Source organism: Mesorhizobium sp. CO1-1-11 (assembly GCF_020164995.1).
Taxonomy (GTDB): domain Bacteria; phylum Pseudomonadota; class Alphaproteobacteria; order Rhizobiales; family Rhizobiaceae; genus Mesorhizobium; species Mesorhizobium australicum.
The window spans coordinates 1-85,705 of record NZ_JAIUHE010000025.1 but is presented as its reverse complement, the minus strand read 5'-3'; the positions used below and the strand labels follow the sequence as shown (position 1 = coordinate 85,705).

General features: G+C 63.6%; 90 protein-coding genes. 42 read left to right on the top strand and 48 right to left on the bottom strand.

The genetic code is table 11. The annotated features are described in order from the left end of the window. Positions 1 to 100: 100 nt before the first annotated feature. From phnE (LB554_RS25415) to phnG, 12 genes are all read right to left on the bottom strand, one after another. Positions 101 to 1,468 carry a phosphonate ABC transporter, permease protein PhnE gene (phnE, locus tag LB554_RS25415; RefSeq protein ID WP_224587548.1) on the bottom strand — a complete coding sequence of 456 codons (1,368 nt, stop codon included), beginning with the start codon at positions 1,466 to 1,468 and terminating at the stop codon, positions 101 to 103. A 3-nt stretch (positions 1,469 to 1,471) separates the two neighbouring features. After that, complete coding sequence (gene phnE / locus LB554_RS25410) at positions 1,472 to 2,428, bottom strand: phosphonate ABC transporter, permease protein PhnE (RefSeq protein ID WP_224587546.1); 957 nt, start codon at positions 2,426 to 2,428, stop codon at positions 1,472 to 1,474. A gap of 59 nt (positions 2,429 to 2,487) precedes the next feature. Then, positions 2,488 to 3,396 carry a phosphonate ABC transporter substrate-binding protein gene (gene phnD, locus LB554_RS25405; protein ID WP_015315649.1) on the bottom strand — a complete coding sequence of 303 codons (909 nt, stop codon included), beginning with the start codon at positions 3,394 to 3,396 and terminating at the stop codon, positions 2,488 to 2,490. Positions 3,397 to 3,507: 111 nt separating this feature from the next. Next, on the bottom strand, positions 3,508 to 4,365 hold the full coding sequence (gene phnC / locus LB554_RS25400; protein ID WP_140787826.1) for a phosphonate ABC transporter ATP-binding protein: 858 nt from the start codon (positions 4,363 to 4,365) through the stop codon (positions 3,508 to 3,510). Positions 4,366 to 4,495: 130 nt separating this feature from the next. Further along, positions 4,496 to 5,206, bottom strand: a complete 711-nt coding sequence (locus LB554_RS25395; RefSeq protein ID WP_224587543.1) for a DUF1868 domain-containing protein — start codon at positions 5,204 to 5,206, stop codon at positions 4,496 to 4,498. 86 nt (positions 5,207 to 5,292) lie between these two features. Further along, positions 5,293 to 5,931 carry a DapH/DapD/GlmU-related protein gene (locus LB554_RS25390; protein WP_140618944.1) on the bottom strand — a complete coding sequence of 213 codons (639 nt, stop codon included), beginning with the start codon at positions 5,929 to 5,931 and terminating at the stop codon, positions 5,293 to 5,295. Continuing rightward, positions 5,928 to 6,635: a phosphonate C-P lyase system protein PhnL gene (gene phnL, locus LB554_RS25385; protein ID WP_224587541.1), complete on the bottom strand. Its 708-nt coding sequence runs from the start codon at positions 6,633 to 6,635 to the stop codon at positions 5,928 to 5,930. The genes LB554_RS25390 and phnL overlap by 4 nt, the downstream gene beginning before the upstream one ends. Positions 6,636 to 6,955: 320 nt before the next feature. After that, entirely contained in the window at positions 6,956 to 7,732 is a 777-nt protein-coding gene (gene phnK, locus LB554_RS25380; RefSeq protein ID WP_015315654.1) for a phosphonate C-P lyase system protein PhnK, read from the bottom strand. Continuing rightward, the gene (locus tag LB554_RS25375; RefSeq protein WP_224587539.1) at positions 7,729 to 8,637 is read right to left on the bottom strand and encodes an alpha-D-ribose 1-methylphosphonate 5-phosphate C-P-lyase PhnJ; all 909 of its coding nucleotides are present in this window, start codon (positions 8,635 to 8,637) and stop codon (positions 7,729 to 7,731) included. The genes phnK and LB554_RS25375 overlap by 4 nt, the downstream gene beginning before the upstream one ends. Further along, positions 8,634 to 9,746, bottom strand: coding sequence for a carbon-phosphorus lyase complex subunit PhnI (locus LB554_RS25370; protein WP_224587537.1), 1,113 nt, complete (start codon positions 9,744 to 9,746; stop codon positions 8,634 to 8,636). The genes LB554_RS25375 and LB554_RS25370 overlap by 4 nt, the downstream gene beginning before the upstream one ends. Before the next feature lies 1 nt (position 9,747). Then, entirely contained in the window at positions 9,748 to 10,359 is a 612-nt protein-coding gene (gene phnH, locus LB554_RS25365; protein WP_224587535.1) for a phosphonate C-P lyase system protein PhnH, read from the bottom strand. Next, positions 10,359 to 10,820, bottom strand: coding sequence for a phosphonate C-P lyase system protein PhnG (phnG, locus tag LB554_RS25360; protein WP_224587533.1), 462 nt, complete (start codon positions 10,818 to 10,820; stop codon positions 10,359 to 10,361). The genes phnH and phnG overlap by 1 nt, the downstream gene beginning before the upstream one ends. Positions 10,821 to 10,931: 111 nt before the next feature. On the opposite strand from phnG, the gene phnF reads away from it, so the two are divergent. Next, positions 10,932 to 11,681, top strand: a complete 750-nt coding sequence (gene phnF / locus LB554_RS25355) for a phosphonate metabolism transcriptional regulator PhnF (RefSeq protein ID WP_224587526.1) — start codon at positions 10,932 to 10,934, stop codon at positions 11,679 to 11,681. Between the two features lie 2 nt (positions 11,682 to 11,683). Here the strand turns inward: phnF and LB554_RS25350 are convergent, their stop codons facing one another. The 6 genes from LB554_RS25350 to LB554_RS25325 form a co-directional block, all read right to left on the bottom strand. Next, positions 11,684 to 12,700 carry a zinc-binding alcohol dehydrogenase family protein gene (locus tag LB554_RS25350; protein ID WP_224587525.1) on the bottom strand — a complete coding sequence of 339 codons (1,017 nt, stop codon included), beginning with the start codon at positions 12,698 to 12,700 and terminating at the stop codon, positions 11,684 to 11,686. Positions 12,701 to 12,764: 64 nt separating this feature from the next. Then, positions 12,765 to 13,730: an ABC transporter permease gene (locus tag LB554_RS25345; protein WP_015315661.1), complete on the bottom strand. Its 966-nt coding sequence runs from the start codon at positions 13,728 to 13,730 to the stop codon at positions 12,765 to 12,767. Then, entirely contained in the window at positions 13,727 to 15,280 is a 1,554-nt protein-coding gene (locus LB554_RS25340; protein WP_140618932.1) for a sugar ABC transporter ATP-binding protein, read from the bottom strand. Before LB554_RS25340 ends, LB554_RS25345 begins: the two co-directional genes overlap by 4 nt. A 151-nt stretch (positions 15,281 to 15,431) precedes the next feature. After that, positions 15,432 to 16,424 carry an ABC transporter substrate-binding protein gene (locus LB554_RS25335; protein WP_015315663.1) on the bottom strand — a complete coding sequence of 331 codons (993 nt, stop codon included), beginning with the start codon at positions 16,422 to 16,424 and terminating at the stop codon, positions 15,432 to 15,434. Between the two features lie 330 nt (positions 16,425 to 16,754). Beyond that, positions 16,755 to 17,753, bottom strand: coding sequence for an aldo/keto reductase (locus LB554_RS25330; RefSeq protein ID WP_015315664.1), 999 nt, complete (start codon positions 17,751 to 17,753; stop codon positions 16,755 to 16,757). Between the two features lie 61 nt (positions 17,754 to 17,814). After that, positions 17,815 to 19,320 (bottom strand): UxaA family hydrolase, encoded by a 1,506-nt coding sequence (locus LB554_RS25325; RefSeq protein ID WP_015315665.1) that lies wholly within the window; start codon positions 19,318 to 19,320, stop codon positions 17,815 to 17,817. Between the two features lie 206 nt (positions 19,321 to 19,526). Between LB554_RS25325 and LB554_RS25320 the strand changes: the two genes are divergently transcribed. The 6 genes from LB554_RS25320 to gndA all read left to right on the top strand — a co-directional run bounded on the left by LB554_RS25320 (position 19,527) and on the right by gndA (position 24,940). Then, on the top strand, positions 19,527 to 20,429 hold the full coding sequence (locus tag LB554_RS25320; protein ID WP_140618928.1) for a GntR family transcriptional regulator: 903 nt from the start codon (positions 19,527 to 19,529) through the stop codon (positions 20,427 to 20,429). A gap of 115 nt (positions 20,430 to 20,544) precedes the next feature. Further along, on the top strand, positions 20,545 to 20,901 hold the full coding sequence (locus LB554_RS25315; protein WP_224587523.1) for a DUF2946 family protein: 357 nt from the start codon (positions 20,545 to 20,547) through the stop codon (positions 20,899 to 20,901). Between the two features lie 94 nt (positions 20,902 to 20,995). Further along, positions 20,996 to 21,538 carry a copper chaperone PCu(A)C gene (locus LB554_RS25310; protein ID WP_140823912.1) on the top strand — a complete coding sequence of 181 codons (543 nt, stop codon included), beginning with the start codon at positions 20,996 to 20,998 and terminating at the stop codon, positions 21,536 to 21,538. Further along, positions 21,535 to 21,768 (top strand): DUF1775 domain-containing protein, encoded by a 234-nt coding sequence (locus LB554_RS25305; protein WP_411962654.1) that lies wholly within the window; start codon positions 21,535 to 21,537, stop codon positions 21,766 to 21,768. The genes LB554_RS25310 and LB554_RS25305 overlap by 4 nt, the downstream gene beginning before the upstream one ends. Continuing rightward, positions 21,765 to 23,399: a copper resistance CopC/CopD family protein gene (locus tag LB554_RS25300; protein ID WP_224587521.1), complete on the top strand. Its 1,635-nt coding sequence runs from the start codon at positions 21,765 to 21,767 to the stop codon at positions 23,397 to 23,399. The genes LB554_RS25305 and LB554_RS25300 overlap by 4 nt, the downstream gene beginning before the upstream one ends. A 116-nt stretch (positions 23,400 to 23,515) precedes the next feature. Beyond that, on the top strand, positions 23,516 to 24,940 hold the full coding sequence (gene gndA / locus LB554_RS25295) for an NADP-dependent phosphogluconate dehydrogenase (RefSeq protein ID WP_015315671.1): 1,425 nt from the start codon (positions 23,516 to 23,518) through the stop codon (positions 24,938 to 24,940). A gap of 49 nt (positions 24,941 to 24,989) precedes the next feature. Here the strand turns inward: gndA and LB554_RS25290 are convergent, their stop codons facing one another. After that, the gene (locus LB554_RS25290; RefSeq protein ID WP_224528962.1) at positions 24,990 to 25,922 is read right to left on the bottom strand and encodes a LysR family transcriptional regulator; all 933 of its coding nucleotides are present in this window, start codon (positions 25,920 to 25,922) and stop codon (positions 24,990 to 24,992) included. A gap of 95 nt (positions 25,923 to 26,017) precedes the next feature. Here LB554_RS25290 and LB554_RS25285 point away from each other — a divergent pair, with 95 nt between their 5' ends. Then, positions 26,018 to 26,890 (top strand): NAD(P)H-dependent oxidoreductase, encoded by an 873-nt coding sequence (locus LB554_RS25285; protein ID WP_140618915.1) that lies wholly within the window; start codon positions 26,018 to 26,020, stop codon positions 26,888 to 26,890. On the opposite strand, the gene LB554_RS25280 is transcribed toward LB554_RS25285, so the two are convergent. Then, positions 26,872 to 27,921 (bottom strand): LacI family transcriptional regulator, encoded by a 1,050-nt coding sequence (locus LB554_RS25280; protein ID WP_140618913.1) that lies wholly within the window; start codon positions 27,919 to 27,921, stop codon positions 26,872 to 26,874. The genes LB554_RS25285 and LB554_RS25280 overlap by 19 nt on opposite strands. A gap of 402 nt (positions 27,922 to 28,323) precedes the next feature. On the opposite strand from LB554_RS25280, the gene LB554_RS25275 reads away from it, so the two are divergent. The 8 genes from LB554_RS25275 to LB554_RS25240 all read left to right on the top strand — a co-directional run bounded on the left by LB554_RS25275 (position 28,324) and on the right by LB554_RS25240 (position 36,447). Then, positions 28,324 to 29,562, top strand: a complete 1,239-nt coding sequence (locus LB554_RS25275) for an ABC transporter substrate-binding protein (protein WP_015315675.1) — start codon at positions 28,324 to 28,326, stop codon at positions 29,560 to 29,562. 97 nt (positions 29,563 to 29,659) lie between these two features. After that, complete coding sequence (locus LB554_RS25270) at positions 29,660 to 30,553, top strand: carbohydrate ABC transporter permease (RefSeq protein ID WP_140661686.1); 894 nt, start codon at positions 29,660 to 29,662, stop codon at positions 30,551 to 30,553. Continuing rightward, a complete protein-coding gene (locus LB554_RS25265) occupies positions 30,546 to 31,481 on the top strand; it encodes a carbohydrate ABC transporter permease (protein ID WP_140721116.1) in 936 nt (311 codons plus the stop codon). Before LB554_RS25270 ends, LB554_RS25265 begins: the two co-directional genes overlap by 8 nt. Continuing rightward, the gene (locus LB554_RS25260) at positions 31,481 to 32,584 is read left to right on the top strand and encodes an ABC transporter ATP-binding protein (RefSeq protein WP_411962653.1); all 1,104 of its coding nucleotides are present in this window, start codon (positions 31,481 to 31,483) and stop codon (positions 32,582 to 32,584) included. The genes LB554_RS25265 and LB554_RS25260 overlap by 1 nt, the downstream gene beginning before the upstream one ends. A gap of 55 nt (positions 32,585 to 32,639) precedes the next feature. Next, positions 32,640 to 33,386, top strand: coding sequence for a sugar phosphate isomerase/epimerase family protein (locus LB554_RS25255; protein ID WP_224587519.1), 747 nt, complete (start codon positions 32,640 to 32,642; stop codon positions 33,384 to 33,386). An 11-nt stretch (positions 33,387 to 33,397) separates the two neighbouring features. Then, complete coding sequence (locus LB554_RS25250; protein WP_224587516.1) at positions 33,398 to 34,555, top strand: Gfo/Idh/MocA family protein; 1,158 nt, start codon at positions 33,398 to 33,400, stop codon at positions 34,553 to 34,555. A 134-nt stretch (positions 34,556 to 34,689) separates the two neighbouring features. Beyond that, a complete protein-coding gene (gene mgrA, locus LB554_RS25245) occupies positions 34,690 to 35,736 on the top strand; it encodes an L-glyceraldehyde 3-phosphate reductase (protein ID WP_140661851.1) in 1,047 nt (348 codons plus the stop codon). Positions 35,737 to 36,042: 306 nt separating this feature from the next. Further along, positions 36,043 to 36,447 carry a Fur family transcriptional regulator gene (locus tag LB554_RS25240; RefSeq protein WP_015315682.1) on the top strand — a complete coding sequence of 135 codons (405 nt, stop codon included), beginning with the start codon at positions 36,043 to 36,045 and terminating at the stop codon, positions 36,445 to 36,447. A 16-nt stretch (positions 36,448 to 36,463) separates the two neighbouring features. Here the strand turns inward: LB554_RS25240 and polA are convergent, their stop codons facing one another. After that, the gene (gene polA / locus LB554_RS25235) at positions 36,464 to 39,421 is read right to left on the bottom strand and encodes a DNA polymerase I (protein ID WP_224587515.1); all 2,958 of its coding nucleotides are present in this window, start codon (positions 39,419 to 39,421) and stop codon (positions 36,464 to 36,466) included. Between the two features lie 427 nt (positions 39,422 to 39,848). On the opposite strand from polA, the gene LB554_RS25230 reads away from it, so the two are divergent. The 8 genes from LB554_RS25230 to LB554_RS25195 all read left to right on the top strand — a co-directional run bounded on the left by LB554_RS25230 (position 39,849) and on the right by LB554_RS25195 (position 47,042). After that, on the top strand, positions 39,849 to 41,234 hold the full coding sequence (locus tag LB554_RS25230; RefSeq protein WP_224587513.1) for a M20/M25/M40 family metallo-hydrolase: 1,386 nt from the start codon (positions 39,849 to 39,851) through the stop codon (positions 41,232 to 41,234). A gap of 78 nt (positions 41,235 to 41,312) precedes the next feature. Continuing rightward, on the top strand, positions 41,313 to 41,933 hold the full coding sequence (locus LB554_RS25225) for a ribonuclease D (protein WP_140618902.1): 621 nt from the start codon (positions 41,313 to 41,315) through the stop codon (positions 41,931 to 41,933). Between the two features lie 13 nt (positions 41,934 to 41,946). After that, on the top strand, positions 41,947 to 42,150 hold the full coding sequence (locus LB554_RS25220; RefSeq protein WP_023770648.1) for a hypothetical protein: 204 nt from the start codon (positions 41,947 to 41,949) through the stop codon (positions 42,148 to 42,150). 108 nt (positions 42,151 to 42,258) lie between these two features. Further along, positions 42,259 to 42,513 carry a GlsB/YeaQ/YmgE family stress response membrane protein gene (locus tag LB554_RS25215; RefSeq protein ID WP_015315687.1) on the top strand — a complete coding sequence of 85 codons (255 nt, stop codon included), beginning with the start codon at positions 42,259 to 42,261 and terminating at the stop codon, positions 42,511 to 42,513. A 25-nt stretch (positions 42,514 to 42,538) separates the two neighbouring features. Then, positions 42,539 to 42,685 (top strand): hypothetical protein, encoded by a 147-nt coding sequence (locus tag LB554_RS25210; RefSeq protein WP_140823902.1) that lies wholly within the window; start codon positions 42,539 to 42,541, stop codon positions 42,683 to 42,685. A 25-nt stretch (positions 42,686 to 42,710) separates the two neighbouring features. After that, the gene (locus tag LB554_RS25205; protein WP_224587511.1) at positions 42,711 to 43,625 is read left to right on the top strand and encodes a hypothetical protein; all 915 of its coding nucleotides are present in this window, start codon (positions 42,711 to 42,713) and stop codon (positions 43,623 to 43,625) included. Positions 43,626 to 43,943: 318 nt separating this feature from the next. Further along, a complete protein-coding gene (locus LB554_RS25200) occupies positions 43,944 to 46,211 on the top strand; it encodes a transglycosylase domain-containing protein (RefSeq protein WP_224587509.1) in 2,268 nt (755 codons plus the stop codon). 78 nt (positions 46,212 to 46,289) lie between these two features. Continuing rightward, positions 46,290 to 47,042, top strand: a complete 753-nt coding sequence (locus LB554_RS25195; protein ID WP_140713189.1) for an SDR family NAD(P)-dependent oxidoreductase — start codon at positions 46,290 to 46,292, stop codon at positions 47,040 to 47,042. 93 nt (positions 47,043 to 47,135) lie between these two features. On the opposite strand, the gene LB554_RS25190 is transcribed toward LB554_RS25195, so the two are convergent. Together LB554_RS25190 and LB554_RS25185 are read right to left on the bottom strand one after the other, a co-directional pair. Continuing rightward, positions 47,136 to 48,920: a cation:proton antiporter gene (locus tag LB554_RS25190; protein ID WP_224587507.1), complete on the bottom strand. Its 1,785-nt coding sequence runs from the start codon at positions 48,918 to 48,920 to the stop codon at positions 47,136 to 47,138. A 223-nt stretch (positions 48,921 to 49,143) separates the two neighbouring features. Continuing rightward, complete coding sequence (locus LB554_RS25185; protein WP_015315693.1) at positions 49,144 to 49,593, bottom strand: host attachment protein; 450 nt, start codon at positions 49,591 to 49,593, stop codon at positions 49,144 to 49,146. A 380-nt stretch (positions 49,594 to 49,973) separates the two neighbouring features. On the opposite strand from LB554_RS25185, the gene cysG reads away from it, so the two are divergent. The 6 genes from cysG to LB554_RS25155 all read left to right on the top strand — a co-directional run bounded on the left by cysG (position 49,974) and on the right by LB554_RS25155 (position 55,640). After that, positions 49,974 to 51,422 (top strand): siroheme synthase CysG, encoded by a 1,449-nt coding sequence (cysG, locus tag LB554_RS25180; protein ID WP_224587505.1) that lies wholly within the window; start codon positions 49,974 to 49,976, stop codon positions 51,420 to 51,422. After that, complete coding sequence (locus LB554_RS25175) at positions 51,419 to 51,712, top strand: DUF2849 domain-containing protein (RefSeq protein WP_224528917.1); 294 nt, start codon at positions 51,419 to 51,421, stop codon at positions 51,710 to 51,712. The genes cysG and LB554_RS25175 overlap by 4 nt, the downstream gene beginning before the upstream one ends. 45 nt (positions 51,713 to 51,757) lie before the next feature. Then, positions 51,758 to 53,428 carry a nitrite/sulfite reductase gene (locus tag LB554_RS25170; RefSeq protein ID WP_015315696.1) on the top strand — a complete coding sequence of 557 codons (1,671 nt, stop codon included), beginning with the start codon at positions 51,758 to 51,760 and terminating at the stop codon, positions 53,426 to 53,428. Further along, complete coding sequence (locus LB554_RS25165; RefSeq protein ID WP_224587503.1) at positions 53,403 to 54,167, top strand: phosphoadenylyl-sulfate reductase; 765 nt, start codon at positions 53,403 to 53,405, stop codon at positions 54,165 to 54,167. The genes LB554_RS25170 and LB554_RS25165 overlap by 26 nt, the downstream gene beginning before the upstream one ends. 169 nt (positions 54,168 to 54,336) lie before the next feature. Then, positions 54,337 to 54,870, top strand: coding sequence for a DUF934 domain-containing protein (locus LB554_RS25160; RefSeq protein ID WP_140618888.1), 534 nt, complete (start codon positions 54,337 to 54,339; stop codon positions 54,868 to 54,870). A gap of 149 nt (positions 54,871 to 55,019) precedes the next feature. After that, a complete protein-coding gene (locus LB554_RS25155; RefSeq protein ID WP_224587502.1) occupies positions 55,020 to 55,640 on the top strand; it encodes a DJ-1/PfpI family protein in 621 nt (206 codons plus the stop codon). 45 nt (positions 55,641 to 55,685) lie between these two features. Here LB554_RS25155 and LB554_RS25150 read toward each other — a convergent pair whose 3' ends face one another. Both LB554_RS25150 and LB554_RS25145 read right to left on the bottom strand, forming a co-directional pair. Continuing rightward, positions 55,686 to 56,708: a fatty acid desaturase gene (locus tag LB554_RS25150; RefSeq protein ID WP_140618886.1), complete on the bottom strand. Its 1,023-nt coding sequence runs from the start codon at positions 56,706 to 56,708 to the stop codon at positions 55,686 to 55,688. 89 nt (positions 56,709 to 56,797) lie between these two features. Then, on the bottom strand, positions 56,798 to 56,998 hold the full coding sequence (locus LB554_RS25145) for a hypothetical protein (RefSeq protein WP_224587500.1): 201 nt from the start codon (positions 56,996 to 56,998) through the stop codon (positions 56,798 to 56,800). Between the two features lie 238 nt (positions 56,999 to 57,236). Between LB554_RS25145 and grpE the strand changes: the two genes are divergently transcribed. Next, positions 57,237 to 57,869: a nucleotide exchange factor GrpE gene (gene grpE / locus LB554_RS25140; protein WP_015315702.1), complete on the top strand. Its 633-nt coding sequence runs from the start codon at positions 57,237 to 57,239 to the stop codon at positions 57,867 to 57,869. Between the two features lie 103 nt (positions 57,870 to 57,972). Continuing rightward, entirely contained in the window at positions 57,973 to 58,605 is a 633-nt protein-coding gene (locus LB554_RS25135) for a trimeric intracellular cation channel family protein (RefSeq protein WP_140618884.1), read from the top strand. Between the two features lie 79 nt (positions 58,606 to 58,684). Here LB554_RS25135 and LB554_RS25130 read toward each other — a convergent pair whose 3' ends face one another. From LB554_RS25130 to LB554_RS25100, 7 genes are all read right to left on the bottom strand, one after another. Then, on the bottom strand, positions 58,685 to 59,560 hold the full coding sequence (locus LB554_RS25130; RefSeq protein ID WP_041163320.1) for a GNAT family N-acetyltransferase: 876 nt from the start codon (positions 59,558 to 59,560) through the stop codon (positions 58,685 to 58,687). A gap of 240 nt (positions 59,561 to 59,800) precedes the next feature. Further along, positions 59,801 to 62,095: a PAS domain-containing hybrid sensor histidine kinase/response regulator gene (locus tag LB554_RS25125; RefSeq protein ID WP_224587498.1), complete on the bottom strand. Its 2,295-nt coding sequence runs from the start codon at positions 62,093 to 62,095 to the stop codon at positions 59,801 to 59,803. Between the two features lie 144 nt (positions 62,096 to 62,239). Further along, positions 62,240 to 63,229: an MDR family oxidoreductase gene (locus LB554_RS25120; protein WP_224587495.1), complete on the bottom strand. Its 990-nt coding sequence runs from the start codon at positions 63,227 to 63,229 to the stop codon at positions 62,240 to 62,242. A 53-nt stretch (positions 63,230 to 63,282) separates the two neighbouring features. Further along, positions 63,283 to 63,780 carry a signal peptidase II gene (gene lspA, locus LB554_RS25115; RefSeq protein ID WP_224587487.1) on the bottom strand — a complete coding sequence of 166 codons (498 nt, stop codon included), beginning with the start codon at positions 63,778 to 63,780 and terminating at the stop codon, positions 63,283 to 63,285. 13 nt (positions 63,781 to 63,793) lie between these two features. Further along, complete coding sequence (locus LB554_RS25110) at positions 63,794 to 64,651, bottom strand: TrmH family RNA methyltransferase (protein ID WP_015315708.1); 858 nt, start codon at positions 64,649 to 64,651, stop codon at positions 63,794 to 63,796. A gap of 1 nt (position 64,652) precedes the next feature. Continuing rightward, the gene (locus LB554_RS25105) at positions 64,653 to 65,735 is read right to left on the bottom strand and encodes a class I SAM-dependent rRNA methyltransferase (protein WP_224587486.1); all 1,083 of its coding nucleotides are present in this window, start codon (positions 65,733 to 65,735) and stop codon (positions 64,653 to 64,655) included. Between the two features lie 125 nt (positions 65,736 to 65,860). Continuing rightward, complete coding sequence (locus LB554_RS25100) at positions 65,861 to 66,349, bottom strand: DUF1772 domain-containing protein (RefSeq protein WP_140661705.1); 489 nt, start codon at positions 66,347 to 66,349, stop codon at positions 65,861 to 65,863. Positions 66,350 to 66,498: 149 nt separating this feature from the next. On the opposite strand from LB554_RS25100, the gene LB554_RS25095 reads away from it, so the two are divergent. Next, complete coding sequence (locus LB554_RS25095; RefSeq protein WP_224587485.1) at positions 66,499 to 66,936, top strand: EVE domain-containing protein; 438 nt, start codon at positions 66,499 to 66,501, stop codon at positions 66,934 to 66,936. On the opposite strand, the gene LB554_RS25090 is transcribed toward LB554_RS25095, so the two are convergent. The 4 genes from LB554_RS25090 to sppA all read right to left on the bottom strand — a co-directional run bounded on the left by LB554_RS25090 (position 66,926) and on the right by sppA (position 69,668). After that, a complete protein-coding gene (locus LB554_RS25090; protein ID WP_224587484.1) occupies positions 66,926 to 67,891 on the bottom strand; it encodes an ornithine cyclodeaminase family protein in 966 nt (321 codons plus the stop codon). The genes LB554_RS25095 and LB554_RS25090 overlap by 11 nt on opposite strands. A gap of 97 nt (positions 67,892 to 67,988) precedes the next feature. Then, positions 67,989 to 68,297, bottom strand: coding sequence for a DUF1049 domain-containing protein (locus LB554_RS25085; protein ID WP_224587483.1), 309 nt, complete (start codon positions 68,295 to 68,297; stop codon positions 67,989 to 67,991). Positions 68,298 to 68,347: 50 nt separating this feature from the next. Then, positions 68,348 to 68,632 (bottom strand): integration host factor subunit beta, encoded by a 285-nt coding sequence (locus LB554_RS25080; RefSeq protein WP_006200394.1) that lies wholly within the window; start codon positions 68,630 to 68,632, stop codon positions 68,348 to 68,350. A gap of 79 nt (positions 68,633 to 68,711) precedes the next feature. After that, complete coding sequence (gene sppA / locus LB554_RS25075) at positions 68,712 to 69,668, bottom strand: signal peptide peptidase SppA (protein WP_140713206.1); 957 nt, start codon at positions 69,666 to 69,668, stop codon at positions 68,712 to 68,714. Between the two features lie 353 nt (positions 69,669 to 70,021). Between sppA and lptC the strand changes: the two genes are divergently transcribed. The 6 genes from lptC to ptsN all read left to right on the top strand — a co-directional run bounded on the left by lptC (position 70,022) and on the right by ptsN (position 75,222). Beyond that, positions 70,022 to 70,735 (top strand): LPS export ABC transporter periplasmic protein LptC, encoded by a 714-nt coding sequence (gene lptC, locus LB554_RS25070; protein WP_015315715.1) that lies wholly within the window; start codon positions 70,022 to 70,024, stop codon positions 70,733 to 70,735. Beyond that, positions 70,722 to 71,315 carry an LptA/OstA family protein gene (locus LB554_RS25065; RefSeq protein WP_015315716.1) on the top strand — a complete coding sequence of 198 codons (594 nt, stop codon included), beginning with the start codon at positions 70,722 to 70,724 and terminating at the stop codon, positions 71,313 to 71,315. The genes lptC and LB554_RS25065 overlap by 14 nt, the downstream gene beginning before the upstream one ends. Further along, a complete protein-coding gene (gene lptB / locus LB554_RS25060) occupies positions 71,315 to 72,127 on the top strand; it encodes an LPS export ABC transporter ATP-binding protein (protein ID WP_140713210.1) in 813 nt (270 codons plus the stop codon). Before LB554_RS25065 ends, lptB begins: the two co-directional genes overlap by 1 nt. A 200-nt stretch (positions 72,128 to 72,327) precedes the next feature. Next, positions 72,328 to 73,851, top strand: a complete 1,524-nt coding sequence (gene rpoN / locus LB554_RS25055; protein ID WP_224587481.1) for an RNA polymerase factor sigma-54 — start codon at positions 72,328 to 72,330, stop codon at positions 73,849 to 73,851. 264 nt (positions 73,852 to 74,115) lie between these two features. Then, complete coding sequence (gene hpf, locus LB554_RS25050; RefSeq protein ID WP_015315719.1) at positions 74,116 to 74,700, top strand: ribosome hibernation-promoting factor, HPF/YfiA family; 585 nt, start codon at positions 74,116 to 74,118, stop codon at positions 74,698 to 74,700. Positions 74,701 to 74,757: 57 nt separating this feature from the next. Further along, positions 74,758 to 75,222 (top strand): PTS IIA-like nitrogen regulatory protein PtsN, encoded by a 465-nt coding sequence (ptsN, locus tag LB554_RS25045; protein ID WP_015315720.1) that lies wholly within the window; start codon positions 74,758 to 74,760, stop codon positions 75,220 to 75,222. A gap of 71 nt (positions 75,223 to 75,293) precedes the next feature. On the opposite strand, the gene LB554_RS25040 is transcribed toward ptsN, so the two are convergent. Further along, positions 75,294 to 75,551 (bottom strand): DUF1150 family protein, encoded by a 258-nt coding sequence (locus tag LB554_RS25040; RefSeq protein ID WP_015315721.1) that lies wholly within the window; start codon positions 75,549 to 75,551, stop codon positions 75,294 to 75,296. Positions 75,552 to 75,615: 64 nt separating this feature from the next. After that, positions 75,616 to 76,041 carry an Hsp20 family protein gene (locus LB554_RS25035; protein ID WP_224587480.1) on the bottom strand — a complete coding sequence of 142 codons (426 nt, stop codon included), beginning with the start codon at positions 76,039 to 76,041 and terminating at the stop codon, positions 75,616 to 75,618. 335 nt (positions 76,042 to 76,376) lie between these two features. Here LB554_RS25035 and LB554_RS25030 point away from each other — a divergent pair, with 335 nt between their 5' ends. Continuing rightward, entirely contained in the window at positions 76,377 to 77,321 is a 945-nt protein-coding gene (locus LB554_RS25030; protein ID WP_015315722.1) for a nucleoside hydrolase, read from the top strand. Positions 77,322 to 77,366: 45 nt separating this feature from the next. On the opposite strand, the gene LB554_RS25025 is transcribed toward LB554_RS25030, so the two are convergent. From LB554_RS25025 to LB554_RS24980, 10 genes are all read right to left on the bottom strand, one after another. After that, positions 77,367 to 77,774, bottom strand: coding sequence for a hypothetical protein (locus LB554_RS25025; protein WP_224587479.1), 408 nt, complete (start codon positions 77,772 to 77,774; stop codon positions 77,367 to 77,369). Between the two features lie 48 nt (positions 77,775 to 77,822). Beyond that, entirely contained in the window at positions 77,823 to 78,437 is a 615-nt protein-coding gene (locus tag LB554_RS25020; protein ID WP_224587477.1) for a LysE family translocator, read from the bottom strand. A gap of 90 nt (positions 78,438 to 78,527) precedes the next feature. Next, positions 78,528 to 79,973, bottom strand: a complete 1,446-nt coding sequence (locus LB554_RS25015; protein WP_224587475.1) for an amidase — start codon at positions 79,971 to 79,973, stop codon at positions 78,528 to 78,530. 1 nt (position 79,974) lies between these two features. Next, on the bottom strand, positions 79,975 to 80,880 hold the full coding sequence (locus LB554_RS25010; protein ID WP_224587474.1) for a ribokinase: 906 nt from the start codon (positions 80,878 to 80,880) through the stop codon (positions 79,975 to 79,977). Positions 80,881 to 80,966: 86 nt separating this feature from the next. Beyond that, on the bottom strand, positions 80,967 to 81,449 hold the full coding sequence (locus tag LB554_RS25005; protein ID WP_140618859.1) for a hypothetical protein: 483 nt from the start codon (positions 81,447 to 81,449) through the stop codon (positions 80,967 to 80,969). Beyond that, entirely contained in the window at positions 81,424 to 81,942 is a 519-nt protein-coding gene (locus LB554_RS25000) for a hypothetical protein (protein WP_015315727.1), read from the bottom strand. The genes LB554_RS25005 and LB554_RS25000 overlap by 26 nt, the downstream gene beginning before the upstream one ends. Further along, a complete protein-coding gene (locus tag LB554_RS24995; RefSeq protein ID WP_224587472.1) occupies positions 81,909 to 82,301 on the bottom strand; it encodes a hypothetical protein in 393 nt (130 codons plus the stop codon). The genes LB554_RS25000 and LB554_RS24995 overlap by 34 nt, the downstream gene beginning before the upstream one ends. A 20-nt stretch (positions 82,302 to 82,321) precedes the next feature. Continuing rightward, on the bottom strand, positions 82,322 to 82,792 hold the full coding sequence (locus LB554_RS24990; protein ID WP_015315729.1) for a hypothetical protein: 471 nt from the start codon (positions 82,790 to 82,792) through the stop codon (positions 82,322 to 82,324). Positions 82,793 to 83,014: 222 nt separating this feature from the next. Further along, a complete protein-coding gene (locus LB554_RS24985; protein ID WP_140713225.1) occupies positions 83,015 to 83,893 on the bottom strand; it encodes a methylated-DNA--[protein]-cysteine S-methyltransferase in 879 nt (292 codons plus the stop codon). 209 nt (positions 83,894 to 84,102) lie between these two features. Continuing rightward, the gene (locus LB554_RS24980) at positions 84,103 to 84,597 is read right to left on the bottom strand and encodes a DUF2244 domain-containing protein (protein ID WP_224587470.1); all 495 of its coding nucleotides are present in this window, start codon (positions 84,595 to 84,597) and stop codon (positions 84,103 to 84,105) included. A gap of 22 nt (positions 84,598 to 84,619) precedes the next feature. Between LB554_RS24980 and nth the strand changes: the two genes are divergently transcribed. Continuing rightward, positions 84,620 to 85,432 carry an endonuclease III gene (gene nth, locus LB554_RS24975; protein ID WP_140661718.1) on the top strand — a complete coding sequence of 271 codons (813 nt, stop codon included), beginning with the start codon at positions 84,620 to 84,622 and terminating at the stop codon, positions 85,430 to 85,432. A gap of 74 nt (positions 85,433 to 85,506) precedes the next feature. After that, positions 85,507 to 85,611, top strand: coding sequence for a YdeI/OmpD-associated family protein (locus LB554_RS29665; protein ID WP_140824007.1), 105 nt, complete (start codon positions 85,507 to 85,509; stop codon positions 85,609 to 85,611). The last annotated feature ends 94 nt before the right edge of the window (positions 85,612 to 85,705 follow it).

Genomic DNA, 85,705 nt, shown 5'->3' with positions numbered 1-85,705 from the left:
CCCCGTCGATCGGGGGAGAGGTGTCGAGCGAAGCTCGACGGAGTGGGGGTCGACCCCTCGGCGCCGGGCGAGACGATGCTTGCGCTTCTGCGTCACAACACTAACCCTGCCTGGCCTGGATCCTGTTGTAGTCGTGGATGGTCCGGCTCAGCCGGCGGCGCAGGAAGTTGGATATGTTGTCGAAAACGAAGACGACGAGCAGAATTAGCAGCACCATGTAGAACACGTTAGCCCAGTTGGAATTGGTGCGCATCGCTTCCCACAGTTTCAGGCCGATGCCGCCGGCGCCGACGGCGCCGATGATGGTGGCGCCGCGGGTGTTGGATTCCCACTGGTAGAGTGTCTGGCTGATGAAGACCGGGATCACTTCGGGCATCACGCCGTAGCGCTGCACCAGGATGCCGTTGGCGCCGGTCGAGAGCACGCCTTCGCGCGGCTTGTCGTCGATGTTCTCCAGGCCTTCCGAATAGACTTTGCCGAGGGTGCCGATCTCGGTGAAGAAAATCGCTGCACTTCCCGCCAGCGGGCCGGGGCCGAAGGCGCGGGTGAAGAACAGCGCCCAGATCAGCATGTCGACCGAGCGCATGAAGTCGAAGAAGCGCTTGAGCACTTGGCCGAGCATGCCACTCGGCGTGATGTTGCGCGCCGCGAAGAAGGCAAGGGGGAAGGCGACGATGCCGCCGAGCAGCGTGCCGAGGAAGGCCATAACAATGGTCTGCAGGAGCTTCGTCCAGACATCGCCGTGCTGCCACTGGGCGTTGTTCCAGACGTTGTCGCCGGCAAGAGCAAGGTTGGTGGTACCTGGTTTCAGCTCTGGTCCCGAGACGATCAGCGAGATCACTTCCCGCGCTGATTTGCCGAAGAAGGGCGAGCGCGTGTCGAAAATGAAGTTCGCCCAGCCGAGGAAGCGCTTGCGCACCTTGACGCGGTCGACAGTGACGCGCACCTCGCCGACGAAGCCCATCTTGGCCACCACCTCGTCGTCATGGGCGGTGATCCAGTCCGGTACGGCACCCGTGACCACCGGCTTGCCGCTGGTCAGCGAAACAGGCACGGTCTGGCCGTTGGCGACGATCGTCGCCTGCGTCTTGTCGAAGGTGACGGATTTTGCCGGCCCGTCGATCAGCACGGTGAAGGTGCCGTCCGGATTCCTGGCCACCCAGTCGGGATTCGGGTTGTCGCCCAGCGCGGAAAAGCGCGGGTATTTGGGCGTGATCTCCGGCTGGTCGAGACGGAATTCCGGCTGCAGATCGTAGCTGATCCATTGTGTCAGGAAGAGCGGCAGGCGCTCCCAGTGCGATTCCCGCAGCACCTGCGGCAGGCTGAAGAACCACAAGGCATAGATCAGATAGAGGAGAGTGCCGACGAACAGCAGGAGCGGACCGAAGCGCTTGTATGCCGGGCGCCGGAACACCTGCGGGTGGCGCGCCTCGATCGACAGCATCTCCTCAGCGGTCATGGTCGCCATGATTTACGCCCCCATCATGAAGGCTTGTTCGCCGACCAGCTTGCGACGAAGCCAGGCGGAAAACTGGTCGATGATGAAGATGGTGGTGAACAGGAGCAGCACCAGTGCCAGCGTCTTGGCGCCGAAGCCGCGCGAGATGGAGAGCTTCAGCTCTTCGCCGATGCCGCCGCCGCCAACGGCGCCGATGATGGTCGAGACGCGGACGTTGATCTCCACGCGCAGCAGCGTGTACGACATGAAGTTGGGCAACACCTGCGGCAGGCCGGCAAAGCGAACCCGCTCGAGCCAGTTGGCGCCGACCGCGCGCAGGCCTTCCTCGGCTCGCATGTCGATGTTCTCGTTGATCTCGTAGAACAGCTTGCCGAGTGCGCCGATGGAATGCAGGCCGATAGCGATGATGGCGGCGATCGGACCGGTCGAGACGATGGCCGCGAACAGCCCGGCGATGACGATCTCCGGAAAGGCACGCAGCAATTCCATGAAGCGCTTGACCACCAGCCTCAGTGCCGGATGAGGCGTCAGGTTGCGCGCCGCGATGAAGGAAAAGGGCACGGCGAAGACAAAGCCGATGAAGGTCGAGACCAGCGCCACGTTCACGGTGGTCAGCATCAGCTCGAAATATTCGGGGATGTAGAAACCGCCCCAGACGTAGACGCGACCGAGCGGGAAGTTGAATTCCTGGGTGCCCGTATCATGCGGCGAGGCAATGTCGAACAGCGCCCGCCAGACGTCGTTCCTGTCCTTGGGGACCAGCCAGCTCAGGAAATCCAGAATATGCGGCAGCCGGTCGAAGAAGTGCCCGGCATTGGCTTCGTCGGCGAACCACATGCTGGAAAGCATCGCAGCAAGCAGCAGGCCGACGCCGAGCACGGTATACAACCGGCGCAGCGACGTCTGGCGTCGCCAGGCATCGGCCATCTCGTGGGTGGCGCCGGAGGGGGCTGTCACGGAAAGGGTCATGATCGGAGATGCAAAAAGGGCGGTACTTGATGAGGTACCGCCCTTTTGCAATTTCGCCGTTAGCCGCCGATGGCTGCCTTACGGGCTTCCACGATGACGCTGTAGAAGTCCGGCTTCACCGGAACGTAGCCGGTGAAATCGCCGCCTTCGACGCCTTCGAAGCAAGCCTTGTCCTTCTTGGGCAGGTCGGTGAAGAAGGCGGCCAGCTTGGCGGTCATGTCGTCGCCGATCGCGGTGCGAACGACCAGCGGGCCATTCGGGATCAGGCCCGAGCGCCAGACTTCGACGAAGTCGTTGGGGTCGACGGCGCCCTTGGCGACTTCCTTGTGGAAGGTGCCGGAGGTGTAGCCGTTCTTGAAGTCGCCGATGCCCGAGGAATCGTCGACCGCGACATCTACCTTACCGTCACGCACGGCCAGAACGTTGTTTTCGTGGCCGCCATTGAACTGGGTCGACGCGAAGTAGGTCTCGTTCGAGGCGCCGGTGGTCTTCGGAATCTGGGTCAGCGGGATCAGATAGCCGGAGGTCGAATCCGGATCGGCATAGCCGAGCTTCTTGCCCTTGGCCGACTTGATGTCGGTGATCCCCGACGTCTTCAGCGCCAGCCCGATCGAATAGTAGCCGGTGGAGCCGTCGGTCTGCTTGGTGGTGAGGATCGGGGTAACCGCCTTCGGATCCTTGAGATAGACGCTGGCGTAGCCGGAAGCGCCGAGTTCGGCGAAGTCGAGCGTGCCGCCGAGCAGGCCCTGGATGACGCCGTCATAGTCAGCGGCGGGGAACAGCGAAACCTTCTCGAAGCCAAACTCTGCCTTCAGGTGATCGGCCAGGCACTGGTAGTTGCGCAGCCGGTCGGTTTCGTTTTCACCGCCGAGAATGCCGACGCGAAATTCCTTCATGTCGGCGGCATGGGCCATGCTGGTGGCCATGGCGAGCACCGAAACGGCACCGAAAACCATCTTCCTGAACATTGATATCTCTCCTGTAAGTTCCGGCCCCGCGCCGGCAGCGTTCTTGATCTTGACAAGTGCCCTTGACGCGGACGGACGATCCAGGCTGCTCGCTATTGGCCCTTACTGGGCTCAGTATCCCGGGAATGCGGGCTCGAGCGGTCCGGCGGATGCGGCGATCTTCTGCTTGAAGGCAACACTGGTGGAGGTGATGACCTCCGATATCTCGCCGCCATTGCTGTCGGCGCCGTAGACAAGACGCACGGCTTGGCGGTCAAGCTCTTCGGGCGGCCCGTCGAAGACGACCTTGCCGGCGGCCATGCCGATGATGCGGTTGCAATAGGTGCGGGCGGTATCGAGCGTATGCAGATTGGTGACAACGGTGATGCCTTCGCGCAGATTGATGTCCTGCAGAGAATCCATCACCACCTTGGCGTTGAGCGGGTCGAGCGAGGCGATCGGCTCGTCGGCGAGGATCACCCTGGGCTGCTGCATCATGGCGCGGGCGATGGCGACGCGCTGCTGCTGGCCGCCCGACAGCGTGCCGGCGGGCTGAAGTGCGGTGCGGGCGATGTCGAGCCGCTCGAGCGCGGCGACCGCCTCGGCGCACTCGGCGCGCGAAAACATCCCGAGAAGATTGGACAGGGTCGAACGGTGGTTCAGTTTGCCGAGCAGCACGTTGGTCAGCACGTCGAGGCGCGGCACCAGGTTGAACTGCTGGAAGATCATGGCGCAGTCGCGCTGCCAGCGCCGCAGCGGCGAGCCGCGCAGCCTGGAAACCTCGGCGCCGTCAAAAAAAATCGACCCCTGGCTGGGGTCGACAAGACGGTTGATCATGCGAAGAAGAGTGGATTTGCCGGCACCCGAACGACCGATGACACCGACCATCTGCCCTTGCGGGATCGAGATGCTGACGTCGCTGACGGCGGTGTTCTTGCCAAATCGTCGGCTGACGCCGCGGATTTCGAGCGTGGCAGAGTTTGCTGACATGGGCTGGTTCCAGTCCGGTCCATATTGATCGTCAGGCATTCGCCTAACGCAACCACATGAACCTGCCGTGTCGCGATGATGTCAGTTTTGTTACGCTCCACAGGCGCGGCGACTGGCGCCTTGCGGGCGATCAGCCGAGCACCAGCAATTCCTCGAAATGCTTCATGTCGCGGAATGCGCAGAAGGCGGGAGCCTTGATCTCGATCACCGGCGCCTGGCGCGCGAAAAGTGCCAGGCAATCGTCAAACAGCGCCTGCCACGCGGCGGCCCTATCATCATCAAAGCGCTGGATCTGATAGGCGAAGGTGATGTGGAAGACGTAGGTGTCGTGATCGGGATGCCGGTAGCCGAACGGCACCGCGAGCGCATCGCGCCATGCACGCATGATGCGCCCATCCTCGTCGGTCGCGCCGGCAACGGTGAGGCCGGTCGGCAGGACCTCGGCCACCTTGATGTTGAAAGGGCCGAAGCCCTGGAACCCCTTCAGGCGCTCCAGATAGAGGCGGGTCATGGCGTCGATGCTGGTGTCGAGCGGCACGTCCCGCGGCCAGAAGGGCAGGCGACGGCGATATTCGATTATGCCCTGGAAAAGGGTCATGTGCAGGCTGGAAACGGGCGTGAAGGCGAGGCGGTCGGCATCAGGCATTGCCAGCATCTTCTCGCGGACGGCCAACACCACCGCTTCCGAAGGCGAGCCGCAGACCAGATGGCTGACGACGGTGTTGCCCGGCTCGAGGAGGAAGTTGCCTGACGAGTCGTAGCGCGTGCCGAGATGCGCCGGCAACGCCGGATTGGATCCGGCAAAGAATCCGGCGAGGGAGGGTCTGACAGTGTCGAGCATGGCGATCTCCTTGGAGGAGATCGCGTCCTGTCCGAGTCCTGTGTCAAGGATATGAACAAGCCGGCGATATGACGATGATGCGAGGGCTATGCCTCTTTGCCCGATGCACGTTCTTCGTGTTTCTCCAAAAACGCTTCGGCCGTCAGCTCCCGAAAATCATCGAGCGCGGCGCGCAGCCTCGCGTGATCCCAATCCCACCAGGCAAGCGCCTGGTAGCGCTCGGCGGTGCGGCGGTCGAAGCGCTCGCGGATCGGTTTTGCCGGTACGCCGGCGACGATCGTGTAGGGCGCGACGTCCTTCGAGACGACCGCGCCGGCGCCAACGGCGGCGCCGTCGCCGACGGTGACGCCGGGCAGGACGGTCGAGCCGTGGCCGAGCCAGGTGTCGTGGCCGATGATGACGCGCTTGGCGCGGCGCTCGGCGAAGAATTCGCTCTCATGCTCGGCGTCGTCCCAATAGTCGGAGGCGCGGTAGGTGAAGTGGTGCAGCGTCGGCCGCCAGGTCGGGTGGTTGGTGGCGTTGAGGCGCACGCTGGCGGCGATGTTGGCAAATTTGCCGATCGTCGCGCACCAGACCGCGCAGTCCTGCATCATGTAGGAATAGTCGCCGATCTCGCTTTCCGAAACCCGGCTGCGGTCGGCGATCTCGGTCCAGCGGCCGAGTGTCGAGTTGTGCACCTCCGCCGTCGGGTGAACCAGCGGCGTCTCCGATAGCTTCCTGGTCATGCGGCGATTTTTCCCGGAGCGAAGGCGGTGACGTCGATGATGCGGTCGGCCACCGCCTCGCGCACATCGTGATCGTGGAAGATGCCGAGCAGGGCGACGCCCGCCGCCTTTTTGGCGGCGATGAGTTCGATCACCACGTCGCGGTTCGTCGCGTCGAGCGATGCGGTCGGCTCGTCGAGCAGCAGGATGGGGTGCTCGGTGATGAAGCCTCGCGCGATGTTGACACGCTGCTGCTCGCCGCCCGAGAAGGTTGCCGGTGGCAGCATCCAGAGTTTTTCCGGCAGGTTGAGCTGGGCCAGCAACCCGCGTGCCTTGGCTCGGGCTGCCTCGCGCTCCTCACCGCGTTCGACCAGTGGCTCAGCGACGACGTCGAGAGCCGAGACGCGCGGCACGGTGCGCAGGAACTGGCTGACATAGCCGATCGTTTGCCGGCGTACGGCAAGCACGGTGCGCGGGCTGGCATGGGCGAGGTCGATCAGTCCGTCCTCGTGCCTGACGATGATCTGGCCTTCGTCGACGGCGTAGTTGCCGTAGAGCATCTTCAGGATCGAACTCTTGCCGGCGCCGGACGGACCACCGAGCACGGTGCATTCGCCCGCCTTGATCGAGAACGAGACACCCGCGACGACAGGGAGTTTGATGCCGTCGCGCAGATGCATGGTGAAGCTTTTGGCAACGTCGGAAACAACGAGTGGGGTCGGCATCAGAAGGTTCTCCGATTGTCGTCGGTCGGCGGGAGGATACGGCTCTTTCTCCCCGCCACTATACGGGGAGAAATGTCCGGCAGGACAATGAGGGGCAGCGCCGAGGTCCGGCTGAGCAGTTGCTTTGCGCAGGGCGAAGGTGCCGGGACGACAGATGCGTCCGCAACGCACGTTCCCGCCACGTCAGCGCCGCCCCTCATCGCCCTGCCGGGCACTTCTCCCCGTATAGTGACGGGGAGAAGTGGCTGTGTCGGGCGGTTTCGCCAATCGCCAACGTTGAAAAAATTCGCTTGGCAGCGGGTGGTGGCCTGGCGCCATCATCACACCTGCAAAATCGAGGAAACCAGCAATTGCGTGTAGGGCGCGCGCGGGTCGTCGAGGACGCGGTCGGTGAGGCCGCTTTCGACGACGCGGCCATCCTTCATCACCATCATGCGCTGCGACAGAAGCCGCGCCACCGCGAGGTCGTGGGTGACGACGATCGCGGCAAGGCCGAGATCGGTGACAAGGCCGCGCAACAGGTCGAGCAGGCGGGCCTGCACCGAGACGTCGAGGCCACCTGTAGGCTCATCCATGAACACCAGCCTTGGCCCGGTGACGAGATTGCGGGCGATCTGCAGCCGCTGACGCATGCCGCCGGAAAAGGCGCGCGGTTCGTCGTCGATGCGGTCTTCCTCGATCTCGACGCGCGACAGCCAGTCGACCGCGGTGGCGCGGATCTTGCCGTAGTGGCGGTCGCCGACCGCCATCAGCCGTTCGCCGACATTGGCGCCGGCCGAGACCGTCATGCGCAGGCCGTCGGCTGGGTTCTGATGGACAAAGCCCCAGTCGGTGCGCATCAGGAAGCGGCGCTCGGCCTCGCTCATGCGGTAGAGCTCGCGGAACTGGCCGTCGCGCATGCGGTAGCTGGCGGTGCCGGAGGAAGGCAGCAGCCGCGTCGACAGGCAGTTGAGCAGCGTCGTCTTGCCGGAGCCGGACTCGCCGACGACAGCCAGAACCTCGCCCGGCCACAGGTCGAAGGAGACATTGTCGCAGCCGACCCGGGAGCCGTAGAATTTGGAGAGCGCCGAGACGCGCAGCAGCGGTTCGTCGGTCATTGCGCCGGCTCCATGTTTCCTGCGGCAAGATCGGTTTCGGGGGCAAGGTGGCCGCGATGGCCGTCGGCGCGTCGCTTCTCGCAATAATCGGTGTCGGAGCAGACGAACATGTGGCCGCCATGGTCGTCTAGGATGACCTCGTCGAGATAGACATTCTCGGCCGCGCATAGCGCGCAGGGCTGATCGAAAGTCTGCACCTCGAACGGATGATCCTCGAAGTCCAAGCTCACCACATCGGTGAAGGGCGGCACGGCGTAGATCCGCTTTTCGCGGCCGGCGCCGAACAACTGCAGGGCCGGCGAGCGGTGCATCTTGGGATTGTCGAATTTCGGCGTCGGCGACGGGTCCATGACATAACGGCCCTCGACCTTGACCGGATAGGCATAGGTGGTGGCGATGCGGCCGTGCTTGGCGATATCCTCATAGAGCTTCACATGCATGAGGCCGTATTCCTCCAGCGCATGCATTTTCCGCGTTTCGGTCTCGCGCGGCTCGAGGAAGCGCAGCGGTTCGGGGATCGGCACCTGGTAAACCAGCACCTGGCCCGCCGTGAGCGGATGTTCGGGGATGCGGTGGCGGGTCTGGATGATGGTCGCGGTGGCGGTATCGGTGGTCACCGCGACGTTAGCGACTTTCTTGAAGAAGGCGCGGATCGACACGGCATTGGTGGTGTCGTCGGCGCCCTGGTCGATGACCTTCAGCACATCGTCGGGGCCGATGATCGACGCGGTGACCTGCACGCCGCCAGTGCCCCAGCCATAGGGCATCGGCATTTCGCGCGAGGCGAACGGCACCTGGTAGCCGGGAATGGCGATCCCCTTGAGGATCGCGCGGCGGATCATCCGCTTGGTCTGCTCGTCGAGATAGGCGAAGTTGTAGGTGGCGATGTCTGGTTGCGCAGTCATTCCGCTGCCTCCTTTTTTTCTTCCGCCTTCGCTGGATTTTCGCGGGCCTCATATTCGGCGCGCATGCGGCGCACGAGGTCGAGTTCGGCCTGGAAGTCGACATAGTGCGGCAGCTTCAGATGCTCGACGAAGCCGGTCGCCTGGACATTGTCGGAATGCGAGATGACGAATTCCTCGTCCTGGGCGGCCGCGACGATGTCCTCGCCGAGCTCCGAGGCGCGCAGGGCCCGGTCGCAGAGCGCCATGGCCATCGCCTTGCGTTCGCTCTGGCCGAAGACGAGGCCGTAGCCGCGGGTGAATTGCGGCGGCGCCTTGGCCGAGCCCTTGAATTGGTTAACCATCTGGCATTCGGTGACGCGCACCGTGCCGAGCGGCACGGCGAAAGGCAGTTCGGGAACGTCGAGCTCCAGCTCGACCTCGCCGATGCGGATTTCGCCGACAAAGGGATGGTTGCGGGCATAGCCGCGCTGGGTGGAATAGCCGAGCGCCAGCAGAAAACCTTCGTCGCCGCGCGACAGTGCCTGCAGGCGGATGTCGCGCGCCATCGGGAATTCCAGCGGCTCGCGGGTGATGTCGCCGGGAACATGATCCCCAGGCATGTCGCCATCGGGCTCGATCAGGCCTTCGCGGGCAAGGATAGCCGAGACACGCGGCATCGCCTGGGCTTCCGTCTCGCGCCGCAAGGGCTCGGCGACATCGACACCGGCGGCGAGCTCGGGGTCGAGCAGGCGGTGGGTGTAGTCGAAGGTCGGGCCGAGCAACTGGCCACCGGGCAGATCCTTGTAGGTCGCCGACACACGCCGCTCGACCAGCATGGTGCTGGTGTCAATCGGTCTGGAATAGCCGAAGCGCGGCAGCGTGGTGCGGTAGGCGCGCACCAGGAAGATCGCCTCGATCATGTCGCCGCGCGCCTGAACGATGGCTAGCGCGGCCAGTTCCCTGTCATAGAGCGAGCCTTCGCTCATCACCCGGTCGACGCCGAGCGCCAGCTGTTCCACGATCTGGTCGAGGCGAAGTGCGGGCACCGAGCGGTCGCCGCGCCGGCGGTCGGCAAGCAGGCTGTGGGCGTTGGCAATGGCGGCTTCGCCACCTTTTACCGCGACATACATCTTACGCCTCCATCGTCTTGATACGCGTCGTGCGCGGCAGGCAGGCTATGCGGTCCGATGTGGCGAGGATGATGTCGACGCCGCGCGGAAAGCGCCTGATATTCTGCTTCCACTGCTCGACGAAATGGCGCGGCATCTGTGCCGGCGCGATCGTGGCGCTGGTTTCGATGCCCGGGCCTTCCAGCAGTAACGGAGTGCCTGAAACGAGGTCGCCGACCTGCAGGATCAGCGTCGTCGATCGGTCGGGATAATCCTGCGTGCCCTGCGAAAAACCGTCGAGCGCCATCATCTCGGCCGGCATGGCAACAAACGCGAAATGCGCGTCGGCCGGCGTGTTGGCCAGCGGCGCGCCTGTGTGGAAACCAAGCCAGGACCCGATCGCGGCCGAGGCATGCAGGGCCGGGTCGAGCCAGAGCGGCGTGTCGTTGTCGCATAGCGCCAGTGCCACGGCGCCCGACGTCGCCGAGAGCGGAGCCGGTGGGCGGGCCAGGGGTGGCAAGGGGTGGACACTGCCCGGCCGCGCCATGGCATCCATGACGGCCCGAAACACGGTCTGAGCGTTGAAGACCGGATCGGCGAAACCGCCCTCGATCGATTGCGCAGCGATATCCATCAATCTTCTCCGCGAACCATGGTGAAGAAATCCACCTTCGTTGCCGCCGTCTCGGCGCGGCGTTTTTCCTGGGCAGCGGCAAGCGCCGACCGCAAAGGCGCGATCAGCCTGGTCTCGACCTCGGTGCGGCGGGCAGGGTCCTGCCAGAGCGCGTCGGCTATTGCTCCCAGCTTCGCCTTCAGCTTGTCGCGGCCAAGCGCGTAACAATGGCCGACCTGCCCGGATGACAGCCGGACAGTGGCGCGCGTGACGGTCGCCTCGCCGACATTGAAGGGCGCGCCGCCGCCGCCGATGCGGCCACGAAGCGTGACAAGGCCCGTCTCGGGACCGCGCAGAAGTTCGGCTTGCGAAGGCAGGCCAGACTCGTTCCAGAGCCGGACGATGTCGTCGCCGCTCGATTGCGCCAGCGTCGCCATGGCGGCCTTGCGCTCGGCCTGATCGCGGGCTTCCTGTCCTCGCATCGCCAACTTCCTCTCTGCTAAATTTGTCTATTGATATAGACAACTATACAAATTATACATATTACCTAACGCGAGTCCATGACGGGTGCGTGACAGGCCGGGGGGCAAAACATGATCGAGCATGATGTGGCCGACAGCATCGAGCGACGCAGCGGCGTCTCACTGTGGCGCCAGATCGCCGACAGAATCCTGCAATCGATCGCCGCCGGCGATTTCGCCGAAAATGCCGCGCTGCCGCCCGAAGTCGCGCTGGCCGAGCGCTACGGCGTTAATCGTCACACCGTGCGCAGCGCCATATCGGCCCTCGTGCAGGAGGGCGTGCTGCGGGCCGAACAGGGGCGCGGCACCTTCGTCCTGTCACGCAAGCGGCTGTCCTATCCGATTGGCGCGCGGACACGCTTTTCGACTGGCCTGCAGGGGCAGACGTCGGAACGGCACATCGTGCTGCTCGCTTCGTCGGTCGAGCCCGCCAACCAGCGCGTGGCCGAAGGCCTTGGCCTTGCCCGGGGTGCCGAGGTGATCCGGTTGGAGACACGCGGCGAGGCTGACGGACGGCCAGTGTCGCGCGCCGCTGGATGGTTCGATGCCCGGCGCTTTGCCGGCATCGACAAGGCGATGGCGCAAACCGGTTCTATCACCGCCTCGCTCGCACGTTTCGGTATCGACGATTATCTCAGGCAATCGACCGTGCTGTCGGCGCGCCATGCCGACGCCGCCGATCTCGCCGATCTCGACCTGCAGCCGGGCGCCATCGTGCTGGTCACGGTGGCGGTCAACGTCACGCCCGACGGCCAGCCGATCCAGTTTTCGGAGTCGCGTTTTCCGGCCGAGCGGGTGGAGCTGAAGCTGTCGGCGCTGTAAGGCTATCCGATCTCGATGACAGCCTTGATCAGGCCCGACTTTTCATGCGCCCAGCGGGCGAGATCCCCTGGCGTATCGGCCAGCGTGGTGCGGTGGGTGACAAGCTTGGCCAACGGCACGGCACCATTGCGGATCGAGGCCGCGACATGGTCGAAGTCGGCGCGCAACGCATTGCGGCTGCCGATCAATGTCATTTCTCGCTTGTGGAACTCGGGATCGGAAAAAACAATATCGTCCTTGACGACGCTGACCAGCACCAGCGCTCCGCCATGCGCGACGTGGGCGAAGGCCGATTGCACCGATCGCGTGTTGCCGGTGGCGTCGAACACCACGTCGAAGCCTTCGTCGCCGGTCGCATCACGCACCAGATCGGACACGGGTGCTTGCGAGTCGTCGAGAATCGAAAAGCCGAGTTCACTCGCCGCGAAGACCAGTCTTTCGGTGCTCATGTCGAGAAGTGTCACGTCCAACCCGGCAATGCGGGCGAAGATGGCGGTGCCGAGCCCGATCGGGCCGGCGCCGATGACCAGCGTGCGGGCGCCAGGCTCGGCCCGGGCGCGCCGCACGGCATGCGCCCCGATGGCCAGGAATTCGACGGCGGCGGCGGCGGCGAGCGACAGGCCGTTGGTGGGATAGAGATTCTCAGCCGGCACCAGGATCTGTTCGCACATTGCGCCGTCGCGGTGCACGCCGAGCACTTCGATTCTGACACAGCAATTGGGCTTGCCGTGCCGGCAGGCGATGCATTTGCCGCAGGAAAGGTAGGGGTTGATGATCACCGGTTCGCCAAGGGCGAGGTCGACGCCTTCGCCCCGCTCGATCACTGTGCCGGAGACTTCGTGGCCCATGATGCGGGGATAGGCGAGGAAAGGGTGCTTGCCCTCGAAGATATGGTAGTCGGTGCCGCAGATGCCGACATGGCTGACCGCCACAAGAGCCCAGCCAGCAGGCGGGGCGCCGGGAGCCGGGTGGTCTTCGACAACAAGGTTGCCGGGCGAGCGGCAGACGACGGCTTTCATGCTTTGATCCAGTCTGTTCAAGAAATCGCCGGCCCGCGCCAGGCCGGCGATCGATTGGAATGCGTCATTTGCCGCGGCGGCGCAGTCCGTCGAAGTAGACGATGATGATGATCAGCGCGCCGGTGATGATGCGCTGCCAGAACGAGTTGACGTTGAGCAGGTTGGCGCCGTTGTTGATGGTGGCCAGGATGAAGGCGCCAAGCAGCGGCCCGTGCACCGAGCCGACCGCGCCGAACAGCGAGGTGCCGCCGATGACCGAAGAGGCGATCGCCTGCAGTTCCCAGCCCTCGGCCTGGGTCGGGTTGCCGATGCCGATGCGGGCGGCGAGCAGCACGCCGACGAAGGCCGCGCACAGGCCGGACAGCGTGTAAGCCATGTAGATGGTGCGCTGGACATTGACGCCGGACAGGCGCGAGGCCTCGGCGTTGGAGCCGACCGAAAAGAGGTAGCGGCCCCAACGGCTGTGATGCAGGAAGACATAGGCGGGCACACCCACCAGGATCACCATCCAGAACAAATTGGGGATGCCGATAAAGGAATTGCGCGAGAAGGCGGTAAAGCTGTCGCTGTTGATGTTGATCGAGTTGCCGTTGGTCATCAGAAGGCCGATGCCGCGCAGCGAGGTCAGCGTCGCCAGCGTGATGATGAACGGCGGCAAGCCCATCTTGACGATGCCGAAGCCATGGAAAAGGCCGATGGCGACACCGACGAGCAAGGTGATCAGGATGGCGACCGCGATCGGAACGCCGGCATTGATCAGCATGGCGACGACGACGGTGGCGAAGCCGACCACCGCGCCGACCGACAGATCGATGCCGCCGGTAATGATGACGAAGGTCTGGCCGACCGCCATGATGGCGATCATCGAGCCCTGCCGCAGAAGATTGGCGATGTTGTTGCCCGAGGCGAAGCTTGGCGTCGCCAGGGACAGGACGATCCAGAGCAGCACCAGCAGCGCCAGCAGCGTCAGCCCGAACAGGACGTTGTAGTTGCGCTTCGGTTTTTCGGCGGGGATCGCCTCGATGCTCATGTCTGTCCTCCCAGTTTTTCTTGTTTCTCGGCGAGCGCCTGCGTGAGAATGTCCTCGTGACTGGCGGTGTGGAACCCGTGCGTGGCCACCAGCTTGCCGCGCCGGAACACGTGCAGCGTGTCGGCCAGTTCGTAGACCTCCGGCAAATAGGACGAGATCAGGATGATGCCGGCGCCCTTCGACAACAGCTCGCCGAACAGGCGATAGATCTCCGCCTTGGTGCCGACATCGACGCCGACCGTCGGTTCGTCGAAGATGAACAGCTTGGCGCCGTGCGCCAGCCATTTGCCGATGACGATCTTCTGCTGGTTGCCGCCCGAAAGGCTCGACGCCAGCGCCCCGCGCGTCGGCGTCTTGATCCTCAGGCCGGCGATCTGACGGTCGGCCTCGGCCTTCTCTTTCGCATTCGAGATCAACAGATTGCTGGAGATGCGCTTGTAGATCGGCAAATTGAGGTTGAGGCCAACCGGCAAATTGAGGCAAAGGCCTTGGTCGCGGCGGCTTTCCGGCGCCAGTGCCATGCCGAGCTTGATGGCGTCGTGCTCGGAGTTGATCTGGACGTCCTTGCCTTCCCACAGGATCTGGCCGGCCGACTTCTTGTGACGTCCATAGAGCGAGGTGACGAACTCGCTGCGGCCGGCGCCGATCAGTCCGTAGAGGCCGACGATCTCACCGGCACGCACCGTCATCGAGATGTTCTCGAAGCCTTTGCCCGACAGGTTCCTTGTTTCGACGATCGGAGCGCCCGGCGTGAAATGCTCCTTGTGATAGACCTGTTCGATAGAGCGGTTGATCATCATCTTGACCAGCTCGGCATCATTGGTCTCGGCGATATTGCGTGTGCCGACCAGCGTGCCGTCGCGCAGCACGGAAACCCGGTCGGCGAGTTCGAAGACCTCCTCCATGCGATGGCTGATGTAGATGATCGTCACGCCTTCACCCTTCAGGCGCCGGATCAGCGTGAAAAGCTGGTCGGCCTCCTTGCGGGTGAGGTAGGCCGTGGGTTCGTCGAAGATCAGGAATTTGGTGCCGCGCACCGTGGCGCGGGCAGCGGCGATCAGCTGTTGCTGGCCGATGGTGAGATCACCCAGCACGACATGCGCCGGCAGGTCGAAGCCGAGATCGTCGATGATCGTCTGCGCTTCCCTGACCATGGCGCGCTGCTGCAGGATGCCGAAACGGGAATTTTCCTCGCCAAGGAACATGTTGGCGGCGACCGTCAGGTGACGGCACAGCACGACTTCCTGGTGCACGGCATTGATGCCGAGCGCCATCGCTTCATGCGGCGTCGCCAAGGCAGCCGGCTGGCCTTCCCAGAGGACCTCGCCAGAGGTGCGCGGCATGACGCCGGTCAGGAGTTTGATGAGGGTCGATTTGCCGGCGCCGTTCTCGCCGACGATGGCGTGGATTTCGCCTGACTTGAAGGCGAGATTGACCGGCTTCAGCGCATGGGTGCCGGGGTAGCGTTTTTCCAGCCCGCGCAGTTCGAGGATGGTCCTGCCGGGTTCCAGCACGGGGGCCGGATGCAGTTCCTGCGCCGTCGGCGTCATGACAATCCTCCCAGATTGGCCTCGCGGTTGGCATTCGGCGAGGCTGCGGTCGTCTTTCAGGCGAAGGCCAAACGGGCTGATCGCCAAGCCGCTTTGGCGGCGGATGCTTCCGGGGCCTCTGGCCCCGGAAGCGGTTTTGAACGCCGGCTGCTTAGAGCTTGGGATTGAGCAGCGCGTCGATCTTGGGGTCCTTCATATTGGCCTTGGTCACCAGATTGGCGCCGGTGTCCACATTGGCCTCGACCTTCTCGCCCTTCGAGGCGGCGAGCGCGGTCTTGATGCCGTCATAGCCCATCCGGTAGGGATCCTGGACGACGAGGGCGGAAATGACGCCGTCGTTGAGGAACTTGATCAGCTTCTCGTCGCTGTCGAAGCCGACCAGCGCCAGCTTGCCGCCAAGGTTGTTCTCGGCGACGGCCTGGCCGACGCCCTGTGCCATGATCAGGTTGGAGGCGAAGATGCCCTTGAGGTTCGGATTGGCGGTGATCAGGTCGGTGGCGATGTTGAGGCCGGTGGTGGCCTGGCCGTCGGCGTATTTGTCGGCGACCAGCTTCAGGCCGGGATATTTTGCCTTGAGCTGCTCGGTGAAGCCCTGCTTGCGCTGTTCGAGCGAGCCGGCGCCGGGAGCGTTGGTGATCAGGGCGACGTCGCCCTCGATCTTGCCGCCATTGGCGGCGCCGATGGCGGCGGCAAGGCCGTCCGCGGCGACGCGTCCGCCCTGCACGTTGTCGGTGGTCAGGAACGAGGTGAAGGCCTTGGAGTCGGCGCCGGAGTCGATGCCGATGACCTTGACCTTGGCGGCTGCTTCATCGATCGGCTTGCCCAGCGCCTTGAACTCGGTGGGCGCGATCACGATCGCGGCCGGGTTGCTGGCGACGGCGTTCTCGAGGATCGAGACCTGGCCATTGACGTCGGTCTCGGCCTGGGCGCCGAGTTCCGGCACGTTGATGCCGAGATCCTTGCCGGCCTTGCGGGCGCCGGCCAGAACGATCTGCCAGTAGAAGGACGTGGTGTCCTTGACGATGATCGGGATAGTCACATCCGCCGCCGAAACCGGTGCGGTATGCATGACGCCGGTGAGCATCGATGCTGCCGCCAGGGCCATGACGGCGCGGCGGTTGAGAATGCTGGTCACGAATTTCATAGGATCCTCCCTAAGTCGCCCGGTGAACGTTAACGGAAGCTCCGTCCGGATAGGCGTAGCCCAAACAGAACTTTATCAATAAAAAACAGTTGCACCGTTTTGATAGTGCATCGATCCAGCCGATGCAAGCGGTGTTTCAGCCAGTTCTTCCAGACAATGACTCCCCTAGCGGCGGCTTCTCCCTTGTCGCGGTCAGGCGCTCCCGTTTCCGTTCTGTAAAGCTATGGAATATTAATTCCATAGCTCAGTCAATATGGAATGTTCATTCTTCTTTGGATCGCGACATCGCGAAGGCGGGTCGCGCGCCCGTGCACATCGCGACGATGCGCTTCAATGCAGTTCCTGCACCACCGTGTAGGGACGATACCTGGCATAGTCCGTCTCCGGCACGTCGATATCGAGCAGTTCGAGGTTGCGCGTCAGGTTTGCCAATTTTGCGGTACCGGTCAGCACAGTGGCGACCGCGGGTTCGTGCAAAGGAAACTGGAACGCGGCGGCGGGCAGCGGGTAGCCACCTTCAGCGGCGATCTTCTCCATGGCGTCGACACGGTCGAGAACATCGCGGCTGGCGGGCTGGTAGTCGAAATGCGCCCCTTGCACCGGCCCGGTCGCCAATATGCCTGAGTTGAAAACCCCGCCAATGACAAGCGAGGTGCGTTGCGCCCGGCACAGCGGCAGCAATTCGGCTTCCGCGCTGCGGTCGAGCAAGGAATAGCGGCTGGCGAGCAGGATGCAGTCGAGCGGCGCGCGGCGCATTACGTCGAGGCAGATCTGGACTTCATTGACGCCGAGCCCGTAGGCGGAAATCGTGCCGGCCCGCTTCAGCTCCTCGAGCGCCTTGAGGCCGCCGTCCATCAACTGGCGAAAGTGCAATTTGGTTTTCTCGACACCGTGCGTGTAAACGCCGATATCGTGGACAAACAGGATGTCTATCCTGTTTAGCCCAAGGCGCGCATAGCTGAACTCGACCGAGCGCATGATGCCGTCATAGGAATAGTCGTAGTCCAGCGCGAAGGGCAGCGGATCGACATAGGAGTGGTCTGGCACCTGATCTTCGGGCACCGGGTGAAGCAGGCGGCCGACCTTGGTCGACAACACATAGGAATCACGTGGCTTGTAGCGCAGGAAATCGCCGAAGCGCCGTTCCGACAGGCCGAAACCGTAGAAGGGCGCGGTGTCGAAATAGCGCAGGCCCGCCTCCCAGGCACCCTGCAGCGTTTCCATTGCCGCTTCGCGCGAACACGCCCGGTAGAGGCCGCCGATCGCGGCGCCTCCGAAACTGACTTCGGTGACCTCCAACGCGGTCTGGCCGATGCGGCGTTTTTCCATGCGCAACCTCCCTATCCCGGCCACTTGTCCGGCCGGGCAGTCTATCAGACATCAATCGAAATCAGAGCGTCGCGCCGAGATGCCAGGGCACGAATTCGTTGTCCCCGTAGCCAAAATCCTCGCTCTTGGTCTTGCGGCCCGAAGCCGTCTCGACGATCAGTTCGAAGATCTCCCGGCCCATGCCGGCAATGGTCTTTTCGCCGGAGGCAATGACGCCGCAATTGACGTCCATGTCCTCTTCCATCTGGTGATACATGGTCGAGTTGGTGGCGACCTTGATCGAGGGGGTCGGCCGGCAGCCGAAGCAGGAGCCGCGGCCGGTGGTGAAGACGATGACATTGGCGCCGCCCGCGACCTGACCGGTGGCAGAGACCGGGTCGTAGCCGGGCGTATCCATGAACACCAGCCCATTGCCGGTGACCTTCTCGGCGTAGCCGAAGACGCCGTTAAGCGGCGTCTGGCCGCCCTTGGCGACCGCGCCCAGCGACTTTTCCAGGATGGTGGTTAGGCCGCCGCGCTTGTTGCCGGGCGACGGATTGTTGTCGATCGAGGCGCCATGCTTGGCGACGTGATCCTCCCACCATTTCACGTAGCCATCGAGCTTCTTGGCGACCTCGGGGCTTGCGGCGCGATAGGCGAGCAGGTGCTCGGCGCCATAGATTTCCGTCGTCTCGGAGAGGATGCCGATGCCGCCGACGCCAGCGAGGATGTCGACGGCCGCACCCAGCGCCGGATTGGCGGTGATACCCGACATGCCATCGGAGCCGCCGCATTGCAGGCCGACGACGATCTCGCTGACGGGGATCGGCTCGCGCTTCAACTGGCCGACTTCCTCGGCGATCTCGGCCAGCACGCCCATCGCCTTTTCGACCGATTTGCGCGACCCGCCGGCATCCTGGATGTTGAAGTGGCGCTTGCCGGCGGCGGCACCCTTCTGGCCGTAAAGCGTGAGCTGGTTGACCTCGCAGCCGAGCCCGACCATCAGCACGCCGCCGAAATTCGGGTGGCGGGCATAGCCGGCAAGCGTGCGGTGCAGCACCATCATGCCGTCGCCGGTGCCGCTCATGCCGCAGCCCTGGCCGTGGACGATGGGCACGAAGCCATCGATCCCGGGATATTTCGGCAAAAGGGTCCGGTTGGCGGTGTCGGCGATCGAATGGCAGACGGTGGCCGAGCAATTGACGCTGGCGATGATGCCGATGAAGTTGCGCGTGCCGGCGCGGCCGTCGGCGCGGCGATAGCCCATGAATGTCCGGGCGCGGTCCGCTTCAGTCGCATGCTCGGCCTCGCTTGGCGGCACCACGGGGAGGCGGCCGGCCTCGAAGACCAGATTGTGCGAATGGACATGCTCGCCGGGCGCGATGTCCTGCGTGGCGCGACCGATCGCCTGAGCGTATTTGACCACGGCTTCACCCGCGGCAATCGGCTTGATCGCCACCTTGTGGCCGGGCTCGATGACGGTGGCAGCGAGCGCGCCACCCGGCAGCGCGGTGCCGATCTCGATGCGCCCATTGGCAACGGCGACATTGTCGGCGGGGGACAGAAGAATGGTATTCGAGACGTTCACGGGCGGTTTCCTGGGTGATCCTGGGATGCGCGGATTGACACGCGCCTGTTAAGAGTTAATGTCTTTTATCGTGAAAAAACAGTTTTGCGTCAATTGTTTTTTCACGGCGGTTCCGCCCTGGGTAAGTGGTGGCGCTGCAGACGATGGAACGTCATATTGCGCTTCAAGCCGGCCGCCGCAAGCGCTGGCGTGCAACGGGTCAGGGGATGTCGAAGAGCAACAACGTCTACAAGGACGCCTATAACCGTTGTCTGAGGCTGCTCGATGAGACGCGCAGCCTGCCCTCGGAACCGGAACTTGGCGCCTTGCTGGGAGTCAGCCGCACGACCGTGCGCAGCATCCTGGCGCGCATGGAAGAAACCGGGTTGATCGCCTGGAACAAGCGCGCCAAGACGGTGCTGCGCGATCCACGTGCGGATGATTTCTTTCCCGAGGAAGAGACCGACACGCTGGCCGAGATCATCGAACGGTCGTTCATGCGCAGGCTGCTGGCCGGCGGCGCCGAGGCCGGCATGCAGATCAACGAGCTCGAACTGGCGCGCGAGATCGGCGTCGGCACCACCAGCGTACGCGAGTTCCTGATCCGCTTCTCCCGCTTCGGCCTGATCGAAAAACGCCGCAACAGCCATTGGGTGCTGAAAGGCTTCACGCGGGCCTTCGCGCTGGAACTGACCGAGATCCGCGAAATGTTCGAATTGCGCTCGGCCGCCGCCTTCACGGCGCTGCCGCAGGACAGTCCGGTATGGGGCGATCTCGATCGGCTGGAAGGGGAACACCGCGTTCTGGCACGCGAGATCGCGACGCGTTTCAATGAGTTCTCGGAGCTGGACGAGCGCTTGCACCGGCTCATTCATCGCGCCTCACGCAACCGCTTCATCGTCGATTTCTACGACGTCATCGCCATGATCTTCCACTACCACTACCAGTGGAACAAGGCACAGGAACGCGAGCGCAACGAAGTCGCGATCGGCGAGCATCTTGCCTATATCGAGGCGCTCAAGTCGCGCGATCTCGGCAAGGTCGATGCCGCCTGCCGCAAGCACCTGAAGTCGGCCCGCCAGACATTGCTGACCTCCATCCCGGAAAGCCGGCCATCCCAAAAGAACTGATCCTGCCGTGTTGCCGCAGCATGGAATTGACGATTTTCGACCTCTGGCTGCCGTGGTAGGGATAGTCATCGATTTGAAGAGGCAAATGGTGAACCGCCGGGAGAGACGCTGGAGCATGCCGGTCGCGCTTGTCGCGGCCTGTCTGCTGTTGCTCCAGTCGACACTTGGTGCGTTCGCCTTCAGCATCGGGCCTGATACCGCGCAGCTCGATGCCTTCGGCAACGTCATCTGTACCCACGATGGCGCCACACAGCTTCCCGGCGGCGACCAGCACCCGTCCCATCCGCCGGCCTGCTGCACACTCGGCTGCAGCATGTTTTCGCCGGCCTATGCGCCGCCGGCCGATGCCGGGCTTGCACTTGCGTCCCTTTCCTTCGAGACCGTCGCCTTCGTCTTCCCGGCGACCACGCATCTCGACTTCGCCCGCGAACGCTCCCCATCGAACCCGCGCGCGCCGCCACTGGCGGCTTGAGCCTGCTTGCTTGCGGAACCTTTCGCGAGCGTACTCATCCAAGATCAAGCATTCGCGACCGGCGACGGCGCGATCATCACGTCGTGGAGCAACCATGTCCCATTCTTTCCGTATATCGGCGGGCACTGTGTTCGGCCGCACCCTGTCCCGCTTCAAAGCCGATTTCGGCATTGCCGCGTTGGCCCTCGCGCTTGTCTTCCTGGGCGCCCAGGCCGTCCTGGCGCATGAATTCAAGGTCGGCGATCTCGAAATCGAACATCCCTGGTCGCGCGCCACGCCGGCCGGCGCCAAGGTGGCCGGCGGCTATTTCACCATCGTCAACAAGGGCAGTACACCAGACCGGCTGCTGTCGATTTCCTCCGACGTCTCGGAAAAGGCCGAGCTGCATCAAATGGGCGTCAAGGACGGCGTCATGACCATGCGGCCGGTGGATGGTGGCCTGGAAGTCCCGGCAGGCGGCAAGGTGGCGCTGGCGCCGGGAGGCTACCACCTGATGTTCATCGGCCTGAAGCGGCAACCCAAGCAGGGTGAAAAATTCGCCGCCACACTGACCTTCGAGAAGGCCGGCACGGTCAATATCGAGTTCGCCGTCGAAGGCATGGGCGAAATGGGCGGCATGGACGACCACGCCAATTGATCGCGCCGATCACCAATTTTGAAATCAGAGGGACCATCATGAACAAATATCTTTTGGCGGCCGGCGCGTTTCTCGTGCTGGGGACAAATGCCGCCTTCGCGCACATCACGCTCGAGACCCAGGAGGCGGCAGTCGGCTCGACCTACAAGGCTGTACTGCGCGTGCCGCACGGTTGCGACGGCAAGGCCACGACGGCGGTGCGCGCGCCGCATCCCCATGGCATGGCATGATCGCAATACCTTCCTGGATAGCCGATACGAACAGCAAGCTCGTCGGCTGGATTGCCGGCGGGCTGCTCGCCGCGGCCATGGCGTTCATCGTCATGGCCTCGACAAGCCCGGCCCTTGCCCATGCGGCGCTGATCAAGACCGATCCGGCCGACGGTGCGGTGCTGGCGCAGGCCCCGGCGCGGTTCTCGCTGACCTTCAGCGAGCCGGTCTCGCCGTTGGTGCTGACGTTGGTGATGCCCGACGGCACCCCGGTTCCGCTGACCCACTTCCGTCTCAGCGACCAGACGGTCGAGATCGACAATCCGCGGGCGCTCAAATCCGGTACGCATGTGCTGAGCTGGCGTGTCATTTCCGCCGACGGCCATCCGGTCGGCGGCTCGCTGCTGTTTTCCGTCGGCGCGCCAAGCGAGCCGCCGACCGTCTCCGAGGCGATTGACTGGCCGCTGCGGTCGGCGATCTGGATCGGCAAGGTTTTTCTCTACATAGGCCTTTTCCTCGGCATTGGCGGCGCGTTCGCCTTTGCCTGGCTGGCCGGGGATGGCCGTGCCGGCCAGCGCTTTGTCGCGGCCGCGATCTTGTGCGGGCTGGTGGCGGCACCCTTGTCGCTGGGCTTTCAGGGGCTCGATGCGCTGGGGGCGCCGCTCTCCCATCTGGCGCAGCCGGTGATCTGGCGCACCGGGCTCGGCACCAGCTTCGGCTGGACGGTGCTGATCGCCCTGGTCGCCTTGGGACTTGGCCTGCTGTCGCTGGCCGGACCGCGCGCGGCCGCCAGGCCGCTTGCCCTTGCCGGGCTGGCTGGCGTCGGCGTCGCACTCGCCGCCAGCGGCCATGCCAGTGCCGCCGAACCGCAATGGCTGACACGGCCGCTGGTCTTCGTGCATGGCGTCGGCATCGCTTTCTGGGCCGGCGCTTTGGTGCCGCTCGGCCTCGCGCTGAAGCGTCAAGCGGCGGGCGCCGTCGAATTCCTGCACCACTTCTCATGGGCTATCCTGCCTGTGGTGGCCTTACTTGCCGCGGCGGGCATCGTGCTGGCCGTGATCCAGGTGCAGATACCCTCGGCGCTGGTCGACACAGCCTATGGCCGGCTGCTGCTGGTCAAGCTCGCGCTGCTGGTCTTCCTGTTCACCCTTGCCGCCGTCAATCGCTGGAAGCTCACCGCTTCGGCCGAGGCGGGAGGGACCGAGGTGCAACGCAGGCTCACCCGCTCGGTCGGCGTCGAAGTGCTGATCGTGCTGGCGATCTTCGGGGTCGCCGCGAGCTGGCGCTTCACCCCGCCGCCACGAGCATTGGCGATCGCGGCGGCGCAGCCGGTTTCGGTCCACATCCACGCGCTGCAGGCGATGGCCGATCTCAGCATCACGCCAGGCCATGCGGGGCCGGTGGTCGCCTCGATGATCATCATGACCGGCGATTTCGGACCGCTCGACGCCAAGGAGGTGACGCTGGTGCTGTCGAAGCCCGATTCCGGCATCGAACCGCTGAAGCGCGCGGCGACCAGGCCCGGCGACGGCAGCTGGCGTGTCGACAACCTCATCATCCCGGTACCCGGCCGCTGGATGGTGCGCATAGACATCCTGGTCTCGGACTTCGAGATGGTGAAGATCGAGGCGCCGGTCGACATCAGACCGTAACGCCCCAGCCACACAATTGGGCGAGGCGGTTGACGCGGGCCTGAAGGGCCGTCAATCATTCAAGCAACAATGAGCGCAAGCTCGAAAACACCAGATCCGAAAGCAGGGAAGAAACGATGGAAAAAGCCGAAATCGGCCTGATCGGCCTTGGCACTATGGGCTCCAACCTGGCGCTGAACATCGCCGAGCACGGGCACCGCATCGCCGTCTTCAACCGCACAAGGGCACGCACCGACGCTTTCGTCGAGAATTCCGGTGCGCTCAGGGACATGGTCGTCCCCTGCTACAGCCTGGAGGAACTCGCCGCCGCGATCCGGCCGCCGCGTCCGATCATCATCATGGTGCTGGCCGGCAAGCCGGTCGACGAGCAGATCGAAGCGCTGCGTGGCGTGCTGTCCGACAACGATATCGTCATCGATGCCGGCAATGCCAATTTCCGCGATACGATGCGGCGCTTCTCCGAGCTCTCTGGCTCGGGTTTGACCTTCATCGGCATGGGTGTCTCCGGCGGTGAGGAGGGCGCGCGCCACGGACCCTCGATCATGGTCGGCGGCACGGAAGACTCCTGGAAGCGCGTCGAGAAGGTGCTGACCGCGATCTCCGCCAAGTTCAAGGAGGAACCTTGCGCCGCATGGCTCGGCACCGACGGCGCCGGGCATTTCGTCAAGACCATCCATAACGGCATCGAATATGCCGACATGCAGATGATCGCCGAAATCTACGGCATCCTGCGTGACGGCCTGGGCATGGGGCCGAAGGAGATCGCCACGGTATTTTCCAACTGGAACAAGGGCCGGCTCAATTCCTACCTGATCGAGATCACCGCCAAGGTGCTCGCCGCCGACGATCCGAAGACCGGCAAGCCGGTGGTCGACATCATCCTCGACCGCGCCGGCCAGAAGGGCACCGGCAAATGGTCCGTCATCGAGGCGCAGCAGCTCGGCATTCCGGCAACCGCGATCGAAGCGGCGGTGGCGGCGCGCGTGCTGTCGTCGATCAAGGACGAGCGGCAGGCGGCGGAAAAGGCCTATGGCAATATCGGCGTGACCAGGATTTCCGGCGACAAGGACGGGCTGCTGAAAGACCTCGAACTGGCGCTGTTCGCCGGCAAGATCGCCGCCTACGCGCAGGGCTTCGCGGTGATGAGCGGCGCTTCGAAGGAGTTCAACTGGAACCTGCCGATGCCGACCATCGCCAAGATCTGGCGCGCCGGCTGCATCATCCGCTCGCAGATGCTCGACACGATGGCCGAGGCTTTCAGTGGTGGCGCTTCCACCAACCTGTTGATGGCGCCTGCCTTCATCAGCCTGATGCAGGAGGCGCATCCGTCGCTGCGGCGCGTCGTGGCGAGGGCTTCCGAAGCCGGCGCGCCGGTGCCTGCACTGTCTTCGGCGCTTGCCTATTTCGACAGCTACCGCCAGGGCCGCGGCACCTCGAACCTGATCCAGGCGCAGCGCGACTTCTTCGGGGCGCATGGTTTCGAGCGCATCGGCGAGCAGGGCGCGTTCCACGGACCGTGGGGCAGCGGCGCGGCTGGCTAGATCACGCTATGAAGACATCCGGCTTAGCTTGGCTGCCGTGCCGGAATACTCACCGCTCCACATGTGGCTTCTCGATTCCGGGGATGCCGCCGACCTGTTGGGCAAGAAAATCGACCAGCAGCCGGACCCGGGCGATGCCCGCCCGTTCGGGGACGATCAGCATGCTGAGCGGAACCGAAGGCAGCGCATAGTCAGGCAGAATCGCTTCAAGCCGGCCGGACGCCAGGAGATCGCCGACAAGCCATTGGTGGGCGGGCGCAATGCCGCGCCCGGCGAGCAGGGCTTCGCGTGCGGCAAGCCCGTGGTCGACCCGGAGGCGCCCTGCAAACGGCACTGTATGGCGGTTGCCGTCTGGTCCTTGCAGCACAAGGGTGTCGCTGCCGGCAACGTTTGACATCCGGATACCTTCGTGATCGGCCAGGTCCCCGGGACCTTCAGGCCTGCCGCGTTCAGCGAGATAGTCGGGCGCCCCCACGAGCAGTCGCCGGGATTGGCCGAGCGCTCGCAATTTCATGGAACTGTCGGTGAGCGGGCCGAGACGAAGCGCGATGTCGACGCCTTCCATGACGAGGTCGATGCGTTCGTCGGTGAGGCTGAGATCGACGCCGATGTCGCGATAGCGGTCCTGAAACGCGAAGATAAGCCGGCTGACATGCAGCACCCCAATGGCGGCGGTGCAGGAGAGCCGGATCGTGCCCGCGGGCGCCGCGCGCGTGCCGCGAACCTCGTCGCCCGCCTGTTCGACAAGGCGCAGGATCTGCACGCTGTCTGCATAATAGCGGCTGCCCTCATCGGTCATCGTGACACGCCGGGTGGTCCTGCTGAGCAGGGCGACGCCGACGGCCTCCTCCAGTTCCCTCAAATGGCGCGTGACTGTCGACTGGCCGATCCTGAGTTCACGCGCGACCGCCGACAGACTGCCTCGTTCAGCAACGCGCACGAAGGTGCGCATGCGCTCGAGCGTGACAGCTGATTTATCCATTAATCGGCAGAATATTATGCATTCTCGACATGTAGCGGATGATGCGGCTGTTGGCTATCTCAGGGTCAATGTTTCCAACAGAGGATCGACGGATCATGAAAGTCCTACTTGTCTTTGCCCATCCCGAGCCACGGTCGCTCAACGGCACGCTGCGTGACGTCGCCGTCAAGGAACTCAAGGCTCAAGGCCACGAGGTTCGGGTGTCCGACCTCTATGCGGACGGTTGGAAATCGGAGGTCGACCGCGCTGACTTCCCCGAGCTTTCGCCAGACGCGCGGCTGGTGCCGGTGGGGGCCTCCAAACAAGCATACGAGTCCAATGCTCTGACCGCAGACGTCAAGACCGAGATCGAGAAGCTGCTTTGGGCCGATGCGCTGATCCTGCAGTTTCCGCTGTGGTGGTTCACCATGCCGGCGATTTTGAAAGGCTGGGTCGATCGGGTCTTCGCCTACGGCTTCGCCTACGGCGTCGGCGAACATAGCGACAAGCGATGGGGTGACCGGTACGGCGAGGGCACACTCGCGGGCAAGCGAGCGATGCTGATTGTGACAGCCGGCGGCTGGGAGGATCATTACTCCCCGCGCGGCGTCAACGGACCGATCGACGACCTGCTGTTCCCGATCAATCACGGAATCCTCTATTATCCGGGCTACGACGTGCTTCCGCCGTTCGTGATGTACAGTGCGGACCGTCTCGATGCGGCGGGCTTCGAGCTTGTCGCCGAACGCCTGCGCGAACGGATGCGGACACTGGCGACCACGGCGCCCATTCCCTATCGGCGGCAGAATGGTGGCGATTATCTGATCCCGAGCATGCGGCTTCGTGCCGAACTAGCCGATCCGGGAGCAACCGGCTTCGGACTTCATGTGAACCGCGGGGCTACCGACCAGAACGGTTCCTGGTTTGACGGGATGCATGTGGACTTGCCCGATCAGATCCGGGCAGACGCTCAGTCAGAGCGCCGATAGGCCACGACGCCCTTCGGTTCGCTCAGGCTCTGCAGCGAGCCGGGCGCGGCGCCGCCGATCCAGCCGAGCACCGAGCGGGCGAGTTCGGACCCGGCCAGGCGGAAGTCTTCGTTCACGACCAGCAATTCATGCCTGAACAGATGCAGCAGTTCCGACGACTGCTTCGACACCACGTCTACGTCGCGGCCGAGCTTCAAGCCGGCGTCCTCGATGCCGGCGACGATGGCGAGGGTCGCGGCGGCGGCGCTGCTGACGATGCCGTCCGGCCTGATGTCGCGCCGCATCAGCTGCGCGGTCCTCCTCCTGATCTGTTCGATCGAGTGGTCGATCGAAACGGTGTTGAACGGTACCTCGCTGGCGCCGACTTCGCTCAGAGCGTCGGCAAAGCCGTCGACCGTGTGGCGGTAGTAGCTCAAACCCACCGGCGGCGTCACCAAAGCGAGCCGGCGGCGGCCCAGGCCGGCGAGATGGCGCACCGCCTCGGCCGCGAAGGCGTAATTGTCGAAATCATGATAGGGATGCACGAGCCCCATATCGGTCCGGCCGTGGGTCGCGAAGGGAATGCCGCGCTCCAGCATGTAGCGGGCCCGGGGATCGTTCGGCTGCGTGCGTGAAATGATGACGCCGTCGGCGGAGCCGGTCTCCACGAGATAGCGCACCGGATCCAGCGGATCCTGCGAGCGCGAATAAGGCGTGACGATCAGGTGGTAGGGCGTGTCGGCGATGACTTCCGTGACGCCATAGATGATGTCGGAGACAAAGCTCATGAGTTCGTGCTCGGTGTTGAGCACGAGGCTGATGACATTGGTCTTGCCGGTCCTGAGGCGCACGCCGGCGCGGTTCGGCCGATAGCCGATCTGCTTGGCCACGAGCTGGACTCGGCGCCTGGTCTCGGCGCCGATCTCGGGCGCGTCCTTCAAGGCCCGCGAGACGGTGGTGACGCCGAGCCCGGTCATGAAGGCAAGCGTCTTCAGCGTCGGCCGCTCCTGTGCCGTCGCCTCGTCATCCTTGGCCGTGCGCTGTCTGTTCATCCGTCCCGCCCATCAGGCGCATAGCAGCCGCCGGGCAGCCCGGCAATGTTGCGGCCGCTCCCCGTGGCGCGTCACCTGCAGTGGAAGTAGTATACTGAAACGTTACAGCTTGTCACGATCGGTGTAAACGGGCGCGGGCGGACGCAAAAAAGACGCCGTCAACCGCGGGGCGAAAAAGCGTTGGGATTCAGAGGGAAGCGTGCTCTTGGCAAGTTTCTTGCTGCTCTTACCCAGAGAGCGGTGCAGTTTTGCATATTGCGTCGCACAATGCCGCGGCGGCGAGATGATTTTGTTCGCAGCTCGAAAAATGTCAAAGTGACACTTGCCGGAAGGGGTTGCGTATGGTCTTCAATTGCCGTATCGAAAATCTGTAACGTTTCAGATTTCTGGGAGGAAGCCGAAATGCGATACAAATTCCTGACCGCTGCCTTTGCCGCGACGGTTGCTCTCAACTTTGCCGGGCCGGCGGCCGCGACCGATCTGGAAGTCACCCATTGGTGGACCTCCGGCGGCGAGGCGGCGGCGGTCGCCGAACTCGCCAAGGCATTCGACGCCACCGGCAATCACTGGGTCGACGGCGCCATCGCCGGATCCGGCGGCACGGCGCGGCCGATCATGATCAGCCGCATCACCGGCGGCGATCCGATGGGGGCCACGCAGTTCAATCACGGCAGGCAAGCGGAAGAGCTGGTTCAGGCTGGCCTGATGCGCGATCTCACCGATGTCGCCACCAAGGGCAAGTGGACGGAAGTGGTACGGCCCAAGAGCCTGCTCGACTCTTGCACCATCGACGGCAAGATCTATTGCGTGCCGGTCAACATCCATTCCTGGCAGTGGCTGTGGCTGTCGAACGCGGCGTTCGAGAAGGCCGGCGTGCCGGTGCCGAAGAACTGGAACGAGTATGTGGCCGCCGCTCCGGCGCTGGAGAAGGCAGGCATCGTGCCGCTCGCGGTCGGTGGGCAGGCCTGGCAGGCATCGGGCGCCTTCGACGTGCTGCTTGCCGCGGTCGGCGGAACCGACACCTTCCTCAAGGTCTACAAGGACAAGGACGCCAAGTTCGCAGCCGGTCCTGAAGTCGCCAAGGTGTTCAAAGCGGCCGACGATGCGCGCAAGATGGCCAAGAACACGAATGTGCAGGACTGGAACCAGGCCACCAACATGGTCATCACCGGTAAGGCCGGCGGCCAGATCATGGGCGACTGGGCGCAGGGCGAGTTCCAGGTCGCCGGCAAGACCGCCGGCAAGGATTACACCTGCCTTCCCGGCCTCGGCCTGAACGAGGTCATCGCTACAGGGGGCGACGCCTTCTATTTTCCGCTGCTCAAGGACGCCGACAAGGCCAAGGCGCAGGAGGTGCTGGCCGAGACGCTGCTCGATCCCAAGACCCAGGTCGCCTTCAACCTCAAGAAGGGCTCGCTGCCGGTGCGCGGCGACGTCGATCTCAACGCGGCCAACGATTGCATGAAGAAAGGCCTCGCTATCCTGGCCAAGGGCGCGGTCATCCCATGGACGGACCAGCTGCTCTCGCAGGACAGCCAGAAGCAGAAGGAGGACCTGTTCTCGGAGTTCTTCGCCAAGCCCGACATGAGCCTCGAAGAGGCGCAGAAGCGCTTCGCCGACATCATCGCTTCGGCTGATTGACGACCGACGAGCCGTCCGCTCCCGACCTTGCCAGGCAGGGCCGGGAGCCAAGGCGTGCTGACTTTCCGCCCTTATCCGATCCAGCACGGCTGTACCGATGAGCAAGAGCGAACGCCCGAGCCAACTCTTCCGCAATCTCAATGCGAAGGTCGCTTCGATCCCGATGATCCTCACCGCAATGGTGGTCTTTGTCGGCGGCACCGCGTGGACGGTGCTCTACTCCTTCACCAATTCGAAGCTGCTGCCGCGGCTGAATTTCGTCGGGCTCGACCAGTATTACCGGCTGTGGGCGACGCCGCGCTGGCTGATTTCGATCGAGAACCTCTTGATCTACGGTGTGATCTCACTGGTGTTCTCGCTGGTGATCGGTTTTCTGCTGGCGGCCCTGCTCGACCAGAAGATCCGTTTCGAGGACACGTTCCGCACCATCTTCCTCTACCCCTTCGCGCTCTCCTTCATCGTCACCGGCCTTGTCTGGCAATGGCTGCTCAATCCGGATTTCGGCGTCCAGGGCGTGGTACGAAGCCTCGGCTGGGCCAGCTTCGATTTCAATCCGCTCTACAATTCCAGCATCGTCATCTACGGCATATCGATCGCGGCGCTTTGGCAGGGTACAGGGCTGATCATGTGCCTGATGCTGGCGGGCCTGCGCGGCATCGACGAGGACATCTGGAAGGCCGCACGGGTGGACGGGATTCCCATGTGGAAGACTTATCTGTTCATCATCATCCCGATGATGCGGCCGGTGTTCATCACCACGCTGGTGATCATCGCGTCGGGCATCGTCAAGGTCTATGACCTCGTCGTCGCGCAGACCAGCGGCGGGCCGGGCATCGCCTCCGAAGTGCCGGCCAAATACGTCTACGACTACATGTTCTTCGCCCAGAATCTCGGCCAGGGCTTTGCCGCCTCGACCATGATGCTGCTGTCGGTGATGATCGTCATCGTGCCGTGGGCCTATCTCGAATTCGGAGGCCGCAAGCGTGTCTGATCATGCCGTCTCCTTGTCCGCCACGTCGTCAAACCTCCGGGCTGGCGCCTCCGGCCCGAGCGGACCAAAGCCGCGGCACATGTTCTCGCGCCGTAACATTTTCCTGTACGGCACGCTCATCGTGGTGGCGCTCTACTATCTCCTGCCGCTCTATGTGATGGTCGTCACCTCGCTGAAGGGCATGCCGGAGATCCGCCTCGGCAACATTTTCTCGCCGCCGCTCGAGATCACCTTCGAGCCCTGGGTCAAGGCGTGGTCGCAGGCCTGCACCGGCCTCAATTGCGACGGGCTCTCGCGCGGGTTCTGGAATTCGGTGCGCATCACCGTTCCCTCGGTGATCCTGTCGATCGCAATCGCCTCGGTGAACGGGTACGCGCTGGCCAACTGGCGCTTCAAGGGCGCCGACACCTTCTTTATCATCCTGATCGTCGGCGCCTTCATTCCCTACCAGGTGATGATCTATCCCATCGTCATCATCCTGCGCGAGATCGGCCTCTATGGCAGCCTTACCGGCCTGGTGATCGTGCATTCCATTTTCGGCATGCCGATCCTGACGCTTCTGTTCCGCAATTATTTCACATCCATGCCGGAGGAACTGTTCCGGGCGGCGCGCGTCGATGGCGCCGGCTTCTGGGGCATCTACCTGCGCATCATGCTGCCGATGTCACTGCCGATCTTCGTCGTCGCCGTCATCCTGCAGGTGACCGGCATCTGGAACGACTTCCTGTTCGGCGTCGTCTACACCCGTCCCGACACCTATCCGATGACGGTGCAGCTCAACAACATCGTCAATTCGGTGCAAGGCGTGAAGGAATACAACGTCAACATGGCCGCCACCATCCTGACCGGGTTGGTGCCGCTGATCGTCTATTTCATTTCCGGCAAATTGTTCGTGCGCGGCATCGCCGCCGGCGCGGTGAAAGGGTGATGGCGATGGCGGCGAACGGCACCAGCGTTTCGATCCAGGACCTGTCGCTGAACTTCGGCGCGGTCTCGGTGCTGCAGACGCTCAATCTCGATGTCGCCGAAGGCGAGTTCATCGTGCTGCTCGGGCCTTCCGGCTGCGGCAAGTCGACCTTGCTCAACTGCATCGCCGGTCTGCTCGACATTTCGGAAGGCCGCATCTTCATCAAGGGCAAGAACGTCACCTGGGAAGAGCCCAAGGACCGCGGCATCGGCATGGTCTTCCAGTCCTATGCGCTCTATCCGCAAATGACGGTGGAGAAGAACCTGTCCTTCGGGCTGCGTGTCGCCGGCATCGCCAAGGACGAGATCGCCAAGCGCATCGCGCGCGCCGCCGAGATCCTGCAGATCGAGCCGTTGCTGCAGCGCAAGCCGGCGGCCCTTTCCGGCGGCCAGCGCCAGCGCGTGGCGATCGGACGGGCGCTGGTGCGCGATGTCGACGTCTTCCTGTTCGACGAACCGCTGTCCAATCTCGATGCCAAGCTGCGTTCGGAGCTGCGTGTCGAGATCAAGCTTCTGCACCGCAAGCTGCAGAACACGATGATCTATGTCACCCACGACCAGATCGAGGCAATGACGCTGGCCGACCGCATCGCGGTGATGAAGGGCGGCGTCATCCAGCAGCTCGACGCGCCGCAGACCATCTACAACCGCCCGGTCAACCGGTTTGTCGCCGGCTTCCTCGGTTCGCCTGCGATGAATTTCGTCGAGGGGCAGCTGGAGACCGGCACGACGGCGGTGTTCAAGACCGGGGATTTGACCATACCGCTCGAGCGCTATGGCTTCGACGGCACCGGCAACAAAAGCGGGCCTTGCGTGTTCGGGGTTCGCCCCGAGCACGTTGCCTTTGGCGAGGCCGCGAATTCCATGCCCTTCGCCACCGATGCCGCCGTCGAGATCGTCGAGCCGATGGGCTCCGATACGCTGGTGTGGACGAAGCTCGGCGGCCGCATTTTTTCCTTCCGTGTCGAGGCGGAAAAAACGCTGCGCAATGGCGACCCGATCAGGATCGGCTTTGATCCTGCCCGCGCCTCGCTGTTCGATACTCCATCCGGCAACCGCATGTAGCTCCCAAGAAAACCATCCTCCCAAGGACAATCCCCAAGCAGAACGGACAGAGACGATGAACTGGTCATTCCAACTTTACAGCGCCCGCAATTTCTTGCCCTGGACCGATGTGCTCGAAATGCTCGGCAAGCTCGGCTACGCCGAGGTCGAAGGGTTCGGCGGCGTCTATGACGATCCCAAGGCCTTCCGCGCCGAGCTCAACAAGAACGGCCTTGCCATGCCGACCGGGCATTTTTCCATCGATGCGCTGGAGAATGATTTCGACGGTGTGCGCCGGATCGCCGAAACGCTCGGCGTCAAGCTTTTGATCTGTCCGTATCTGATGGCCGAGGACAGGCCATCCGACGCCGCCGGCTGGCGCGGCTTCGGCGAGCGGCTGGCCAAGGTCGGCGAGGTCGCGTCGAAGGCCGGCTATGGCTTCGCCTGGCACAACCATGATTTCGAGTTCAAGGCACTCGCCGACGGCTCGGTGCCGCAGGATCATATCTTGTCGTCCGCGCCCGATATTGGCTGGGAAATGGACGTCGCCTGGGTGGTGCGCGGCGGCTCCGATCCGCTGCCCTGGATCGAAAAGCACGGCCAGCGCATCGTCGCCGTCCACGTCAAGGACATGGCGAAGGCGGGCGAGGGGCTGGATGAGGATGGCTGGTCGGATGTCGGCCACGGCACGATCGATTGGGCCGGCCTGATCAAGGTGCTGCGGGCCAAGAGCGCGGCGAAATACTTTGTCATGGAACAGGACAATCCCAACGACATCGAGCGCTTCGCCCGCCGCTCGATCGCAACCGTCAAGAGCTACTAGGAACAACCACCATGGCAAAGAAGCTGGGTACTGGGAAATTGGGTGTTGGCGTCATCGGCTGCGGCAACATCTCGAAGGCGTATTTTTCGCTGGCGCCGTTGTTTCGCGGCATCGAGATGCGCGCCTGCGCCGACATCAACATGGACGCGGCCAGGGCGCGGGCGAAGGAATTCAAGCTGCGCGCCGAGACCGTCGAGGATCTGCTCAAGGCCGACGATATCGACATCATCGTCAACCTGACCATTCCGGCCGTGCATTACGAGGTCTCGAAGCAGGTGCTCGATGCCGGCAAGCATGTCTATTCCGAAAAGCCGTTCGTGCTGTCGCTCAAGGAGGGTCAGGACCTCAAGGCGCGGGCGCAGAAGAGGGGGCTGCGCATCGGCTCGGCGCCGGACACGTTCCTCGGCGGCGCGCACCAGTTGGTGCGCGAACTGATCGACGAGCGGAGGCTTGGCAAGATCACCAGCGGCACCTGCCACGTCATGGGCCACGGTATGGAGCATTGGCACCCCAATCCCGACTTCTTCTTCCAGCCCGGGGCGGGACCAGTGCTCGACATCGGACCGTACTACATCACCAATCTGATCCAGCTGATCGGGCCGGTGAAGCAGGTAGCGGCCTTCGCGACGACCCCCGCCAAGGAACGGACCATCAGCTCAAAGCCGCGCGCGGGCGAAAAAATCCCGGTCAACACGCCGACCACCATCCATGGCCTGCTGGAATTCGAGAACGGCGCCGTGGTGACGCTGAACACCAGCTGGGATGTGTGGGCTCACGGCCACGCGCCGATGGAACTCTATGGCGAGGGCGGGACGGTGTTCGTGCCGGATCCGAACTTCTTCGGCGGCGACGTGCGCTTCACCGAAGAAGGCAAGCCGGTCAAGAAGCTGCCGAAATGGAAGCATCCGCTTGGCGTTCCCAATGAGATGCATGGCCAAGGCATGATGGCCAATTACCGCACGGCGGGCCTGGCCGACATGGCGCTGGCGATCGCCGAAGGGCGGCCGCACCGCTGCTCGATGGAACTCGCGCTGCATGCCGTCGATGTCATGACCGGCCTCCTGCGCTCCGGCGAAACCGGCAAGTTCGTCGCCATGCAGACCACTTGCGAGCGTCCGGCCGCGCTTGGCGTCAAGCAGGCCAAGGAGCTGCTGGCCAAGAAGACGTAGTCGCATGGATTATCGATAATTTTGCCTTACCCCTCTCCCCGTTCCTCCGGGGAGGGGGTAAAGGATGGGGTACGGGCATGCTCATCGCCTCTGCGATGACGGTGCCCTGTCCGTTCAAATTCGAGGATTTCCCCATGCCCTATATCGCCGCTGAAAACCGCTACGAGAAAATGATCTACAACCGCTGCGGTCGGTCCGGCCTCAAGCTGCCGGCGATCTCGCTCGGGCTGTGGCACAATTTCGGCGACGACACGCCGCATCGGACCAAGCAGGCGATCGTGCGAAAGGCCTTCGATCTTGGCATCACCCATTTCGACCTCGCCAACAATTATGGGCCGCCGCCCGGCTCGGCCGAGACGGCTTTCGGCGAGATACTGCGTACTGATTTTGCCGCCTATCGCGACGAACTGATCATCTCGACCAAGGCCGGCTACGAAATGTGGGCCGGCCCCTACGGCGAATGGGGCGGGCGCAAATACATGCTGGCCAGCCTCGACCAGAGCCTGAAGCGGATGGGCCTCGACTATGTCGACATCTTCTATTCGCACCGCTTCGATCCCGATACGCCGCTCGAAGAAACCATGGGCGCGCTCGACCATGCGGTGCGTTCGGGCAAGGCGCTCTACGCCGGCATCTCGTCCTACAATTCGCAGCGCACCCGCGAGGCCGCCGACATATTGAGGCAACTCGGTACGCCCTGCGTCATCCATCAGCCGAGCTATTCGATGCTGAACCGCTGGGTCGAGGAGGACGGACTGCTCGACACGCTCGAGGGGCTCGGCGTCGGCTCCATCGTGTTCTCGCCGCTGGCGCAAGGCATGCTGACCGACAAATATCTCGGCGGCATTCCCGATGGCAGCCGGGCCTCCCAAGGCAAGTCGCTCAAGACAGCTTTCATCAACGACCGCACCATTGCCAACATCAAGGCGCTCAACGCGATCGCCGGCAAGCGCGGCCAGACGCTGGCCCAAATGGCCTTGGCCTGGGTGCTGCGCAGGGGCCGGGTTACCTCGGCGCTGATCGGCGCCAGCCGGCCCGAGCAGGTCGAGGATTGCGTCGGGGCGCTGAAGGTGCTCGACTTCAGCGACGCCGAACTGGCCGAAATCGATACATACGCGCGCGAGTCCGACATCAACCTGTGGGCTGCTTCCGCCGAGCGCAAAGGCCCGCCGAGGAAATAGCTGAAGCCGGCTAATAAAGGCTGGCGGAATTGCTCGCGCCGGCCTTCGCGGATGAAGTCCAGTCAGGGCGTGGCCGGCCTCCCTGAGGCGGCGTTGATCGCCGCGTGGGTCGGCAGGCCAATGGTGCCTGGCACACCCTTGGCTACCCTCGTCGAGATTTCTGCCAATGTGCCCGCGCGTCATCGATTGGCCCGGGACAACAACAGAAGAGTAGCAAAGAGGGCGGTTCGTCGCTATCTGAATGGGATCGGGCCGTTTGCATGCGCAGACAGCCCGCCAACAGTGCAGGACAAGTGGAACAGGACCATGGCGGCAAGGGATGTGCTGACGAAAAACCAGTTGTGCGTGCTCGAGAAACTCGAGATCGCCAGCGGGCCGCTCAGCGCCTACACCTTGCTCGATCAGCTTCGCGAGCGCGGTTTTCGCGCCCCATTGCAGGTCTATCGCGCGCTCGACACGCTGGTGAAATCAGGTTTCGTGCACCGGCTGGAAAGCATTAATTCCTTCGTCGCCTGCGCCGAGCCGCACGACCATAGCCACTCGATGACCGCCTTCGCCATATGCGATACTTGCGGGCAGGTGACCGAAATGTCCGATCACGACGTCGACCACCGGCTGAACGAATGGGTCAACTCGACCGGCTTCGCCGCCAAGAAGGCGGTGATCGAATTTCGCGGGACCTGCGCGAAATGTTTGGCGCAAGCGGCCTGAGGGCCTCGCTAGCGCGTCAGTGTGCCTCGTCCCAGTTGTTGGCGGCCCGCGCGTCGACATGCAGCGGCACCGACATCGAGACCGCCGGCATCGCCGCGTTTTCCATGACATGGCGCACGACGGGGATCGTCGCCTCGACTTCCGCCTCGACCGTTTCGAAGATCAGTTCGTCATGCACCTGCAGGAGCATGCGGGCCGACAGCTTGGCCTTGTCCAAGGCTTCCTCCATGCGGATCATGGCGCGGCGGATGATGTCGGCGGCGGTGCCTTGCAGGCGGGCGTTGATCGAGGCGCGCTCGTTGAACGCGCGCAGCGACGGGTTCGAGGACCTGATGTCGGGATAGTGGATGCGGCGGCCGAAGATCGTTTCGACGAAGCCGTGCTCGCGGGCATAGGCCTTGGTCTCCTCGATATAATCGCGGATGCCGGGAAAGCGCTCGAAGTATTTCTTGATGTAGGCGCTCGCCTCCTCGCGAGGGATCGACAGCTGGTTGGCGAGACCGAAAGCCGAGATGCCATAGATGATGCCGAAATTGATCGCCTTGGCGCGGCGACGCACTTCCGACGGCATACCCTCCACGGGCACGTTGAACATTTCGGACGCGGTGATGGCGTGGATGTCGGCGCCATCCGCAAAGGCCTGCCGCAATTGCGGGATTTCGGCGACATGGGCGAGCACGCGCAATTCGATCTGGCTGTAGTCGGCTGACACCAGCCGAAGATTCTTGTCGGTGATGAAGGCGGTCCGGATCTTGCGGCCTTCAGCCGTGCGCACCGGGATGTTCTGCAAGTTCGGGTCGGAAGACGACAGACGGCCCGTCGTCGTCGCGGCGAGCGCGTAGGAGGTGTGGACGCGTTTCGTGTCGGGATTGACGAAGCCGGGCAGCGCATCGGTGTAGGTCGATTTCAGCTTGGTCAGCTGGCGCCAATCGACGATCTTGCGCGGCAGTTCGTGCCCTTCCGCGGCAAGGTCTTCGAGCAGCTGCGCCGAGGTCGACCACTGGCCGGTCTTGGTCTTGGAGCCGCCGGGCAGGCCCATGCGGCCGAACAATATGTCGCCGAGCTGCTTGGGTGAGCCGATGTTGATGCGCTCGCCGATGAGCAGGTAGATTTCCTCCTCGAGCCGGGCCGCACCTTGCGCCAGTTCCCCCGACAGCCGCGACAGGATCTGCCGATCGACCGAAATGCCGCGCTGTTCCATGCGCGCCAGCACCGGCACCAGTGGCCGCTCCAGGCGTTCATAGACCGAGACCAGGCCCTTGGCGGCAAGCCGGGGCTTCAGCACCCGCCACAGCCGCAACGTCACGTCGGCATCCTCGGCGGCGTGAGCGGTCGCCCTGTCGATATCGACCTGGTCAAAACCGACAGAGTTCTTGCCGGAACCGGTCACGTCCTTGAGTTGAAGGGGTTTATGGCCAAGCCATTTGTCGGCAAGGGCATCCATGCCGTGGCCATGCGGCGTGCCGGCGTCGAGCACGTAGGAGATCAGCATGGTGTCGTCGAACGGCGCGACATCGATGCCGTAGCGGCTCATGATGACCAGATCATATTTCAAGTTCTGCGCGATCTTCAGGACCGACCTGTCATCGAACAGGGGTTTGAGGACCGCCAGAGCCTCGCGAAGCGGAATTTGGTTTTCGAGCGTGCCGCCGCCAAGCAGGTCGCCATTGCCGCTCTTATGGGCGAAGGGAATATAGCCGGCGCGCCCAGGCGCTGTGGCCATGGCCAATCCGATCAGTTCGGCCTGCATCGGATCGGTCGAGGTGGCCCTGACGTCGAAGGCAGCGATACCAGCCTCCCGCGCCTCCGCGACCCAGGCCTTCAGCGTCGCGATATCGCGGATGCACTGATAGGCCGCGGTATCGATCTTGGCGGTCGCCGCTCTCTCCAGCCGCAATGCGGCCAGGAGGGAAGGGGTGTCCCCTTGTTTTGGCGTCTCCGTCATCTCGACTTCAGCAGCCTGGCCAGGCTCGGAGCCCGTCCCGTTCCGGGCAACGGGCGGTGTTCCGGCGCCGACATCGGGGCCATGTGCATTATCGGCGCGTTCGACGGGCACCGCGACGGCCTGGACGTCGCCGGCCTCGGTGCCGGTCGCTTCCGCCACACGGCGGGTCAGCGAGGTGAATTCCATGGTCTTGAGGAAGCCGATCAGCTTCGGTCCGTCGGGGGCATGCAGGACGAAATCATCCAATCCTTCTGCCACCGGCACATCGTTCTTCAGCGTCACCAGCTGGCGCGAGATGCGCGCCTTGTCGGCGTTGGCGATGATCGATTCCCGCCTTTTTTCCTGCTTGATCTCGCCGGCGCGGGCGAGCAATCCGTCGAGGTCGCCGAACTGCTCGAGCAGTTGCGCCGCGGTCTTTGGCCCAATGCCGGGCACGCCAGGCACATTGTCGACGGAGTCGCCCGTCAGCGCCTGCAGGTCGATCATCTTTTCCGGCGGCACGCCCCATTTCTCGACGACTTCGGGGATGCCGATCTGCCGGTCCTTCATCGGGTCGTACATGCCGACCGTTTCGCCAACCAGCTGCATCAGGTCCTTGTCGGAGGAGATGATGGTGGTGTCGCCGCCGGCCTCGCAGGCCAGCCGGCAATAGGTGGCGATGAGATCGTCGGCCTCGAAGCCTTCCATCTCGACGCAGGGCAGGTTGAACGCCCTGGTAGCCTGGCGGATCAGGCCGAACTGCGGGATCAGATCCTCCGGCGGCGCCGAACGGTTGGCCTTGTATTCGGGATAAAGGTCGTTGCGGAAGGTTTTCGAGGAATAGTCGAAGATGACGGCGAAATGCGTCGGCACAATGCCCACATCGGTGTTGCGGGCGTCCTGCATCAGCTTCCACAGCATGTTGCAGAAGCCGGAAACGGCACCGACCGGCAGGCCGTCCGACTTGCGGGTCAGCGGCGGCAGCGCGTGATAGGCGCGGAAGATGTAGCCGGAGCCGTCGATGAGAAAGAGATGATCGCCTTTTTTCATGCGGGCAGGGATAGCGCGGCGCGATGGCTTGGTCCATGCCAAAGACAGCGCCAGATACAACACCCTGACAGATCGCGACCCTGACGGATCAAAGGCATACAGGCCCGCTCACGGGCACGTTACAAAAGTGTAACGTTGACGCCCTTGAATCGCCACGTTCACAGACCCAAATACACGTCATCGGCAGTTTTCGCCGAAGTCCGGAGCAAGGCCCGTCCCCCGCCTATACCGGACAATTGCGGCAGCCTATCCCCCCTCTCCGGGCTGCCGCATCGTTTCGAGTAAAAGGCCGCCGTGGTTCCCCCTCCACCACGGCGGCATTTTTTTGCCCGCGGCGGCCATCCGGGTCGTGGTCCAATCGTCCCGGGCTTTTCGTTTCGCCGCTCTGCCTTTACGGTTCCGACACTGAACCGAAAGGCTATTGCAAATGTCCGCAGTCTCCCCCGTCCTCGACCGTCTCGACAAGAATCTCGACCAGAGCCTGGAACGGCTCTTCGGCCTGCTCGGGATCAAGTCGATCTCCACCGATCCAGCCTACGCCGCCGACTGCCGCAAGGCGGCGGAATGGCTGGTGGCGGAACTCAAACTGATCGGCTTCGACGCCAGTGTGCGCGAGACGCCCGGCCACCCCATGGTGGTTGCGCATCATGATGGGCCGGCTGGCGCACCGCATGTGCTGTTCTACGGCCACTACGACGTGCAGCCGGTCGACCCGATCGAATTGTGGGAAAACGATCCCTTCGCCCCCGCGATCAAGGAGGTGGGACCTGGTCACAAGATCATCACCGGGCGTGGCTCGGCCGACGACAAGGGCCAGCTGATGACCTTCGTCGAGGCATGCCGTGCCTGGAAACAGGTGCACGGCAGCCTGCCGTGCCGGGTCACCATCCTGTTCGAAGGCGAGGAGGAATCCGGCTCGCCCTCGCTGAAGCCGTTCCTCGAGGCCAATGCCGAGGAGCTCAAGGCCGACTTCGCGCTGGTCTGCGATACCAGCATGTGGGACCGCGACACGCCGTCGATCTGCGTCGGGCTACGCGGTCTGGTCGGCGAGGAGATCACGGTGAAGGCCGCCGACCGCGACCTGCATTCGGGCCTGTATGGCGGGGCTGCCGCCAACCCGATCCGCATCCTGGCCAAGGTGCTGGCCGACATCCACGACAAGGACGGCCATATCACCATCCCGGGCTTCTATGACGGCGTCGAGGAAACGCCCTCGCAGGTGCTGAAATCATGGGAGACGCTGGGCGAGACGGCCGAGACCTTCCTCGGGCCTGTCGGCTTGTCGATCCCATCGGGCGAAAAAGGCCGCTCGGTGCTGGAACTGACCTGGGCGCGACCCACCGCCGAATTCAACGGCATCATCGGCGGCTATACCGGCAAGGGTTTCAAGACGGTCATCGCGGCGGAAGCCTCGGCAAAGGTCTCGTTCCGCCTTGTCCACAAGCAGGATCCGGCCAAGATCCGCGCGGCCTTCCAGAAATTCGTCAAGGAACGCATCCCGGCCGATTGTACGGTCGAATTCCATGCTCATGGCGGCTCACCGGCAATCCAGCTCTCTTACGACTCGCCCTTCCTGGCCAAGGCCAAGACGGCGCTTTCCGACGAATGGCCAAAGCCCGCGGTGACGACCGGCAGCGGCGGCTCCATTCCGGTGGTGGGCGACTTTCAGACCTATCTCGGCATGGAATCGCTGCTGGTCGGGTTCGGCCTCGATGACGACCGCATCCACTCGCCCAACGAGAAATACGAGCTCAGCTCCTTCCACAAGGGCCAGCGCTCCTGGGCGCGCATTCTGGATGCGCTGACACGCTGAGCGCGGAAAACACGTTTTCTTGTTGATTTTTCACTGGATCGCGGCGAGGACGGGTAACGCCGCGACCCGGAGAAAACGATGAGCGATATCCGCTTCCATAAAAACGATCTGCCCGACCTTTCGCATTACGATGTCGCGGCGGTGGCGATCGATACGGAGACGCTTGGCCTCAACCCGCACCGAGACCGGCTCTGCGTGGTGCAGATCTCGCCTGGCGACGGCAGCGCCGATGTCATCCAGATCGCGCCGGGCCAGAAGGAAGCACCAAACCTGGTCAAGCTGCTGGCAAACGACAGGGTGACCAAGCTGTTCCACTACGGTCGCTTCGACCTCGCCGTGCTCTACCATGCGTTTGGCGTGATGGCCGAGCCGGTGTTCTGCACCAAGATCGCCTCGCGGCTGACGCGCACCTACACCGACCGGCACGGGCTGAAGGACATCTGTTTCGAGCTTCTCGGCGTCGGTCTGTCCAAGGCGCAGCAATCGTCGGATTGGGCGGCCGAAACGCTGTCGCCCGAACAGCTCGAATACGCCGCCTCCGATGTGCTCTATCTGCATCGTTTGCGCGATGCGCTGGCGGGACGGCTGGCGCGCGAGGGCCGGACGAAGGAGGCGGACGCCTGTTTCCGTTTCCTGCCGACGCGGGCCAAGCTTGACCTGATGGGCTGGGGCGAAGAGGATATCTTCGCTCACAGTTGAGAAAAGGGATGAAATGGCGGACAGAAAGCCGATATCGACCGCGCCGACCGACGGCTCCAAGGTCACCGTCACCTGGAAGGACAGCGACGGCGTCCTCAATGAATCCATAGCGCAATACCGCGACGGCGGCTGGTGGGTCTACACCGACAGCCATACCCAGAAGAAGGTCGAGCCGACCAGCTGGCGGCCCGCTGCCAGCGACGACGACGACCAGTGAGCGCCGCTGGCGAGGCCGGCTGCTTTCGACTAGCCTGAAGCCGTTAATATCGGGGCCGATTCGGAGCCTTCCGCTCCGCACCCGCCCTCTTGCACGGAGGAACCCGCCATGGGTGTCGAAAGCCTTCTCGTCTTCATCCTCATTGGTGCCATCGCCGGCTGGCTCGCCGGTCTCATCGTTTCGGGTTTCGGCTTCGGCCTGATCGGCAACATCATCGTCGGCATTATCGGCGCGTTCATCGCTGGCTGGCTGTTTCCGCGCATCGGCTTCTCGATCGGCGGTGGCATCATCGCCTCCATAATCCACGCCACGATCGGCGCCATCATCCTTTTGGTTCTGGTCAGGGTCCTGAAACGAGCCTGATGCTCGGCACGACAAAAGGCGCGCCATGAAGCAGAACACGCTCTATCTCACCATTGGCGCGCTCATCATCGTGATCATCGCGCTGGGCGTCTACGTCTACCGCGAGCAGGCCAGGCCGAAAGGCGTCGAACTCAAGATCGACGACAAGGGCATTTCAATCCAGCAGAACTGAACCCGCCGGGATCCAGGAGCGTGACATGGGGGCTTCCGACGCGTGGCAGAGCGGAGAGCGGCCCAGGATTACCGTGGCGGAATGGGAGAGGCTGAACCGGCCGCCACGACGCGAGGCGTTGCTGCGCTATTACTGGCGGACTTTTCGCTTCCTGAGGACATCCGCGCCGGTTAGCGAATTGCAGGGACGACAGCAATCGTTCCGTGACGCGGTCGTCGCCAGCGTTGCCTTCAACCGGCCTGATGTGATCGCATGGCAGATCCACCTCGTGCGCAGACACCTGGCCGAGCACGAGAGCTATATCGTCTTCGACAACAGCAAGAAGGAGGAGGCGAGGGAAGCCATCCGCGACCTCTGCCTGCGCCAGCACGTCCCCTATGTAGCGTTGCCGAGGAACAGGCTGACGGTCAGCAGATCGCACGGCCAGGCGCTTAACTGGATCGTGCGCAATTTCATGACCGGCTTGGCCCCGAAGGTCTTCGGGTTCATCGACCATGACATCTTTCCGACGGAACCTTTTTCAATCCGCGACCGGCTGAAGGGCAAGAGCGTTTACGGCAGTGTCCGGCGCGACACTCCGACGCCGGGCGGCTGGTTCTTGTGGCCCGCCTTCTGTTTTTTCGACGGAAGCCTGTTGCGGCAGCGGCTGGATTTCGCGCCGAGCTACAAATTCCGTATGGACTCGGGTGGCGGCAACTGGCCGCTGCTCTACCGCACGATCGACCAGGCGCTGGTCAGATTTACCGAGAACAAGTTGCTGCGCTGCGGCGAGGGCGATGACGAGCACGAGGATTTCTTCATGTCGGTCGACGGCTGGCTGCATGTAACCAATGCCTCGAACTGGCGAAGGCAGCCGGTTGACAGGCGCGAACAACTTGTCGCCTTGTTGCGGCAAGCTGCGGGTCCTGACCAGCTGGATGTGAAGTTCGAGCCGATCTAAAAGGATCGGGGTCCGTCGACCGCTCGAACAGTGTCGTTGCGGTTACCTGCAAGGAGCAGGCGCTGGCCTTCTATCCGCCGGCGTCGATTGTCGGAACGGCAGGCTCGGGGATCGAGCCAGGCTTGGCGCGCTTTTAAACGCAGGCCGAGCGCCGGCCGTTTCCCTGGTGGCGAACTGACGGTGTCGGCGAGAAGAAGATTAACAAATCCCTAATGGAATTCAGAGGCTTGGCCGAAGGCCTGCTTAACCCGCCCTTAAATCGCCGCATCTACTCTTCAACCCGAGCGCCATTGGCACCGGGGACATCAAGCGCAGCGCATGGCGAACCGCAGAGACAGTCGCATCGAGCCCAGCTTCGAGGGACCGCCGCGAGCGAGATCCCAGACGGGTCTTTCGGTGAGCGAGGAGGACCGCGTCGTGCCGAGCAACCGCAAAGCCTCCGCCAAACGCAAATCATCGAAGGCGAAATCGTCGCGGGGGAGGCGCGGCGGAGGCGGGCGCGGGCTGTTCGGCGTGCTCGGCCGGCTGTTCTACTGGTGCTTCGTGCTCGCCATCTGGGGCGGCATCGCGGTGGCCGGCGTCGTCATCTACTATGGCGCCAAGATGCCGGCGGCCACGACCTGGTCGATTCCCGATCGTGCGCCCAACATCAAGATCGTCTCGGCCGATGAGCAATTGCTGGCCAATCGCGGCATGAGCGGCGGCGAGGCGGTCGGCCTGCACGAAATGTCCCCCTATATCCCCGAGGCGGTCATCGCCATCGAGGACCGCCGTTTCTATTCGCATTTCGGTGTCGATCCGATCGGCCTGTCGCGCGCCATGGTCACCAACCTCATCGGCGGGCATTTCTCGCAAGGCGGTTCGACGCTGACGCAGCAATTGGCCAAGAACCTGTTCCTGACGCCGGATCGTACGCTGGAGCGTAAAGTGCAGGAGGTGCTGCTGGCCCTATGGCTCGAGCACAAGCACAGCAAGGACCAGATACTCGAAATGTACCTCAACCGGGTCTATTTCGGCTCCGGCGCCTATGGCGTCGAGGCGGCCTCGCGGCGCTATTTCGGCAAGAGCGCGCGCGACGTCACGCTGTCCGAAGCCGCCCTGCTTGCCGGCCTCTTGAAAGCGCCCTCGCGGCTGTCGCCGGCGCGCGATCCCAAGGCCGCCGAGGAGCGTTCGCAGCTGGTGCTCGGCGCCATGCGCGAGGAGGGCAAGATCAGCGAAAAGGAGCTGAAAACGGCGCTCAGCGCGCCGGCGACGCGCTCGCCATCCTACTGGACCGGTTCGGAAAACTATGTCGCCGACACCATCATGGAAGAATTGCCCGACCTGATCGGCGACGTGCGCGGCGATATCGTGATCGATTCTACCGTTGACCTGAACCTGCAGAAGCTCGCCGAAAAATCGATCCGCCGGCTGATCGACGACAGCGGCAAGAAGCTCAACGTCACCCAGGGCGCGCTGGTATCGATCGACGATTCCGGCGCGGTACGCGCCATGGTCGGCGGCTACGACTATTCGACCAGCCAGTTCGACCGTGCCTCGGAGGCGCGCCGGCAGCCGGGCTCGGCGTTCAAGCCGTTTGTCTATATGGCGGCACTTGAGGCCGGCCGCACGCCTGACAGCATCCGCAACGATGCGCCGATCAAGATCGGCAACTGGACGCCGGACAATTACGGCGGCAAGTACTTTGGCAAGGTCACCTTGGCGACAGCGCTGGCAAAATCGCTGAACTCGGTTGCCGCGCAGCTGACCATGGAAGTCGGCCCGAACGCGGTGGTGGAAGCCGCGCACCGCATGGGCATCCAGTCCGACCTGCAGGCCAACACCTCGATCGCGCTCGGCACCTCGGAAGTTACGCCATTGGAGCTGACTTCGGCCTATGTGCCCTTCGCCAATGGCGGCTACAAGCCGGACATCCATTTCATCCGCCGCGTGACGACGTCAGACGGCAAGGTGCTCTACGACAGCGCCGGCGGCAGCGCACCGCGCGTGATCAAGCCCGAGATCGTCGGCATGATGAATTCGATGATGACCGGCACGGTCGAGGTCGGCACCGCCAGGAAGGCGGCTTTCGCCTGGCCGTCGGCCGGCAAGACCGGCACCAGCCAGAATTCGCGCGACGCCTGGTTCGTCGGCTACACCGCCAATCTGACCACCGGCGTATGGTTCGGCAATGATGACGGCACGGCGATGAAGAAGGTCACCGGCGGCGCGCTGCCGGCGCAGGCCTGGCACGAGTTCATGGTCGCCGCGCATGAGGGCTTGCCGGCGCGGCCGCTGCCCGGCACCTGGAAATCGACGCCGGCCGACACCATCGTCCCCGACGAGATTCCCTCTGCCAGCAACAACCAGCCGGCACCGGTTCCGTCGGCGTCCGTCGGCCAGCAGCCGCCGGCCGCGCAGGCGACAGCACCGGCAACGCCGGTCCGTGCGGCGCGGCCTGCCCAGACCGTCGATGCCGATGGCTTCGATATGCCGGCGGATGACGGCACCACCGCTTCGGTCGGACATCCGGTGCCGCCAGGCAGCGTCGGCGGTCGGCTCAAGAAACGGCAGACGTCGATCCTGGATATCCTTGGCGGCGGCTGAGCAGCCGGCTGGCGGCGTCAATCCGCCTCTCGCCACCTCAGCGGCATTCGGCTACATGTCCAGCCCGGAGACCGCGACATGACCGAGACCGACACCAGAAAAACCATCGTGCTGACCGGCGCCAGCCGCGGTATCGGCCATGCCACTGTCAAACGCTTTTCGCGCGAGGGCTGGCGCGTCATCACCTGCTCACGCCAGGCCTTTGCCGAGGATTGCCCGTGGCCGGCCGGTCCCGAGGATCACATCAAGGTCGACCTCGCCGATCAGGAAGATGTCGGTATTGCGGTCTCGGAAATCCGCCATCGGCTGGAATCCCATGGTGGCCAGTTGCACGCGCTGGTCAACAATGCAGGCATTTCGCCCAAGCTCAAGGACGGCAACAGCCGCATGAACTCGATCGACACGCCGATGCATGTCTGGCGCGACGTGTTCCAGGTCAATTTCTTCGCGCCGATCATGCTGGCGCGCGGCCTGTTCAAGGAATTGGCGGCGGCCAGGGGCTCGATCGTCAATGTGACGTCGATCGCCGGCACCCGCGTGCATCCCTTCGCCGGCACCGCCTATGCGACGTCGAAGGCCGCGCTCGGCTCGCTGACGCGCGAGATGGCGCATGATTTCGGCCCGCACGGCATCCGTGTCAACGCCATCGCGCCAGGCGAGATCGACACCGCGATCCTGTCGCCGGGCACGGAAAAAATCGTCGAGACCATCCCACTGCGGCGCCTGGGCACCACGGCTGAGGTGGCCGACATCATCTTCTTCCTGTGCTCGAGCCAAGCGTCCTACGTGACCGGCTCGGAAATCCACATCAATGGCGGCCAGCACGTGTGAACTGATCGAGCCAAGGCCCGCTCATCTGGCCAGGGTGACAAGCCTTCGCAGTTCATTCGTGGCTTGATCAACGCGCCTGTGGGCAGCGCCGGCTCAGGCAGCGGACGGTTCAGCGACCCGCGGCTTGTGGCCAAGCACCTCTTCGACAATGCCGCGCGCGATCTCGCGTTCGCCCATGATCACCGTATCGGCGCCGAGCCCCTTGAGATGCTCGACCTCGGCGTCGGAGTGGGCGCGGGCGACGACGTTGATGTTGGGATTGGCGGCGCGTGCCCGCAGCACGATCTGGCCGGCCTCGAACGCGTTGGGAATGGCAAGGATCAGCCGCGTGGCGCCTTCGGGATTTGCGGCGGCGAAGACTTCGGCGTTGGCGGCGTTGCCGGCGACGGTTTCGATGCCGTCTGCTTTCAGCTTCGCCAGCGTCTTGTCGGCATCCTCGATGACCAGGAAAGGCCGTGCTGCTTCTTTCAACGCGGCGCCGACGAGGCCGCCGACGCGGCCGTAGCCGATCAGGATGGCATGACCGGTGAGCGCCGTCCTTGGTGGCGGGCCGTCTTCCTTTTTGGATGCCACGGCGACCGAGGCGACATGGCCCGGTTCCGTCGCCGGACCAACCGGCTTGGCGTCCGCCGGCGGCGCCGTCCTGGCAGCGCGGGCCTCGAGCCACGGCTTCATCCAATCGATGACCAGGAACATCAGCGGGTTGAGCACGATCGACAGGATGGCGCCGGCCAGGATGAGGTCCCGTCCCTGTTCGGGCAGAAGCTTCAGCCCGACGCCGAGTTCGGCCAGAATGAAGGAGAATTCGCCGATCTGGGCAAGGCTGGCCGAAATCATCAAGGCCGTGGCCAGCGGATAGCCGAAGGCGACGACGATGACGAACGCCGCCAGCGACTTGCCGATGACGATGATGGCCAGCGTCGCCAGGATCGGCAGGCCGTTGCTGAACAGGCTGAACGGGTCGAACAGCATGCCGACGGAGACGAAGAACAGCACCGAGAAAGCATCTCGCAGCGGCAGCGATTCTTCCGCGGCACGGTGGCTGAGCTCGGATTCGCTCATGATCATGCCGGCGAAGAAGGCGCCCAGCGCCAGCGAGACGCCGAACAGTTTTGCCGCGCCGAAGGCGACGCCGAGCGCTATTGCCAGCACCGAGAGGCGGAACAGTTCGCGCGACCCGGTATGGGCGACATAGTGCAGGATCCAGGGAATGACCCTGCGGCCGACCACCAGCATGACGACGACGAAGGCGGCGACCTTCGCCAGCGTGACGCCGACGACACCCCAGATGCCGTAACTGGCCGGCAGCGCCAGCAGGCCGCTCGAATGGGCATCGGCCTGTTCCTGGCCGCCGAGTACGCCGGCAAGGGCCGGCAACAGCACCAGCGCCAGCACCATGGCCAGATCCTCGACGATAAGCCAGCCAACGGCGATGCGGCCGCGCTCGGTCTCGATCAAGCGGCGTTCCTGAAGCGCGCGCAGCAGCACCACGGTCGAGGCGACCGATAGCGCCAGGCCAAACACCACGCCCGCCCCCATCGACCAGCCGAGCATCCAGGACAGCCCGGCGCCGAGCGCCGTGGCAAAGCCGATCTGGACAATGGCGCCCGGCACGGCAATGGCGCGGACCGACAGAAGGTCCTTCAACGAAAAATGCAGGCCGACGCCGAACATCAGGAGGATGACGCCGATTTCGGCCAATTCGTTGGCAAGGCCGGCGTCGGCGACAAAACCGGGTGTGTTCGGCCCAACCAGCACGCCGGCTACGAGATAGCCGACCAGTGGCGGAATGCGGAACCGATTGGCGAGGGCGCCGAAGACGAAAGCCAGCCCCAGACCGGCGACGATGGTGGCGATAAGGGGCGTGTCATGCGGCATTGTCTATGGAGCGCCTTTCAAGCCAGCGATGTCGGATATGCGCCGCCCTAAGCCGCCGCCTGTTTGCAATATGGTGGACGGGGTGTCGGCGATGCAACCCGCAAAGCCGCGAATCAACGTCGAGACGGCAAAAATCTGACCGGCAGCTGAGTGACTGCCGGTCAGGTGCCTGGGATCAGTGGCGACCGTGCTGCGACCCGATAGGCGCCTTCGCCGCGCGTGGTCAGGCTGCCTGCAGCAACGCCTCGATCTCGAAAATGGCGTGGTTGGTCATGGTCTTCGGGATTTCGGCCGTCACCTTGTCGCCAACCTCCTTATGCAGCTTCTTGCGCATCGCGCCGAGCACCATGGGCGGGGCGACAAGCACAAGGCTGTCGAATGCACCCTCATGTGCAAGCTTGTAGAGGCGGGCGGCAATCTCCTCGGCGAAGCGTTCCTTGCCGATGCGATGCCAGTCGGTCTCCTCGACCGCGCTGCGATGCACGGATGGGCCGTCATTGTATCGACCGGGGCTGTCGCTTCCCTGTTCGCGTGTGGGCGGGTTCTCCTGTTCCATCACCTGCACGACTTCAAGGTTGGGAAACTTGGTGTCGCCGGCGTTCTTGAGCAGGAGCGCCTTTTCGCCGTCGGCCACCAAAACCCAAATGCCATGCTTCAGTTTGATCGTGTTCATAGGGACGCTCCTTGTTGAGTGGTGGCTATACCGGGAACGCATTTTGACCCGTCAACGTTCCACCCGAACGGAGGACCGAGTGGCCGTGCAGACAGGCGCTGAAGACGAAATCACCACCGGACGACTTTAATCTACTGAATTGGTAGAAATTAGAAAAAACTGTTTTGTGGGATCGGTCGCCGGCAGCTAAGAGTGCCTGAAATCAAGGCGCGTTTCAGCAGCCCGGGCGCTCCCGGTGCATGGGCATGGAATATTTTTCTCCTGCCCTTCGCGGTTGCGGAAAAGCGATTGCCTGCCATCACCGGATGCGCGAGTGCTTTGCTTCTGCTTTTTTACGCTTGGGCGTAAAACTGCGACCCTGTTCCCGGATCTGCTTTGTCATGTCGCAAGCCACCACCAAGCTCAACGCCTTCCCCGTCTTCATGCGGGTCGAGGGCGAAGCCGTGGCCATTGTCGGCGGGGGCGAGGAGGCTTTGGCTAAGGCGCGGCTGATCGCCCAGTCGAGCGCGGTCCTGCACATCATCGCTGGGGATGCCGAACCGGATCTGTTGGCCTTCATCGCCGAGACGGGCGCGAACCATATGCCCGGCGCGTATGATGCTTCGCAGCTTGAAGGCGCCGTGATGGTGTTTGCCGCCAGCGGCGACGAGGCGCTCGACCGTCGCGTCGCTGCCGACGCGCGCCGGCTGGGCATTCCCGTCAATGCCGTCGACCGGCCGGACCTCTGTGATTTCTTCACTCCGGCGCTGGTCAACCGCGCACCGGTCGCCGTGGCGATCGGTACCGAAGGCGCGGGCCCCGTGCTTGCCCAGATGCTGCGCAGCCGCATCGACCGCATGCTGTCGCCCTCGCTCGGGCCACTGGCAGCGCTTGCGGCGTCGTTCCGCAATGCCGCCGAGAGATTGCCCAGGGGCAATGTACGTCGCCGTTTCTGGAGCGACTTCTTCGGCGGAGCGCCAGCACGCGCCGTCGAGGCCGGCGAATTTTCACAGGCGCGCGAAGCCGCCACCGATCTGCTGTTGTCCGACGCGCCCATTCGCGGCCACATCGCCTTGGTGGGCGCCGGTCCCGGCGCCGAGGACCTCCTGACCCTGCGGGCGCATCGTCTGCTGATGGAGGCCGATGTCATCGTCCATGACGCGCTGGTGCCGGAGGCGATCGTCGCCATGGGCCGCCGCGATGCCGAGCGCCTGCCGGTGGGAAAGCGCAAGGGCTGCCATACCAAGAGCCAGGCCGAAATCAATGCGCTGCTGGTGGATCTCGGCCGTCAGGGCAAGCGCGTCGTGCGGCTGAAATCGGGCGATCCGCTGGTGTTCGGCCGCGCCGGCGAGGAGATGGCCGCGCTTCGTGACGCCGGCATCGCCTATGAGGTGGTCCCAGGCGTCACAGCGGCCTTTGCCGCTGCTGCCGATTTCGAACTGCCGTTGACGCTGCGCGGCGTTTCCTCCTCGATGGTGTTCACCACCGGCCACGATCTCAAGGGCAATTCACTGCCGGATTGGGCCAAGCTCGCGATTTCCGGCGCTACCGTTGCCGTCTACATGGGCCGCTCGGTCGCGGCCGAAGTTGCCGGCCGGCTGATCGAGGCGGGCTTGTCGCCGGACACGGCGGTCGCCGTGGTCGAGAATGCCAGCCTCGCCAATCGCCGACGCTTCCACGGCACGCTTGCCGACCTGCCGTCGCTGGAAGCGCGCGCCGATCTGTCGGGCCCGGTCATGACCATCATCGGCGACGCCGTCGCCGGCGCCAATTTCGAGCGGTCCGAGCCGCTCGCGGCACACAGGCACGAGAGCGTGCCCGTAGCAGCCGCCGAGGGAGTTCAGCCATGAAGATACTGACCGCCAATCGCCTCGGCGACGGCATTGCCGTGTGGTACGCCGATGGCGGCTGGGCCGAGACGGTGGACCATGCGGACCTTGCCCAGGACAAGGCGGCCGAGGATCGGCTGGAGGCGATCGGCGCCAAGGCCCATGCCGACAATGAAGTGGTCGACGTCAATCTGATCGACGCGGACATCGTCGATGGCGTTGTCGAGCCGGTGCGGCTGCGCGAGAAGATCCGCGCCGCCGGCCCGACCATCCGCAACGACCTCGGCAAGCAGGCCGAGCGGGCGGCATAGCCAGGACACCAGGTGAACGGGCGGACGCGCCCTGAAAGACGACACATGTACCGTTACGATGAGTTCGACCACGATTTTGTCCAGGCCCGCGTCGCCGAGTTCAGCGACCAGGTCGAGCGCCGGCTGTCCGGCGAGATCACCGAGGACCAGTTCCGGCCGCTCCGGCTGATGAACGGTGTCTATCTGCAGCTGCACGCCTACATGCTGCGCATCGCTGTGCCCTACGGCACGCTGAACGGCAAGCAGTTGCGCATGCTCGGCCACATCGCCCGCAAATACGATAAGGGCTACGGCCATTTCACCACGCGCCAGAACATCCAGTTCAACTGGCCGGCGCTGTCGGACATTCCGGCAATTCTGGCGGACCTGGCCAGCGTGGAGATGCACGCCATCCAGACCAGCGGCAACTGCATTCGCAATGTCACCGCCGATCATTTTGCCGGGGCTGCCGCCGACGAGGTCGCCGACCCGCGTCCCTATGCGGAAATCCTGCGGCAGTGGTCTTCGGTGCATCCGGAATTCTCGTTCCTGCCGCGCAAGTTCAAGATCGCGGTGACGGGAGCCGAGCGCGATCGCGCCGCCATCCAGACGCACGATATCGGCCTGCACCTGAAGAAGAACGCCGCCGGCGAACTCGGCTTCGCCGTCTATGTCGGTGGTGGCCAGGGCCGCACGCCGATGGTGGCGAGGAAGATCCGCGACTTCTTGCCCGAAGCCGACCTTCTCTCCTACTGCACGGCGATCCTGCGCGTTTACAATCTCTATGGCCGCCGCGACAACAAGTACAAGGCGCGCATCAAGATCCTGGTCCACGAGACCGGCGCCGAGGAAATCACCCGCCAGGTCGAGGCCGAGTGGCAGGAATTGAAGGACGCGGAGCTGAAGCTGCCCGAGGCGGACATCCGCGCGATCGAGGCCTATTTCGCACCGCCGGCGCTGACCGGGCGGCCGGACGGCGACGCTGCCGTCAAGGTGGCGCGGCTGGATTCCAAGGGCTTCTCGGACTGGCTCGACCAGAACGTGGTGACGCACCGCCACCCCGACTACGCGGCGGTGACGATCTCGCTCAAGGGTATCGGCGAGGTGCCGGGCGATGCGACCGACAGCCAGATGGAAGCGGTCGCCGACATTGCCGAGAAATATGCCTTCGACGAGCTTCGCGTCAGCCACGAGCAGAACCTGATCCTGCCGCATGTGGCGCGTGCCGACCTCAAGGCGGTCTATGACGCGCTGGTCGACATCGGGCTGGCGACGGCTAATTCCAACCTGATCTCGGACATCATCTCGTGCCCGGGCCTCGATTATTGCGCGCTGGCGACGGCACGCTCGATCCCGATCGCACAGGAAATCTCGCGCCGCTTCGCCTCGCTGGAGCGGCAGCGCGAGATCGGCGAATTGAAGCTGAAGATCTCCGGCTGCATCAATGCCTGCGGCCACCACCATGTCGGCCATATCGGCATCCTCGGTGTCGAGAAGAAGGGCTCCGAACTCTACCAGGTCACATTGGGCGGTTCGGCCGACGAGAACACTTCGGTCGGCGAGATCATCGGCCGTGGCTTCTCTTCGGAAGAAATCACCGACGCCATCGAGCAGATCGTCGACACCTATCTCGGCCTTCGGCTCAACCCGCAGGAAAAATTCATCGACGCCTACCGCCGTGTCGGTCCCGCGCCGTTCAAGGAGGCGCTCTATGCTGGCGAAGCCAAGGCCGCTTGACCATATTGCCGAGGTCGATGACGGCATCGCCGCCAAAGCGGCGGGGTTTGACGCGCTCTACGGTCATCTCAGCCCGATCGACATCATCGAACGATCGGCCAACGATCTGTTTCACGACGAGATCGCTGCCGTGTCTTCGTTCGGCGCGGATTCGGCGGTACTGCTGCATATGATCGCCAAGATCGACCGCACGCTGCCGGTCATCTTCCTCGATACCGGCAAGCATTTTGAGGAGACGCTCGGCTATCGCGACGCGCTGGTCGCCGATTTCGGATTGACCAACATCCGGGTGATCAAGCCGGACGAAGCGGCGCTCGAACGGGTCGACCCGACCGGCAATCTGCACCAGAACAACACCGATGCCTGCTGCGACGTGCGCAAGGTCGAGCCGCTGGCACGTGGCGTCGCACCCTTTCGCGCCTGGTTCACCGGCCGCAAACGCTTCCAGGCCTCGACACGGGCCGCACTTCCGGTGTTCGAGGCGGTCGGCCCTCGCATCCGCATCAATCCGCTGGCGCACTGGACGACGTCGGACCAGGCCGACTACATGCGCGCGCATGCGCTGCGCGAAAACCCACTGGTCGCCTATGGTTATCTGTCGATTGGCTGCTTTCCCTGCACGCAGCCGGTGCAACCGGGCGAGGATGCGCGCAGCGGCCGCTGGGCCGGCCACGCCAAGACCGAGTGCGGCATTCACCTGTCGGGACTGGAAGTGTCGCTGACCGACGCATCACTATAGGGTATGTTGCCATTCAGGTGAGGCCGGGCTGCAAACGGCGGCTTCCTGCGCTTCCGGTGCTCACGGACTTCAAGTACGTTCCGCTCCGGTTCTCGCAAGCCGCCGTTTTCGACACAGCCTGACCTGAATTTCAACACACGCTCGAACTCTTCGAATTTTAGGAATTTTGATGACTGGACCGACGACACCGGAGACACGGCTCTGGACCCCGGAGGGTTTTCGCGAGGACGAGTGGAGCCATGCCGAGAGCGCCGACGCGCTTTCCGGCAATGGCCGATTCATCCTGCCGCTGCAGGCGTTCCTCGATCTCGACCCGGAGGTGCGCCGCTCGGCGAAGGAGCGGCTCGGCGTCGTGCTGCAGCCCGGCGACCAGCTCGAGAAGATCGCCGACCTGCTCGACCAGCTGTCGCTGGTGGCGCTGGCCTTCCCGGCTTTCGGCGACGGCCGCTCCTTCTCAAAGGGCGAACTGCTGCGCAGCCGTTATCATTTCACGGGCGCGTTGCGTGCCACCGGGCAGGTCCTGGTCGACCCGTTGCCGCACATGCTGCGGCTTGGCTTCGATGAATTCGAGATCTCAAATCCAGTGCTCTTGAAGCGCCTTGAAGAAGGCCGCACCGGTGGGTTGGGGCTTTACTACCAGCCAGCCGCCATAACGGAGACCAAGGGTCCGAAATATTCCTGGCGGCGCCTTCGCAACAGCTGACGCTTTTTCTAGGAAGGCCGAAGGCCCTCTCATTCGAAACTGGTCGTACCAATTGTGCGATTTGCGCTTTTCCTCCCGGCATCTTGCCCTTAGGATACCGCTGTTATTTCGCGACCCGAAATAAATAGCCACAAAGGGAGGAACCGGGAATGGCTGGCAAGAAGATATTGATGCTCGTTGGCGAGTTCAGCGAGGAATACGAGATTTTCGTCTTTGAACAGGCCATGCATGCCGTCGGCCATACCGTGCATGTCGTTTGCCCGGACAAGAAGGCGGGCGATGTGCTGAAGACATCGCTGCACGATTTCGAGGGCCACCAGACCTACACCGAGAAGCCCGGACACGATTACATCCTCAACAAGACGTTTTCCGAGGTGGATCCGGCCCAGTACGATGCCGTCTACGCGGCGGGCGGGCGCGGTCCCGAATACATCCGTATCGACAAGCGCGTGCAGGCGCTGGTGCGGCACTTCCATGAGACAGGCAAGCCGATCTTCACCATCTGCCATGGCGTGCAGATCCTAGTCGCGGTCGACGGCGTGGTGCGGGGCAGGGAGGTGGCGGCGCTTCACTATTGCGAGCCGGAAGTCACGCTGGCCGGCGGCATCTATATCGACGTCGCGCCGAACGGGGCCCATGTCGACGGCAATCTCGTTTCGGCCAAGGGCTGGCCGGGCCTGTCCAATTTCATCCGCGAATGCCTGAAGGTGCTGGGCACGGAGATCCGCCATGGCCAGATCCTGATGCGCGACGAGCGGCAAGCGGCCTGAGAAAGGTTTGGGAAATACCGCCGCGCGCTGGCGCGGCGGTATGCTCTACGCCGCCATCCGCGCTTCGCGGAACGACACCAGTTTGTGGCTGCTTTCGTCCCACAAGGCCAGTTTGACGCAGCGCAGGCTCTCGAGGAGCGTGACGCGGCCGATGCCGCGCAACTCGGGATAATCCCGCAGCACTTCCTGCAGCCGGTAGCCGGGCACCTTGGCGGAGAGGTGGTGGACGTGGTGAACGCCGATATTGCCGGTGAACCAGTTCAGCACCGGCGGGAGGTCGTAATAGGACGAGCCGTGCAGGGCGGCGCGCTGGAACTCCCATTCCTCATCCTTCGCCCATTCGGTCTCCTCGAACTGGTGCTGGACATAGAACAGCCAGATGCCGGCCGAACCGGCGAGAATGACGATCGGCAGATGGACGATCAGGAACGCGCCGGGGCCGATGACCCAGATGAGGATGGCCGCGGCAAGCGCGATGCCAAGATTGGTGGTCATTGACGACACCCAGGGCGTCAGGCCGCCACGCATCATGCCGATAGGCAGCCTTTGCGAGAAGATGAACAGCCAGATCGGCCCCAGGCCGAACATCACCAGGGGATGACGGTAGAGGCGATAAGCCAGGCGACCCCGCCAGGACATCCGCCGGTATTCGGCGACGGTCAGCGTCCTGATGTCGCCCATGCCGCGTTCGTCGAGATTGCCGGCGCTGGCATGATGGGTGGCATGGGCACGCCGCCAGCAGTCGTAGGGCGTCAGCGTCAGGATGCCCAGCGCGCGGCCGATCCAGTCATCGGCAATGCGATTGGCAAAGAAGGAGCCATGGCCGCAATCGTGCTGGATCATGAAAATCCGCACCAGGAAGCCGGCCGCGGGCAGGATCAGCACCAGTCCCCACCAATGACCATAGGCATAGGCAGCGGAAGACAGAGCCCACAGAGTGGCGAAAGGAATGAGGGTGATGGCGAGTTCGAGTGTGCTACGCCGCCTGTCAGGCTTCTTGTAGCGCGCCAGGATCTTGAGCCAGGCGCGCTTGCTGTTGGCAGCTGCCTCGGGGGAAATCATGTTCATCAGGAAGCATAGGCAGGGTGTGCCGCCACCGCAAGCCAATGATCACGCAAAGTTACTGTGCGTAATTGTCGCGTAAAGCCCGGGCGGTCCTACTGCCGTCGCCAGCCGGCGTCGCCATCCTCGACCCGGTCGAGATGCTCGAGCAATTGCTCAAACCGGTCCGGGATGTCGGGTTCGATGCGGAAGGCTGGCAAGGTGCGCAGAAAGCGCGTCACTGCCTCGGCGCCGAACTGGCGCCGAACCTCCGCAGCGAGCCTTTCGCCTTTTTCAAGCTTGTCGCGGGTCATCATTTCAAAAATCCTGCGTCGGCTCCGAAACTCCCCCAGCAGCGGAATGGTTCCCGCATCACCGCCTCGTGGCAAGCAAAGCCGGCAAGTACGGTAAAATTTGAATTAAAATCGAAGCGTCCCCATCGTGCTTTCCTGGTCGGGTCGCAGGCCCCTGCGGTCTCTTTCCCCTTGATTTTTGGCCTGCGAACCTCGATATCGGGCACAAAATCCATACCATTCGAGATGACGGGAAACGGCGATGAGCGACCAGGCAAAAGACGAACGCACGCCCAATGAAGCCGAGGCGGCCGAGGCCAATGCCGAGCGCACGGAAGGCAGCACCGATGGTGACTACGAAGCGCTTGTACGGCTGCTGAAGGAAAATGAAGAACTGAAGGACCGCGCGCTGCGGGTCGCGGCCGAGATGGAAAACCTGCGCCGCCGCACCGCGCGCGACGTGCATGACGCGCGCACTTATGCGGTGGCGAATTTCGCCCGCGACATGCTGTCGGTGTCGGACAATCTGCGCCGCGCCCTGGATGCCATTCCGGCCGAGGCCAAGGCATCGGGGGATGCCGGCTTCAAGGCGCTGATCGAAGGCGTCGACCTGACCGAGCGCGCCATGCTGTCGGCGCTGGAGCGGCATGGGGTCAAGAAACTCGCTCCCGAGGGCGAGAAGTTCGATCCCAATTTCCACCAGGCAATGTTTGAAGTGCCCAATCCCGATGTTCCGGCCAACACCGTGGTCCAGGTCGTGCAGCCGGGCTATTCGATCGGCGAGCGGGTGCTGCGCCCGGCCATGGTCGGCGTCGCCAAGGGTGGTCCGAAAATCGCCGCCGACGCGCCGGTCGAGCCTGGGCCGGTCAATGAGCAGGCCGAGAAGGATGCGTGATTAGTGGGGTAGCGATAGAGAGTTGTGAGTAGCAAGGACTGGGCCGGGTAGGCGCCTGCTTCGCCAATTGCCATTCACTACTGACTACTTCACTACTCACTCCATGAACCCGATCGCCCTCCTCGACTATGCCGGCGTTGCGGTCTTCGCGGCGACGGGGGCGTTGGCGGCGTCGCGCAAACAGCTCGACATTATCGGCTTCCTGTTCCTGGCCAGCGTCACCGGCATCGGCGGCGGCACGCTTCGCGACGTCATCCTCAATCTGCCGGTTTTCTGGGTCGCCAACTCTAGCTACGTGCTGATTTGCGCGGCGGCCGCTGTGCTGGTTTTCTTTGCCGCGCACCGTATCGAATCCCGCTGGAAATGGCTGCTCTGGCTCGACGCCATCGGGCTGGCCGCTTTTTCGGTGATGGGTGCGGCCAAGGGACTGGCCATTACCGGTTCGCCGGTCGTCTCCGTCATCACCGGCGTGCTCACCGCCACGTCCGGCGGCATCCTGCGCGATCTGCTGGCCGGCGAACCCTCGGTGCTGCTGAGGCCGGAAATCTATGTTACGGCCGCTCTCACAGGCGCTGCCATCTTCACGGCTGGCGACGTCACAGGATTGCCGCCGATCGTTTCAGAGCTGGCCGGCTTCGCCGCGGCGTTCGCGGTGCGCGGCGGCGCGCTCCGTTTCGGCTGGACCTTTCCAGCCTACAAGAGCCGGCCCGGCCGGCGGCCGGAAGACATTCCGTGAGGAGAGGGAGTAGGGGAGTGGTCAGTAGTCGCCGAAGCGCGAATCGTGTCGTCTTGACTACTGACTACTGCCTAATCGCTCACGCGGCGAAGCGCTGCGCTTCCCCGCCATAATAGTTGACGTAGCGGGCACCGATCTCCTTGACCGGCATCACGACGAAAATGTCGACCGTGGAGAATTCGCGGTCGATGACGCAACCATCGCCGATGCGAGCGCCGACCCGCAGATAGCCCTTGACCAGAGGCGGCATCGCCGCGATCGCCGCCTTGGTGTTGACCGCCTCGATCGGCATCAGGTCCATGGAGCAATAGCGCCCCGACACAGCGCGCACGTCCCAGGCCGAGTTGGTGCGGCAGTGATGGGCAAGATAGGTGAGCGCCTCCGCATGCGCGGCCGGCACGGTGCCATGGAACGAGGCGCAGCCGGTCATCACCCCGATCTCGTAGTGATTGATGTACGCCCAGATGCCTTGCCATAGCGCTTCGATGGTGCGCTTCGAACGGTATTCCGGCAAGACACAGGAACGGCCGAGTTCAAGGAAGCGCTGGCTGGGATGGCGGGCGATGAGCTTGGTCAGCTCGAATTCGCCTTCGGAATAGAAGCCTCCGGCGGTTGCCGCGATTTCTTGCCGCAGCAAGCGATAGGTGCCGACGATGCGGCGGTGCTCAGGGCCGGACAGCGTGGTGTCGAGGACGAGCAGATGGTCGCAGAGCGGGTCGAAGCGGTCGGCGTCGCGGCGGTCTTGCGCCTGGAACAGATCCTTTCTGGCGCCAAGCTCGTCATAGAATACACGGTAACGCACTTCCTGCGCGGCCGCGATCTCGGCCTCGTTGCGGGCGAGCCGCACTTCGAGATTGCCGATACGGCCGAGCGCCGCGCCCTTTATGACGGAATCGACATTACGTCCGGCGAGCAAGGCGCTGCTGGCGTTCGGCCGAGTGTCACATTCCGGCATAACTGTATGCACGAGTGATTCTCCTTCGAGCCATCCCTCTTGGCACGGGGATACGGTGTAGGTGCAACAGGATTGTGACAGTACCGTGATACGGCGTCGCGGGCAATACTTCGTCGGCTGGCGGAAACGGTCAACCGGCTACGTTGCGTCACAAGGCCCCAGGCGCGTCGCGTTCGCGGGCGCCGAAAATGGGCTGGTTTTTGGCGGCCTTGACCAGCCACGCACCCGGAAAAAGCTGGCTCAAGCGGCGACCTGGCCCTCGACGGCACTGACCAGCGCATCGGGGTCGAGCGGCTTGGTGACGAAGCCGCTGGCGCCGTGGGCGAGCACCGCATGGCGGGTCTTTTCCTGGCTGTCGGCCGACAGCACCATGATCGGCACCGGCGGCACGGAGGCCTCCTCTTCATGGCGGCGGATCGCGGCAATGGCGTCCAGTCCGTCCATGACGGGCATGTGAAGATCCATGAGCACCACGTCGAAGCGGTGCTTGTGGCCGGCACCAGTGACCGCCTCGACGGCGGCCTTGCCATTGCCGACCACCTTGACGCGATGCCCGGCCTTCAACAGCGTCGCGCGGGCCAGCATGGCATTGATGTCGTTGTCCTCGGCGATCAGCACGGACAGGCCCTGCTGGCGTTCGCCTGAGGCACGAAGCGCCGGTGCGCGGCGTTTTTCCGGCTGCGGCTGGGCCAGGACCGGTGCGTGGCTGCTCAAAAGGACACGCAAAAGTGTTCCTCCGCGCACTGGCCGGGCGAGGAAAGTCGCGTAGCCGCTGGCACGAAACTCGCCCAGCATGCCGCGGTCGGTGGGTGCGATCAGCGTGACGGCTTCGCAATCGGAAAACCCATGCTGGCGAAGCCGCTTGAGCAGCCTTCCGTCACTCTCTTCCATGGCCGCGTCGACCAGAAGCACGTCGCAGCCGTCGGCAAAGGATGCGGCCTGAGCCACGGTGGTGGCGATTCCGGCCGCGCCGCCATTGGAGCGGATGGTTCGGGCGATGGCGTCGGCCTCGACGGTGTTCTTGGATACGATCACGGCGCGTCGCCCGGCAAGCGCGTTCAACCGGCCCTGCGGCGGCTCGGTGGCTGATGTGGCGGGAATCTCGAAGACGAATTCCGATCCCTGGCCAAGCCGGCTGGAAACCGAAATCGTGCCGCCCATGGCGGCCACCAGGCGCTTGGAGATGGCAAGTCCCAGTCCAGCACCGCCATGTGTGCGCGTCGAGGTGCCGTCGGCCTGCTCGAACTCCTCGAAGATGCGCTCCATGTCCTCGTCGCGCAGGCCGGGACCGGTATCGGCGATGGTGAAGCAGATGCGGTCGCTGGTCTCGGTTCGGGCGCGCGCTACGCTGACCAGCACGCCGCCACTGTCGGTGAACTTGATGGCGTTGCCGATGAGGTTGAGCAGCACCTGCCTGACCCGGCCCGGATCGGCGGTGATCAATTGCGGCACATCCGGTTCGACATGGCAGCCAAGGCCAATGCTCTTGGCGAAGGCGCGCGCGGCCATCAATTCGATGATGTTGTCGGCGATCTCGCGCACCGACATGGGCTGCGGTTCGGGATCGAAGCGTCCGGCCTCGATCTTGGAATAATCGAGCAGGTCCTCGATCAGGGCAAGCAAGGCGCTGGCCGAGGTCGAGATGGCGCCGACATAGGTCTGCTGCTCCGGCGAAAGGCTGGTGTCGGCGAGCAGCCTGGCCATGCCCATGATGCCGTTCATCGGCGTACGGATCTCATGGCTGACGGTGGCGAGGAAGCGCGACTTGGCCTGGCTCGCGAACTCGGCCCGCTCGCGCGCGGTGATCATGGACGATTCAGCGCGCTTGCGTGCTGTGATGTCGCGGGCGATGGCGCGATGCGAAACGGCACCGCTGTCCTTTTCGCGCACCGACAGCTCGATCCAGGAGAACCAGCGCGGGCCCGTCGGCGTGCGGATGGCAACGTCGGTGGAACTCAGGCATTCATGATCCGAGAAAGCCGCATCGGGAACGATACCGACCTCGATGCCGAGTTCGGCCAACGTCTTGCCGGCAAGATCGCGCGGATCGGTTTCGACGAGGTCGGCGAACACCTTGTTGGCGTAGACGATGTAGCCGTCGCGGTCGCGATGGATGACGAGATCGCCGAGCGCGTCGATGAGACCGCGAAAGCGCTCCTCGCTTTCCTGCATCTCCCACATGCGGTCGGCCAGCGTCTCGATCTCGGCGCGGTTACGGGCGGTGGTTTCGTCGAGCAGGACGGCAGTGCGGCGTACGCTGCGTCTGGCGCGCAGATGCATGGCCAGGCCAGCAAGGCCGGTTGCCAGCAAGGCAAGGCTGATGAAGACTGGCGCCCCCGTCAGGGATGAGAGGCCGGCCAGCAGCATGACGGCAACGAAGGTCAGGACCGGCAGGCCTTCGCGCTTGGCCGGTTGCTGATCAGGGACAAGCGGCGGGGCGGCGATAAACCGCCGCGCCGATACCGGCGGTTGCACCGATGCCGCATCGATGTCGTCGCCGGCGTCGGCCTGTTGGCTGTCGGATTCCGCGATCATGCGAAATCCTTTGCCAGACAGAGATTATGGAAAATTGCGGGGGATCGTTCGAATTTTAGCGGATCGGGCGTTTTTGGCCCGGCGGCGACGGATTTGCCAGCCAATGTGGCAATTCCGCCCGGCGCCTGCCACCCCTGAACCGGGTCACATGTCGACGACGACGCGGCCACGGATCTTGCCGTCGACGATGTCGTGTGCCGCACCGATGATGCCGTCGAAGCCGATGGTCGTGGACAGGCTGGCGAGCTTGTCCACATCGAGATCGGAGCCGATGCGCCGCCAGGCCTCGAGGCGCACGGCTTTCGGCGCCATCACCGAATCGATGCCGAGCAGGGAGACGCCGCGCAGGATGAAGGGGGCGACACTCGACGGAAGATCCATGCCGCCGGCCAGGCCGCAGGCCGCGACCGCGCCGCCATAGGAGGTCATCGACAGCACATTGGCCAGCGTGTGGCTGCCGACCGAATCGATGCCGCCGGCCCAGCGCTCCTTGGCCAACGGCTTGGCGGGCTGGTTGAGCTCGTCGCGCGATATCACCTCGGCGGCGCCGAGGTTGATCAGATAGGGGCTTTCGGCATTGCGGCCGGTCGACGCGATGACATGGTAGCCGAGGCTGGACAGGATCGAGACCGCGACCGAACCGACGCCGCCCGCAGCACCCGTCACCACGACAGGTCCGCGCTCAGGCAGGATGCCGTGCCGCTCCAGCGCCATGACGCAGAGCATGGCCGTGTAGCCGGCGGTGCCGACCGCCATGGCATCATGCGCGCTCATGCCCTCCGGCAGGGGCACCAGCCAGTCGCCCTTGACGCGGGCGCGCCCGGCATAGGCGCCGAAATGGGTTTCGCCAACGCCCCAGCCGTTCAGGATGACCTTGTCGCCCTTGCGCCAGTCGGGATTGGAAGAGGAGATGACGGTGCCGGCAAGGTCGATGCCCGGCACCAGTGGCCATCGACGGATCACCGGCGCCTTGCCCGATATCGCCAGTCCATCCTTGTAGTTCACCGTCGTCGCCTCGACCGCGATGGTGACGTCGCCCTCCATCAGATCGGCGTCGGTGAGATCGGTCACGGCGACCGACTGTTTTTTCTCGGCATCGCGCGAAACGAGGATGGCTTTGAAGGCTTCGGTCATCTTTTTCTCCCCGAACTTGCTCGGCGTGACTGTGCGGCGATGGCCGCGCGGGGTCAATCCTCGGAAGGCTTGGCGTTCGGAGGCGTGGGTTCACGCCGCCAGCCGATGAGTTCGTCGAAGACGACCAGGGCCGCGCCCACCGAAATGAAGGCGTCGGCAAGGTTGAAGACGGCGAAGGACCAGACCGGCGTGTGGAACAGGATGTAATCGATGACGTGGCCGTAGACGGCGCGGTCGATCAGATTGCCCAGCGCGCCGCCGATGATCAGGGCAAAGCCGGTGCGGGCGATGACATGGCCCGATGGCGTGCGCGTGGCGAGGTAAAGCACGAAAGCGACGACCAGCACCGCGATGACAACTAGGCCGATGTCACCGAAGGAGGAGAACATCGAGAAGGCGATGCCGGTGTTGTAGGTGCGAAACAGCGCCAGGAAGGGCAGGAGGTCGAGCTTTTCCTGGAAGGGCAGTCCGGCTTCGACCAGTGTCTTTATCCACTGGTCGAGCGCAATGGCCACGATGACGAGCAGCGCGTAGGGAGACCATGATTTCACGATTGGGCAACTCTCATTGCTGGTCCGAAATTGGTTCGAGCTTCAGCGCGCCCCGCCGGATCTCGAACAGCATGATGCCGGTGGCGACCGCCAGATTGAGCGAATCGGCACGGCCCGCCTGCGGAATCCTGAGCAGCCTGTCGCAGCTTGCCGCCAGGCTTTCGGGCAGGCCCTGCTGCTCATTGCCCATCATCAGCAGCACCGGCCCGCGGGAAAAATCGACCGAGCGGTAGTCGACCGCGCCTTTCAGATGCGTGCCGGCAACCAGCCCTGAAAAGCCGCCGCGCCAGGCAAGGAATGCCTCCGTCGTTGCCTTGGCCACCGGTATGGCGAAGATCGACCCCATGGTGGCGCGCACCGTTTCCACCGAAAACGGATCGGTGGTGTCGCCGACCAGGATGACGCCCTTGGCGCCGACGGCATCGACGGTGCGGATGACGGTGCCGAGATTGCCGGGATCGCGCACCCGGTCGAGCGCCACCCAGACATCGCCATTGTCGGCACGGATGTCCTTCAGGGCCAGGAATTTCTGCGAGAAGACGCCGACCACCATTTGCGGATTGTCGCGGCGGGTGATGGCGACAAGCACCTTTTCCGATACTTCGAGCACGGTGCCCCCGGCGGCGACCGTGCGTGCCGCGACCTTTTCCACGGCCGCGTTGCCGCGTCCTGCCTTGGCGAAAACCAACGTCCTGATCTGCCAGCCCAAGTCGAGCGCATCGATGACCAGCTTCAGCCCCTCGGCCATGAAGGCGTTCTGCTGGTCGCGGAATTTCTTCAAGGCAAGTGCCTTGATGTCCTTGACCAGCGGATTGGCAAGGCTGGTGACTTCCTTCACCTGACCGGGCGCGCCGGCATGCCGTTCGTTCATGTCAGGCCACCCAGCGCGAAAACAGTGACGTCGAAAGCGCCCGGCCGGCGGACTTTTCACGGATGATCAGCTCACCCGATTCAACCTTGCCGCCCATGCCGGCGAACGTGTCGCGCACCAGAGCGTGGATGGCGAAGAAGGAGGCACGGATCGAATAGGCGGTCAGCACCACGGCAAGCGGTCTTGGGGTCAGGATCGAGCGACAGAGGTCCGTCAGATCGGGAAGATCTTCGAACAATTGCCAGACCTCGCCCTTGGGGCCGCGGCCATAGGCCGGCGGATCGAACAGGATGATGTCGTAGCGGCTGCCGCGACGCTCCTCGCGCTCGGCGAACTTGACCGCGTCGTCGACGATCCAGCGGATCGGCTTGCCGCCAAGTCCGGATATCTCCTGGTTTTCGCGAGCCCAGCCGATCGCCTTCTTCGAGGCGTCGACATGGGTGACCTCGGCGCCGGCGCGCGCCGCCACCAGCGAGGCAAGGCCGGTATAGCCGAACAGGTTGAGTACCTTGACTGGCCGCCTGGCGGCCGCGATCAGCCCGGCCATATGGTCCCAGTGCGACGCCTGCTCGGGAAAGACGCCGACATGGCGAAACGAGGTGAAGCGGCCGAGATAGTCGATGCCGTCATGCTTCATCGGCCAGGTTTCGCCGAGCGGCGTCCTGGGAAAACGCCAGCGACCGATGCCTTCCTCGTCGGTGTCACCGGTGAAGATCGCGTCGGCACGCTCCCAGTCCTTTGCCGGCAGAGCTTTCTGCCAGATCGCCTGGCCCTCGGGCCGCACGATGCGGTAGGGGCCATATTGTTCAAGCTTTTGTCCCGCGCCGCTGTCGAGCAGCGCGTAATCCGCGTTGGGTGCCACTTCGAGGATTACCGGAAGTTGCTCAGCGGGCAGGACGCCGTCGCGACGGGCAAGGTTGCGGGGCGTGGATTTCGGTGCGGGCTGGTCCGGCTTCAGGTCTTGCCGCGGCCTGACCTCCGGCCTGTTCACGCCGCGACCTTCCGGTGGACGCGATTGCGCGGCTTCGCCTTTACCCGGCTGGTGCGGGCGGCCGTCGCGGCGTTTGTCGCGAAAAGACTTCAAGAGACAGCTTCTCCGGCGGTTCGGCCCGCTTCTGCCACAGCTATGCCCATCGGCGCAACAAACCCGCGCGACATTGCGACTGCGCGATTGGGGCGATTGGGGCAATTGCGGCGATTGCGGATGGCTTAGCCGCCACGCCCGATCGAAAGCAGTGCGACAACCAGCGAAACGAAGCCGGCAGCCTTGGCCGCCGTGACGGCCATGTGGCCGGTTTCCCAGCGCAGCCGTATGGCGTCGAAATTGTCTGGAATTGGCCCTGGCACCCAGGTGGCGAGAACTTTATTGGCCGGTTTGACGAGAACGAACCAAAGTACGAGGGATAGCGCATAGAGCAAGGTGGCGGCGAGTGCGAACCAGAACGCCGACCGATCTTGGCGCAGCAGCCACGCCAGCAGTCCCGGGCAGATGATTGCCGCGACATCCAGCGGCGCGCCAATGATTGCGAAGAGCAGGAACTGGCCGTTGAAAACGGTGGCCTCGCGCCAAAGCGCCGGGGACCATCGGGTGAGCCGGGGCACCGATTCCAGGACATGGGCGAAGGACGGCCCGAGGCTGAGCGCAGCGATCATGGTGGCCAAGACAGACCAGAACAGCAGGAAGCCATATAGTCGCATGACGCAACAACGGTTCCGGGCCGAAGCCGTTCCGAACGGCCGCACTTGCCATTGCCGCGGCCCCAGCCCTATCGTTTGGCACTCCGGCACTGCGGGCCGATTAGCGGGCAAGCGTTGGCCGACGGACAACTGGCCAATTAGGAACAGAAATGAGCGCGTATTGGATCGCCGTGGCGTCGGCCGAACATGTCCGGCGCGGCCGCAAGGGCGGCTTCATGCAGGTCAACCATGGCAAGGCGGCACCGCTGCGCCGCGTCAGGCCCGGTGATGGCATTGTCTATTATTCGCCGATCACGGTTTTGGGGGAGAAAGACGGTCTGCAGGCGTTCACGGCGATCGGCATGGTGCGGGAAGGAGACCCCTATCAAGGCGACATGGGCGGCGGCTTCACGCCGTTCCGTCGCGATGTCGACTGGGCGCAGGCACAGGAAACGCCGATCAAGCCATTGCTTGAGAGGCTGGAGTTCACCTCAGGCAAATCGAACTGGGGTTACCCGTTGCGCTTTGGCTTGTTCCCGATCAGCGTGGCAGATTTCGCTTTGATCGCGGAGACGATGGGCGCCAAACTCGCTTCGACTAGCCCCTGAGCGCCTTGTAGACGGCAATGCCGGCGGCCAAGTCCTCCAGCGCGGCACCGACCGACTTGAACAGCGTAATCTCGTCCGGGCTGCCGCGACCTCCCTTTTGGCCGCGCGCCAGTTCGTGCAGGTCGGCGACGATGGCTTGTGGTTTCAGCACGCCTGAGGCCAGTGGCTGGACGATGTCGCCGGCTTCCTTGGTGGCGCCGGCACGGGTGTCGACATAGACGCGGGCGCGCATGACCGCGTCGTCATCGCTTTCGCGCATCGCAGGCGTAAAGCCGCCGACCAGGTCGACATGGGTTCCGGGCCGCAGCAACGTGCCCTTGATCAGAGGCGTGGTGGTGATTGTCGCCGAGGAGACGATGTCGGCCTGGCCAAGCTCGGCATCGAGATCGGTCGCGACGCTGGCCGCGAAGCCCTCGGCGCGCAGATCGGCCGCGACTTTCTCGGCGTTGGCCGGGGTGCGGTTCCAGATGCGGATGGTCTTGATTGGCCGCACGGCGCTGTGCGCCTTGGCCAGGAAGGGCGACAGCGCGCCGGCGCCGACCACGAGCAGCCGCGAGGCATCGTCGCGGGCGAGATAGGACGCCGCGAGGGCCGAGGCGCACGCCGTGCGCCACTGCGTCAGCCGCTGGCCGTCGATCAGGGCTTCCGGCTCGCCGGTGCTGCCATCGAGCAGGAGATAGAGCCCCATCACGGCGGGCTTGCCGACGGCGTTGTTGTCGGGAGAGACGGTGACGATCTTGACGCCGATATGGCCGCCGGCGGAACGGCCCGCGGCGTGAAAATCGGTCCATGCGGGCATCAGCAGCAAGGTCGACGCCGCGCCGTCAGGCCTTTCGACCGTGTGATGATGCCTGACCGGCTGCACCGCGCCCTCGCGAAATGCCGTGCGCAATGTCTCGACCAGTCCAGGAAAGGTCAGCGCACGATCGACCTCAGCGGCCGAAATGGTCAGCATGAAAAGCTCCGTGAAAAGAAACGCGCCGACCTGCGGCTCAATTGGTCGGCTTCGGCAACGCCGACCCTTGGGCCGACCCTTGAGCCGACCCTCGGGCTCACGCCTGCGGCACCGAGGGCGTGCGGCTGACTGCCTGGCGCAGGTTTTCGGCCTCGACACCGCGCTGGCGCGCCAGTTTGCGGTAGTGGCCCTGCTTCACCCATGTCGCCAGGCTGCCGACGACCATGCCGATGGCGAGCGCCAGGAACAGGAAGATGAACAGCGGCAAGGTGAGCGTCAGCTTCGGATTTCCGGGATTGAACGGGTCCAGCGTGAAGGCGACGAGTTCGCGGTTGGCGACTGCCAAAGCGATCAGGATGGTCGCCAGGGGCACGAAGACCACGATGAGCATGAAGCGATTGAGCATGATGTTTTCCGTCGCAAGCGGGCCGATAAGGCCGTCCAGCGCTGACGCGCCTACTTGCCGCCGTTCAGCCTTTCACGCAACTCCTTGCCGGTCTTGAAGAACGGCACCCATTTCTCCTCGACCTCGACGGATTCGCCGGTGCGCGGGTTGCGGCCGGTGCGGGCAGGTCGGTTCTTCACCGAAAAAGCGCCGAAACCGCGCAATTCGACCCGGTTGCCCTCGGCAAGCGCGTCGGTGATTTCATCGAAGATCGCGCCGACGATGTTTTCGACGTCGCGCAGGAAAAGATGCGGATTGCGCGTGGCAATAATCTGCACAAGCTCGGACTTGATCATCAGACGGGTCCCCGTGAAAGCAGTTCGGCCAAAATTATCAGGATGATTTTATTTGCTTTTTTAGCTATCCCAACGCGTCTCAAGGGTGCCAGACGGAAACGAGACCGTCAAGAAACAAGCGGTCGGCGCCAAGTTCATGGATCACGTCGCCGCCGGAGTCCGGCAGGCCGAGCGCGCCGGCGATCGTGCGTGCCATCGCCTTCGAGAACAGGAAACCGCCGCGCCGTTCCGTGTCCTTCCACTCGACCACCTTGAGCTTGGCATCGACACCCTTGGTCGCCAGCCAGTCGATCGCCACGGACTCGCCGCCGACGGCGTCGATCAGCCCGTTGGCAACACCCTGGCGGCCAGTGAAGATCGAACCGTCGGCCAGCGCCAGCGCCTGTTCGTGGGTCATCTTGCGACGTTCGGCGACGATGCCGACGAACCAGTCGTAGCTGTCCAGAATGAGCTTGCGGACCATGGCGCGCTCGTCGTCATTGGTCGGCTTGAAGGGCGAGGGTGAGGCTTTCAGCGGCGAGGACTTGACCTCCTCCAGCTTGACGCCGAGCTTGTCCATCAGGCCGCTGACGTCGGGATACTGGATCAGCACGCCGATCGAGCCGACGATCGAGGTCTTGCGGGCGACAATATGGTCGGCGGCACTGGCGATCATGTAACCCGCCGACGCGGCGAGCGTGCCGACCTCGGCCACGACAGGCTTGTCGGCGGCCAGCTTGCGCACCTCCTCGTAGATCGATTCCCCGCCGACGGTGGTGCCGCCAGGAGAATCGACCACAAGGATCACGCCTTTTACTTTCGGCGACTGGCGGATAGCCTCCAGCCGCTTGATCAGTTCGTCGTCCTCGGTGATGGTGCCTTCGATCCTGACCTTGGCGATGTGGTCGACGGCGGAGCCGCCGAAATCGTCGCCATAGAACCAGGCCGACACCGCAATCACCCCGAGCGCCACGATGCCGAAGGCCGCGACACGCCAGAAAGTCAGCTTGCGCCGCAAGCGGCGGCGGTCGATCAGGTCGTCGGCTCTCAATGCCATCGTCAGCCTCACAGTCATCGGGAAGAGACGCTTTTAGACCATGATGTCTTGATCGGGAAGCAGTTCCGTCCCGCACATGGCGCGGCAATCCGCGCGCGGCGGTCCGTGTTGTCTGTTTTGTGACTGGCCTGTGCGGGCGACGCAAGGTAAGTGGGAAGAACTTCGGTGGTGAAAAAAGACGCAAGGGCGTCTATTTCTGCTATGAAGCACTGGCTGTTGCGCTGACCCGGGTTTCGTTTGTGCACGGCAGCTGTCACATTTTTGCGGTTTTCGTCGGCTTGTGCTTGCGCGAGGGCGCTGGCGTCCCACCTATAGGCGGTGCTCCCGGGGCAGGGTTTTAGAAGAAAGCAGTCATGTTAGCGCGACCGAATGAACCGACCAGCCCGGAGACGGAGTTGGCTCCCCCGGCGGATGACTGGACGCGGGGCGAAGCTTTCGACCGCGCCCAGCGTCATTCACGCCGCGTGCGCGTGCTCAAATTCGCCGTGCCCTTGGCCGCGGCATTGATCGCCGTCGCCTTCCCAGTCTATTCCTACCTCGCCGCGCCCGTTTCCGTCGCGGTGCAGGCCGAAGGCACCGCCTTCTCGAACGGTAAGCTGGTGATGGCCAATCCCAAACTCAATGGTTTCACCAAGCAGAAGCAGCCCTATTCGATGACGGCGCTGCGCGCCATCCAGGATGTGAGCACGCAAGGCATCATCGAACTCGAAGGCATCGACGCCAAGGTGCCGATCGCCCCCGACAATGTCGCGGCGATTAAAGCCTCGCGCGGTACCTACGATCGCGACGGCAATACGATGAAGCTGAACAGCGACGTCACCATCAGCACGACCGACGGCCTGCAGGCCAAGTTCAAATCCGTCTTCCTCGACATGGGCAAAGGCACTATGAAGACGGATGATCCCGTCGATGTCAGCCGTGGCGGGTCGCAGATCAGGGCGGATTCGATGTCGGTCCAGGACAATGGCAAGATCCTGGTGTTCGAGAACAAGGTTCGTGTCAACATCGATCCCGCCGTTCTGAAGGCGGCTGAGGCAAAGGGCGAAGAAGCGAATGTGGCTCAATAATTCGACACGGCTTGCGGCCGCAACTTCGGCGCTGTTCCTGCTCAGCCTGGCGCCGTCGCTGGCGCAGTCGGGAGCGGCCAGCCAGGTGTCGGGTCTCAAACTGGCCGGCGACAAGCCGATCCAGATCGAAAGCGACAAGCTGGAAGTCCACCAGGCCGACAGCGTCGCGATCTTCACCGGCAATGTCACCGTCGTCCAGGGGCCGACGCTGATGAAGGCCGGCAAGATGATGGTCTACTACGTCAAGGACCCCAATGCGGGCGCCAAGGGCGCCGAAGCCGCCGGGGCGGCAGCCATGACCGGCTCGGCCAACATCGATCACCTGGAGATCTCCGACAAGGTCTACATCAAGTCGGATCAGCAGGTCGCGACCGGCGATCAGGGCAGTTTCGACATGAAGAGCCAGGTGCTGGTGCTTTCGGGCAAAAAGGTCGTCCTTTCGCAAAACGACAATGTGCTGGTCGGCTGCAAGCTCACCGTGCAGATGAAAACCGGGCTGGCCCAGGTCGATCCATGTGCTGGGCAGCGTGTGCAGATGTCGATCACGCCGCCGCCGAAATCGGGAGCGACGAACCCCTGATGGTCAGCCTGTCGTCGCTGACGGCACGTCTTCCGGGACGGGCCGCAGGCAAGCTTTCGGCGCCGGCCACGGTCGACAAGGCGAAGTTCAAGGGAACCTTGATCGCCAAGGGTCTGACCAAGAGCTACAAGGGCCGCAAGGTCGTCAGCGGCGTCACGCTGGGCGTGCGCGCAGGCGAGGCCGTCGGGCTGCTCGGCCCCAACGGCGCCGGCAAGACGACCTGTTTCTACATGGTCACCGGCCTGGTGCCGGTGGATGAAGGCACGATCGAGATCGACGGGTTCGACGTCACCTCGATGCCGATGTATCGTCGCGCGCGCCTCGGCATCGGCTATCTGCCTCAGGAGGCCTCGATCTTTCGCGGCCTCAATGTCGAGCAGAACATCCGCGCCGTGCTCGAAGTGGTCGAAAAGGATCGCAAGATCCGCGAGCGCAACCTCGACGAACTGCTTGAGGAATTTCACATCAGCCATCTGCGCAAGGCGCCATCCATGTCGCTCTCGGGCGGCGAAAGGCGGCGCCTGGAAATCGCGCGCGCGCTGGCGACGCGCCCGGCCTACATGCTGCTCGACGAGCCCTTCGCCGGCATCGATCCGATCGCCGTCGCCGATATTCAGCAATTGGTGCGTCACCTGACGGCGCGCGGCATCGGGGTCCTCATCACCGACCACAATGTGCGTGAGACGCTCGGCCTGATCGACCGCGCCTACATCATCCACGCCGGCCAGGTGCTCACTCATGGCCGCGCCGACGAAGTGGTGGCAAATCCCGACGTGCGGCGGCTTTATCTCGGCGAGGGTTTTACGCTCTGAGCGTGAAATTTGTTTCCTGATACGATTTTTTGCGCGCCGGCGACCTGTTTTCCGCGATTTTGCTCCGGGATAACGCTCCGGTAAGCGGGTTTTGCTAGGCTTTGCCTTGACAAGCAAAAGCCGGGCCAGTTTCTATGGCCGGCCGTGAAATTGATTTCCGGAAGTTGGGGACGCGTAGAGGAGGCGTTTGAAACCGAACCATGGCATTGGCGGCCAAACTACAGCTCCGACAGTCGCAGTCGCTGGTGATGACGCCGCAGCTGATGCAGTCGATTCGGCTGCTGCAGTTCACCCATACCGAGTTAGAGCACTTCATCGACGAGGAGATCGAGCGCAACCCGCTTCTGGAGCGCGCCGAGCCGCAGGATGATGCCGCGAGCGACCAGGCGCAGAAGCTCGACGTAGAGCCGCAAGCGTCCGCCGATGGCGACTGGTTCGAGAACGAGGCGGGATGGAGTGCCGAGGCCATCTCGGAAAAGCTCGATACGTCGCTGGAAAACCTGTTTCCCGACGATCCCGGCACCAGCGAGCGGTTGGGCCCCGACCTGACGGCGCAATGGAAATCGGCTTCGGGCAGTGGAGGCTCCTCGTCCGAGGGGCTCGACGCCGGCGACATGGCTGCGAGCGGGATCACGCTGCGCGACCATGTCGGCGAGCAGGTCGCGCTCGCCTTCATCGATCCCGTCGCGCGGCTGATCGCCGGAGAACTTGCCGATGGGCTCGACGAGACCGGCTATGTCAGGGCCGATCTGGCGGAGATCGCCGCGCGGCTTGGCACCGACGAGGTGGCGGTGGGCGAGGTGCTGGCGGTGTGCCAGACCTTCGAGCCGGCCGGCCTGTTTGCCCGCGACCTCGCGGAATGCCTTTCGCTGCAGCTTGCCGTGCGTGACCGTCTCGATCCGGCCATGAAGGCCCTGGTCGCCAATCTCGAACTGCTGGCGCGCCGCGATTTCCAGACGCTGAAGCGGCTCTGCGGCGTCGATGAGGAGGATTTGCTGGACATGCTGGCCGAAATCCGGGCGCTCGACCCGCGGCCGGGCATGGCGTTTTCTGGCGGCGCCAGCGATGCGATCGTCGCCGATGTCGAGGTGCGGGCGGCCAATGACGGCAGCTGGACCGTCGAACTCAATGCCGAAACGCTGCCGCGCGTGCTCGTCGACCACATCTATTTCGCCCAGGTGTCGCCGCACGCGAAGAACCAGGCGGAAAAGGATTTCCTGGCCGAGTGCCTGCAGAACGCCAACTGGCTGACACGGAGCCTCGACCAGCGGGCCAAGACGATCCTCAAAGTGGCCTCGGAAATCGTGCGCCAGCAGGACGCCTTCCTGGTCCATGGCGTGCGCCAGCTGAAGCCACTCAACCTGCGCACGGTGGCAGACGCCATCGGCATGCACGAATCGACGGTCAGCCGGGTGACCGCCAACAAATACATGCTCACCCCGCGCGGCGTGTTCGAGCTGCGCTATTTCTTCACGGCCTCGATCGCGGCATCGGGTGGTGGCGATGCGCATTCCTCGGAAGCGGTGCGTGATCGCATCAAGCAAATGATCGACGAGGAGAAGCCCGTCGATGTGCTGTCGGACGATGCTATTGTCGACATGCTCAGGGAAAGCGGCGTCGATATCGCCCGGCGCACCGTCGCCAAGTACCGGGAAGGCATGAATATTCCCTCCTCGGTACAGCGCCGGCGCGAGAAACGGGCGCTCGCCAGCGCCGGCCGCTAGGCGTTCACGATTTCCACAGCTTTCAAGTTTCATTGACAAGCCACGGTGAAGTGGCTAGAAGCCCGCCCGCATGAGACGGGCTCGATGCCCGCTAGCGGATGGTCCGTCACGACAATGACCCGGGACGGTCAAGAAGGCGGCTTGTGATCAACCGGAAAGTTCGGATTTAAATCGGCGCGAGTGACGCCGCAAAGCTTGTGCGCACGGATCACGAGTATAAACTCGGGCCAGTTTGAAGCCTGAGCAAGGAAGGTCAGTTTTCAGATGAATCTGCGCATTTCGGGAAAGCACATGGATATCGGCGATGCGTTCCGTACACGCATCAACGATCGTGTCGGTGAAGCGATCGGCAAATATTTCGATCGTGGCTTCGCGGGGCATGTCACCGTCATCAAATCGGGCTCGCGCTATTCCGCGGATTGCATGATCCGGCTGGATTCCGGCGCCTCGCTGCAGGCCACCGGCGATGCCCAGGACCCGACACTCGCCTTCGAGGCCGCGGCCGATCGGCTGGAGACCCGGCTTCGGCGATACAAGCGCCGTCTGAAATCGCACAATTCAGGCAATGGCAATGGCGAGTTGACCGACATCGCTTACACGGTGATGGCACCGCTTGCCGATGACGATGAAGAAATCCCGGAGGATTTCGCACCGGCCATCGTCGCCGAATCGACCATGACGTTGAAGACCATGTCGGTGGCCTCGGCCGTCATCGAACTCGATACCAAGGACAGTCCCGTGCTTGTTTTCCGCAATGCCGGAACCGACCATCTCAACATCGTCTATCGCCGGCCCGACGGAAACATCGGCTGGATCGATCCGTCCACGACCAAAGTCGCACAGGGATAAAAGCCAGCCGCACGAGGGGTGGGGACTGGCGCGGCAGGCGAACAAGGATTTTCAAGCATGGATCTGAGCGATCTTATCAGCGTTCCGGCGATTTTGCCGGCGTTGAAGGCGAACTCCAAGAAGCAGCTACTGCAATTGCTGTCCGAGCGGGCAGCGACGATTTCGGGCATTCCGGAACGGGAGGTGTTCGACACCATCCTGCAGCGCGAGCGCCTGGGCTCGACCGGCGTCGGCAACGGCATCGCCATCCCGCACGGCAAGCTCGCCGGCGTGAAGCGCATCGCCGGCGTTTTCGCCCGGCTGGAGACGCCGGTCGATTTCGAATCACTGGATGACCAGCCGGTCGATCTGGTGTTCCTGCTGCTGGCGCCCGAAGGGGCGGGTGCCGATCATCTCAAGGCACTGTCGCGCATCGCGCGCGTGCTGCGCGACGCCGACACCGTGGCCAAGGTCAGGGGCACGCGCGACGCCGCGGCGATCCATGCGCTTTTGTCGGATACGCAGGCCTCGCACGCGGCCTGAAGCCATCTTTTTAAATATTGCACCAAGGGCCGCCATGAGCGGCCCTTTTCAGTTCAGCCAACCAATTGTCTTTAATGAATGGCGACGGTGGTCAGGTCGTTTTCCATGGCGCCGGCCAGCGCGCGGTCACGCGCGTCGGAAAGCAGGATCGGCTGGCCATTGGCTCCAAACAGGGCCCACAGCTCCATGCCGGGCGCGATTTCACCGATGTTGGGGAAGCGGCCGAGCAGTTCGTCGCTCGAGACCTTGCGCAGATAGGCGACAGAGCCTTCGCCGAGATGGGCGAATTCGCCGCTGGTCATGGTGATGGTTTCGTCAGTTCTGGTCATTTCAAGCCTCCTTGGCGCGAGGACGCCGCTCAAGGCCATCCCGCATGAGAGCCATCGGTAAAGATCAGTCTTTCACCGATATGTTTATTTTCCGTACCAGCCGTTCCGACTCCGGCCGATCAAGGTCGATCGACAAAAGGCCGTTCTTCAGCTCCGCCGCGATCACACGCATGCCGTCGGCCAGCACGAAGCAGCGCTGGAACTGGCGTGCGGCAATGCCGCGATGAAGGAATTCGCGCTCGGTATCGTCGGTCTGGCGACCGCGCACGACCAACTGGTTTTCCTCCGTTGTCACATCGAGATCGCTTTCGGCGAACCCGGCGACGGCGAGTGTAATGCGCAGCCTTTCGGCCTTGCCGTCGACACCGCTCAGGCGCTCGATGTTGTAGGGAGGGTAGCTGTCACCGGACTTCGCCAGACGCTCCAGGGTCTTTTCCATGGCGTCGAAACCCAGGAGAAGCGGGCTGGAGAAAGGCGTCATTCGGCTCATGTTACACTGTCCTCTCAAGAGCGACATAAACTGGAAAAACCCAAATGGCATTTTTCCCGATGGTCTTGATATGGTCCGCCCCGCGACCAAGTTCAAGCCACCAAAAGACCCGCCCAAGGAGACCATGTCGCGGACCTACGGAAATAGCCCAGGATCAGGTCGTGGACTCACAGGAATAATCGACATGGCGCTTGAATCGACGCGCGGATGCAAGGAGAAGCGCGCAGGCCGGAACCGTCCCCCGTCAAGCGGTTCAGCAGCTTTGCAGCCGGTTGGCGTCTTTCGGGCGCAGGACCGGCCCGGTGAGCTGATGGCCAGCCAAACAAGGAATTGAAATGCCCCAACCACGCAAGATCATCATCGACACCGATCCCGGCCAGGACGACGCCATCGCCATTCTGCTGGCGCTTGGCAGTCCTGAACTGGAGATCGCCGGCATATCGGCCGTCGCCGGCAACGTGCCGCTGAAGCTCACCGAAAAGAACGCCCGCAAGATCTGCGAACTGGCCGGCCGGCCCGAAATCAAGGTCTACGCCGGCGCCATCCGTCCGTTGGCGCGCGAACTGGTCACGGCCGAGGAGGTCCATGGCAAGACCGGCTTGAACGGACCGGATTTGCCCGAACCGACAATGAAGCTGCAGGACCAGTACGCCGTCGATTTCATCGTCGAGACGCTGATGAAGGAGGAGAGCGGCACCATCACGCTCTGCCCGCTCGGGCCGCTCACCAATGTTGCGCTGGCGCTGATCCGAGAGCCCCGGATTGCGCCGCGCATCAAGGAAATCGTGCTGATGGGCGGTGGCTTCTTCGAGGGCGGCAACGTCACGCCCACGGCCGAATTCAACATCTATGTCGATCCGCATGCCGCCGACGTCGTCTTCCGGTCCGGCATCCCGATCGTGATGATGCCGCTCGATGTCACCCACAAGGCGCTGACCACGTCCAAGCGCATCGAGGCGTTCCGCAAGCTCGGCACCAAGGTCGGCATCGCCGCCGCCGAGATGTTGGAATTCTTCGAGCGCTATGACGAAGGCAAATACGGCACGGATGGAGGGCCGCTGCACGACCCCTGCGTCATCGCCTATCTCCTGAAGCCCGACCTGTTCAAAGGCCGCCATTGCAACGTCACCGTGGAAACCGCCTCCGAACTGACCATGGGCATGACCGTGGTCGACTGGTGGGGGGTCACCTCCAGGGAAAAGAACGCCATGGTGATGCGCGACATCGACCACGATGGTTTCTTCGCGCTGCTGGTGGAGAGGCTGGGGCGGCTTAACTGACGTTTGGAAGCGCCGACAAGCGCGCGGTGTCACCGGCGCGCGTTGTCACCCATTGAGCAATCGGTAGGTGTCGACGCCGTGCTTGTGGTGTTGACGTTCAATAGGAACGAGCGAGCCAACAAGATGCGGTCGCTCGACGTCGTCGTCGATCGAAATCCGCGTGTTGTCGTCATCAAGGCGCACGTCGTAGGTGTAGTATAGATTGTGACCTACCATGGCATACGGGCTGACAGGTTTCACTCTGATGTATTCGACCACGGCCATTACGCGTTGAGTGGTGACGACCGGATTGGCCTGGAGCCCTACAATCGCAATGGATTTCATCAGCGCAAAGGCGCAAAAGAAAGCGGTGCCGACCACTGCGTCGCTGTACTCGTATTGCCAAATAAGCAAGCGATCCCGAAAGGAAACGTTTGATTTGCGCATAGTGAAGAGTTGTGCAGCAGCGTACAATTCTTCAATATGTCTCCGCAAAAATTTATGGAGAAGGCGCTTTCGCCGTTACTTTGCCTTCGAAAACGCCAGCCACACACCGCCGCCGACCATGAAGCTGCCGCTGATCCGCGACAGGAGCTTGATGCGGCTGGCCGACAGCATGCGCCCGGCGCGGCCGGCGGCGAGCGCATAGGTCGAGTCCGACATGGCGGCGAAGATCATGGCGGTCAGGCCCATGATGACGATCTGCAGTGGGTAGTTGCCGGCGGGAGAGATGAACTGCGGAAAGAAGGCGCCGAAGAAGATCAGCGTCTTTGGATTGCTCAGCGCCACGGCCAAGCCCTGCAGGAAGAAGCCGCCGCGTGGTTTGCGGGCGGTTCCGTCGGCGTTCAGCGTGCCCTTCGAGCGGAACATCTGCACGCCCATCCAGATCAGGTAGGCCGCGCCGATCAGCCTGACCCACTCGAACCAGTGGCCCATGCCCGAAATCAGCGTGTTGAGGCCGATGCCGACGATGGCGATCATGACTGCAAGGCCGGCTTGCGTGCCGACGACGTTGGCGAGGCCGGCGCGGGAGCCGTGGCGGATGCTGTTGGCGATGATCAGGGTCACCGTCGGCCCAGGCACCAGGATGATCACGATGCAGGCAAGAACATAGGCGGCGTAGAGTTCCAGCGACATGATTTTCCTCGCAATGCCGCCATCGCGGCCTAGCATGCAACAATCAATGCATGACGGCGAGGACGACGCAAGCCGGCGCGCCGGTCTGGCTCAGGCTCCGGCGGGCCAGGGCAGCGTCGTCTCATAGGCAGCCGCAGCCTTCAGCACGGCGAGGTCGCCGCGTGGCCTGCCGACCAGCTGCATGCCCATCGGCCGGCCCCTGTCGTCGAAGCCGACGGGAACATTGACCGCCGGGCAACCGCCCAGGGTGGCGAAGGCCGAAACCTGCATCCAGCGATGATAGCTGTCCATTGCCCGCCCCCCGACTTCGCGCGGCCAATGGGTGCCGACATCGAACGGAAAGACCTGCGCGGTCGGCAGCGCGATGAGGTCGAAGCGGTCGAAGATCGACAGCAGCGTGCGGTACCAGGAGGTTCGGACGACCGAGGCCGCGCGTATCTGCGGCGCCGTCAGCCGCATCGCGTTTTCCACTTCCCATACGGCTTCCGGCTTCAGCAGGCCACGCCTGGCGGGGTCGTCATAGTGTACTTTCAGGGCGCAGCCGCTGCTGGCCTGGCGCAGCGTCACGAAGGCCTGCCAGAGTGCCTCGAAATCGAAATCCGGTCGCAAGGGCTCGGTCAGGAAAGATACATCCGTGAACCGTGCGAGTGCTGCCTCGCATAAGTCGAGGATGCCGGGCTCGATCGGCAGATGGCCGCCGAGATCGCCGAGCCAGGCGATACGGCCACCGGTCGCCGCCGTCGCCAGGCCTTCGAGGAAGGAGCCTTGCTTCTCATAGGAGAGAGGCGCCTGCGGATGGTAGCCGGCCTGCACGTCGAGCAAGAGCGCCATGTCGGCGACGTTGCGGCCCATCGGCCCCTCGACGCCCATCTGCGCGTGGAAGACCTCGAAGTCGGGACCGCTGGGCACGAGCCCCTGTGACGGCCGGAAACCGTAGACATTGTTCCAGGCCGCCGGGTTGCGCAGCGAGCCGCCGAAGTCGCTGCCATCGGCGACGGGCACCATGTCGAGTGCCAGCGCCACCGCCGCTCCGCCGCTCGAGCCGCCGGCGGTCAGCGCCGGATCGAAAGCGTTCAGCGTCGGCCCGAAAACATTGTTGTAGGTGTTGGAGCCGAGCCCGAATTCCGGAACGTTGGTCTTGCCGATGATGATGGCGCCGGCGTCGCGGATGCGTTCGACGAAGAAATCGTCTTCCCGCGGCACGAAATCGGCGAAGATCGGCGAGCCGAACGAGGTCCTGAGGCCGGTGGTCGAGGCAAGGTCCTTGATGGCGATGGGTAGGCCAAAGAGCGCGCCGGTGCCATCGGTCCGGCTGATATCGGCGGCATCGGCCTCGCGCAGTATGTCGGCACGGTCGCGCAACGAGACGATGGCGTTGACCAGCGGGTTGACCGCATCGATGCGATCGAGGAACGCCGTCACCACCTCGCGCACGGAGAGCTTCTTTCGGCGGATCGCGTCTGCAAGTTCGACAGCCGACAGGCGGCAGATGTCGCCGGCCGCCGGTACGGCATGCTTCGTGCGGGGACGCATCACTTCAACCGGCCTCTTGCAGCGCCTGGTCGACATCCTTGGCCAGTGGGATCGCCGGTTGGGCGCCGGGCTTAAGGCAAGCCAGCGAGCCGGCGGCGCCGGCACGCGCCAATGCCTGTTCGAGCGTGAGGCCCGACGACAGGCCGGCGGCGAAATAGCCGCAGAAAGTGTCGCCGGCCCCGACCGTGTCGACCGGCGTGATCTGCAAAGCAGGGACACTCAGGAATTCGCTTGGCGTTGCCGCCATCACGCCGTCGCCACCGAGCGTGACGACGATGATGCGTCCAGTCTTGCTGGCATAGTCGCGCATGCGCGCTGCACGATCGCGGCCTTTCAGGGCAAGGGCTTCGCCATAGAGGTCGAATTCGGTTTCGTTCGCGACCGCATAGTCGGCCTTGCCGAGGAAGGCGGCTGCCCCGCCATGGAAAGGGGCCGTGTTGAGGACAGTGATCGCGCCGGCCGCCCTTGCCTGGTCGAGGGCCGCATCGACCGTCGCGAGCGGAATTTCGTGCTGCAGCAGCACGACGTCGCCCTTTGTCAGAAAAGCCTTGGAGAGGTCGCCGGGCACCACGGAAGCGTTGGCGCCGGGCACCACGGCGATAATGTTTTCGCCGTCATCGCCGACCATGATCAGCGCCGTGCCGGTCGAGGCAAAGGTCTCTCCCACGCCCGACAGGTCGACCTTGGCCTCGCGCAGCAAAGCCAGTGCCTCGGGGGCGAAATTGTCCTTGCCAACGGCGCCGACCATGCGCACCTGAGCGCCGGCACGCGCGGCGGCGAGTGCCTGGTTGGCGCCCTTGCCGCCGGGGGCCGTCGTGAAGCTGGAACCGCTCACCGTCTCACCGGGGCTCGGCAAGCGGTCGACATTAGCGATAAGGTCGAGGTTGATCGAACCGACTACGATAATCAAGAAATGCCTCCTGCTGATGCGCGGAAGCTATCCTGCCAAGCCGTTCGATGCCAGACCACGCGAATGGTCCAGCGTGATTTGCCGCGTCATTCACAAAGCACAGTGACGATGCCCTGATAGTTGCCGGCGGGAAAGATACCGCTCGACTTGGTGGCGGTGAGGTCGATCTGCATGGCGTGGGTGCCATTGGCGACCCTTTGCGGCACGCCCCCATTGTTGTCGACCCCCGAGCCATCGAGGCGGAAGACCGAGGCGAAGGTCACGTTGGTGCCGCCGCCGCTCGGCGCGGAAGAGAATGCGGCAGGCGCCGGCGCTGAAACCGAATAGCAGTCCAGCAAATTGAGCAGCGAGCACAGCAGGGAACTTGCCACCACGGTGGCGCTGGCGCTTGATCCGCCTGCCTGCTTGGAGCCCAGTATGCCGATGGCCGGATTTGCGGTCATCGTGCCCGATGCCCCGACCATGATGGTGCAGGTGCCGATGATCGCGGCCTGCGCCGGAAGGCAGCAGCCGGCGAGCGCGGCCATCGCGAGCAGCGCGCGGCTATTTCTTCTTCTTTTTCTTGCCATCGCCGCTTCCGGTTCTGATGCTCCAGCCTTCGTTGGCCCATCCGGGTGACGCGGCCACGGGCGTAGGTGCGCTGGCGGCCACGCTCGCGGTCGGCCCGTCACCGCCCAGGCCCATCTTGAGGAGCTTCAGCTCCAGCTGCAGGCGCTCGACCTCAAGCTCGTAGAGGCGGCTGCAATCGACGCGCTTCGGCGTACGCCCGATCGGAATCACCACGCGGCCGTAGGTGGCGACGTCGTTGTTCGCCTGATTGTTGCCTCTGATGACGCCCAGGTCGAGATAGGCACCGGTGCCCGATACGGCGGAGCGGCAGGTGGTTCCGTCGGAAGCGTGGACCTCATCCTGCCCTTGCGGCAAGGTCACGCCGGGCAGGTTGAAGCCGCTCTCATTCTGATTGAGGTTGTAGACATCCTCGGCCAGAACCGGCGAGATCCCTGCCCAGGTTGCCGCAAACGCGACTGTCAGGACTTGCGGTGCCCAAAAAACTTTCCGCATATCTGTGCCCTTATCTGCGTCTGTTGATTGGGAAAGGGGATGCTCTCGGTACAGATACGCACTTTACGCTCGGCAGCGCCGCCGAAGGGCACGACCACAAGGACAGGACGGGAAGCCTGCGAGCCCAGTTGGAAAACGCTCGGAGAGATCTTGGCATCCACTGGCTGAAAATTCTGATCGTAGACGTGGATTTCGACCTTGATCTTCTGGCCGTAGGGATTGGCGGGAAACACGCGGACCGCGAAGGCGTCGGTGAAACTGTTGACCTCACCCCGCATCGGCGACATCGACTGGGCGTTGGCGGCAATGGCCGGCAGGCCGACGGCCAGCGCCGCCGCCAGGATTCGTGCATGTTTCAAGGATCCCTCCTTCGCGACGGCTATTCGCAGCGCAGTGTTACCGTTGCCTGATAGTTTCCGGTGGCGAAGCGGTTGCTGCCGCCCTTGGTGCCAGCGAGATGGACCGAGACAAGGTCGGCGCCGGGGACAGCGAGGGCGGTGGCGGCCCCCGTTTCAGCGGTCGTGTGGGCGCCGCTGGCCGAATAGGTCGGTGTCCAGGTGGTGGCGGTGCTGTCGGCGGCGGGCACGGTGGTGAGGGTCACCGGATCGACGCTAAGTGAAACACCTCCGGTGGTGGTGAGCGTGACTGTTCCAGCCGAACCGCCGCTGTTGTGGGAGCTCAGCGACTGAAGGTCGGCGCTCACCGTCATGGTGCCGTTGGTGCCGACGACAAGCGTACAGGTCGCGGTGACCGTGCCATTGAAGATGACATTCTGCGTTGTGGCCATCGCCGCGTGGTCCAGGCACGTGACCAGCAAGGCTGCACCAAACACGGTGCGGAACAACTTCATCGAGATTCTCCTATTAAGTCGGATCGCCCGAATTAATATGGGTCATCATCGCTTTATCGTGGTTAATTTAGCGTAAACTTAAATAAGATATCGAAATAACGCTCGTGAAGAAACCGGCGGTTGTCCACGGTTGTATCCAGAAGTTCCAAAATCAAGCGCAATAATACTGCGTATTTCCAAATACTCATATATTTTCTGTGGCAGAAAGCAAAAATCGACATTTCACGACGAAATCTGCCCTGCCTCCCAGCCGAGGATGGCGCGCTTGCGGGTCAGGCCCCAGTGATAGCCGGTGAGATCGCCTGATTTGCCGATGGCGCGGTGGCAAGGCACCACGAAGGAGAGCGGGTTGGCGCCGTTGGCGGCGCCGACCGCGCGGCTGGCGCTCGGCGCACCGATGCTGGCCGCGATCGAGGAATAGGTACGGGCCTTGCCCATCGGAATCTGGAGCAGCGCCTCCCAGACGCGGACCTGGAAGTCGGTCCCGATCATGACGACATGAAGCGGCTGATCGGCGCGCCACAGCGTCGGCTCAAAGATGCGCGCGGCATAGGGCCCCGTCGCTTCCCTGTCCTCGATATAGAGCGCGTTCGGCCAGCGGCCTGACATATCGGCAAAAGCGGTGCGTTCCTCGCCTGCGTCGCAGAAGGCGAGGCCGGCAAGCCCGCGGTCGGTGGCCATGATCAGAGCAGTGCCGAACGGGGAGGTGTGATAGCCGTAGCGGATGGTGAGGCCGGCGCCGCGCGTCTTGTAGTCGCCCGGTGACATCGCCTCATGGGTGACGAACAGGTCGTGCAGCCGGCCGGGGCCGGACATGCCCAGTTCGAAGGAGGTTTCGAGCAGAGGCATGCCGGAATCAAGCAGCCTGCGCGCATGATCCAGCGTCACCGCCTGCAGGAAAGCCTTGGGCGACAGGCCGGCCCAGCGGGTGAAGAGTTTTTGCAAGCCGGTCGGCGTCTCGCCGACCTCCTCGGCCAGTTCTTCCAGCGATGGCTGGTCGCGATAGTCGAGACTGATCTTTTCGATGGCGCGGCGTACGATTTCGTAGTCGCTGCCCTCAGGCGTGATGTCCTTCTTGAGGACTGCCGTGTGTGTGCTCATGGACTGTCTCCTTGGGCTGGAATATCGCCCCTCGGGGCGCCGATCGCCACCCGAAACCTGCCTTCTTGCAGCACTTGCCCAGATAGACTCGGGATTCGAGCCAGGGAGCCGCTGATGGCTGGCGAAAAAGTCCATCTGACAGGGGCAAAAGAGACCTTGCTCATGACACTCTACGGCAAGGCTTTCCCGGAAATTTCCTGGAATTGCTTTTAGCGCGCCTTGGCGGTCGCCAGCGCGCGCGAGAAGGCGGTGGCGAAGCTCTCGCGCGAATCGGGGTCGAGGAAGCCGCCGATCGGCACGTTCTGGCCTTGTGCTTCCACGGTCATTTTGGTGATGCCGATCTCGGCGTGCCGGGCGATCGAAAACCGTACCCAGAACGGATTGAAGCGATGCGCTTCCGACTTTCCCGAGGGGCCCGTCTTGCGAATGTCGAGGCTGGTGCGCGAGACCGACACTTCCTCGCGGGCGCGTGCAGCCCGGTAATTGACGCGGAAGGCGATGTAGACGGCCACCACGTCGAGGCCGAAGAAGCCGAACACCGGCCAGGCACCGCGCGACAGGAAAAACGCACCCGTCACCAGCCAGCCGAGCATCAGTGCGCCCATCAGGATCAGGAAGCCCGTCCTGCCCAGCGACCGGTGCGGGGTCAGCAATGCATGAAAGAAGGGCTCGTCAGCCTGAAACGAGGCGTTTGTGTCACTCATGACACACTATTATAGGAGGGAAATGGCGCGTCCCAAGTCCAATGAGTCTTCCATGCCCGAAAAAGAGCTGCCGGCCGGACGCCGTGATGGCTCCAATGCCAAGCCGCGCCCTCGGCCGGCGCGGCGCTCGTCCCGCTACAGCCCGGCTGAAGTGCATGAGATTTTCCGGCGTTTTTCGGTGCAGCGGCCGGAGCCGAGGGGCGAACTCGAACACGTCAATGCCTTCACACTGCTGGTGGCGGTGGTGCTTTCGGCGCAAGCGACCGATGCCGGTGTCAACAAGGCAACGCGGGCTCTGTTCAAGGTTGCGGACACGCCGCAAAAGATGCTGGCGCTCGGTGAAACCAAGGTCGGCGACCATATCAGGACCATCGGTCTCTGGCGCAACAAGGCCAAGAACGTCATCGCCCTATCGCAGGCGCTGATCCGCGACCATGGCGGCGAGGTGCCGGATGACCGCGATGAACTGGTCAAGTTGCCCGGTGTCGGGCGCAAGACCGCCAATGTCGTGCTCAACATGGCCTTCGGCCAGCATACGATGGCGGTCGACACGCATATCTTGCGCATCGGCAACCGGCTTGGCCTGGCGCCCGGCAAGACGCCGGAACAGGTAGAGCAGGGGTTATTGAAGATCATCCCGGACGAATATATGCGCCATGCGCATCACTGGCTGATCCTGCACGGACGCTATGTCTGCAAGGCGCGCAAGCCGGATTGCCCGGCCTGCGTCATCGCCGATATTTGCAAGGCAGAGGTGAAGACGACCAGCATTCCGGCGCCCCTGGTGCCGATCGCCCCGCTTGAAACTGTCGCCGCCGAAGATCAGGCGCCGTAGCCGCGCGCCATCGCCGCCGCGAACACCGGGATCAGGCTCGGCCGGACTATCAGAAGAACGACTATCTCGGCTGGATCGGCCGCGCCAAGCACCCGGATACCAGGCGAAAGCGGCTCGACCAGATGCTGGATGAATTGCAGCGTGGTGGTGTCTACATGAATATGGTTTGGCACGGCTGAAGTTCTGCTTCGATTACTAGGCCGTGAACTCATAAGCCGCGGTTTACCGGCTTCGGGATGAGATGTGGTCGATCACGCCACTTCCTTGGACATA

Bases quoted from the DNA above. Each gene is read 5' to 3' on its own strand.
- phnE (WP_224587548.1), bottom strand. From the start codon at position 1,468: ATGGCGACCATGACCGCTGAGGAGATGCTGTCGATCGAGGCGCGCCAC.
- phnE (WP_224587546.1), bottom strand. From the start codon at position 2,428: ATGACCCTTTCCGTGACAGCCCCCTCCGGCGCCACCCACGAGATGGCC.
- phnD (WP_015315649.1), bottom strand. From the start codon at position 3,396: ATGTTCAGGAAGATGGTTTTCGGTGCCGTTTCGGTGCTCGCCATGGCC.
- phnC (WP_140787826.1), bottom strand. From the start codon at position 4,365: ATGTCAGCAAACTCTGCCACGCTCGAAATCCGCGGCGTCAGCCGACGA.
- LB554_RS25395 (WP_224587543.1), bottom strand. From the start codon at position 5,206: ATGCTCGACACTGTCAGACCCTCCCTCGCCGGATTCTTTGCCGGATCC.
- LB554_RS25390 (WP_140618944.1), bottom strand. From the start codon at position 5,931: ATGACCAGGAAGCTATCGGAGACGCCGCTGGTTCACCCGACGGCGGAG.
- phnL (WP_224587541.1), bottom strand. From the start codon at position 6,635: ATGCCGACCCCACTCGTTGTTTCCGACGTTGCCAAAAGCTTCACCATG.
- phnK (WP_015315654.1), bottom strand. From the start codon at position 7,732: ATGACCGACGAACCGCTGCTGCGCGTCTCGGCGCTCTCCAAATTCTAC.
- LB554_RS25375 (WP_224587539.1), bottom strand. From the start codon at position 8,637: ATGACTGCGCAACCAGACATCGCCACCTACAACTTCGCCTATCTCGAC.
- LB554_RS25370 (WP_224587537.1), bottom strand. From the start codon at position 9,746: ATGTATGTCGCGGTAAAAGGTGGCGAAGCCGCCATTGCCAACGCCCAC.
- phnH (WP_224587535.1), bottom strand. From the start codon at position 10,359: ATGGATATCGCTGCGCAATCGATCGAGGGCGGTTTCGCCGATCCGGTC.
- phnG (WP_224587533.1), bottom strand. From the start codon at position 10,820: ATGCGAGGACAGGAAGCCCGCGATCAGGCCGAGCGCAAGGCCGCCATG.
- phnF (WP_224587526.1), top strand. From the start codon at position 10,932: ATGATCGAGCATGATGTGGCCGACAGCATCGAGCGACGCAGCGGCGTC.
- LB554_RS25350 (WP_224587525.1), bottom strand. From the start codon at position 12,700: ATGAAAGCCGTCGTCTGCCGCTCGCCCGGCAACCTTGTTGTCGAAGAC.
- LB554_RS25345 (WP_015315661.1), bottom strand. From the start codon at position 13,730: ATGAGCATCGAGGCGATCCCCGCCGAAAAACCGAAGCGCAACTACAAC.
- LB554_RS25340 (WP_140618932.1), bottom strand. From the start codon at position 15,280: ATGACGCCGACGGCGCAGGAACTGCATCCGGCCCCCGTGCTGGAACCC.
- LB554_RS25335 (WP_015315663.1), bottom strand. From the start codon at position 16,424: ATGAAATTCGTGACCAGCATTCTCAACCGCCGCGCCGTCATGGCCCTG.
- LB554_RS25330 (WP_015315664.1), bottom strand. From the start codon at position 17,753: ATGGAAAAACGCCGCATCGGCCAGACCGCGTTGGAGGTCACCGAAGTC.
- LB554_RS25320 (WP_140618928.1), top strand. From the start codon at position 19,527: ATGTCGAAGAGCAACAACGTCTACAAGGACGCCTATAACCGTTGTCTG.
- LB554_RS25315 (WP_224587523.1), top strand. From the start codon at position 20,545: ATGCCGGTCGCGCTTGTCGCGGCCTGTCTGCTGTTGCTCCAGTCGACA.
- LB554_RS25310 (WP_140823912.1), top strand. From the start codon at position 20,996: ATGTCCCATTCTTTCCGTATATCGGCGGGCACTGTGTTCGGCCGCACC.
- LB554_RS25300 (WP_224587521.1), top strand. From the start codon at position 21,765: ATGATCGCAATACCTTCCTGGATAGCCGATACGAACAGCAAGCTCGTC.
- gndA (WP_015315671.1), top strand. From the start codon at position 23,516: ATGGAAAAAGCCGAAATCGGCCTGATCGGCCTTGGCACTATGGGCTCC.
- LB554_RS25290 (WP_224528962.1), bottom strand. From the start codon at position 25,922: ATGGATAAATCAGCTGTCACGCTCGAGCGCATGCGCACCTTCGTGCGC.
- LB554_RS25285 (WP_140618915.1), top strand. From the start codon at position 26,018: ATGAAAGTCCTACTTGTCTTTGCCCATCCCGAGCCACGGTCGCTCAAC.
- LB554_RS25280 (WP_140618913.1), bottom strand. From the start codon at position 27,921: ATGAACAGACAGCGCACGGCCAAGGATGACGAGGCGACGGCACAGGAG.
- LB554_RS25275 (WP_015315675.1), top strand. From the start codon at position 28,324: ATGCGATACAAATTCCTGACCGCTGCCTTTGCCGCGACGGTTGCTCTC.
- LB554_RS25270 (WP_140661686.1), top strand. From the start codon at position 29,660: ATGAGCAAGAGCGAACGCCCGAGCCAACTCTTCCGCAATCTCAATGCG.
- LB554_RS25260 (WP_411962653.1), top strand. From the start codon at position 31,481: ATGGCGATGGCGGCGAACGGCACCAGCGTTTCGATCCAGGACCTGTCG.
- LB554_RS25255 (WP_224587519.1), top strand. From the start codon at position 32,640: ATGAACTGGTCATTCCAACTTTACAGCGCCCGCAATTTCTTGCCCTGG.
- LB554_RS25250 (WP_224587516.1), top strand. From the start codon at position 33,398: ATGGCAAAGAAGCTGGGTACTGGGAAATTGGGTGTTGGCGTCATCGGC.
- mgrA (WP_140661851.1), top strand. From the start codon at position 34,690: ATGCCCTATATCGCCGCTGAAAACCGCTACGAGAAAATGATCTACAAC.
- LB554_RS25240 (WP_015315682.1), top strand. From the start codon at position 36,043: ATGGCGGCAAGGGATGTGCTGACGAAAAACCAGTTGTGCGTGCTCGAG.
- polA (WP_224587515.1), bottom strand. From the start codon at position 39,421: ATGAAAAAAGGCGATCATCTCTTTCTCATCGACGGCTCCGGCTACATC.
- LB554_RS25230 (WP_224587513.1), top strand. From the start codon at position 39,849: ATGTCCGCAGTCTCCCCCGTCCTCGACCGTCTCGACAAGAATCTCGAC.
- LB554_RS25225 (WP_140618902.1), top strand. From the start codon at position 41,313: ATGAGCGATATCCGCTTCCATAAAAACGATCTGCCCGACCTTTCGCAT.
- LB554_RS25220 (WP_023770648.1), top strand. From the start codon at position 41,947: ATGGCGGACAGAAAGCCGATATCGACCGCGCCGACCGACGGCTCCAAG.
- LB554_RS25215 (WP_015315687.1), top strand. From the start codon at position 42,259: ATGGGTGTCGAAAGCCTTCTCGTCTTCATCCTCATTGGTGCCATCGCC.
- LB554_RS25210 (WP_140823902.1), top strand. From the start codon at position 42,539: ATGAAGCAGAACACGCTCTATCTCACCATTGGCGCGCTCATCATCGTG.
- LB554_RS25205 (WP_224587511.1), top strand. From the start codon at position 42,711: ATGGGGGCTTCCGACGCGTGGCAGAGCGGAGAGCGGCCCAGGATTACC.
- LB554_RS25200 (WP_224587509.1), top strand. From the start codon at position 43,944: ATGGCGAACCGCAGAGACAGTCGCATCGAGCCCAGCTTCGAGGGACCG.
- LB554_RS25195 (WP_140713189.1), top strand. From the start codon at position 46,290: ATGACCGAGACCGACACCAGAAAAACCATCGTGCTGACCGGCGCCAGC.
- LB554_RS25190 (WP_224587507.1), bottom strand. From the start codon at position 48,920: ATGCCGCATGACACGCCCCTTATCGCCACCATCGTCGCCGGTCTGGGG.
- LB554_RS25185 (WP_015315693.1), bottom strand. From the start codon at position 49,593: ATGAACACGATCAAACTGAAGCATGGCATTTGGGTTTTGGTGGCCGAC.
- cysG (WP_224587505.1), top strand. From the start codon at position 49,974: ATGTCGCAAGCCACCACCAAGCTCAACGCCTTCCCCGTCTTCATGCGG.
- LB554_RS25175 (WP_224528917.1), top strand. From the start codon at position 51,419: ATGAAGATACTGACCGCCAATCGCCTCGGCGACGGCATTGCCGTGTGG.
- LB554_RS25170 (WP_015315696.1), top strand. From the start codon at position 51,758: ATGTACCGTTACGATGAGTTCGACCACGATTTTGTCCAGGCCCGCGTC.
- LB554_RS25165 (WP_224587503.1), top strand. From the start codon at position 53,403: ATGCTGGCGAAGCCAAGGCCGCTTGACCATATTGCCGAGGTCGATGAC.
- LB554_RS25160 (WP_140618888.1), top strand. From the start codon at position 54,337: ATGACTGGACCGACGACACCGGAGACACGGCTCTGGACCCCGGAGGGT.
- LB554_RS25155 (WP_224587502.1), top strand. From the start codon at position 55,020: ATGGCTGGCAAGAAGATATTGATGCTCGTTGGCGAGTTCAGCGAGGAA.
- LB554_RS25150 (WP_140618886.1), bottom strand. From the start codon at position 56,708: ATGAACATGATTTCCCCCGAGGCAGCTGCCAACAGCAAGCGCGCCTGG.
- LB554_RS25145 (WP_224587500.1), bottom strand. From the start codon at position 56,998: ATGATGACCCGCGACAAGCTTGAAAAAGGCGAAAGGCTCGCTGCGGAG.
- grpE (WP_015315702.1), top strand. From the start codon at position 57,237: ATGAGCGACCAGGCAAAAGACGAACGCACGCCCAATGAAGCCGAGGCG.
- LB554_RS25135 (WP_140618884.1), top strand. From the start codon at position 57,973: ATGAACCCGATCGCCCTCCTCGACTATGCCGGCGTTGCGGTCTTCGCG.
- LB554_RS25130 (WP_041163320.1), bottom strand. From the start codon at position 59,560: ATGCCGGAATGTGACACTCGGCCGAACGCCAGCAGCGCCTTGCTCGCC.
- LB554_RS25125 (WP_224587498.1), bottom strand. From the start codon at position 62,095: ATGATCGCGGAATCCGACAGCCAACAGGCCGACGCCGGCGACGACATC.
- LB554_RS25120 (WP_224587495.1), bottom strand. From the start codon at position 63,229: ATGACCGAAGCCTTCAAAGCCATCCTCGTTTCGCGCGATGCCGAGAAA.
- LB554_RS25110 (WP_015315708.1), bottom strand. From the start codon at position 64,651: ATGAACGAACGGCATGCCGGCGCGCCCGGTCAGGTGAAGGAAGTCACC.
- LB554_RS25100 (WP_140661705.1), bottom strand. From the start codon at position 66,349: ATGCGACTATATGGCTTCCTGCTGTTCTGGTCTGTCTTGGCCACCATG.
- LB554_RS25095 (WP_224587485.1), top strand. From the start codon at position 66,499: ATGAGCGCGTATTGGATCGCCGTGGCGTCGGCCGAACATGTCCGGCGC.
- LB554_RS25090 (WP_224587484.1), bottom strand. From the start codon at position 67,891: ATGCTGACCATTTCGGCCGCTGAGGTCGATCGTGCGCTGACCTTTCCT.
- LB554_RS25085 (WP_224587483.1), bottom strand. From the start codon at position 68,297: ATGCTCAATCGCTTCATGCTCATCGTGGTCTTCGTGCCCCTGGCGACC.
- LB554_RS25080 (WP_006200394.1), bottom strand. From the start codon at position 68,632: ATGATCAAGTCCGAGCTTGTGCAGATTATTGCCACGCGCAATCCGCAT.
- sppA (WP_140713206.1), bottom strand. From the start codon at position 69,668: ATGGCATTGAGAGCCGACGACCTGATCGACCGCCGCCGCTTGCGGCGC.
- lptC (WP_015315715.1), top strand. From the start codon at position 70,022: ATGTTAGCGCGACCGAATGAACCGACCAGCCCGGAGACGGAGTTGGCT.
- LB554_RS25065 (WP_015315716.1), top strand. From the start codon at position 70,722: ATGTGGCTCAATAATTCGACACGGCTTGCGGCCGCAACTTCGGCGCTG.
- lptB (WP_140713210.1), top strand. From the start codon at position 71,315: ATGGTCAGCCTGTCGTCGCTGACGGCACGTCTTCCGGGACGGGCCGCA.
- rpoN (WP_224587481.1), top strand. From the start codon at position 72,328: ATGGCATTGGCGGCCAAACTACAGCTCCGACAGTCGCAGTCGCTGGTG.
- hpf (WP_015315719.1), top strand. From the start codon at position 74,116: ATGAATCTGCGCATTTCGGGAAAGCACATGGATATCGGCGATGCGTTC.
- ptsN (WP_015315720.1), top strand. From the start codon at position 74,758: ATGGATCTGAGCGATCTTATCAGCGTTCCGGCGATTTTGCCGGCGTTG.
- LB554_RS25040 (WP_015315721.1), bottom strand. From the start codon at position 75,551: ATGACCAGAACTGACGAAACCATCACCATGACCAGCGGCGAATTCGCC.
- LB554_RS25035 (WP_224587480.1), bottom strand. From the start codon at position 76,041: ATGAGCCGAATGACGCCTTTCTCCAGCCCGCTTCTCCTGGGTTTCGAC.
- LB554_RS25030 (WP_015315722.1), top strand. From the start codon at position 76,377: ATGCCCCAACCACGCAAGATCATCATCGACACCGATCCCGGCCAGGAC.
- LB554_RS25020 (WP_224587477.1), bottom strand. From the start codon at position 78,437: ATGTCGCTGGAACTCTACGCCGCCTATGTTCTTGCCTGCATCGTGATC.
- LB554_RS25005 (WP_140618859.1), bottom strand. From the start codon at position 81,449: ATGGCAAGAAAAAGAAGAAGAAATAGCCGCGCGCTGCTCGCGATGGCC.
- LB554_RS25000 (WP_015315727.1), bottom strand. From the start codon at position 81,942: ATGCGGAAAGTTTTTTGGGCACCGCAAGTCCTGACAGTCGCGTTTGCG.
- LB554_RS24990 (WP_015315729.1), bottom strand. From the start codon at position 82,792: ATGAAGTTGTTCCGCACCGTGTTTGGTGCAGCCTTGCTGGTCACGTGC.
- LB554_RS24985 (WP_140713225.1), bottom strand. From the start codon at position 83,893: ATGAGCACACACACGGCAGTCCTCAAGAAGGACATCACGCCTGAGGGC.
- LB554_RS24980 (WP_224587470.1), bottom strand. From the start codon at position 84,597: ATGAGTGACACAAACGCCTCGTTTCAGGCTGACGAGCCCTTCTTTCAT.
- nth (WP_140661718.1), top strand. From the start codon at position 84,620: ATGGCGCGTCCCAAGTCCAATGAGTCTTCCATGCCCGAAAAAGAGCTG.